This window comes from Achromobacter ruhlandii (assembly GCF_002082135.1).
Classification (GTDB): domain Bacteria; phylum Pseudomonadota; class Gammaproteobacteria; order Burkholderiales; family Burkholderiaceae_B; genus Achromobacter; species Achromobacter ruhlandii.
This window is the reverse complement of sequence record NZ_CP017433.1, coordinates 1,841,368-1,955,773: the sequence shown is the minus strand read 5'-3', so window position 1 is coordinate 1,955,773 and position 114,406 is coordinate 1,841,368. Positions and strand designations below refer to the sequence as shown.

Genomic DNA, 114,406 nt, shown 5'->3' with positions numbered 1-114,406 from the left:
TCAGCGAGGTCTATTCCTCGCTGCAGACCAAGGTGGTGGACGCGCAGGAAAACCCGCTGCCCATCATCCAGGTGGCCAAGCTGTACGAGGTGCAGAAGTACTGCTCGCTGACCAACCACATCTGGGACGGCTACTGGTTCATCGCCAACGGCCGCATGTGGGAAGGCCTGCCGCAGGACCTGAAGACGGTGGTGGCGCGCGGCATCAACGAGGCCGGCCTGGCGCAGCGCGAGGACATCAAGAAGCTCAATGCCTCGGTGCAGGCCGACCTGGAAGCCAAGGGCCTGACGTTCAACCAGCCCGGCGCCGACAGCTTCCGCGACCAGCTGCGCAAGGCCGGCTTCTACAGCGAATGGCGGCAGCGTTTCGGCCAGGAGGCCTGGGGCCTGCTGGAGCAGGCCGTCGGCAAGCTCGCCTGAGGCCGCGCCCATGTCCTCGCTCTCTTCTTCCCACGCCGCCGCGCCCGCGCTGCCGGCCCATCCGCTGCGGCGCGCCGGCGAGGCGCTGGACGCGGCGCTGGGCGGCCTGGTCGAGCTGGCGGCCGCCGCCATCGTGCTGATCGAGATCCTGGTGCTGTTCGCCGGCGTGGTGGCGCGCTACGTGTTCCACAGCCCGCTGGTGTGGTCCGATGAGCTGGCGTCCATCCTGTTCCTGTGGCTGTCGATGCTGGGCGCCGTGGTGGCGCTGCGCCGCGGCGAGCACATGCGCATGACGGCGCTGGTCAACCACATCGGCCCGGCGCGGCGCGCGCAGCTGGAGGCTGGCGCGCTGGCCGCCTCGCTCGCGTTCCTGTTCCTGATCCTGGCGCCGGCCATCGAATACGCGCACGAAGAGCACTTCATCATCACGCCCGCGCTGGAGCTGAGCAACGCCTGGCGCGCCGCCGCCATTCCGGTCGGCATGGGCCTGATGGCGGTGGTGGCGCTGCTGCGCCTGCTGCGCACCCAGACCGTGCCGCACCTGCTGCTGGCGCTGGCCGGCGCGGCGGCGATGGTCGCGGCGTTCTGGCTGGCGCAGCCGCTGTTCACGGGGCTGGGCAAGCTCAACCTGGTGATCTTCTTCGTCGGCATCGTCGCCGCCACCGTGTTCGCGGGCGTGCCGATCGCGTTCTCGTTCGCGCTGGCGACGTTCTCCTACCTGGCGCTGACCACCAACACGCCGATGCTGGTGATGGTGGGCCGCCTGGACGAAGGCATGTCGCACCTGATGCTGCTGGCGGTGCCGCTGTTCATCTTCCTGGGTTCGCTGATCGAGATGACCGGCATGGCGCGCGCCATGATCCAGTTCCTGGCCAGCCTGCTGGGCCACGTGCGCGGCGGCCTGTCGTACGTGCTGATCGGCGCCATGTACCTGGTGTCGGGCATCTCCGGCTCGAAGATCGCCGACATGGCGGCAATCGCGCCGGTGCTGTTTCCCGAGATGCGCAAGCGCGGCGCCAAGCCGGGCGACCTGGTGGCGCTGCTGTCGGCCACCGGCGCGCAGACCGAGACCATTCCGCCGTCGATCGTGCTGATCACCATCGGCTCGGTCACCGGCGTGTCCATCGCCGCCCTCTTCACCGGCGGCCTGCTGCCGGCCGTGGTGCTGGGGCTGGCGCTGTGCTCGGTGGTCTGGTGGCGCTACCGCAAGGAAGACCTGAGCCTGGCGCAGCGCTTCGCGCCGCGCGAGATCGGCCGCTTCTTCGTCATCGCCCTGCCGGCCGTGGCGCTGCCCTTCGTGATCCGCGCCGCGGTGGTCGAGGGCGTGGCCACCGCCACCGAGGTCTCCACCATCGGCATTGTCTATTCGGCGGTGGTGGGCGCGCTGATCTACCGGCGCTTCGACCTGACGCGGCTCAAGCCCATGCTGATCGAGACCGCCTCGCTGTCCGGCGCCATCATGCTGATCGTGGGCTGCGCCACCGCCATGGCCTGGGCCCTGACGCAATCGGGCTTCTCGGGCGACCTGGCGCGGCTGATGGCCGGCATGCCGGGCGGCAGTTACGGTTTCCTGGCCGTGTCGATCGTGGCCTTCATCATCCTGGGCAGCGTGCTGGAAGGGATTCCCGCCATCGTGCTGTTCGGGCCGCTGCTGTTTCCGGTGGCGGCGCAGGCCGGCGTGCACGAGGTGCATTACGCCATGGTGGTCATCTTCGCCATGGGCATCGGCCTGTTCGCGCCGCCCTTCGGCGTCGGCTACTACGGCGCCTGCGCCATCAGCCGGGTCGATCCCGACGAGGGCATCCGCCCGATCTGGGGCTATATCGCCGCGCTGCTGGTCGGGCTGGTCATCGTTGCCGCCTTCCCCTGGATTTCCATCGGTTTTCTCAAATCCGCGTCCTGAACGCCGCGCGGCCCATCGCGGGCCGCGCCCCCGCCACTTCCCACACAAGAATCCATCATGAGTCGTTTCCTGGGCGAGATCCGCCAACTCGGTTATGTGGTGCCCGACATCGAGGCCGCCATGGACTACTGGAGCCGCACGCTGGGCGTGGGCCCCTGGTTCTACAACCCCAAGGTGCCCATCGTGAACTACCGCTATGACGGCGCGCCCTACGAGCCGCACAACTCGGTGGCGCTGGCCAATTCGGGCTTCGTGCAGGTCGAACTGATCCAGACCCGCAACGACGTGCCCTCGATGTACCGCGACTTCCTGCGGGCCGGCCGCACCGGACTGCAGCACGTGGCCTACTGGACCCAGGACTACGACGCCGACCTGGCGCGCCTGCTGGCGCAAGGCTTCGTGCCGAAGATGCAGGGCGAGGTCGGCGAGAACGGCCGCTTCATCTACTTCGACACCGAATACCACCCCGGCACCGTCATCGAGCTGTCCGAGGTGGCCGGCCCCAAGGGCCGCCTGTTCGACCTGATCCGCGACAGCGCGCGCGACTGGGACGGCCGCGATCCGGTGCGCCCCTTTCCCGATCTGGCACGGCTTTGAAACCGGCCCCGGAACCCATCCATGAACACCCAAGTCATCCGCGCCACCTACCTGATCGAAACCCCGCTGGACCCGGCGCGCGTCGCCGAGGTGATGGCGGGCGAGCAGTCCTGCGGCACCTTCACCCGCGTCGAGGGCGAGACCGACGAGCTGCGGGCGCGCGCCCGCGCCCAGGTCGAATCGGTGCAGGAACTCGAATCCACCGGCCACGCCAGCCTGCCCAATGCCTGGCTGGCGCGCCAGCCGGGCGGCCTGCCGGCCACGCTGCGCCGCGCCCGCGTGCGCATCGCCTTTCCGGTCGCCAACATCGGCCCCAACCTGCCGACCCTGGCCGCCACGGTCGGCGGCAACCTGTACGACCTGGGCGAAGTGACCGGCCTGCGGCTGGAACGGCTGGAACTGCCCGCCGACTACCGCGCCCAGTTCGACATGCCCCGCGTCGGCGTCGCCGGCACCCGCCAGCTGACCGGCGTGGACCGCGGCGCGCTGGTGGGCACCATCATCAAGCCCAACGTCGGGCTCTCGCCCGAGCAGACCGCGCACCTGGTGGCGCGGCTGTGCGCGGCGGGCGTGGACTTCATCAAGGACGACGAAGTCTGCGCCAACCCCGCCCATGCGCCGCTGGCGCAGCGCGTGGCCGCCGTCATGGCGGTGGTGCGGGCGCACCGCGAACGCACGGGGCGCCAGGTCATGGTGGCCTTCAACATCACCGACGAAACCGACGCCATGCGGCGCCACGCCGACCTGATCGAGCGCGAGCAAGGCAGCTGCGTGATGGCCAGCCTGAACTGGTGCGGCTATTCCGCCATCCAGACCCTGCGCCGCCACACCCCGCTGGCGCTGCACGGCCATCGCAACGGCTACGGCGCGCTGTCGCGCCACCCCTTGCTCGGCATCGGCTTCCAGGCCTACCAGACGCTGTGGCGGCTGGCCGGCGTCGACCACATGCACGTGCACGGCCTGCAAGGCAAGTTCTCGCAGCCCGACGCCGAGGTCGTGGAGAGCGCCCGCGACTGCCTGGCGCCGCTCACCCCCGGCATCGACGACGCGGTGATGCCGGCGTTCTCGTCCGGCCAGTGGGCCGGCACGGTGCCCGCCACCTGGGCCGCGGTGCGCACCGACGACCTGCTGTTCATGTCCGGCGGCGGCATCCTGGCGCATCCGGACGGCCCGGCGGCTGGCGTGCGGAGCATCCGCCAGGCGTGGCAGGCGGCGCGCGCCGGCCAGGACCTGGCCGCCTTTGCCGCCGAGGCCCCCGAGCTGCGGCGCGCGCTGGAACACTTCGGATCGCGCGCATGACGGAGGGCCCCGCCCGCGCGCCGCGCGTCGCCTGGTATGGCGACGACTTCACCGGCGCCACCGATACCCTGGCGCACGTGGCGCTGGCCGGCTGGCGCAGCCTGCTGTTCCTGGGCGTGCCGACACCGCGGCAGCTGGAGCGCGCCGGCCCGCTGGACGCCATCGGCATCGCCGGCGCGGTTCGCGGCATGGCGCCCGACGCGATGACGGCGGAGCTGCGCATGGCTGGCCGCTTCCTGGCCGCCACCGGCGCCCGCATCCTGCACTACAAGTGCTGCTCCACCTTCGACAGCGCGCCGCACGTGGGCAGTATCGGCGCGGCCGTGACCGAGCTGCGACGCCACGTGCTCAACCCGCTCGTGCCCATCGTCGGCGGCCAGCCCGGCATCGGACGCTATTGCAGCTTCGGCAACCTGTTCGCGCGCGCCGGCGCCGCGCCCGAGATTCACCGCATCGACCGGCACCCGGTGATGCGCGCGCACCCGGTCACCCCCATGGCCGAGGCCGACCTGCGGCGCCACCTGGCCTTGCAAGGGCTGGCCGACATTGCCTCGCTGCCGCACACCGGCTATCCGCCGCTGCGCGCGCCGGCCGACCTGCGCGCGGCCGACGAATGGATCGACGCGATTCTCGACACAGCCGACGGCCCCTTGCTGCTGGACCTGGTCGACGATGAGCAACTGCCACTGATCGGCCGGCTGCTGTGGCGCGCCGCGTCGGTGCTGCCGCTGCTGGCGGTCGGCCCCAGCAGCGTGCAGCAGGCGCTGACGCGCGCCGCCGGCCTCGGCCCGGCGCTGTCCCCGCCCGCGCTGGCGCCCGCCGAGGGCCCGGTGCTGGTGGTGGCCGGCAGCCTGTCGCCGGTCACGGCCCGCCAGATCGCCGCCTGCCAGCGCTATGCGCGGCAGCCCTTGAACGTGGCCCGCCTGCTGGGCGACGCCGCCTATGTCCACGCCTGCATCCAGGACGCGGCCGCGGCGCTGGCCCAGGGGCGCAATGTGCTGATACACACCGATGCCCCGGACCAGGCCCTGTCGCCGGACCGGACCGCCGCCACCGCCCGCGCCACCGGACAACTGGTGGCCGGCATCGTCCATGCGAGCGCGGCCCTCGGCCGCAGGCTCTCGCGCCTGGGGATCGCCGGCGGCGACACTTCCAGCCAGGCTGCCCTGGCGCTGGGATTGTGGGGCCTGGGCTTTCACGGCACGCTGGCGCCCGGCGTCACCGTCAGCGTGGCGCGCGGCGACGATCCGCTCACCGATGGCCTGCAACTGATGCTCAAGGGCGGGCAGATGGGCGGCGACGCGCTGTTCGACGATCTGGTGCGTGGCGTCTGAAGCGGGCTGACGGCGTCAGTACGGCGCATCGATGGCGCGCGTGACGCGGCATGGCCCCGCGTGTGGCGACTACGCCGCGCTGGGCTCGCGCGTCTTGGCGACCGCGACCGACAGCGTGGCCGGCAGCGCCACGCCGTTCTTGACGGCCAGGATCTCGGCCATGATGCTGACGGCGATCTCGGCCGGTGTGCGGCTGCCGATGAAAAGGCCGACCGGCGCCCGCAGGCGCCGCAGCGATTCCTCGGTTTCGTCGAAGTGCTCGATCAGCCGCTGGCGGCGCAGGTCGGTATTGCGCCGCGAACCGATCGCGCCGACATAGAACGCCGGGCTGTGCAGCGCTTCCAGCAGGGCCAGGTCGTCCAGCTTGGGATCGTGGCTCAGCGCCACGATGCAGGTGCGCGTGTCCGGCCGCAAGGCGCGCACGGCATCGTCGGGCATCTCGGTGGTCAGGTGCGCGCCGGGCACCGACCAGGCGCCCAGGTGCTCCACGCGCGGATCGCACAGCGTGACCGCGAAATCGTTGAACAGCGCCATGGTCGCCACATACTCGGCCAGCGCGCCGGCGCCGATGAGCAGCATGCGGTACTGCGGCCCCAGCGTGCTGGACAGCGTGGCGCCGTCGAAACGCAGAGCTTGCGGGGCGTCGGCCGGCGCCTGCCGCACCGCGCCCGTCGCACAGTCGACCGTGCGCTGCATCAACTGCCCCGCTTCCAGCTGCCGCACCAGGGCGTCCAGCGCGGCCAGGTCGGGATCGAACTCCAGCAGCAGTTCCAGGGTGCCGCCGCACGGCAGGCCGAAGCGGTGCGCATCGTCGGCATGGACGCCGTAGCGCACCAGCTCGGGCGCCGAACGCGGTATGCCGGCGCCGCCATGGGCGCGGGTATAGCGCAGCACCAGATCGTCCTCGATACAGCCGCCCGAGACCGAGCCGACGCAGCGGCCGTCCTCGCGCAAGGCCATCATCGAGCCCGCCGGCCGCGGCGACGAACCCCAGGTGCGCGCCACGGTGGCCAGCAGCACCCGCTCCCCCGCCGCCGCCCAATCGCGCGCCGCGCGCAGTACGCGTACGTCCACACTTTCCATTCAACCCCCTCCCGGCGACCGCATCATGCCCATCCCGCGGGCTTCAGGCAACGCCGCGCACCGGCAGGCTGCGCACCCGCTTGCCGGTGGCGGCGAAAATGGCGTTGCACAGCGCCGGCGCCACCGGCGGCACCGGCGGCTCGCCCACGCCTCCCGGCGGCAGGGCGTGGTCGTCATTGACCAGGTGCGTCCGGATCACGCGCGGCGACGCGTTGTGGCGCAGCACTTCGTAGTCATAGAAATTGTTCTGCCTGACGCGCCCCTTCTCGAAGGTGATCTCGCCCAGCAGCGCCAGGCTCAGGCCCATGATGGCGCCGCCTTCCATCTGCGCGCGGATGCGCTCGGGGTTGATCTGCGGGCCGCAGTCCATGGCCATGTCCACGGCCAGCACCCGCACCTCGCCCTTCTCGTCCACCGCCACCTCGACCACGGTGGCCGTGTAGCTCATGAAGCTGTAGCAGAACGCCAGCCCCAGCCCGTGGCCCTTGGGCATTTCGCGGCCCCACCTGGCGCCGCTGGCGGCCGCCTCGATCACGCCGCGCAGGCGGCCGGTGTCGTAGGGATAGCGCTCGGGCGATTCGCTGTAGTTCCAGGTGTCCGCCAGCGTGCCCGGATCGATGCGGCGGGCCGGGCCGATCAGGTCCAGCGCATATTGCTTGTGGTCCTGGCCGGCGCGATGCGCCAGCTCGGCGATGAAGCACTGCGCCGCGAAGGCATGCGGAATGTTGGCCACCGAACGGAACCAGCCGATGCGGGCGTGGGCGGCGACCTCGGCCGTTTCGACCCGCACATTCGGGATCACGTAGGGCATGTTGATGGCGGACATGGCCGATTCGAACAACTGCTCGCCCTTGGCGCCCTCGGTAAACAGCGAGGCGATGGTCGGCGCGGCGCTGCGGTGCAGCCACGACTGCACCTTGCCGTCCTGGCCCACCACGGCCTCCAGGTGTTCGGCCGACACGGTATGCAGATAGTCGTGGTGGATGTCGTCCTCGCGCGTCCACACCAGCTTGACCGGCGTGCCGGCGGGCATGGCCTGGGCCACGATGGCGGCCTCGTCGACATAGTCCGGCTTGGACTTGCGGCCGAAGCCGCCGCCCAGCAACAGCACGTGGACCTTGACGTTTTCGGGTTTCAGCTTGAGGCGGTTGGCCACCGCCTCCTGCGCCGCGGCGGGATTCTGCACCGAGGTCCAGACCTCGGCCCCGCCGTCCTGGATGCGGACGGTCGCCACCGGCGTCTCCATCGACGCGTGGGCCAGGTGCGGGACGTGGTATTCGGCCGAGAAACGTCCGGCCTCGCCGGCCTTGGCCCAGGCCTGCGGCGCATCGCCTTGGTCGCGCACCACCTTGCCCGGCTTGCGGCTGGCCGCCGTCAGCGTCTCGCGGTAGGCGGCGGAGTCATAGTCCGCGTTGGGGCCGTCGTCCCACTCGATCTGCAGGGCGGCGCGGCCCTGCATCGCGGCCCAGGTATTGCTGGCCACCACCGCCACGCCCCCCAGCGGCTGGAACGCGGGCGCGCCGGCCATGGCGGGAATGTCCACCACCTTCAGCACGCCCGGCACGGCCAGCGCCTTGGCGCTGTCCACCCGGCGCGGCTTGCCGCCCACCACCGGCGGACGCGCCACCACGGCATAGACCATGCCCGGCAGCCGCATGTCCATGCCGTAGATGGCCTGGCCCTTGCCGATGGCCTCCAGGTCGACCAGGCGCACCTGCTCCTTGCCGATGTAGCGGAACTCGGCGCGCGTCTTGAGCTTGAGCGCGTCGCCCTTGGGCACCGGCAGCTTGGCGGCGTCGGCCGCCAGTTCGCCGTAGCCCAGCTTGCGGTCGGTGGGCACGTGGACCACCTGGTGCTGCGTGGCGCGCACCTCGGCCACGGGCACCGCCCAGCGCGCGGCCGCCGCCGCTTCCAGCATCTGGCGGGCCGCGGCGCCCACGCGCCGCATCGGCATCAGGAAGTGGCGCATGCTGCGCGAGCCGTCCACGTTCTGGTTGCCATAGCGCGCCTCGTCGGCATCGGCCTGCACCACCCGCACCCGGTCCCAGGCGGCCTCCATCTCGTCGGCCACCACCATCGGCAGGCTGGTGCGCACCCCGGTGCCCATCTCGGCGCGGTGCGCGATGATGGTCACCGCGCCGTCCGCCGCGATCGAGACGAACGCCAGCGGATCGTCCACCGTGCCGCCCGGCATGGAATCGGCGCCATACTTCCTGGGCGCGTCGGCCGCCCACACCGCGCTGACCAGGCCATTGCCCGTCACCGCCAGCGTCAGCGCGCCCAGGCCGCCCTTGAGGAACCCGCGCCGCGAGGCCTGCATCGTGGTCGTCATCATTTGCCTCCCTGGGCCAGCTGGGCCGCCGCCTGCTTGATGGCGGCGCGGATTCGGGGATAGGTGCCGCAGCGGCAGATGTTGCCGCTCATGGCTTCGTCGATCTGCTGTTCGGTGGGCGCTGGCGTGGTCTTGAGCAAACCCACCGCCGTCATGATCTGGCCGGCCTGGCAATAGCCGCACTGCGCCACGTTGTTTTCCACCCAGGCGCGCTGCACGCTGCGGCCGACCGGGTCGGCCTCCATGCCCTCGATAGTGCCGATCGCCCGGCCCGCCGCGGCGGACACGGGCGTCACACAGGCGCGCGTCGGCTGCCCGTCCAGGTGGGTGGTACAGGCGCCGCACAGCGCCATGCCGCAGCCGAACTTGGTGCCGGTCATGCCGAGCTCATCGCGCAGCACCCACAGCAAGGGCATGTCGTCGGGAACGGAGACTTCCTTGGTCTGGCCGTTGACTTGCAATCGTGTCATGGCGAACTCCTCGTGGGTGGGGCGCGGGGCGGGGGGACGGCGGTCAGCCGTTCAAGGTGGCGTTGTCGATGACGAAACGGTACTTGACGTCGCCCTTGAGCATGCGCTCGTAGGCGGCGTTGATCTCGTCGGCGCGGACCATCTCGATGTCGGCGACGATGCCGTGTTCCGCGCAGAAGTCGAGCATTTCCTGGGTCTCCGGAATGCCGCCGATCATGGAACCGGCGAGCGAGCGGCGCTTCATGATGAAGTTGAAGACGTTGGGCGACGGATGCGGCGTGGCCGGCGCGCCCACCAGCGTCATGGTGCCGTCGCGCTTGAGCAGCGCCAGGAAGGCATCCAGGTCGTGCGGCGCGGCCACGGTGTTCAGAATGAAGTCGAAGCTTTGCAGGTGCGCCGCCATGTCGTCAGCGTTGCGCGACACCACCACCTCGTCGGCGCCCAGCTCGCGGGCGGCCGCGCGCTTGCCATCGGAAGTCGTGAACGCCACCACGTGAGCGCCCATGGCATGGGCCAGCTTGATGCCCATGTGTCCCAGCCCGCCCACGCCGACCACGCCCACCTTCTTGCCCGGCCCCGCGTTCCAGTGGCGCAGCGGCGAATAGGTGGTGATACCGGCGCACAGCAGCGGCGCCACCGCGGCCAGTTGCTCGGCGGGGTGGCGGATGCGCAGCACATAGCGCTCGTGAACGACGATCTTCTGCGAATAGCCGCCCAGGGTCCAGCCCGGCTCGTCGGCCGTGGGGCCGTTGTAGGTGCCGACCATGGCGTCGCAGTAATTCTCCAGGCCGTCGGCGCATTCAGCGCAATGCCCGCAGCTGTCGACGATGCAGCCCACGCCCACCAGGTCGCCCGGCTTGAAACCCTGCACGTGCGCGCCAACGGCGGCGACCCGCCCGACGATCTCGTGGCCGGGGACACAGGGGTATTGGGTGCCTTCCCATTCCGAACGCACCTGGTGCAGGTCGGAATGGCAGATGCCGCAGAAAGCGATGTCGATCTGGACATCGTGCGCGCCCGTGGCGCGGCGGGTGATTTGCAGCGATTCGAGGGGCTGATCGCTGGCATGGGCGCCGTAGGCTTTCACAAGCATTGCAGACTCCGTGTGCTTGGCCAAAAAAGGCATTTTCCGCAATCGCGGCATGACTCCGGTAGCGCATTTCGCTGGATTTCTTGCCTGATCCTCTGGAACAACAACCGCTCTGGTATGCAAGGCCGCGGCCTGCGGGTACAGTGCCCCCGGAGGCTACCGATCCATGACACGCAACCCCGATGCGGCGGCGCACCACGCCCTTTCGTACCAGACCCTGGCACGCGCCATCGACGCCCGCACCCATGGCACGGGCGACTTCGACACCGCCATTCCCGGCCTGGGCTTCTTCCGGCGCGAGGCCGTCTCGCGCGCCTGCAGCTGCCTGGTCGAACCCAGCCTGGTGCTGGTGGTGCAAGGCGCCAAGCAGATGTGGGTGGGCGGCGAGGCGTTTGCTTACGATACCTCACGCTTCCTCATTACGTCACTGGATTTGCCGGCCGACTCGGAAGTCACGCTGGCCAGCCCGGAACAGCCCTGCCTGGGCCTGGCCCTGAAGCTGGACCTGCGCGTGCTGGCCGAACTGATCGCGCAGGGCGGCATGCTGGCTCCGCGCGAGCGGGCGCTGGGCGTCGGCGTGGGCATCGGCACGGTCACCCCCGCCCTGCTGGCGCCGTTCGAGCGCCTGCTGGCCCTGCTGGACGAACCCGACGCCATCGAGGTGCTGGCGCCGCTGGTGCTGCGCGAACTGCATTTCCGCCTGCTGCAGAGCGACCAGGCGGCCAAGCTGCGCCAGATCACCGCGGTCGACGGCCAGGGCCAGCGCATCGCGCGGGCCATCGAATGGCTCAAGCAGCACTACGCCCGGCCCTTGCGGGTGGAAGAACTGGCCGCGCGCGTGCAGATGAGTCCGCAGACGTTCCACCATCATTTCCGCCAGCTCACCGCCATGAGCCCCTTGCAGTACCAGAAATGGCTGCGGCTGAACGAGGCGCGGCGGCTGATGCTGAGCGACTACCTGGACGTGGCCAGCGCCGCGTTCAAAGTGGGCTATGAAAGCCCGTCGCAATTCAGCCGCGAATACAGCCGCCTGTACGGCGCGCCGCCCAAGCGCGACATCGCGGCATTGCGCGGGCAGGCCGATCTGGCGCGACAGGAATGAGCGTTCGAGGACCGATCGCGCTAGCATGAAGGTTCCGCAAGCCTTGCACTGACCGGAGCCATCATGGAAAAAGCCAAATGGGATTTCCAGATCGAACGCCCCTGGGAAGACCACGGCGTCTGGCGCATCGCCTACCTGCTCATCTCGCCTGTCGCCGGCACGCCGGACGAACGCATCACGCTCGACGAGCACTTCGCTTCCGCCCAGGTCGCCATCGACGAAGCCACGCGGCTGGCGCAGATCCACGCCGCCGACCTGAGCGGCGGCACCGCCACCTTCGAAGCGCCGACCGACGCCGAGGTGCCGTTCGGCAAGCACCCGCGCTTCTAGCGCCGCCGGCCGGGAGCGGCGCTTGCTGGTGACGGGTCCTGGCCAATCGCGGCCCCCGCCACCAGGAGCCATCATGTCCCCCTCGCGCATTCCCGATCCCGTCTCTTCGCCGCCCGCCGGTCCCAGCGACTCCTCGGACTCCCCCAGCGACCTGCCCGCCTCCGCGCCATCGACCGACAGCGACGCGCAAGGCACCGGCGCGCGGCCCGCGGCCGATCCCCTGGCCTCCGAGGACGCCGGCCGCGACATCGCCCCCGACGAGGTCGTGGACGAGAGCGAAGCCGGCCTGGCGCATACGCGGCCCGATGCCGTCCGCAACGGCGGCCGGCCCGACGCGACGCCCGCCTCCCACACACCATCGGACGACGCATAAGCGGCCCCCGCGGAGGCGGCGCGCCGCCTCCACACGTCCGATTTCTCCGCCGACGGGCCGCGCGGCAGGCAACAAAACCTGGCACTTGCAACAGAGCGTGGCGCCGGCGCCAACGCTCGCCCCGTCGCGCGTATGCTCATGGCGGCACCACCAAAAAGCGATAAACCGGCAGGGGACATGCCTCTTTTCCATTCCGATGGCGGACGTGCCATGGCCCTTGCGCATCCGGAGAGGAGAAGACAGTTGGCAAACACCCCCAATACCGAACTGAAGGGCGGACTCAAGTCCCGCCATCTCACGATGATGTCCATCGCCGGCGTGATCGGCGCGGCGCTGTTCGTGGGGTCCGGCAAGCAGATCGCCCTGGCCGGCCCCGCCGTCATCCTGGCCTACATCGGCGGCGGCATCCTGGTCATCCTGGCCATGCGCATGCTGGGCGAGATGGCCGTGGCGCAGCCGGACACCGGTTCGTTCTCGACCTACGCCGACCGCGCCATCGGGCGCTGGGCGGGCTTTACCATCGGCTGGCTCTACTGGTACTTCTGGGCCCTGCTGATGGGCTGGGAAGCCTACGTGGCCGGGCAGATCCTGCACGGCTGGTTCCCGATGGTGCCGGCCTGGGGCTATGCGCTGCTGGTGACGGTGTCGCTGCTGATCGTCAACTTCCTGAACGTGCGCAACTACGGCGAATTCGAATTCTGGTTCGCGCTCATCAAGGTGGTGGCCATCGTGCTGTTCCTGGTGATGGGCAGCCTGGCGCTGGCGCACCTGTGGCCGTGGGGCGCCGCCAACGGCTGGGATCACCTGACCAGCCAGGGCTTCATGCCCAACGGCCCGAAGGCCGTGGTGGTGGCGCTGCTGGGCGTGATGTTCGCCTTCATCGGCGCCGAGATCGTCACCGTGGCCGCCGCCGAATCGGCCGACCCGGGCCGCGAAATCATCAAGACCACACGCTCGGTGGTGTGGCGCATCTGCCTGTTCTACGTGGGCTCGATCTTCATCGTGGTCTGCCTGGTGCCGTACAACGCGCCCGGGCTGACGCAGCCGACCCAGGGCACCTACAACGTCGCGCTCGACGCGCTCGGCATTCCGCATGCGCAGCTGATCGTCAACTTCATCGTGCTCACTTCGGTGTGCAGCTGCTTCAATTCGGCGCTGTACACCGCCTCGCGCATGCTCTATTCGCTGGCCAGGCGCGGCGACGCCCACCGCGTCATGCAGATCACCGGGCGCAAGACCGGCACGCCCTATGTCGGCGTCATCATCTCCAGCCTGTTCGCCTTCGCCGCCGTCTGGATGATGGCGACCTCGAAAATGGACGTCTATGACGTGCTGATGCAGGCCACCGGCACCATCGCGCTGTTCGTCTACCTGGCGATCGCCTTCTCGCAACTGCGCATGCGGCAGCGCCTGCAGGCGCGCGGGGTGCGGCTGGAATTCAGGATGTGGCTGTTCCCGTGGCTGACGTATGCGGTGATCGTCTGCATCATCGCCGCCCTGGTCACCATGGTGATCGAAGGCACCTATCGCAACGAGGTGGTCTACACCTCGATCCTGGCCGGCGTCATCGTCGCCATGGGCATCGTGGCGCAGGTGTTCGGCATCGGCGCGCGCGCCCGGGGCGAGGCGGAACTGGCGCCGGCGGGAGCCGAGTAAGCGGCAAGTCCGTACCCGAGGCCCGCCCCCGGTCAACGCGACCGGGCGCCGAGGCCGCCTACCCGCCCGAATCCGGCTTGAAATCCAACGCCTTCATGGCCGCGCCAAGCGCCTGCGGGGCGTAGTCGTCCCACGGCGAGTCGCCGACATCCAGGCGCTCATGGATGTTGGCGATGGTCCACTGGTCGCTGGCCCGGACCTCGTCCAGTTCCTCCCACGCCAGCGGCACCGACACCCCCATCCCCGGCCGCGCGCGCGCCGACCAGGCCGCCACCGTGGTGGCGCCGAAGCCATTGCGCAGGTAATCGGCGAAGATCCGGCCGACGCGGTTCTTCGGACCGCTCTTGGCCACGAACACCTGCGGCAGCGTGCGCGCCAGATGCTGGACGATAGCCTGCGAGAACGCCTTGACCGTGTCCCAGTCGTATTGCCGGCGCAGCGGCACCACCACATGCAGGCCCTTGCCGCCGCTGGTCTTGAGCCAGGCCCGCAGGCCGATCTCGGTCAGCAGCACGCGCAGTAATTGCGCGCCCCGCCGCACCGCGTCCCAGGTAACGCCCTCGCCCGGGTCCAGGTCGAACACCATGCGGTCGGGCTTGCCGATGGCGCGCTTGACCGCGTTCCAGGTATGGAACTCCACCACGTTCATCTGCGCGGCCGACATGATCGCCTGCGGCGTCGGCAGTTCCATCAAGGGCGGGTGGTCCGGATCCAGGGCCTGCGGCAATGCCTTCACGCCCGGCATCGGCGCCTCCAGGTGCTTCTGGAAGAAGAACTCGCCCTTGATGCCCGCCGGCGCGCGCAGGAACGACACCGGCCGGTCCTTCAGGTGGCGCAGCAGCAGCGGCGCCACCAGGCCGTAGTAGCGGGCCAGGTCCAGCTTGGTCAGGCCGGTGGACGGGTCGATGACGCGTTCGGGATGGGTCAGCTTGCCGGCGGCGGTGGCCGTCCTTGCGCGCTGGGCCGACGTGGCCATGGTCTTGCGGGCCGTCTTGCCAGCCGCCGTTCCGGCCCCTTTGCCGGCTGTTGCGCCAGCCGCATTCTTCGCGACTGTCGCGCTGCGCTTGCGGGTCGCCTTGCCCGCGGTGTTGCCGCGGCCATGCCGCGCCCCGGCGTCCCGCGTCGTCTCCGGGTCCATCGCCACCTCCCTGGTAATCGCCCGCGCCGGCTTGTCGGTGCGCAGCCCACGGAACACGGGATGGCGCACGTGGCCCGATTCCGTCCATTCCCCGAACGACACTTCCGCCACCAGCTCGGGCCGCACCCAGTGCGTGCCGCGACCGATGCCACGGGCGTCGACACTGGCCCGGCGTGTTTCCAGCGCCGCCAACCGGTCCCGCAGCGCCGCCAGTCCGGCGTCGTCGAACCCGGTGCCCACCTTGCCGGCGTACACCAGTTCGCCGGCCTCGTCGTGATAGGCCAGCAGCAGCGCGCCCAGCCCCACCCGCGCCCCCTTGGGATCGGTGTAGCCGACCACGACAAACTCCTGCCGCCGCGCGCACTTGAGCTTGATCCAGCTGTCGCTGCGCCGCGATACGTACGGCGACGACAGGCGCTTGGCGATGATGCCTTCCAGCCCCATCTTGCAGGCCGATGCCACCAGGTCGGCCGGGGCCGCGTCGAACGCGTCGCTGAAACGCAGGGGGTCGCCCCCCGCGGCTTCCATCACCCGCGCCAGCACCGCGCGGCGCACCCGCAGCGGTTCGCCGCGCAGGTCGCGGCCGGTCACGTAAGGCAGGTCGAACACATAGAACAGGATGCCGCTGGTGCGCTCGCCGTCGAAGGCGTTCTGCAAGGCCTGGAAGCTGGGCGCGCCGTTGTCGGCCAGCATCACGATCTCGCCGTCGAGCCATGCGGTTTCCAACGGCATGCGCCGCAGCGCCGCCGCCAGGTGCGGCAGCTTCGGCGCCCAGTCGTGGCCGTTGCGCGTGTACAGGCGCACCTCGCCGTGGTCCAGCCGCGCCAGCAACCGGTAGCCGTCGAACTTCATCTCGTACAGCCAGTCATCCCGCGCCTGGGACGGCACGCCTTCCGCCAGCGTGGCCAGCTGTGGCTTGAGTTGCCGCGGCAGGTCGGCCGGCTCGCCCGGCAGCTGGCCGGATGGCGGCGGATCGTCGGGCGGCGCCATCGCGGATGGGGCGGCGGCGGGCACCGGGCGCCCGCCAGCGGCTGGCGACACCACGCTGTCGGGCTGCTCGTCCACCACGCTGAATTCGCTTTCGGCGCGGGCGTAGTCGTCGCGGTCCTTCACCAGCAGCCAGGGCGGCTGCTTCTCGGATCCCCGCCCCTTCATGCGGATCAGCGCCCAGCGCCCGCGCAGCTTGACGCCATGCAGGTCGAACTTGAGGTGGCCGCGCTCGTAGCCCTCGGCCGGATCGCCCACCGGCGACCAGGTGCCGCGATCCCAGATGATGACCTTGCCGGCGCCGTACTGGCCCTTCGGAATCTCGCCCTCGAAGCGGTTGTAGGCGATGGGATGGTCTTCGACCTGCACCGCCATGCGCTTGACCGACGGGTCGTAGCTGGGTCCCTTGGGCACGGCCCAGCTCTTCATGGCCCCGTCCAGTTCCAGCCGGAAGTCGTAGTGCAGGTGGCTGGCCCAGTGCTTCTGGATCACGAAGGCACGCGCGGCCTCGTTGGCCTCGCCGCCGCCCGCCGGCTCCGAGGTCACTTTGAAGTCGCGCTTGGCGCGGTACTTCGCCAGGGTATCGGCCATGGTCACGCCGCCTTGCGGGTCTTGGCCGGGGCGCCGGCCTTGCCTGCCGCTTTCCCGGCCGCCTTGCCGCTGGCCGCCTTCGTGCTTGTCTTCGGGGTCGACTTGGAAGTCGCCTTGTTGGCGGATTTGGCGGCGGATTTGGTGGCGGACTTGGCGGCCCCCTTCCTGGCAGTCTTCTTCGCCGCCGTCCGGGCCCCCGCCCCGTCCGACGCCTTGCCCGACGCGCGCCCCTTCAGGCTGCGCTGCAGCAATTCGGTCAGGTCGATGACGTTATCGGCATAGGCCGGCGATTCCTCTCGCGGCTCGATCACAGTCTCGGTCTTGCCCGCCTTGACCTTGCGCGCCACCAGGTCCATGACGGCGGCCTTGAACTCATCCTTGTACTGCTCCGGATCCCAATGGCCGGACATGTCGTCGACCAGCATCCGCGCCATCTTCAGTTCGCTGGCGCTGGGCGCCGTGGCCTTGGCGCCGGACTTGGGCAGGTCCAGGTCATCGGCGGCCTTGACCTCGTCGCCCCAGCGCATCAGGTTGAGCACCAGCGCATCGCCCGCCGGGATCAGCGCCGCCAGGTGCTGTTTGGTCTGGATCACCACCCGGGCAATGCCGATCTTGCCGGTCTTGGCCAGCGTATCGCGCAGCAAGGCGTAGACCTTCTGGCCCTTGTCGATCGGCGCCAGGTAGTAGGGCCGCTCCAGATAGACGAACGGCACCTCGCCGGCCTCGACGAACTGCTGGATCTCGATGGTCTGGGTGGTGCGCGGGTAGGCGTCGGCGATCTCTTCGGGCGAGATGATGACGTACTGGCCGTCCTCGTATTCCACGCCCTTGACGATGTTGTCCTTGTCGATCTCCTTGCCGGTGCGCTTGTTGATGCGCTTGTAGCCGACCGGGTCCATCGAACGCTTGTCGAGCCAGTCGAAATCCACGCCGGATTCGGTGGTGGCCGTGTGCAGGCCCACGGGAATATGCACCAGCCCGAACGAGATCGCGCCTTTCCAGATGGTTCGCGTCGCCATGATGCCGCTCTCCTTCGGGGCGCCGCTGCCGCCCCGTCCAGTGGTTGGATTGACCGCCTGGCGCTATTGTCGCAGCGCTTGGCGCGCGCGCCAACGCCGGCATGATCCGGCCCGCCAGCAATTGCCATGCCTGGCGTCACGGTGGTCGATCGGCGGCCTGGCACGGCGATTGCTGCCAGCCCCGCTACTGCCCGGCGGAGTCGCAGGATGAACAGCATCGAACGCGTGGCCCGATTCATGCAGGAGCATCAATTGACCCTTGTGACGGCCGAGTCCTGCACCGCCGGCCTCGTCGCTGCTACCCTGGCCGACGTTCCTGGCGCCGGCGAGTTGCTCGACTGCGCCTTCGTGGTGTATTCGGTGGCGGCCAAGCGGCGCTGCCTGGGCGTGCCGCAATCGATCCTGGCGCGCCACAATCTCACCAGCGAGGCCGTGGCGCGCGCCATGGCGCTGGGGGCAGCCGCCAAAAGTCCGGCCAACGTCGCCGTCGCCAACACCGGCGTCACCGATGCCACCGACGATCGCATCGCGCCCGGCACCCAATGCTACGCCTGGGTCTTCAAGCAAGGCGGCGCCGATGCCCATCCTGTCATCTACACCGCCACGCGGCAATTCAGCGGCAGCCGCAATCGCATCCGCCAGGCCAGCGCCGAATTCGCCCTGCAAGGCATCGTCGATTGCTTCCTGCGGCACCGGCCAGCCGCCGCCGGCTGACCCGCGCCCCGCTCGACCCGGCATCGCGCGCGGGCCGCGCGGACCGCGCGGACATGGCCGCCTAGGAAGGCGAGCGATCGTCGTCGCGGGTCGCGCGCAGCTTCTTCCACAAGGTGGTGCGCGAAATGCCAAGCCGCTTGGCGGCGCTGCCCAGGTGCCCGCCGGATTCGGCGATGGCCTGCTGGATCGCGCGCTGTTCGGCATGGGTGCGCCGGGTCGCCAGGTCCGGCGCGCCGCCGAGCTTGCGCTCGGGGAACAGATCGCCGGCGGACAACTCGGGGCCATCGGCCAGCACCACCGCCCGCGCGATGCGGTTGCGCATCTCGCGGATATTGCCAGGCCAATCATGCTCGTCCAACGCCCGCAGCGCGTCGGCCGCCAGCCGCGCCCCGTTCGGAGGGGCCAGCTCGGCGAGCAGGCGGACGGCCAGCGCGGCAATGGCCGTTGGCCGCTCGCGCAGCGGCGGCAGCGCCAGGCGGGCCACCGCCAGCCGGTAGTACAGATCCGGCCGCAAACGGCCCTCGGCGACCTCGGTGTCCAGCGTGCTGCAAGTGCTGGCCATGACGCGGCACCGGGTCCGCAGGCTGTCGGTCTGGCCCAACGGCCGGTATTCGCCGTTCTCCAGCACCCGCAGCAGCGCGGACTGCGTCTTGGGCGCCAGCTCGGCCACCTCGTCCAGATACAAGGTGCCCGCCTGCGCCTGCGAAAACAGCCCCTCGCGCGCCGTGTTGGCGCCGCTGAACGCGCCCTTGGCATGGCCGAACAGCAGACTCTCGGCAAGATCGGGCGGCAGCGACGCGCAATTGACGGCCACGAACGGCCCCGCCGCGAACGGCGAGCGCGCGTGCGCATAGCGCGCGGCCCGGTCCTTGCCGGTGCCGGTCTCGCCTTCCAGCAGCAGCGGCAAATCGCTCGCGGCCAGCCGTTCCAGATCGTGCGCCAACGGGCTGGCCGGTTCGTCCAGCGCGAACGGGTTTTCATGAACCTCGCGCGCCGCGCCCGCCGGTTGCGCGGCGATCACCGCGCGCATCCGCGCCACCAGCGCATCGGTATCGTAGGGCTTGGTCAGATAGTCATTGGCGCCCGCCGCCACCAGCCGCACCGCCTGGGCGATCTCGCCATAGGCGGTGGCGAACACCACGGTCGCCTGCGCCAGATAGGGAATCAGCCGGCGGTAGAGATCCTCGCCCGAGCCGTCGGGCAAGCGGATATCGGCCAGCACGAAGGCGGGCCGCTGGCGCGAGCGGCGAAACCATTCCACCGCCTGCGCGCAGCTCTGCACCCATTGCGCCGACAGCCCTTCCAGCCGCAAACGCTGCAACAGCGCGCCGCCCAGAACCGGATCGTCCTCGATCAACAATACCTGTGTCTCGTTCACTACGGTTTCCCCTCGGGCGGCAAGGGAATGCGGACGGATATCCGCGTTCCCGGGTCCAGGCCGCGGACGCGCAAGCGACCTTGCAAGGCCCGCACCAATTCGGCGACGATGCCCAGCCCCATGCCGTCGCCGCCGCGCGGACCGCCGGCCAGGGCCGCGCGCGCATCCGGCGGCAAGCCGGCGCCGTCGTCCATCACATGCAGCGCCAGCGCGCGCCGGCGCACACGGGCCGCGATGCGCACATGCCCACCGGGCGGCGACGCCTGCACCGCGTTCAGCACCAGGTTCAGCAGCACCTGGCGCACCGGCCCGGCCGGCCAAGGCAGCGCATCGTCATGCATCCCGGCGCACGTCAACGACACCCGAACGCCGCCCTTGGCCGCCTGCGACCGGACCATCAGGCGGATGTCCTCGATGTCCTCGCGGCGCAGCCGGGCCGTGCCCGGCCGGAAGGTGCGCAGGCTGGCATCGACCACCGCCTGCAGTGCCTCGACGCCACGGTCGATGAAGCCGAGCGATTCCTGCCGCACCTCGGCGCGGTCGCCGAACTGCCGCAGGGTCTGCACCGCGGTGCGCAGGCCGCCCAGCGGATTGCGCACCTCGTGCGCCAGCGCCGCCGACATACGGCCCAGCATGGCCTCGCGTTCGATGTGCGCATGGCGTTGCTCGAAGGCCTCGCGTTCACGCACGCTGGCCACCATCCAATTGTAGGCCGCAAGCAGTTCCTGCAATTCGGGATCGCCGGTGCGCACCGTCATCTCTCGCGGCCGGTCTTCGCGCCCGGCGCGCAGCGCTTCGGTCAGCGAGATGATGGGACGCTGCAGGCGGCGCGCCATGCCGTAGCACAGCATGGCCCCCAGCAGGCTGATGGCCAGCCCCACCAACCCCAGTTCGAGCGCCAGTTCGCGCCGCTGCAGCAGGAACTCGCTGACGTCCAGGTTGGCGATCAGGGTACCCAGTTGTGGCTGTTCGCTGTCGAGCAGCCGCCAGGTCCAGACGCCCTCGGAGCGCAGGCTGACCAGGCTGCCGGAGGGCTCGCGCAGGATCGCCAGCGGCACCGGCTCGACCTCGGGATAGCGCGCCACATGCGCCAGCAGTCGATGGTCGGCGGTGACCACCGCCAGCGTGCGGTCCACCACCCCCAGGTGCGTGTCGAGCGCGCGATTGAGCACCTCGGTCATCTGCGCGCCGTCGTTCGCGCGCACCGCGGGCAGGATGGCGGCCGACAGCCCGTCCAGGTAGACCTGGCCGAGATTGGAAACCTGGCTGTCGAACTGGCGCGACAGGCCGTGCAGCGCCAGCGAGATCAGCGCGGCCGAGATGACCAGGAACAACAGGGATACCGCGAGCGGGATCCGCGCGGTGAGCGGCAAGCGAAGCATGATCGACGGCGCAGACAGCAAAACGTGATTATGCCGTGGTCAGTCGGGTCCACCAATTTGCAAGATTTCGAAAGCGCCGCGAGCGCGGGCAAGAATCATGCCGGGCGGCGATCCAGGCGTTTTTCGACGCGGATTGTTCACTTTCGTGAACATGAAGAACAAACGTTGTTAAGCCTTGCTTACGCCCCTTGGCGACGCGGCGGCCGGCCTTCTGGTTATCCCGTAACCCGGGCGCAGCCGCGCGAAAGCAAAATGCAAGGCGCCGTTCTTAAAGTCCCCGCTCCCCGGGTCATGCGCACGCACGGCCCGCGGGCTTGTCATCAACAAAAAACGGGGAGCACGCCATGGGCAGCACCATATTTTCTAGAAAGCGCGATCTGTGGGGAGGCGCGTTCATCGCCCTCTGCGGCGCGCTGACCCTCTTCGAGGCCACCACCTACAACATTGGCGAACTGGCGCGCATGGGGCCGGGCTATTTTCCGATGCTGGTGGGCTGCTTCCTGGTTGCCCTGGGCATCCTGATCCCGCTCAGCCCCGACCCCGACGAAATCCAGGAAGAACAGCTTGAAGAGCAATTGCCGCAACCCACGCGGCGCGAGCGCCTGCGCGGCATGGCCTGCATCGCCGCCGGGATCGCGCTGTTCATCGTGATCGGCCAGTATCTGGGCTTCCTGCCGGCCACCTTCGCGCTGGTGTTTGTGTCGGCGCTGGGCGACACCTCGAACACATACAAATCCGCCGCGATTCTCGCCGCCGCGATGACGCTGTTCGGCGCGGTCGTTTTCTCGTGGGCGCTGCAGCTGCAGTTCCCGATGCTGCGCTGGGGGTGATCCATGGAACTCTTCGATAACGTTTTGCACGGGTTCTCCGTCGCCTTCCAGTGGGACAACCTGCTCTGGTCGATCTTCGGCGTCTTCATGGGCAACATGATCGGCGTGCTGCCCGGCATGGGCGTGCTGGCCGCGATCTCCATCCTGCTGCCGCTCACCTACGCCATGACGCCGGTCGCCGCCCTGATGATGCTGGCCGGCATCTACTACGGCGCCCAATACGGCGGCGGCATCACCTGCATCCTGCTCAACCTGCCCGGCACGCCGTCCCATGCCGTCACCTGCCTGGACGGCAATCCCCTGGCCCGGCGCGGCAAGTCCGGCTCGGCGCTGTTCATGCTGGTGCTGGCCTCGTTCATCGGCGCGAGCGTCGGCATCATCATCATGATCCTGTTCTCGCCGGTGCTGGTGGAGGTGGCCTTCCAGTTCGGCCCGGCCGAGTATTTCTCGATGATGATGCTGGGGCTGTTCGCCGGCGCCACCCTGGCCAAGGGCTCGGCCATCAAGGGCGTGGCCATGGTGTTCCTGGGGCTGCTGATCGGCGTGGTCGGCACCGACGTCAACACCGGCACCATCCGCTACGCCTTCGGCGTGATCGAACTGAGCGACGGCGTGCAACTGGTGGCGCTGGCGATGGGCCTGTTCGGCCTGGCGGACTTCTTCGCCAACGTCAACCGCATCGGCAAGGCGACCACCGTAGGCAGCGCCACCAAGATGTCCGTGCGGCCCGAGCCCGGCGACATCAAGCAGTCGGCGATGCCGATCGCGCGGGGCAGCGCCATCGGCGCGATCCTGGGCATCCTGCCGGGCACCGGCGCGACCATCGCGTCGTTCATGTCGTATGCCGTCGAAAAGCGCGTGTCCAAGACGCCCAACCGCTTCGGCCATGGCGCCATCGAAGGCATCGCCGGCCCCGAAGCGGCCAATAACTCGGCGGCGCAGACCAGCTTCATCCCGACCATGAGCCTGGGCATTCCCGGCGACTCGGTCATGGCGCTGATGCTGGGCGCGCTGATCATCCATGGCATCCAGCCCGGCCCGCAGATGGTGACCGAGCATGCCGACCTGTTCTGGGGCCTGATCGCCAGCTTCTGGATCGGCAACGTCATGCTGGTCATCATGAACCTGCCCCTGATCGGGATGTGGGCCAAGCTGCTCAAGGTGCCCTACAAGTATCTCTTCCCGTCGGCGCTGTTCTTCGTCTGCGTGGGGGTGTACAGCACCAACAATAGCCTGTTCGACGTCGGCATGGTGCTGGTGCTGGGCATGGTCGGCTATCTGTTCCTGAAGCTGCATTTCTCGCCCGCGCCGCTGCTGCTCGGCTTCGTGCTGGGGCCGATGGTCGAAGAGAACTTCCGCCGCGCCCTGCTGCTGTCGCGCGGCCAGATGAGCATCTTCATCGACCGCCCGATCAGCGCCGCCTTCGTCTACGCGATCCTGGCGCTGGCCTTGTGGCTGGTCTACTCGACCGTGCGCAACCGCTACAAGGTCCGTGAGATGGAACAGGCCCGAACCTGACAAACCGCATGACATGGGGCCGCCATCCGGCGGCCCCGACGCATCACCAGGAGTACGCCATGAGACTGCACGACGGTCCCCAAGGCGCCGCGCCCACGTCGCCGATTGCGCGCGGCCTGTCTTTCGTGGAATTGATGGAATTGCTCGAGTTCAGCCGGCTGCGCTTCGAGGCGCCCGCGGCGGGCGCCAGCGCCACCCTCATCGGCACGCAGGAGTGGCACCTGGGCATCGACGCCGACGGCCTCCCCCCCTCCGACATCTATATCTGCTCGACGCTGGAAGCCTTGCGCGATGCCGTGTTGCCGCCGGCGGACGCGGAGCTGCGGATCGACACGCCGTCGCTCGACTTCATCCGCCTCATGGCCACGGCGCGCGCGCGGGCAACCCCGCTGCCCCAGCCGTGCCTGCGCGTGGACTTGCAGGCGCTGATCCGCCGGGTCCTGGTCGCCGCCGAAGCGCCGGCCCATTTGTACGACCTGGTCCGCCAGGTCGTCATGGCGCGCCTGTGGATCGACGTGGCGCGGGTATGAACCCTCTTTCAAGGAATCCCGGGCGTGACAGACAACCCGATTGAGATCATTGCCGCGATCGTATTCGCGATCGCCCTGCTGCATACCTTCTCCGCGCCGCTGTTCCTGCGATTGGCGCACCGCAGCAAGCGCCATCATGGCTTGCTGCACCTGCTGGGCGAGGTCGAAGTGGTGTTCGGCTTCTGGGCCGCCGTCCTGCTGGTCCTGATGGCCCTGGGCGCCTCCGGCGCCAGCGCCCTCGAATACGCCGAATCGCGCAACTACACCGAACCGGCCTTCGTCTTCGTGGTCATGGTCATCGCCGCCTCGCTGCCCGTCCTCACGGCGGTCATGCGGCTGGTGGACCGCCTCGCCAGGTGGATGCCGATCGCCGACCGGACCGCCAAGGCATGGCTGTGCCTGGCCCTGGTGCCGCTGGCTGGCTCGCTGATCACGGAACCGGCCGCCATGACCATCGCGGCGATGATGCTGGCGCCGCAGGTCTTTCACCGCGCCATGCCGGAGCGGCTGAAATATCTGGCGCTGGGCGTGCTGTTCGTGAATATCTCGATCGGCGGCACCCTGACCTCGTACGCGGCGCCGCCCGTGCTGATGGTCGCCGCGACCTGGGGCTGGGACAGCGCCTTCATGCTCAAGATGTTCGGCTGGAAGGCCGCGCTGGCGGTGCTGATCAATGCCACCGCGGTCACCTGGCTGCTGCGGCCGCACTTGCACTCCGGCGATGTCATGGCCGTCGGCAACAGCGCCACGCCGATGTCGTCCACCGTCATCGCGGCGCACCTGCTGTTCCTGGCGTCGGTCGTCCTGTTCGCCCACCATCCGATCATCTTTCTCGGGCTGTTCCTGTTCTTCCTGGGTTATACCCAGGCCTACCCCGCGCACCAGAGCCGGCTGATCATCAAGGAGGCTTTGCTGGTCGGCTTCTTCCTGGCCGGGCTGGTGGTGCTGGGCGGCATGCAGCAATGGTGGCTGCAACCCATCGTCAGCGGGCTTGAACCGCGCGTGCTGTTCTTCGGCGCCCTGGCCCTGACCGCCGTCACCGACAATGCCGCCCTGACCTACCTGGGGTCGTTGATCGACGGCATTTCGGCGCAGGCGCAGTACATGCTGGTGGCGGGCGCGGTCGCCGGCGGCGGCCTGACGGTGATCGCCAACGCGCCCAACCCCGCCGGGGTCGCCCTGCTGCGCGGCGGGTTCGACAACGGCGCGGTCAGCATGCCCGGGCTGCTGGCCGGCGCACTGGCGCCGACCCTGGTGGCCGCGTCGCTCCTGTTCCTGCTATGACCCGCCCCCTGGCGGACTGACCGGCGCCAGGGCATCAAGAGGCCGCAGCCGCAAAGTGGCTATATCAAATAACCCGGATTGGCTATTTTTCACCAATCCAATTTTCCCTAGCATGGCCGGGTTCCCTGTCAACCTCGAGCACACCCATGCCAGAACTGACCCCGGCGCTGCGTCAGCGCATCCTCCAAGCCGTGGACGCGGGCTTCGCGGCCCAGACCGAACTGACCGCGCAACTGGTGCGCCTGCCGTCGCAGCGCGGCGAAGAAGCCACCGCGCAGGATTTCATGGCGGCGCGCTACGCCGAACGCGGCTACGCCGTGGACCGCTGGCGCATCGACGTCGAGGCCATCCGCCACCTGCCGGGCTTTTCGCCGGTGGCGGTGTCCTATGACAACGCCTACAACGTGGTCGGCGCGCATCGCGCCCGCAGCCTGAAAGGCCGCTCGCTGATCCTGAACGGTCACATCGACGTGGTGCCGGTCGGCCCGCTGGCGCAATGGAGCCGCGACCCCTATGACCCCGCCATCGTCGACGGCTGGATGCACGGCCGCGGCGCGGGCGACATGAAGTCCGGCCTGGTCGCCTGCCTGTCGGCCATGGACGCGCTCGCCGCCATCGGCCTGGCGCCGGCCGGCGACGTGTTCCTGCAGTCGGTGGTGGAAGAGGAATGCACCGGCAACGGCGCCCTGGCCTGCCTGGCGCGCGGCTATCGCGCCGACGCCGCCTTCATCCCGGAACCGCTGCTGCCGATGCTGATGCGCGCCCAGGTCGGGCCGATGTGGTTCCAGGTGCAGGTCGAAGGCGACCCCCAGCACGCCTCGGCCGCTTTCACCGGCGCGGGCGCCAACGCCATCCAGAAGGCGATCTTCCTGATCCAGGCGCTGGACGAACTGGAAACGCGCTGGAACGCCAACAAGTGCGACCACCGCCACTTCTGCGACCACCCTCACCCCATCCGTTTCAACCTCGGCAAGATCGCCGGCGGCGACTGGCCGTCCAGCGTGCCGGCCTGGTGCACCTTCGACATGCGCGTGGCGGTCTATCCCGGCCAGAGCCTGGAGGCCGCGCGCGCCGAGATCGAGGCCTTCGTGGCCCAGGCCGCGGCGCGCGATCCGTTCCTGGCCAAGCATCCGCCCAAGGTGATCTACCACGGCTTCATGGCCGAGGGCTACGAACTGCGGAACGCCGACGAGGCCGAGGCCGCGCTGCGCGCCGCGCACGAGCAGGTGTTCGGCGAAGCGCTACGCGAATACGCCACGTCGGCCGCCACCGACGCCCGCTTCTACGGCCTGTACGCCGACACCCCGGCCATCGTCTACGGCCCGGAATGCCGCATGCCGCACGGTTACGACGAAGCGGTCAACCTGGAATCGGTGCGCAAGGTCACCCAGACCATCGCCCTGTTCATCGCCGAGTGGTGCGGCCTGGAAGAGCGTCAGGCATGAGCGGCGGCAACCTCCCCAGCGCCGGCCAGGCGCTGTTCGCGGCCGAGCCGCCCAAGCTGTCCCTGCCCGAGGCCGAGGCCCTGGCGCTGCGCCATTACGGCCTGGCGGCACAGGCCACGCTGCTGTCGAGCGAACGCGACCAGAACTTCCTGCTGCGCGACGCCGCCGGCGGCGCCTACGTGCTCAAGGCCACCCACCCCGCCGAGGACCCGGCGGTCACCGACTTCCACACCCAGGCGCAACTGCGCCTCATGCGGGCCGGCGGCGAGCCGCCGGTGCCGCGCCTGATCCCGGGCCTGCAAGGCGACTACGTGCACTGGCACGACGCCGGCGACGGCGCGCGCCGGGCATTGCGGCTGATGACCTTCGTGCAGGGCGTGCCGCTGCACCAGGTGGCGCGCAGTCCGGCGCAGTACCGCGCGCTGGGCCGGGCCCTGGCGCAGTTCGACCTGGCCCTGGCCGGCTTCGACCACGCCATGGCCGACCACGAACTGCTGTGGGACCTGCAGCACGCCGACCGCATCGCCGACCTGCTGCCGAAGATTCCCGAGGCGGACCGCCGCCGGCTGGCCGAGCGCCAGCTCGAACGCTTCGTCAATGACCTGCGGCCGCGCCTGGGCGGGTTGCGGCGCCAGGTCATCCACAACGATCTCAACCCCTACAACGTGATGGTGGCGCGCGACGACCCCGAACAGATCGCGGCGCTGCTCGACTTCGGCGACATGGTGCGCGCGCCGCTGGCGCAGGACCTGGCCGTGGCCGCCGCCTATCTGCTCGACGACGCGCCCGACCCGCTGTCGGCGGGCCTGCGCCAGTGCCTGGCCAGCTACCACCAGACGCTGCCGCTGACCGACACCGAAATCGCGCTGCTGCCCGACCTGATCGCCACGCGCCTGTTGATCACGGTGGCCATCACCGGCTGGCGCGCGCAGCAGCACCCCGAGAACCGCCAGTACATCCTGCGCAACAATGGCCTGGCCTGGACCGGCCTGGCGCGCCTGGACGCCCTGCCCCGGCAACAGGCCAGCGACATCCTGCTGGCCGCCAGCCAGACCCCGATGGAGACTCTTGTATGAGCCGAGACCAAGCCATGCTCAACGCCTTCGACCCCGCCGCGGCCGACGCGCTGCCGCCGGCCGAACGCGAGCTGATCGCCCGCCGCCAGCGCGTGCTGGGGCCGGCCTACCGCCTGTTCTACGACCAGCCGCTGCACATCGTGCGCGGCGAAGGCGTGTGGCTCTACGGCGCCGACGGCGAGCGCTACCTGGACGCCTACAACAACGTCGCCTCGGTGGGCCACAGCCATCCGCGCGTGGTGCGCGCCATCGCCGAGCAGGCGGCGGTGCTGAACACCCACACCCGCTACCTGCACGACGGCGTGCTGGACTACGCCGAGCGCCTGCTGGCGACGTTCCCGCAGCCGCTGTCGCAGGTCATCTTCACCTGCACCGGCAGCGAGGCCAACGACCTGGCGCTGCGCGTGGCGCGCAGCCACACCGGCGGCACCGGCGTCATCGTCACGCAACTGGCGTACCACGGCGTCACCGCCGCGGTGGCCGCCGTGTCGCCCTCGCTCGGCCAGGCCGTGCCGCTGGGCGTGGACACCCGCGCCGTGGCCGCGCCCGACAGCTACCGCCACGACCCGGCCACCCTCGGGCAATGGTTCGGCCAGCAGGTGCAGGCCGCCATCGACGACCTGCGGCGCCACGGCATCAAGCCGGCCGCGCTGCTGGTCGACACGATCCTGTCCAGCGACGGCGTCTACAGCGACCCGGCCGGCTTCCTGGCGCCGGCGGCGCAGGCCATCCGCGACGCCGGCGGCCTGTTCATCGCCGATGAAGTGCAGGCCGGCTTCGCCCGCACCGGCTCGTGCATGTGGGGCTTCCAGCGCCACGCTCTTGTGCCGGACATCGTCACCATGGGCAAGCCGATGGGCAACGGCCACCCCATCGCCGCCATGGTCTCGCGCCCCGACATCCTGGAACGCTTCGGCCGCGAGGCGCGCTACTTCAATACCTTCGGCGGCAATCCGGTGGCCTGCGCCGCGGCCCAGGCCACGCTCTCGGTGATCGAGGACGAAGGCCTGCAGGCCAACGCCGCCCGCACCGGCCAGTACCTGCGCGACGGTTTCCGCGCGCTGGCCGAGCGCCACGCGCTGATCGGCGACGTGCGCGGCGACGGCCTCTTCATCGGCGTCGAACTGGTGCGAGACCGCGCCGCGAAGACGCCCGCCAAGGAAGAGACGCACCGCTTCGTCAACCTGATGCGCCAGCGCCGCGTGCTGCTCAGCGCCACCGGCCTGCACGGCAACGTGCTCAAGCTGCGGCCGCAGCTGCCGTTCGCGCGGGAACACGCCGACCTGCTGCTGGCGGCGGCGGATGAGACCCTGGCGCAACTGTAGGCGGCAAAGCGGCGCGGCGCGCGTCCTCTACGCTGGCTCCAGTCACCACAACGGGGGCCGCCGGAGGCGGCGGGCCACCCCGTGATTCATCGCCGCGTCGCACTGCCGCGCGTCACCGCGGCGACCGGCCGCCTGGACGCAACGACGGGGCTCAACGACGCGCCCGGCGCGCGGGCCGGTTCTCCCCGGCCCGCCCCAGCGCCCGCGCAAAGCGCGCCACCCCGTCGTCGATGCGCTCGCATGGCACGCCGCCATATCCCAGCACCACCGCGGGCGACGCCGCGCTGGCGGCATCCGGCAGGTAATGCGGCTGCCCCAGCACGATGCCCTCGTCGCGGGCGGCCTCGGCCAGGCGCGGCGCCGACACCTTGCGGTCGAGCCGCGCATACACATGCAGGCCAGCCCGCGCCTGCGACAACCGCACCTGATCGCCGACGCGCGCCGCCAGCGCGTCGCGCAGCACGATCTGGCGCTGCGCGTACTCGGTGCGCATGCGCTTGATGTTGTGCGAGAAATGGCCGTCCGCCATGAAATCCGCCAGCGCCGCCTGCAGATGCAACTGCCCCGGCCGATAGATGCTGGCGCAGGCCCGCGAGAACGACTCGGCCACCTGCGGCGGCACCACCATGTAGCTCATGCGCAGGCCGGCGAACATGGTCTTGCTGAAGGTGCCCAGGTAGATCACGCGGCCGTCGGCGTCCAGGCCCTGCAGCGACGGAATCGGCGCGCCGTCGTAGCGGAACTCGCTGTCGTAGTCGTCCTCCAGCACCCACAGGCCGCGCGCCCGCGCCGCCTGCAGCAGCTCCAGGCGCCGCGCCAGCGGCATCACCACGCCGGTCGGGTACTGATGCGACGGACTCGTGATCAACAGCCGCGCCCGGCGCGGCAGCTTGCTGGCCGCCAGGTCCAGGCCCTGGTCATCGAGCACGGCGGCATGCGCGCGCACGCCGGCCGCCGCCAGCACCGGCGGAAAGGCCCAGTGGCAGGGGCTTTCCACCAGCGCGGCGTCGCCCCACTCGGTCAGCATGCGGGCGCACAGATCAATCGACTGGTGCGTGCCCGCCGTGACGATGACCTGCTCCGGCTCGCACACCACGGCCCGCGCCAGCCGCAGATAGCTGGCGATGGCCTCGCGCAGCGGCAGGAAACCCGCGCCGTCCTTGGCGTAGCCCGACAGCGCCAGGTTCGACTTGCCCAGGTGGCGCGACACCAGCCGGCGCCACAGGTGGAACGGAAACAGGCTGGCGTCGGCCACGCCTGGCACGAACGCGCCGGTGTGCTGGCCCAGCCCCGCCGCGCCGCCGGCGATGCCTTCGCCGCGCGTGGACAGGCCCGGCACGTGGCGCTGCACGTGTTCGGGCGAGGCCGGCGGCAGCAGCGGCCGGTCCACGGTCTTCTCGACGAAGGTGCCGCTGCCGCCGCGCGCGCTCAGGTAGTTCTCGGCGATCAGCCGCTCGTAGGCCAGCGTCACCGTGATGCGCGAGATGCCCAACTCCTGCGCCAGCACGCGCGACGACGGCAGGCGCTGCCCCGCCACCAGCGTGTGGTCCAGCACCCCGCGCCGCACGATGTCGTAGATCTGCTTTTGCAGCGGGTCGGCCGACTCGCGCGAGAGCGCGCCGGAAAGCAGGTCGGCGAGCAGGACTTCCTTCATGAAGTGGACCTATCTCTGATTGGATTGTGGCTATACAAGATATAGCCAGTAGTTGCTATCGTCAACGCCGTATCCAATGCGGCGCCACCGTGGAAAGCCGCGACAAACAAGGGGAATTCCATGCAAGACCAGAATGGCCGCAGACAGCCGGTCAGGGCGGCGGCCGCCGCTTTCTTCGGCACCATGATCGAGTGGTACGACTTCTACTGTTATGCCACGGCGGCCGCCCTGGTGTTCGGCGACGTGTTCTTCGCTACCAACGATCCCTTCATGGGCACGCTGGCCTCGCTCGGCACCTTCGCCATCGGTTTTTTCGCGCGGCCGGTGGGCGCGGTGCTGTTCGGCCATCTCGGCGACCGCGTCGGCCGCAAGCAGAGCCTGGTCATCACGCTGCTGCTGATGGGCGTGGCCACCACGCTGATCGGCCTGCTGCCGTCATACCATTCGATCGGCCTGGCCGCCGTGGTGCTGCTGGTCGCGCTGCGGCTGGTGCAGGGCATCGCGGTGGGCGGCGAATGGGGCGGCGCGGTGCTGATCGCGGCCGAACACGCGCCGCCCAAGTGGCGCACCTTCCTGGCCTCGGCGCCGCAATACGGCAGCCCCATCGGCCTGATCCTGGCCACCGGCGTGTTCCGCCTGGTGTCGGACCTGCCCAAAGAGGACTTCCTGTCGTGGGGCTGGCGCCTGCCCTTCATCATCAGCGGCGTGCTGGTGCTGGTGGCCTTCGTCATCCGCCGCGGCGTCAACGAAAGCCCCGAACTGGAAGCGCGCCTGAAGGAAAAGAAAAAGGAAAGCACCGCTCCCATCAGCATGGTGCTGCGCGAACGCAAGCGCACGCTGCTGCTGGGCATCGGCCTGTGCCTGCTGGGCATCTCGGGGTTCTACTTCGTCACCACCCTGATGATCACCTACACCACCACCTACCTGAAGATCACGCGCAGCCAGATCCTGGACGTGGTGACCTGGGCCGGCGTGGTCGAGCTGATCAGCTTCCCGATCGCCTCGTACATCGCCACCCGCGTCGGCGAGCGCCGCTTCCTGATCTGGGTCACCGCGCTGTCGACGCTGTGGGCCGTGCCGATGATGATGCTGATCCTGACCGGTGACATCCAGAACATCGCCATCGGCATCCTCACCGCCATCTTCCTGATCGGCGCCTACTACGCGGTGCTGGCGCCCTACCTGCCGCTGGCCTTCCCGGTGGAGATGCGCTACACCGGCATCTCGCTCAGCTTCCAGCTGTGCGGCGCGATCTTCGGCGGCACCACGCCGCTGGTGGGCCTGTGGGTGGCGCACACCTTCGGCCTGACCTGGCAGCCGATGGCGCTGATGTTCGCCATCATTGCCGGCGCCAACCTGCTGTGCGCCATCTACCTGCCCACGCCGGAGCGCGAGGCCGCCCGCCAGCGCGGCGGCGCGCTGGGCGCCGGTCAGCATAGCCGCGCGCTGTAGCGGCGGCGCCGGCCGGGGCGGCAGCCCGCGCGCCCCGGCCGGCTTTACAAGAATTATTCTTATTTGCAATAATCGGCGGCTTCGTCCCTTCCACGTTGCCCCCGCATGCGCCGGACCCGCCCCGCCGAACATGGTTGGCTCGCCTACTATCGCGAGCTGCTGGGCACATGGAAGCGCAAGGGCCACGCCAGCGGCGACGTCGAGGATACCGCCCACGACGCCATCGCCAACATGCTGGAAGGCGACGTCTCGGCCATCCGCAATCCGCGCGCCTACCTGCACCGCAGCATCTACCACGGCCTGGCCAACCAGTATCACCAACAGGTGCGCAGCGCCGCCGTGCCGCTGCACGACCTGGACGAAGACGAACACCCCGCGCAGGACAGCCCCGAGGCCGGCGCGCGCACCGCGCAACTGTCGCGCGCGCTGCGGCAGGCGCTGGACGAACTGCCCGAGCCCTGCGCCGCGGTCTTCGCCTGGCACCGCCTGGAAGGCTGGACCGTGCCGGAAATCGCCAGCCACATGGGTCTGTCGGTCAGCAGCGTGGAAAAATACCTGACCCGTACCATGCGCCACCTGCACACCCGGCTGCACGCCTATTCGCCATGACATCCGTTCCCAACCTGCCGAGGGATCCCCTGGACGCCGCCGCGTACTGGTTCGCGCGCGACCGCGGCGGCCTGATGACGGCCGGCGAACGGCGCCAGTTCGAGGCCTGGCGCCAGGCCGACGCCGCGCACGAACGCGCCTACCAGGAGATGCTGCAGGTGTGGGGCTTGACCCAGGCCGTGCCTGACCGCGACCTGCGCGCCCTGCTCTCGCGCCGGCCGGCGCCGCCCCCGCCATCGCCGCAACGCCGCCGGCTGACCTGGGGCCTGGCCGCCACCGCCTGCGCCGCCGCCGGCGCCGGTCTGGCCTGGCCGCTCTGGGGGCCGGCGCCGACGCTGTTCGAACAGGCCTACGCCACCGCCCGCGGCGAGCGCCGCCGGGTGGCCTTGCAGGACGACTCGGTCCTGACGCTGAACACCGCCACCCAGGCCGACGTACGCTACACCCGCGACGAACGGCTGGTGGCGCTGCACGCCGGCGAGATCCTGTTCGAGGTGTCGCCGGACAAGGCGCGGCCCTTCGTCGTCGACACCGACCTGGGCCGCGTGCGCGTCACCGGCACCCGCTTCAACGTGCGCTATGACCGCCAGCGGCTGGCGGTGGCGGTCGAATCCGGCTCAGTCGAGGTTGCCACCGGCGCCTGGTGGCGGCGCGAACGGGTGCTGCTGGCCGCCGGCCAGGGCGTCAGCCTGACCCATGCGGGCGACGCCTTGCGGGCCGAAGCCGTGGACGTGGCCACGCTCACCGCCTGGCGGCAGGGCAAGGCGGTCTTCGACAACGTGCCGTTGGCGCAGGTGGTGGACGAGATCAACCGCTACCGCGAACAGCCCATCCGGGTCGCCGCCGCGCTGCGCGGCATCCGCATCGCCGGCGTGTTCGACGTCGACGACACCCGCGGCTTCCTGGCCGCCCTGCCCGCCCTGATCCCCGTGCGCGTGACGCCGCGCGCCGACGGCGGCAGCGACATCATCGCCCGCTGACCCGGCGCCGCGTCTTCAGTCCAGGCCGCCCTCCGCGCCCCACCCCCGCATTCCCGCTTTCCGCCCTCGCCAGCGCCGCGCGGCGACCGCCACCGCGCCGGTTGCAACGCCGCGCCCTCGCGCCCGCCCAGCCGGCCCCCGCCCCGGCCACGCCGGTCGGAGATACATTTTGTTTCCATTTTGAGTTGAGAATCATTACGGGGTTCGGCGTCCGATCCGCTCTTAGCAGATAAGCGGAGGCTGTCGCCCCGCATGAACCCGCCGGCCGGTTCCCTCGCGGAAACCGCCGCCCCGATCGAGCGCCATCGTGACCCAGATTTCCGCCAGGCCCACCCGCCTCCCGCGCCCCCGCGCCACGCCGCTGCATGCCGCCCTCGGCACCCTGACCCTTGCCCTCGCCGTCGCCCTGGGCGCCGCGCCGTCCGCCGCCCACGCGCAAGCCGCCGCCGTCAAGATCAACCTGCCCGCCCAGTCGTTGGCGCAGGCGCTGCTGCAACTGGGCCGCCAGACCAATCTGCAGGTCTACTACCTGCCCGAAGCGGTGCAGGACCGGCGCGCGCCCGCCATCAGCGGCACCCTGACACCGCAACAGGCGCTGGACCGCCTGCTGGCCGGCACGGGCCTGGTCGCGCGCATCACCGGCAACACCGCGGTGGTGCAGCCGCCCGCCGCCGACACCGCCACGCTGCCCACCGTCTCGGTCTATGGCGACACCCGGGGCGACGCGATCGAAGGCCTGGTGGCGCGCCGCAGCCGCACCGGCACCAAGACCGACACCGCGCTCAACGAGATCCCGCAGACCATCAACGTGGTCACCGCGCAGCAGCTGGAGATGACCGGCGCCACCGACATCAACCAGGCGCTGCACTACGTGCCCGGCTTCTCCAGCTATGGCTCGGACAACCGTTCCGACTGGTATTCGGCCCTGCGCGGCTTCACCCCCACGGCCTACGTCGACGGCCTGCAGGTGCCCAACACGCTCAACCTGGCCAGCTGGCGCGTCGATCCCTACCTGATCGACAGCATCACCGTGCTGCGCGGCCCGACCTCGGTGCTGTACGGCCAGGGCGACCCCGGCGCCATCGTCGACGTGCAGAGCAAGCTGGCCAATGGCGAGCGCATCCGCGAGATCGAGACCCAGGTCGGCAACTACGCCCGCAAGCAACTCAGTTTCGACCTCGGCGACAGCCTCAACGAGGTCGGCACGCTGTCGTACCGCATCCTGGGCGTGGGCCGCGACGGCAACGCCCAGACCGGCCCCAACAAGGACCAGCGCGTGGTGTTCGCGCCGTCGCTGCGCTGGCAGCCCAGCGCCGCCACCAGCCTGACGCTGTCGGCCACCTACCTCGAAGACTGGGGCGACATCAACACCAATTTCCTGCCCGCCCAGGGCACGGTGCTGTCCAATCCCAATGGCCGCATTTCGCGCGACGTCTATACCGGCGAACCGGACTTCAACGACTATCACAAGAAGCAATGGTCGGTCGGCTACGCGCTGGAACACAAACTGGATTCGGTCTGGACCCTGCGCCAGAACACGCGCCTGATGCACCTGCAGTTGAATAACCGTTCGGTCTGGGGCGGCGGCCTGGATGACAGCGACCCGACCCAGGCCACGATCACGCGCTATGCCGGCCGCTTCCAGTTCAACTACAGCCGTTTCGACATCGACAACCAGGCGGAGGCCAGATTCCGCACCGGCGCGCTCGAACACACGCTGCTGACCGGCCTGGAATACAGCCGCCAGTCCACCATCGACAGCGAATGGATGGCGCTGGCGCCGTCGCTCAACGTCTACCACCCGGTCTACACGCCGATCAACCGCTCGATCTTCTACGGCCCCAACGCCTTCCCGCGCACCGACACCTATACCGTCATGAACACGGTGGGCCTGTACGCGCAGGACCAGATCAAGTGGGACCGCTGGGTGCTGACGCTGGGCGGCCGCAAGGACTGGGCCCGCACCCGCCAGAACGACCGCGAGGCCGACACCCGCGCCGCGCAGCTGGACCAGGCCTTCACGGGCCGCGTCGGCCTGACCTATCTTGGCGATTACGGCCTGTCGCCCTACGTCAGCTATTCGACCTCGTTCAACCCGGTCTCCAACACCCGCCTGGCCGACGGCAACTGGGCCAAGCCGACCCAGGGCAAACAGATCGAGGCCGGCCTGCGCTGGCAGCCCGACGGCAAGAACGTGACGCTGAACGCCGCCATTTACCAGATCAAGCAGACCGACGTCGTCACCAACAACCCGAACGACCCGACCAACAGCAGCTACGTGCAGACCGGCGCGGTGCGCTCGCAGGGCGTCGAGCTGAGCGCCGTGGGCAAGATCACGCCCGAACTGTCCATCGTCGGCGCCTACGTGTTCCAGAACGTCAAGATCACCAAGGCCAACGACGAGACCCAGGGCAAGTGGCCGGTGGACATCCCGCGTCCGCGCCAGATGGCCTCGCTGTGGGCCGACTGGACCTGGCGCACCGGGCCGCTGGAAGGCTTCGGCGCCGGCGCGGGCGTGCGCTACCAGAGCTCGGCCGCGGGCGCGGCCGACAATTCGCTGAAGATCCCCAGCTACACCGTCTACGACGCCGGCCTGCACTATGAAATGCCGAACTGGCGTTTCGCCCTGAACGCCGCCAACCTGTTCGACAAGCGTTATGTCAGCGGCTGCCAGTCGTACGGCGTGTGCATGTACGGCAACGGCCGCACGGTGGTGGCGTCGGTGAAGTACTACTGGTAAAAAACGGGCGTCCCGAGGCCGGGACGCCCGCCTGCCTGCCAGCGCGGCGCCTAGACCAGCAACAACGCGCCGCCGCTTCCCGCGACAATGCCCAGCCCCGCCAGGGCATAACTGTCGCGGCGCTCACACCCGGCGCGATGTGTGCCGATCGCCGCGTGCAGGCATACGGCGCCAAGAATGGCCAGGGCGATTCCAATTCCGAACATGAGGTCTTCCTTGATATATCAAGCGGAGTGGCCGGCGGCCGATCCGTTGGCTATGGACCGGCGCGGCGGGGTTCGGTTCCCGCGACCGAAAAACCTCAAAACCGCGTCCGCAGCGTCAGGTTGAAACTGCGGCCCGGCTGCAGCAATGGATTCTGGTCCGTCATGGCGTAATTCACGTTCGAGGCCGTGGCCGCGCTACGGTAGGCGCGGTTGAACAGATTGCTGACGCCCAGCACGGCCTGGGTATTGCCGGCCCGCGGCAATCCGAGCTTATCCAGCTGGAGTTGCGCGTACAGGTTGACCACGCCGAAACCGGCGGCCGGATACTCCTTGCGCTTGTCGTAGCGGTTCTGCCCCTTGGCCCACTGCAACTCCCCGCTCAGGGCGTAGGCCTCGTTCGGCCCCACATACTGCACGCCCATCAAGCCGCTGAGCGCGGCGATGGACGGCAACGGCCGGTTCGTCACCCGGTCGGTGGCGTGCAGATAGCTGGCGCTGCCATACAGGTTGAGCGCGCGGGTCACTTGCCAACGCCAGTCGCTTTCGAATCCCTGCACGCGCGCCTTGCCCACGTTCGCGCGCTGCGTCGCCGGCAGCCCCAGATACATCGTGTCGACGCTCTCGATGAAATCGCGAAAGTCGCTGCGGAACGCCGTCAGGCCGACCGTGGCATCGGCGAAATGCAGACGGGTGCCGACATCCACATTGGTGCCGCGCTCGGGCTTGAGCTGGGGATTCGGAAAGGTGTAGCCGGTTCCGGTGAAGCCGGCGTCGAACATGTCGAAGATCCACGGCATGCGGAACGAATTGCCCACGCTGCCCAGCAGTTCCACCACCTCGGTGGCGCGGTACGACACCCCCAGGCTGCCGGTGATGGCGGTCTGCTGGTTGTTCCGCGCGGCGCGGAAGGCCGGCAGCAGATCGGGCGACGGCAGCGGACTCAGGCCGACGTCGGAACGGTACCAGTCGTAGCGGCCGCCCGCGCTCACGGTCCATTTGGGCGCGGGATTCCATTCGTTGCTCAGGAACAGGCCGATGTTGGTCTGGTAACGGGTCGGTCCGCTGCGGATCCAGTCGCCACGGTTCAGGGTGCTGGTGCCGTCGGGCTGGCGCACCGTCGTCCAGGTGCGCAGCTTCTGGCCCGGCCAGGTTTCATGCATGAAGTCCATGCCGACCGTGGTGGCGACGCTTGCCCAGGGTATGGTCGCCGCGAGGTTGCCGCCATAGACCAGCGGCCCGATCACGTGCCGGCGCACGTCGACCACGCGGGCCGCGTTGACCTCGTTGTGGGCGGCCAGGGTGGTATCGAATTCGTTGACGTACAGGCTGGCCCGCAACTCGCTGACCAGGCCGTCGAATTCGCCGGCATAGCCGAGCTTGCCCTGCTTGACGGCCAGCGGATCGCGGTGGCTGCTGGCCAGCGGATACGGCGGCACCGCGCCGGCGACGTCGTCATTCACATGCGCCATGCGGCCACTGATCTCGATGCGCTGGCGCGCGTCGGGCATGTAGCCCAGCACGATGCCGCCGCCCGCGCCGCGAAAGCCGCTGTTGGGCACCTCTTCGGTGGCGCTGCGGAAATTGCTGGCGCGCCGGCCGGTGGCATACACGCGCAGATCGAAGCCGTCGCCGGCGGCTTCGAGCGCGGCGTTGGCCTGCAGCGCGTTGGCGTTGCTGCGCCACGACGCCGACACCTCGCCGCCATTGAGCTGGAATGCATGATCCAGATTGCCGTGGGCGCGCCGGGTGACGAAGTTGATCAGGCCGCCCAGCCCATCGCTGCCGAAGCGCGCCGAATCCGGCCCGCGCACCACCTCGACCTGCTCCAGCTCGGTCGGGCTGATCAGCATGAATTGCAAGGTATTGCGGCCACGGAAGCGATTGCCGTCGATGAACACAGGCACCCGCATGTCATTGGTATTCATGCCGCGCAGGAATACCGTGCCGGCAATGCCGCCAGCGTGGTTGATGGTGGCGTTGGGAATCCGGCTCAATAGCTCCAGGGTGCTGATGGGGCTGAGCCGGTCGATGTCCTGGCGGTCGACCACCGACACCGATTGCGTCACCGCATGGTCCAGCGTCGCCGGCGGCGGCGTGGCGCCGATGGCGTGCAGGCGGCCGTCGTCCGCGCCGTCGCCGGCCGTGACGCGGATGGCCGGCAGCTGCGCGGGTTCGGCGGCCACGGCGGGCACGCCAAGGGTGGTGGCCGCGAGCAGGAACGCGCGGACGAAGGGCGAAGGCGGAAAGAGATGAGTCATACAGGAAGGCAAAGGCAAAGCCCGAAGGCCGGAGAAACACCGCCGTGCGCGGCGGCGATGAAAGCCGGCGCGCGGCGCAACAGGGCCCCGCGCGCCAGGCTCAGAACCGCGTCCGCAACGTCACGTTGACGCTGCGCCCCGGCTGCAGCAACGGGTTCAGGCCCGTCATGGGGTAATTGACATTCGACGCCGTGGCGGCGGTGCGATACGCGCGGTCGAACAGGTTGTTGATGCTGAACACCGCCTGGGTATTGCCCACCCTCGGCAAGCCCAGCCGGTCCAGCTGCAATTGCGCGGACAGGTTGACCACGCCAAAGCCGGCCGCCGGATATTCCTTGCCGTCGTCATAACGGCCCTGCCCCTTGGCCCACTGCAATTCGCCGCTGAAGGCATAGGCATCGTTCGGCCCGACGTACTGCACCCCCATCAGGCCGCTGAGCGTGGCGATGGAGGGCAGCGGCCGGTGGGTGATGCGGTTGGTGGCATGCAGGTAGCCGGCGCTGCCATACAGGTTGAGCGCGCGCGTCACCTGCCAGCGCCAGTCGCTTTCCAGGCCCTGCACCCGGACCTTGCCCACATTCGCCTTTTGCGTGGCGGGCAGGCCGTTGTACTGGGTGTTGACGTTCTCGATGAAGTCGCGGAAATCGCTGCGGAACGCGGTCAGACCAACGCTGGCATCCTCGAAATGCAGGCGGGTACCGATGTCCACATTGGTGCCGCGCTCGGGCTTGAGCTGGGGGTTGGGGAAGGAATAGCTGGCGCCCGTGAAGCCGGCGTCGAACATGTCGAAGATCCACGGCATGCGGAACGAATTGCCGACGCTGCCCAGCAGTTCGATCACCTGGGTGGCGCGGTACGACAGTCCCAGGCTGCCCGTGGTGGCGGTCTGCTGGTTGTTCTGCGCGGCGCGGAAGGCCGGCAGCAGATCGGGCGTCGGCAAGGGGTCAAGGTCGACGTCGGAACGATACCAATCCAGGCGGCCGCCAGCGGTCAGCGTCCACTTGGGCGAAATCGTCCACTCATTGCTCACGAAGGCGCCGATATTGGTCTGGTAGCGGGACGGTCCGCTGGGCTCCCAGGCGCCGCGATTGACGCGCGCGCCGCCATCCGGTTGGCGCAGCGTCACCTGCGTGCGCCGTTCCTGGCCGGGCCAGTTTTCATGCATGAAATCCATGCCGACCGTGGTGGCGACGCTGGCCCATGGAAGGGTTGCCGCCAGGCTGCCCCCATACGCCAGCGGCCCCGGCACGTGGCGCTGCACGTCCAGCACGCGATCCGGGTTGGCCTGGTTGTGCACCACCAGCGTGGTGTCGAATTCGTTGACATAGAGACTGGCGCGCAATTCGCTGATCGCGCCGTCGAACTCGCCCCGATAGGCCAGCCTTCCCTGCTTGACGTTCAGGGGATTGCTGCGGGTGGTGGCCAGCGGATAGGGCGGCACGGTGCCGGCCCAGCCTTCGTTGACGTGCGCCATGCGGCCGCTGATCTCGACGCGCTGGCGCGCGTCGGGCATGTAGCCCAGCACGATGCCGCCGCCCGCGCTGCGGAAATCACTGTTCGGCACTTCGCCCTCGGCGCTGCGGAAGTTGCCGGCGCGCCGCCCGGTGGCATAGACGCGCAGGTCGAAGCCATCGCCGGCCGCCTCCAGCGCCGCGTTGGCCTGCCTGCCGTTGCCATTGCTCTGCCAGGTGGTCGACACCTCGCCGCCATCCACGGCGAACCCGTGCTCCAGGTTGCCATGGGCGCGCTTGGTGACGAAGTTGATCAGGCCCCCCAGCCCATCGCTGCCAAAGCGTGCCGAATCAGGCCCCCGCACCACCTCGACCGCTTCCAGCTCGGTGGGGCTGATGAGCATGAACTGCAATTTATTGCGGCCGCGAAAGCGATCGCCGTCGATGAACACGGGCACCCGCATGTCGAACGTGTCCATGCCGCGCAGGAACAGGGTGCCGCCAATGCCGCCGCTCAGATTGATGGTGGCGTTCGGGATGCGGCCCAACAGCTCCAGCGTACTGATGGCGCTGAGCCGGTCGAGGTCCTGGCGATCCACCACCGACACCGATTGCGTGACCGTATGGTCGAGCGTCGCCGGCGGCGGCGTGGCGCCAATGGCATGCAGGCGGCCATCGTCGACGGCGGCGTCTTCGGCCGTGACGCGGATGGCGGGAAGCTGCGCGGCGGTCTCGGCGGCCATGGCGGGCGCGCCGAGGCTGGCGGCGGCCAGCAGGATGGCGCGGACGAAGGGCGAGGACGGGAAGGAATGAGTCATACGAAAACGCAATGGCGAAGCCCGGAGGCCGGAAGGAAGCCGCCTCAGGCGGCGGGCGTGGAATCTTTCAGCCACGGCAGGAAACCGCGCAGGAAGCGGCTGGTGGCCGGCATGAAATAACTGCCGTGGTGGTACATCGGATCGAGCGAGGTGACGATCAGCCGGCCCGCCGTGCTGCACCGATCCTCGTACAGCACCGATCCGGCGCCGACCTTGTCGACCAGCGAGACCGCGCCGGGCGGCGGCGCATAGGTGCCATGCTGGTGCCAGGTGACATCGGCCAGCGTCAGGTAGCGAAACAGCGAATGGTCGGGCGCCGCCAGCCGCAGGCCCGGATCGGCCCCCGGCGTCTTCCACCACCAGAAATTCACTTCGCAATCGGTCCAGCGCACGCCATCCAGCCAGCGGTGCGAGCCGGTCTCGCCCATCGCCACCAGCGTCTTGCCGGCGGCCAGGAAGCGGGCCAAGCGCGCCCGCTGCGCCACCAGCAGCTCGGGATTGATGCGGCACGACACGATCAAGGCGTCGCAGCCCTCCAGGGCGGCGTCATCCAGTTCCGGCAGGTAGATCACCCGGTCGATGTACGCCGCCAGTTCCGGCGTGTGGAAGGTGCGATGGTGGTAGTAGGTGCCGGCGTCCAGCGCGGCGATCACCGGCGCTCGCCGGTTCGAAACGGAATGGGCGTCGTGGATCATGCCGCCTCCCCGCGCAGCCAGTCGACCAGTTGCGGCACGATGCGGCGGGTGCTGTCCTCGCTGCCCGCATACATCCACATGTCGTTGCCGGAATGCGTGAACAGGCGGCCGCCGCCGGGCAAGGACAGCACCCAGTCCACCGGCACCGCGTCCGGCCCCAGCGTATGCAGCACGCTGGCGCCGGCCGGCGGCGGGTTGCCGCCGCGCGCGTAGAAGCCGGCCACGCCGCGGCGGAAGGTCAGGTGTTCCGGATCGACGCCATCGAAAACGGGATGCGCCTGGGCGCGGTGCAGCCGCAGTCCCTCGATGCCGCGCGCCGGGCCGGGCACGAACGGCGCCAGCCAGCGCAGGAAGGGATAGGCCACGTGGCCGTTGAACACCATCGTGCCACCGGCCAGCAGCCAGGCCTCCAGCCGGGCCTGCTGCGACAGCAGATAGCGCTGGTCGGTATTGGCCGGCACCAGCAGGGCCCGTACCGCCGCCAGTTCCAGACGATGCAGGGCGTACAGGGGTTCGGCGATGGCCGGCGGCGCATCGCCGCCGGTCAACACGGCGGGACCGTCGCCGGTCCAGTGATTCAAATAGACGATGGTGTTCATCGGAGTCAATGGAAAAGAGGAATCACGCCCGGCACCTCGCGGCGGTCGGCGGTGATGGTGGTTACCCGCAGCGGCAAGCCATACAGCCGGCTCAGGCGTTCGTCGGTGCACATCTGCCCGGTAGGCCCGGCCTCGCAGGCGTCGGGATGCATCAACAGGGTCTGGTCGGCGATGTGCTGCGCGTGCTGCGGCTGGTGGGTCGAGAACACCACTGTCATGCCCTCGCCCGCCAGCCGCCGCAGCAGCGTCAGGATCACGTCCTGGTTGCGCAGGTCGAGCGCCGCGCTGGGCTCGTCCAGCACGATGATGGGGCTGGCGCTGGCCATGGCCCGCGCGATGCAGGCCAACTGCTGTTCGCCGCCGCTGAGCGCGTGGAAGGGCCGCGCCGCCAGATGCTCCAGCCGCACGGCGCGCAGGCACTCGCGGGCGATCTCGCGGTCGCCCGGGCCGGGCGAGGCCCACCAGCGCAGGTGCCGCACGCGGCCCATGGTCACCATGGCCAGCACGTCGTAGGCGAACAGCGAATCGGTGCGCTGCGGCACATAGGCGGCGTGGCCGCGCAGGCGCACCGCGCCAGCGGCCGGCGGCTGCACCCCCAGCAGTGTCTTGAGCAAGGTGGTCTTGCCCCGGCCGTTCGGCCCCAGCACGGCCAGCACGCCGCCGGCCGGCACGCGCAGCGTCAGGTCGGACAGCAGCAGGCGGCCGCCGGCCTGCACGGCAAGGCGGTCCAGTTCAAGCATGGCCCGCCTCCCTGCCCTGCGTGCGGCGCAACAGCCATGCGAACAGCGGCGCGCCGACCAGCGCGGTGATCACGCCCAGCGGAATCTCGGCGCTGGTGGCGCTGCGGGCCACGGTATCGACCCACACCATGTAGGTGCCGCCAAGCAAGGCGCTGGCGGGCAGCAGCACGCGGTGATCGGGGCCGACCAGCATGCGCGCGATGTGCGGCACCACCAGCCCGACCCAGCCCACCGTGCCCGACACCGCCACGCTGGCCGACACCACCAGCGTGGCGCAGCCCAGCAGCATCCAGCGCAGCGGCTCGACCGCCAGCCCCATGGCGCTGGCCTGCTCGTCCCCCAGCGACAGCACGTTGATGCGGAACCGCAGCGCGAACAACAACCCCATGCCCGCCGCGATGGGCGCCACCGCCGCCCCCAGCTTGACGTAGGACGCCGTGGCGAAGCTGCCCATCAGCCAGAACACGATCGCCGGCAGGCTGTCGTAGGGATCGGCGAAATAGGTGGCCAGCGAGATCAGCGCGGAAAAGAACGCGCTGGTGACCACGCCCGCCAGCACCAGCATCAGGATGGTGGTGCGCCTCCGCGAGCGGCCCAGCAGGTAGACGATGGCCACCGCCAGCAGGCCGCCGGCGAAGGCCAGCCCGAGCGTCGCCCACAGCGACGAGAACAGCAGGATCGCCGCGCACCCGCCAAACGCGGCGCCGGACGAAATGCCCAGGATCTGCGGACCGACCAGGGGGTTGCGGAAGGCGCCCTGCAAGGCCGCGCCGCACAGCGCCAGGCTGGAGCCGGCCAACAGCGCCAGCAGCACCCGCGGCAGGCGCACCAGCAATACCACCCGGCGCTCGGCGTCGGCGACGGCCGGCAGCCAGGATGCCAGGCCGTCGGGCAGCGCCCATCCAGCCAGCGCGGCGCCCACGTGAGAGGCCGGCAAGGCATAACGCCCCACGCACAACGCGGCCAGGGCCGACAGCGGCGCCGCGGCGATCATCAGCCACCAGGGCCAGGCGCGCCGCCGATCGTCGCCCCGCGCGGGATTCCGTTCAGCGCAAGCGGTCATAGCCGGCGGCTCCCTGGTTCAAGCGCATGCGCAGCACCTTGTCGATATCGGCGGCGTCGATGTCATAGCCGTACAGCCAGGCGTAGGCCTGCGCGATGCGCTCGCGCAGCGGCCAGTCGAATCGCTTCGGATGCAGCAACTGGCTCAGCCACTGCCAGTACAACGGCGATTCCTGGCTGGGGGGATCCCAGATATAGCCGCCGGCCGGAATCATGTAGACGCGATGGCTGCGCACGGCCGGAATATCCGCGAACAGCGGATCGGCATAGATCATGGCGGGCGTCAGGCCCGACTCGAAGTTGTTCAGCAGGATCACATCGGGCGCCCAGGCCATGATCTGCTCGATGCCGACCGATTGGCCAGTGCCAACCACCGCCGCGGCCACGTTGCGCCCGCCAGTCAGCTGGATGTCGTCATCGAAACTGCTGCCCGCGCCCGACGTGCGCAATTGCGGCCGGTAGCGCGACAGGTACAGCACGCCCGGCCGCTCGTCGGCGCGCAGGCCGCCGGTGACGCGAAGGATCTGCGCGCGCACCTCGTCGCGCCACGCCAGCAGCCGGGCGGCTTGCGCATCCCGCCCGAGCGAATGCCCCATCAGCCGGATCCATTCGCGGGTGCGCACGTCGGTGCCGTACAGCAGCGCGGCCACCGGCAGGCCGGCGTTGCGCAGCGGCGCGATCAGGTCGTCGCCCATGTGACCCCACTGCCACACCATATCGGGACGGATCTGCAGCAGGGTTTCCACGTTCGGCACGAAGCCCGACCGGGTAATGTCCGAGCGCACGCTTTCCATGTGCGGGAACAGGCGCGACGGCACCGGGTCGGCCATGCGCGCATAGGAGTCGGGATGCATGCCCGCCAGGTGGCGCGACGAGCCGCCGTCCAATGACATCAACAGCGTGCCGCCCGGCATCGGCAGCGAGACCGCGCGCGTCGAAGGCGCGGCCTGCGTGACCGGGTTGCCGAGCATGTCGGTGAAGCGAACGGGGCCCTGCGCCGCCGCGCCAGGCGACCATGACAACGCCGCCGACAAGGCGCTCAAGGCAATGGGAGAACTTATAAGACGGCGCGGTTGCGGCGCGGTCCAGGCCTTGTATTTTTTCACGGGGAGGGCATCTTGAACAGGAATCATTTTCGATTCGAATTCTAGGTAGCCACCTCCGCCGATCAAATGACTATTGTCAATTCGTCTCAGTCGCTTCTGCTCGCCGCGTTGCGGCGCCATCCCTGGTTCGAGGGCATCGCCGACGCCGCGCTCGGCGCGCTGGCGGCGCGCGCCCATTGGCTGCGCTTCGAGGCGGGTGACACGCTGTTTTCCGAAGGCCAGCCGGCAACCGCGTGCCTGCTGGTGTGCGAGGGGCTGGTCCAGGGCCTGCGCTACACCGCCGATGGCGATGACAAGGTATTTGGCGAAGTCGGCCCGGGCGGCTGGCTGTCGGTGCTGGCCATGTTCGAGCCGACGCCGCGCCACCTGCATCATGTCCGCGCCCGCCGCGACGGCAATGGTTGCCTGCTGCATCAAGGCGCCTTCCTGCAGCTGTGTCGCGACGACGGCCGCTTCGCCTGCCGCGTCGCCGCCCACGGCGCCGCGCTGGTGCGGCATCACACCGACCGGATCGACTGGCTCACTTCCAGTTCGGCGCAGGAACGCCTGGCCGAATACGTGCTGCGCGCCGGCAAGCCTCAGGCCGGCCAGCCGCTGACCCTGCCGCTCAGCCACTCGCAGAACGCCGTCAAGCTCGGCATGCGGGCCGAGACCCTCAGCCGCATCTTCTCCAAGTGGCGCCGCGAAGGCATCATCGCCAGCCGCGCCGGCACGCTCTACGTGCTGCGGCTCGCGCCGCTCGAACGACTGGCGTCCGGATGCTGAAACGCCGCGTGTCCCGACGGACGCGCGGCGTTCATGCGTGACCGCCCGATATCACGTCGCCGGGCGGTCACAGCCCTCACTTCACGCTGGCCACCGCGTCCAGGATCACCCGCGCCACGGCGTCCGGCTGCGATTGCTGCGGCACGTGGCTGGTCTGCAGGTCGGTGACCTTGGCGCCGATGCGCTTGGCCATCTGGTGTTGCAGCGCCGGCAGGATCATGCGGTCGTGGTTGCTGACGACGAACCACGACGGCTTGGTCTTCCACGCGGCGGTCGACACCGCTTCGCCAAAGGCGCTGGCCTTGATCGGGCCCTGCGTGGCCGCCATCACCCGGGCCTGCGCGGCCGGCACATCCTGCGCGAAATCGCGCGCCAGGCCGGCGGGCGACAGGCTCAGCCAGCCGTGGCTGTCGGCCCCGATGCTGTCCGAACCCGGCGCCTTGGGCGTGCCCTCGGTCAGCGTCGCCACCGACTGGCCGGCATCGGGCGCGAAGGCGGCCACGTAGACCAGGCTGGCGACCTTGGGATGGTTGCCGGCCTCGGTGATCACCGTGCCGCCCCACGAATGGCCGACCAGCACCACCTTGCCGGGCTGGTTGTCGATGGCGCGGTTGGCCGCGGCCACGTCGCCGGCCAGCGATTCCAGCGGGTTCTGCACCGCCTGCACCTGCACGCCCTTGGCCTGCAACAGGGCGACCACCTTGGCCCAGTCCGAGCCGTCGGCGAAGGCGCCATGCACGATGACGACGGACGGCCGCGCGGCGGCCGGTTCGGCGGCGAACGACGGCGAAACGGGCGCGGCGAACAGGCCGGCGACCAGGAGGGAGGCTGCGATAATATGGCGCTTCATGACGATTCCTTTTTCGGGGTCCAGCGCCGACGTGGCGCTTGGTTGACGCCAGTGTCGTTTTCCCGCCCGTCGCGCGGTATCGGATGATTGACCGATGCGCCGGTTCTCGCCTTCCCGCCCTCTCCTGCCGCCCCCATTCATCGCCCCGCCTGCCCCCATGATCGCCGATAGCGCCATAGAACTGACCGACGCCGTGCTGGCCATGGCCTTCATCGGCGACCTCAGCATGGGCCGCGCCACCGACCATTCGCGCCGCACCGCCTGCCTGGCGGGTCTGCTGGCCGCCGCGCACGGCCTGGATACGGCCGGCCAGGACCACGCCCGCGCGGTGGCGCTGCTGCGCTGGTCCGGCTGCACCGCCAACGCCGGCGGCTTCGCCGAACTGCTGGGCGACGACATCGCCTCGCGCGAGGCCATGATGGCGCAGACCCTGCCGCCGCTGGATGCGCGCACGCAGTCGCTGATCGTGCCGCTGGCGCTGATCCATTGCGAGATCTCCGGCGACGTCGCCGTCAGCCTGGGCATGCCCGACGCGGTCGTGACCGGTCTGCGCCACGCCTTCGAGCGCCACGATGGCAAGGGCATGCCGCAGGCGCTGGACGGCGGCGCCGTCTCGCCGCTGGCGTTCATCGTCAACGCCGCCAGCGACCTGGAGATCCTCAGCCGCGCCCATGGCCGCAACAGCGCGCTGGACTTCCTGCGCCAGCAGGCCGGCGCCAAGTATCCCGCCGACATCGCCGCGCTGGCCGCGCGCCACGGCCCGGCCTGGCTCGACCGGATCGACGCCGATCCGCCCGACGGCGCCGACTGGAACCTGGCCGGCGGCCGCCCCGGCGCGCCCGCCGCGCTGACGCTGCTGGCCGACGTGGCCGAACTCAAGCTGCCCTGGCTGGCCGGCTATTCGCGCCGGGTGGCGGCGCTGGCGGTGGCCACCGCCGCGCGGCTCGACCTGGACGCGGCGACGCAGGCGCAATTGCAGGCCGCCGCGCTGGTCCACGGCATCGGCCGCGCCGCGCTGCCGAACCGCCTGTGGAACACCGCCGGCAAGCTGTCGCCGGACCAATGGGAGCAGGTGCGCCTGATGCCCTACTGGACCGCGCGCGCGGCGCGCCAGATCAAGGGCCTGAGCGAGGCCGCCGAACTGGCCTCGTATGCCTACGAACGGCTGGATGGCAGCGGCTATTTCCGCGGCGCGGCGGGCGCGGCATTGGGCCTGCCGCAACGCGTGCTGGCCGCCTGTGTGACCTTGCAGGCGCTGCGCGAGGACCGTCCCTGGCGTCCCGCACTTGCGCTGGCGGACGCGGCGCGGCAACTGCGCCAGGAGGCCGCCGCCGGCCGCTACGATGCCGACGTGGCCGAGGCCGCCATCGCCGCGGCGGGCGGCGAAACCGCCGCCCCGCGCCGCGCCGTCTCGCCGCTGTCGCAGCGCGAACTGGAAGTGCTGCGGCAGATCAGCCTGGGGGCCAGCAACAAGGAAGCGGCGCGCGCGCTGAACATCAGCCCCAGCACGGTGCGCACCCACGTCGAAAGCGTGTTCCGCAAGCTGGAATGCTCGACCCGCGCGGCCGCCACGCTCAAGGCGCTGACCTCGGGCCTGCTGTAGCGGGCGCCGCGCGACAGGCGCCGCCGCCCGACACGCCCGGGCACGGATTCGCCCGACAGGGGCCGTGATCCGGCCACCCCCCTGCGCCCCACACCACCGCCTCAACGATCGGCGATCGCCCGCAGCGCCCGATAGGTCTCGCGCTCGTCCTGGTTCTCGCCATAGTCGCTGAGCTTGACGATCACCACGCGGCGGCCGGGATGCACGTACAGGTACTGGCCATGGATGCCGACGGCCGCGAAGTCCGGCCCGCCCGTGGGCTCCAGTTGCCACCATTGCGCGGCGTAGCCCCAGCCGTCGACCGGATGCGGGGCGGGACGCGCGATGCGCGCCACCCAGGCGGCCGGGACCAGGCCTGCGCCCTGCCCGGACTCAAGCACGCGCTGCCCGACCCGCGCGAAGTCGCGCGCCGTGGCATTCAGGCAGCAGAACGCCTTCTCGATGCCGCCGGGCCGGTCCAGGTTCCAGGTGGCGGCGGACTCCGCGCCCATCGGCCCCCACAGCCGCTCGGCGAGCAGGTCGGCCAGGGGCTTGCCGGTCACGCGCGTCAGCGCCATGCCCAGCAGCTGGGTGTCGACGCTGCGGTAGTCGCCCGCGCTGCCCGGCGTGAAATGCATGCGCCGGTGGTCGTGCACAAACCCGGCCAGATCGCGCGTCAGATACATGCGCGCGGCGCCGGTGAAGGGCCAGTAGGCCCGGTAGTTCTCCGACACGTCGATGCCCGAGGCCATGTCCAGCAGATGCCCGAGCGTGACGCGGTCGTAGTCGCCAGCGCCCGCCAGCTCGGGCAGCAGCGCGGTCAGGCAGTCGTCCTCGCGCAGCTCGCCGCGCGCGATCGCCTGGCCCACCAGCAGCGACACCACCGACTTGGCCATCGACCACGACGACTGCGGGTCGCTGGCGCGCACGCCCGGCCGGTACCACTCGTACTCCAGACTGCCGTCGCGCAGCACCACCAGCGCATTGGTGGCGGTGCTTTGCAGGAACCGCTCGAACGGAATTTCGGCGCCTTTCCACGGCACCGTGGCGGGTGGCGGCCAGGCGCTGGCCGCCAGCACGGACGGCGTGGCCGAGGCCGGCACGACCCGCGCCGGCAACAGGTCGCCGCGGCGCGACGGCGCCGACGCCTCCAGCCGCCACAGCGTGTGCGGCGGCGGGATCTCCATCACGGCCGTGGCCGCATAGGCGGCGGCCGTCAGCGCGGCCAATCCCAGGGCCAGCCGCACGGCGGCGCGGCCCGCGCGGCGGGCGCGCGGGCGCGTGATGCGGGAGGTCGGGTCCGTTGCCATGGCGCGGATCATGCCAAGTCCGCGCCGAATGCACAACAGGCATCGCGCGCTCGTCATCCGCGCGCGACGCCGGCGGCGCGGACAAGGAGATTCAAGTCGCAATGTATCCGCCCGCCCGCGCCGTACATTGCGACACCCCCCGCCCCGCCGGGCTGGCTACAACGGCGTCACACCCCGTCACTTCCCTTTCCCGGAGACCCGCCATGCCCGACCCCATCGACACCCGACGCCGCCGCCTGCTCGGCACCACCTCGGCCCTGGCCGGCGCCAGCCTCCTGAACCTGGGCCTGGGCGCCATCGCGCGCGCCCAGGACGCCGCGCCAGTCGCCCCTCGCGCCACCGGCACGGCCAGCTTCAGCGCCATCCGCCAGATCCGCGCCGGCGATTTGGACATCGGCTACGTCGACGCCGGCCCGGCCAACGGCCCGGTCGCCATCCTGCTGCACGGCTGGCCCTACGACATCCACAGCTTCATCGACGTGGCGCCGCGCCTGACCGCCGCCGGCTACCGCGTCATCGTGCCGTATCTGCGCGGCTACGGCTCGACCCGCTTCCTGTCGGCCGATACCGCGCGCAACGGCGAACAGGCGGTGGTGGCGGTCGACATCATCGCCCTGATGGACGCCCTGAAGATCGGCAAGGCCGTCATCGCCGGCTTCGACTGGGGCGCGCGCACCGCCAACATCATGGCCGCGCTCTGGCCCGAACGCTGCCAGGCGCTGGTGTCGGTCAGCGGCTACCTGATCGGCAGCCAGGAAGGCAACCGCAGGCCGCTGCCGCCGCAGGCCGAGTTCCAGTGGTGGTACCAGTTCTACTTCGCCACCGAACGCGGCGCGGCCGGCTACGCCGCCAACGTCGACGCCTTCAACAAACTGATCTGGCAACTGGCCTCGCCGCAATGGCGCTTCGACGACGCCACCTACGCGCGCAGCGCCCGCGCCTTCGCCAACCCCGACCACGTCGCCATCGTCATCCACAACTACCGCTGGCGCCTCGGGCTGGCGCAGGGCGAGGCGCGCTACGACGACCTGGAGCGGCGCCTGGCCGTGGCGCCGAAGATCGCGGTGCCCACCATCACGCTGGAAAGCGACGCCAACGGCGCGCCGCACCCCGCGCCCGCCGCCTATGCCGGCCAGTTCAGCGGCAAGTACCGTCACGTCGACGTGACCGGCGGCATCGGCCACAACCTGCCGCAGGAAGCGCCCGAGGCCTTCGCCGACGCGGTGCTGCGGGTGACGCGGCTGTGAATTTCAAAATCACTATCGTGATTTGAATGTGATAGCGACGTGATACCGCGATCCCGCCCGGCGCGCCCCAGCGCCGGGCGCAGCGCCGCGTGTCCGCAGGACAACAACCGGCGGACGCGGCGTTGACAGCCTCATCATCGTTGCCTTAGGATGCGCCCTTGCTTTTCAACAACCCCTTCTCTTCCGGGTGCCAACGTGTCTGCCATTCGTCAATTCGCCTAAACGCCGACGACTACCTTCCGGTAATCGCGGTCAGCCTGTCCATTCACGCGGCTCGACCTTCCCGGTCTTGAGCGCGACCCGCGGCAGGCGCGGTTCCGGAACGCGCAACACATCCCCCCTCGCTTCCCTTCCCCGCAAGACCGCGTCGTCGGCTTCCCCACTTTTCCTGGAGAAGACCCATGACGCCGGATTTCCGCGCCTGCGCGCAATCCCTTGAACTGTTCCGCTATCCCCGCACCCCGCACCTGGAAGGCTCGCGGCTGCAGGAGGGCGACCACGGCCACGACCACGTGCCTTACCGCGACCTGCGCGGCCTGCGCCTGGTGGTGGAAGAGAAACTCGATGGCGCCAACACCGGCATCAGTTTCAGCCCCGCGGGCGACCTGCTGCTGCAATCGCGCGGCCACTACCTGGTGGGCGGCGGACGCGAACGCCAATTCAACTTCATCAAGGCCTGGGCCCAGGCCCACGCCGGCTGGCTGCTGCAACGGCTGGAAGACCGCTACGTGATGTACGGCGAAACGCTGTCGAAAAAGCACTCCGTGTTCTACGACGCGCTGCCGCACCACTTCTTCGAGTTCGACGTGTTCGACCGCCGCACCGGCGCCTTCCTGTCCACCGAGGCGCGGCGCGAACTGCTGGCCGGCGGTCCGGTGCTGTCCGTGCCGGTGCTGTACGACGGCCTGGCGCCCGCGCGCCTGGCCGACCTGAAGGCCCTGCTGCGGCCCTCGCTGGCCAAGACGGCGCGGTGGCGCGACGCGTTCGAGGCCACCGTGCGGCGCGAGGGCCTGGACCTGGCGCTGGCCTGGCGGCAATGCGACAAGTCGGACCTGTCGGAAGGCCTGTACATCAAGGTGGAGGCCGACGGCAGGACGCTGGGCCGCTACAAATGGGTGCGCGCCGACTTCGTCCAGGCCATCCTGGCCGCCGACAAGCACCATTCCGAGCAGCCCTACGTCCCCAACCAGCTCGCGCCCGGCGTCGACCTGTACGCCCCGCGTCCGCGGGTCGATTGGGACACGCTGCGCGGCGACAAGGAGGCATCATGAACTACGAACAATTGCGGGCCCTGGCGCCCGCCGCCGGCCAGGCGCCGGACTTCGCCGCCTGTCTGGCGGCCTTTCCGGCGCTGGAGCTGGCCAAGACCACGCCGCAGGACCCGCGCTACCACGGCGAGGGCGACGTCTGGACCCACACCCGCATGGTGGTCGAGGCCCTGCTGGCGCTGCCCGATTACCAGGCCGCCAGCCGCGCCGACCAGGAAATCGTGTTCCTGGCGGCGCTGCTGCACGACATCGCCAAGCACGCCACCACGGTGATCGACCCGGCCAGCGGCGCGATTTCGCAGCCCGGCCATTCCGCCCGGGGCGCGATCGACGCGCGCATCGCGCTGTGGGACGCCGGCGCGCCCTTCGCCGTGCGCGAGGCCATCTGCCGCCTGATCGCCGTGCACCAGGTGCCGTTCTTCGCGCTGTCCGGTTCCCGTCGCGGCAAATCGGTGGAATTCATCGTGCGCGAGCTGTCGTGGCAACTGAGCATTCCGCTGCTGGCGATGCTGGCCGAGGCCGACATGCGCGGCCGCATCTGCCGCGACCAGCAGCAGGTGCTGGACAACATCGCGCTGTTCCGCGAGGCCGCGCGCGAGGAAGACTGCTACGGCCAGCCGCGGCGCTTCGCCGACGCGCACACCGCCGTCAGCTACTTTCGCGGCGCCGACGTGCATCCGGACTACGCCCTGTTCCAGGAGCCCGGCTCGCGTGTCATCGTCATGTCGGGCCTGCCGGCCAGCGGCAAGAACAGTTGGGTGGCGACGCATCACCCCGACCTCCCGGTCGTGTCGTTCGACGACGCGCGCGAGGCGCTCGGCCTGGCGCATGGCAAGAACGAAGGCAAGGTGGCGCACCTGGCGATCGACCGCGCCAAGGCCTTGCTGCGCGCGCGCCGGCCGTTCGTCTGGAACGCCACCAACCTCAGCCAGTTGATGCGCAAGAAAACGCTGGACCTGCTGTACGCCTACCACGCCGAGGTCGAGCTGGTGTACCTGGAGCAGCCGCGCGCCGAACTGCTGCGGCGCAACGCCCGGCGCGACACGTCGCTGCCGAACAAGACCCTGCTGGGCATGCTGCACCGCTGGGACCTGCCGCTGCCGACGGAAGCGCATCGGGTGGTGTACGCGGTGTAGGCGCGGCGGCGCGGGGACCAACCGGCTCAGTGCTCGCGGATCAGCGTCGTCGAAAACTCGTAGCGTCCGGCAGGATGGTACGAGCACGACGCTTCCACGATCTGCGCGGCCTGGTCCTTGTAGTGGCGCAGGATCAGCAGGCCGGGAGACTCCGGCGCCACCTGCAATTCGCCGGCCACCGCCGCCGGCATGGCGCAGGCCGAGATGGTCTGCTCGACCGAGGCGATGCGGCGGCCGTAGTGTTCCTCGATCAGTTCCGACACCAGCCGGTCGGGATGCTGGCGCGCCAGCTTGCGCACGCCCTTGTAGTGGGCGTCCACATACAGCTCGGTCCACACCACCGGCGGCTGCGCCGGCGTGCCGCGGGTCGAGACAAAGCGCAGCCAGCGCGTGCCCGGCCCGACGCCCAGGCGCGCGGCCAGCTCCAGGTCGGCCACGATCTCCTGCACCTGCAGGATGGTGCGGGGCGTGCGCGCGGCCAATTGCACCAAATCTTCCAGCGACCGCAGCGACTGGCTGAAACCAGCCTTGGGCCGGGCCGCCGTGACCACGGTGCCGCTGCCGCGCCGACGCGCGATCAACCCCAGGTCCTGCAACTGGCGCAACGCCGCCCGCAGGGTGTGACGACTGGCGTCGAACTCTTCGGCCAGGGCATTCTCGGACGGCAGCACGGCCCCCACGGCATACACGCCGCCGGCGATCCGTCGTGCCAGTTCTTCGGAGATGCGGGTGTACAGCGAGATGGACATGGAACCGGGGGTGTTTGCGACAGGCTCCATTCTATCTGCTGCCCGGGCGCGGGTATTCCCCGACATTGACGCCCGCCGAAGGCCCTGCTTAAATGTACGTACAACTTTTTAAGAGCGTACATTTATGCCAGTCTCGGTTCTCGAATCCACCCTCTTCAAAGACATGTTCGGCACCGCCGCGATGCGGGCCGTGTTCGACGATGCCGCCACCGTGCGGCGCTATGTGGAAACCGAAGTCGCGCTGGCGCGGGTGCAGGGCCGGCTGGGCGTGATCCCGGCCGAGGCCGCCCGCGCCATCGAGGCGCGCGCCGACGCCGCCGCCCTCGACATGACGCTGCTGCGCGAGGAAACCGAGATCGTCGGCTATCCGATCCTGCCGCTGGTGCACCAGCTGTCGCGCCAATGCGGCCCGGAGGGCGAATATCTGCACTGGGGCGCGACCACGCAGGACATCATGGACACCGCCACCGTGCTGCAGGTGCGCGAGGCGCTGGAACTGGTGGATGCTGATCTGGCGGCGCTGGACGCCATCCTCGACAACCTGGCGCGCGAATACCGCGACACCCCCATGGCGGGCCGCACCCATTTGCAGCACGCCCTGCCGATCACGTTCGGCTACAAGGCCGCCGTCTGGCTGCTGATGCTGCGGCGCCATCGCGAACGCCTGGCGCAGTTGCGGCCGCGGGTGCTGATCGGGCAATTCGGCGGCGCGGCCGGCACGCTGGCCTCGCTCGGCGAGCAGGGCCTGGCGGTGCATGGCGCCCTGATGGACGAACTGGGATTGGGCGCCGCGCCGGTGACCTGGCACGTGGCACGCGACGGCCTGGCGGAAACGGTGCAGTTCCTAGCGCTGGTATGCGGCTCGCTGGGCAAGATCGCGGTCGACATCATGCTGATGATGACTAACGAGCTGGGCGAGGCGTTCGAGCCGTTCGTGAAGGGCCGCGGCGCCTCCAGCACCATGCCGCAGAAGCGCAATCCGATTTCGTGCGAATTGATGTGGGCGGCGTCCAAGACCGTGCGCCAGCACGCCGGGCTGGCGCTGGACGCCATGCTGCAGGACTTCGAGCGCGCCACCGGCCCCTGGCACATCGAATGGTCGGCCGTGCCCGAGGCCTTCGTGCTGACGGCCGGCTCGCTGCGCCAGGCCCGCTTCATGCTCGGCGGACTGGAAGTGGACACCGCCCGCATGGCGCGCAACCTGGATCTGTCCGGCGGCCTGATCGTGGCCGAGGCCGTGATGATGGGCCTGGCGCCGCACATCGGCCGCCAGACCGCGCATGACGTGGTCTACGACGCCTGCCGCGAGGCGGCCACGTCGCGCCGCCGGCTGGCTGACGTGCTGCGCGAGGACGCGCGAGTCGCGCAGCGGCTCGGCGCGGACCAGATCGAACGGCTGTGCGATCCGGCCCACTACCTCGGGGCCGCGCCCCGGATGGTGGACCGCATGCGCGCGCATCTCAACCCCGGCGCCGCCTGAACCGCGGCGCCGGCTTTCCCCCGATAAAAAAACACCCACGGAGACAAACCATGAAGAACTGGCTGGCGGCGATCACCGCCACGGCGGCGTTCGCCCTGACCCCGGGCGCGCACGCGCAGGACACCTACCCCAACCGCGCCATCACCTGGATCGTGCCGTTCGCGGCCGGCGGCCCCACCGACGCGATGGCGCGCAACATCGCCAACCGCGTCGCGCAGGAACTCAAGCAGACCATCCTGATCGAGAACGTGGGCGGCGCGGGCGGCACCATCGGCGCGGCCAAGGCGGCCAAGTCGACGCCCGACGGCTACACCTTCCTGGTGGGCCACATCGGCTACATGGCGGCCGCGCCGTCGCTGTACCAACGGCTGCCATACGACCCGACCAGGGACTTCCAGGCGGTGTTCCGCTTCCCCGACACGCCGCTGGTGCTGCTGGTGGGCGAAAGCTCGCCCTACAAGTCGGTGACCGAACTGATCGCCTTCGGCAAGCAGCATCCGGGCAAGCTCAACTTCAGCAATGCCGGGGTCGGCTCGACCTCGCACCTGGTGGCCGCCATGTTCGCCAGCCAGGCCGGCATGGACATCACGCCCATCGCCTACAAGGGCGCCGGCCCGGCGCTGAACGACCTGATGGGCAACCAGGTCGACGCCATGTTCGACCAGACCAACACCGCCCTGCCGCAGACCCGCGGCGGCAAGGTGCGCGCGCTGGGGCTGACCTCCGCCACCGCCATGGCGCAGTTCCCCAACGTGGCGCCGATAGGCGCGCAAGCCCTGCCGGGCTTCCAGGTGTCCACGTGGTACGGCCTATATGCCCCAAAGGGCGCGCCGGACGCGGTGGTGCAGACGATGTACGGCGCCTGGCAGAAGGCGCTGGCCGACAGTGACTTCACCGGCAAGATGGTGGAACAGGGCATCCAGTTGCTGCCGGAGGGCCAGTACGCGCCCGCCGCCTTCCAGCAATTCACCGCCGACGAAGGCAAGCGCTGGGCCGGCGTCATCAAGCAGGCCGGCATCACGCTGCAATAGGCCCGCCACATCATGCGCGTCCTGCTCGCTTCCGATATCGAGACCAGCATCGCCCAGGCCCTGCAGGCGGTCAGCCACACGCATCCGCCCGATTTCGTGCGGGCGCTGAAGGCCGCCCACGACCGCGAAACCGCGCCGGCCGCGCGCCACGCGCTGCTGCAATTGCTGGTCAACAGCAAGATGAGCGCGCGGGCGCGGCGCCCGGTCTGCCAGGACACCGGCGTGGCGCACGTCTATGCCCGGCTCGGCATGGACGCGCGCATCCGCGCCGATGGCCCCGGCCCCACGCCCAGCCTGCAAAGCCTGGCCGACCGGGCCGTGGCGCGCGCCTATGGCTGTGCCGCCAATCCGCTGCGGGCATCGATGGTGCGCGACCCGCTGGGCCTGCGCCGCAACACCCGCGACAACACGCCCGCCGTGCTGCACGTGGAACTGGTGGAAGGCGACGGACTGGAGTTGACCGTAGTCGCCAAGGGCGGCGGCGGCGACGTCAAGGCGCGCTATGCCATGCTCAATCCCAGCGACTCGGTCGCCGACTGGGTGGTGGCGCAACTTCCCGGCATGGGCGCCGGCTGGTGCCCGCCGGGCGTGCTGGGGCTGGGCGTGGGCGGTTCGCCGGAACAGGCCATGGCCCTGGCCAAGCGCGCCCTCTTCACGCCGATCGACATGCCCGAGCTGCTAGCGCGCGGCGCGCAAGACCCGGTCGAGCGCTTGCGGATCGAGGTCCACCAGCGCGTCAACGCGCTGCGCATCGGCGCCCAGGGCCTGGGCGGCGACACCACCGTGCTCGACGTCAAGGTCGCCACCGCCGCCTCGCACGCGGCGCTGCTGCCGGTGGCGCTGCTGCCCAACTGCGCGGCCACCCGCTTCGTGACGTTCACGATGCCCGACAGCGGGCCGGCGGTACTGCCGCCGCCCGATCCCGCGGCCTGGGACGGCATTCCGGACGCCCTGCCGGACAGCGCCGGCCGCCGGGTCGACCTGGACTCACTGACGCGCGCAGAGGTCGCCTCGTGGCAAGCGGGCGAAACGCTGCTGCTGTCCGGCAGGTTGCTGACTGGCCGCGACGCCGCGCACAAGCGCATGGATGAATTGCTGGCGCGGGGCGAACCGCTGCCGGTGCCGCTGCAAGGGCGCGCGCTGTACTACGTCGGCCCGGTCGATCCGGTGGCCGGCGAAGCGGTGGGCCCGGCCGGCCCCACCACGGCGGCCCGCATGGACAAGTTCATGCCGCGCCTGCTGGCCCACAGCGGCCTGCTGGTGACCATCGGCAAGGCCGAGCGCGGCCCGCTGGCGCGGCAGGCGATCCAGGCCCACGGCGGCGCCTACCTCAGCGCGGTGGGCGGCGCGGCCTACCTGGTGTCGCAAGCGGTACGCGCGGCGCGCGTGGTCGCCTTCGCGGACCTGGGCATGGAGGCGATCTATGAGTTCGAGGTGCGCGACATGCCGGTGACGGTGGCGATCGATACGCGCGGCCGCTCGGTGCATGCGGTGATCCCGATCCAGGCGGCGTGAGCGCGCTCTCCCTCAGGCCTGTTCCGGCAGGTAGCCGCTGTAGCCCATCAAGGTCGACAGCCGCTGGGCGACGTTGGCGACGATCTCCTGCACCTGGGCGATGCTGGGCGATTCCTTGCGGTCGATGCGCTCGATGTGCGGCACGTTGATGGCGGCGATGACCTGGTTGCCCACGCCCATCACCGGATACGCGACGTTGGTGATGCCGCGGATCTGGCGGCTGGCCATGCAGGCGCAGCCGTTCTTGCGCACGTCCGCCAGGATCGGGAACAGTTCGCCCGGGTCGGACTCCAGCTCGCCTTCCACCTTGATGTGGGCGGCCAGCATGCGGGTGCGCTCGACCTCGTCGCGGAATGCCAGCAACACGTGGCCCGAGGACGTGTCGGTCAGGCCCATCATCACGCCCACCTTCAGGCCGAACGACCAGCGCTCGGGACTGTCGACCTGCGCGATCACCACCACCCGGCCGGCCTGGTAGACCGCCAGGTGGCACGACTGGCGCGCGCGGTTGGCCAGTTCGCGCAGCAACGGCAGCGCCACGCTCACCAGCGATTTCAGCGGCTGCTGGCGGTGCGCCAGCTCGAACATCTTCAGCGTCAGCGTGTAGCGGTCGTTGTCGTCGACCTGCACGAAGCCGCGCCGCTGCAGCGTCACCGCCATGCGGAAGATCTCGCTGACGCTGCGGCCAATCTTCTGCGCCAGCTCGGCCAGCGTGTAGCCGGCCGGGCTGGCGGCCAGCGCCTCCAGGATGTCCAGCCCCTTTTCCAGGGCGGGCGCGGCATAGCGTTGCGCGCCCGGCGCGTCGGTGGCGTCGGCCTCGGTCGGCGTGGAATCGACGGGGGAAATCTTGGAAGCGGTCATGGCGTCGGCGTGGGAGTGAAACCCGATTTTATTCGGCCCGGCTCCAGGCCCGCAGGGCCTGCCGCTGTTCGCCCAGGCCGGCGATGCCCAGGCGCATCTCGTCGCCCGCCTTCAGGTAGACCGGCGGCTTCTGGCCCAGGCCCACGCCCGGCGGCGTGCCGGTGCTGATGATATCGCCCGGCATCAGCGACATGAAGCGGCTGATGTAGCTGACCAGCGTCTTCACGCCGAACACCATGGTGCGGGTGCTGCCGTTCTGGAAGCGATGGCCGTTCACTTCCAGCCACATGTCCAGGTTCTGCGGATCGGCGACCTCGTCGCGCGTCACCAGCCACGGGCCGACCGGCGCGAAGGTGTCGCAGCCCTTGCCCTTGTCCCACTGGCCGCCGCGCTCGATCTGGTATTCGCGCTCGGACACGTCGTTGACCACGGTGTAGCCGGCCACGTAGTCCATGGCCTCGCTTTCTTCCACGTACGAGGCCTTCTTGCCAATGACCACGCCCAGCTCCACTTCCCAGTCGGTCTTGACCGAGCCGCGCGGGATGATCACCGGGTCGTTCGGGCCGCTCAGCGACGAGCTGGGCTTGAGGAACAGGACCGGTTCGGCCGGCACCGGCAGGCCGGACTCGGCGGCGTGGTCGGCGTAGTTCAGGCCGACGCAGACGATCTTGCCAACGCCGTTGACCGGGCAGCCGTAGCGCACCGCGCCGTCCACGCGCGGCAGGCTGGCGGGGTCGAGCTTGGCCAGCCGGGCCAGTTCGGCCGGGGCGATGGCGGCGGTGTCGATGTCGGCCACCACGCCCGACAGGTCGCGCAGCGCGCCCTGGGCGTCGATCAGGCCGGGTTTTTCCTGGCCGGGCTGGCCGTAGCGTACGAGTTTCATGCGGAATCCTTGAAAGGGAACAAAGCGGGGCGGCGGCTCAGTTGGACCAGCCGCCGTCGATAACCTGGATGGTACCGGTAGTGAAAGCCGATTCGTCGCTGGCCAGGTAGACCGCCAGCGCGGCCACCTCCTCCACCCGGCCGACGCGGCCGATGGGCTGGCGCGCCACGAAGGCGGCGCGCACCGCGGCTTCGTCGCTGCCCTGTTGGCGCGCCTGCGCGGCGATGCGCTCGCGCAGCGAAGGCGACTCGACCGTGCCGGGGCAGATCGCGTTGCAGCGGATGCCGCGCGCCACGAAGTCCGCCGCCACCGCCTTGCTCAGCCCGATCACGGCGGCCTTGGAGGCGCCATAGACGAAGCGGTTGGGCACGCCCTTCACGCTGGAGGCGGCCGAGGCCATGTTGATGATCGAGCCGCCGCGTTCCAGCATCAGCGGCAGGTAGGCGCGGATGGTGCGGTACATGGCCTTGACGTTCAGGTCCATGCTGAAGTCCCAGTCGGCCTCGTCGCAGTCCAGCACGGTGCCGGCGTGGACGAAGCCGGCGCAATTGAACAGCACGTCGACCGCGCCGGTCTCGCGCGCGCAGTCGGCCACGGCGGCGCCGTCGCGCACGTTCAGCACGCGAGTGCGCAATCCGTCCAGGCCGGCCTCGCGCGCCTCCTTCGCCAGATCGGCCAGCGCCGCCTCGTTGATGTCGGTGGCCCAGACCTGGGCGCCCTCGCGCGCCATGGCCAGGGCGCTGGCGCGGCCGATGCCGTTGCCGGCTGCGGTCACCAATGCGCGCTTGTCTTGCAAACGTAGGGTCATGTCTCGTCTCGTCGGTGGGGAACGTGGCGCGGCGCCGGAGCGGCGTGCATTATCTTGAAATTCAATTTTATTAATGAAATAACATTAGAAGAATTTCAACGCCCCAACAAGACAGGGATTTTAAGTATTTACCCTATATTTCTTCTCACTCCAGAGCTTTCAAACAAATTACGCGGGGCCAAAATATGGAAAATTATTTTTATCAATGAAATCTCCGCGCTTGCGCATGCCGCCCGATTCACCGGCCGCCACACTGCATCACGCCGCCGCAACATCCTCCAGGATCATCTCGGCGCCGCGCTCGGCCACCATCATCACCGCCGCCTGGGTATTGCCCGACACCATCTTCGGCATCACCGAGGCATCCACCACCCGCAGGCCGTCAATGCCGTTGACCCGCAAGCGCGGATCGGTCACCGCCCCGCCATCCGCGCCCATGCGGCAGGTGCCGATCGGGTGATAGATGGTCTGGCCGTTGCGGCGCGCGAAATCCAGCCACTGCGCGTCGCTGTCCACGTCTGGCCCCGGACTCATCTCGCGCTCGATATAGCGCTGCAGAGCCGGCTGCTGCACGATGCGCCGCGCCACCCGCATGCCGCCCACCAGGCTGTCGCGATCGATCTGCGCCGACAGGAAGTTGGGACGGATCGACGGCGCGGCGAAGGGATCGGGCGACTTGATATGAATGGAACCCGTCGACTCCGGCCGCAGTTGCGCCACGCCGATGGTCATGCCCGGCTCGCGGTCGAGGATGCGCTCGGCCGCGTTGGCGTAGCTGGCATGCACGAAGAAATACTGCACGTCGGCCGCCGGCAGGTCCGGCGCGCTCTTGACGAAGCCGTGCACCAGCCCCGTGCCCAGCGTCAGGATGCCCTTGCGGCGGGTGTAGTAGCGCGCCACCTGTTGCGCCAGGCGCCAGCCGCGCGACATCTCGTTGAGCGTCACGGTGTTCCGGACCCGCCAATTCATGCGCGTGGCGAAGTGGTCGATGTAGTTCTCGCCCACCCGCGGCTGCGCGTGCACCAGCGGGATGCCGAAGGACTGCAGCAGCGCGGGATTGCCCACGCCCGACAGCTCCAGCAGTTGCGGCGACTGCACCGCGCCCAGGCACAGCAGCGTCTCGCGCCGCGCCCGCACGGTGAACTCCTGGCCGTTCTTGCGATAGGCCACGCCGACACAACGCTTGCCCTCGAACAGCAGCCGCGTCACGTGCGCGCCGCACTCCACCGTCAGGTTCTTGCGGCCGGCGGCCGGCTTCAGATAGCCGTCCACCACGCTCCAGCGGCGGCCGTGGTGTTGTACCACCTGGTAGTAGCCGACCCCGTCCTGGCGACCGGCGTTGTAGTCGGGGTTGAGCGGCAGCCCGTCCTCCTGCGCCGCGCGCAGGAAGGCGTCGGACAGCGGAAAGCGCTCGGCCACTTCCTCCACGTGCATCGGGCCGTCCTTGCCGCGGGTCTCGCCGCCGGGCGGATAGCACTCGATCTTGCGGAACACGCGTTGCGCCGTGGCCGCGCCCCAGCCGCTGGCGCCGGCGGCCTCCCAGCCGTCGTAGTCCTGCGGCCGGCCGCGCACGTAGATCATGCCGTTGATCAGCGTCGAACCGCCCAGGCCCTTGCCGCGCGGCACGGCGATGGTGCGGCCATGGACGTTGTCCTCCGGCTCGGTGGCAAAGCGCCAGTTGTAGTCCGGGTTCACCAGCAGCTTGGAAAAGCCCGCCGGGATCGGGATCCACATGCTGCGCGCCTCGTGCCCGGCTTCCAGCATCAGCACCCGGTGGCGGCCGTCGGCCGTCAGGCGGTTGGCCAGGATGCAGCCGGCGGTGCCGCCGCCCGCGATAATAAAGTCGTAGTCGCCCATCGTCTCGTCCGTCGCGCCTCACCGTTGCGCGGCCGGCGCCACGCCCATCATTTCCGCCATCAGCTCGATCTGCCCGGCCAGCATCGGCGCGCCGTAATGCACCTTGCAGCCGCGCGCCCGCGCCGCCACCAGCAGCGGCGTGTCGGCCGGCTGCATGATGACCTCGCACACCAGCTGGTCCGGCGTCAGCCGCGCCGCGTCCAGCGGCAGCGCGTCGTCCGGCTTCATGCCGAGCGAGGTGCCGTTGACCACCAGGTCATGGCCGGACGGATCGGCCGTGCCGACCGTGATGTCGGCCCCGGGATGCAGCGACAGGATGCGCGCCTTCAGGTCCTCGGCCTTGGCCGGCGTGCGGTTGGCAATCGTCAGCCGCGACACGCCCGCCTGCACCAGCGCGAAGCCGATGGCGTTGGCCGCGCCGCCGGCGCCGGCCAGATAGGCGCGCTTGCCCTCGGGCGCCACGCCGTGCGTGCGCAGGCCGCGCACGAAGCCCTCGCCGTCCAGCATGTGCGCCACCAGGCGGCCGTCGGCCTCGCGCCGCACCACGTTGGCCGCGCCGATCTTGCGCGCCACCGGCGTGGCCTCGTCGGCCAGGGCCAGGATCGCCGCCTTGTGCGGCATGGTGACGATCAGGCCGCCCAGGTTCTCCAGCCGGCGCAGCCCGGCCACCACTTCGGCCAGGTTGTCGGGCCGCGCATGGAACGGCACGCAGACGCCGTCAAAGCCGATGCGGGCGAAATGCTCGTTCATGCGCTGCGGGGTTTTGACGTGATAAATCGGGTCGGCCAGGATGCCGAACAGGCGGGTGTTGCCGCTGATTTCCTTCATTGCTCTGTCTCCTTGTCGGGGCGCCGGTGGCCGGCGCCCGTGAATGCTGGCACGCCCTATCGCGCGATGAGTTCGCGCGCCACCGCCTCGATGCCGGCGCCGTCGAGCTGGTAGTGCGCGTACAGCGTGGTGGGCGGCGCGATCAGGCTGTACTCGTCGTAGATGCCATGGCGCCGCAGCCGCGTGCCGCTGCCGGCATCGGCCAGCACCTCGGCCACCGCCGAGCCCAAACCGCCCATCACATTGTGCTCCTCCACCGTCAGCAGCGCGCGCGCCTGGCCGGCCGCCGCCAGCACCGCCTCGCGGTCCAGCGGCTTGATGGTGGGCATGTCGATCACGCCCACCGACAGGCCGTCCTCGCGCATCCGGGCGGCCGCTTCCAGCGCCGCGTGCAGCGTGATGCCGCAGGCGATGATGTTCAGGTCGCTGCCGGTCGAATGGACGATGGCGCGGCCGAACGCGAACGGCGCGCCGTCTTCATACACCTGCGGATCGCGGCCGCGGCCGATGCGGAAATAGATCGGCTCGGGCCAATCCACCGAGGCCTTGATGGCGGCGGCCAGTTGCGGCCCGTCGGCCGGCGACACCACCGTCAGGCCGGCGATGGCGCGCATGGTGGAGATGTCCTCGGTGGCGTGGTGCGAGGTGCCATAGAAACCCAGACTGATGCCGGTGTGATGGCCGATCAGCCGCACCGGCAATTTGGTGTAGGCCACGTCCATGCGGATCTGCTCGCAACACAGCAGGCCCAGGAACGAGGCAAAGGTCGCCACGAACGGCATCGCGCCGGTGGTGGCCAGCCCGGCCGCGGCCGACACCATGTTCTGCTCGGAGATGCCGAACTGCACGTAGCGCTCGGGATAGGCCGAGGCGAAGCGGTTCAGGCCGTTGGAGTACTGCAGGTCGGCCGAGCCGGCCACCACCGGATGCCCGGCCCGCGCCAGGTCGATCAGCGCGTCGGAAAGATACGACAGCCCGGGGTTCACCGCGTTCAGCGCGCGGTACTGCCAGGAATCGGGGGAAAGCGTCTGTGCCTGTGCCATTCAGATCTCGCGGGTCATGATTTCGTCGATGGCTGCCTGCGCGTCCTGCGGCGCCAGGTAGCCCAGATGCCAGCCGGGTTCGGTTTCCATATAGGAAACGCCCTTGCCCTTGATGGTTTTGGCGATGACGCAGGCCGGCCGCGCGCGCGCCTCGTCCGCGCGCAGCCACCGCAGCAGCGCGGTCAGCGCCGCCAGGTCATGGCCGTCGACCTCGTGCACCTCCCAGCCAAAGGCCTGCCACTTGTCGCGCAGCGATTCCACGCCGATCACGTCGTCGACCTTGCCGTCGAGCTGGTAGCCATTGCGGTCGATGATGGCCACCAGGCGCGACAGCTGGTGGTGCGCGGCGAACAACGCCGCCTCCCACACCTGCCCTTCCTGCATCTCGCCATCGCCCAGCATCACGAACACGTTGAAATCGCGCTGGCTCATGCGGCCGCCCAGCGCCATGCCGGCGCCGTTCGAGAGCGCGTGGCCGATGGAGCCGGAACTGAAATCGACGCCCGGCACCTTGGTCATGTCGGGGTGGTCGCCCAGCGGGCTGCCCAGGCGGGTGTAGCCGTCCAGCAGTTCATGCGGGATGAAGCCGTGGTCGGCCAGCACCGGGAACAGGCCCACGGCCGCATGGCCCTTGCCCATCAGGAAGCGGTCACGATCGGGCCAGGCCGGCTCGCCCGGCCGCAGCCGCATCACGTCGTAATACAGGGCGGCAAAGATCTCGGCGCACGAAAAGACCGAGCTGTAGTGCCCGACCTTGGCGATCTCGATCAGCCGGATGGTCTCCAACCGGATGTGGCGGGCCTTTTCCCGCAGCATCCGGACCTCGTCTTCGCTTGGGTCTCCCCGGTCCTGGCGCATGGCGTCTCCTTCGCTTATCAGAATATATGATATATAATATACCCATCGCGCTTGAATTGGCCAGGGCGGGATAGAATTCAGCCGGGCGCCGTTTCACGGCTTCCGCCATTCCATCGAACCCAAGCCTCGACCGTCATGCCCAGCCTTAAACCGGTAAAAAAAGAGAACCTCTCCGTCAAGGTCTACAACGAGATCCGTAACGCCCTGATCAACGGGCAGTACGAACCCGGAGAGCGCCTCATCATTGGCGAGCTGGCCCAGGAAATGGGCGTCTCGATCACGCCCGTGCGCGAGGCCATCTTCCGTCTCATCAGCGAGCAGGGCCTGGAAATGCAGGCCGCCACCGCGGTCTACGTGCCCTATGTCAACTCGGAAAAGCTGCGCGAGATCCAGCAGATCCGCTTCCACCTGGAAGGCATGGGCGCGGCCGAGGCCGCCAGGAACATCACGCGCAAGCAACTGGACAACCTGATCGCGCTGCAGAAGGACTTCATCTCCTGCACCTCGACCGACCCCAAGCGCGCCAGCTACCTGAACCGCAAGTTCCACTTCGGCATCCTGGAAGCCAGCAACAAGCCCATCCTGCGCAACACCGTGGAATCGTTCTGGGTCATCACCGGCCCGATCCTCAAGGTGTTCCACATCAAGACGGCGGGGCTGGACTACTCCCAGGATGAACACCGCCACGAGGCCGTGCTGGCCGCGCTGGAGGCGCGCGACCCCGAAGCCGCCACCAAGGCGATCCAGGCCGACCTGGTGTGGGGCGGCAAGATCATGATCGACTGGCTGGTCGAACGCGAAAAAGAACTCGACTACCGCCCGCCCGGGCCTCGCAAATAGGAAGACTCGATGCTGAAGATTTTCGGCGCTCCCGGCCGCTACATCCAGGGAGCCGGCGCGCTCGACGCGCTGGGCGGATACGCCGCCCTGTTTGGCCGCCGCGCCGCCCTGGTCATCGACCGCTACGTGCAGGGCGTGCTGGGCCCGAGAATCGAGGCATTGTGCGGCGCCCACGGCGTGGCGCTGACGGCCCTGCCGGTCGAAGGCGACATCACGCCCGAATCGATCGCGGCGCTGCGCGCGCAGGCCGCGGCCGCCGGCGTCGACATGGTGATCGCGGTGGGCGGCGGCAAGGCGCTGGACGCCGGCAAGGCGGTGGCCAAGGCCGAGCACTGCCACCTGGTCACGGTGCCCACGGTGGCCTCCAACGACGCCCCCACCAGCAAGAACTACGTGCTGTACGACGCCCATCACAACCTCCTGGCGGTCGAACACATGCTGTTCAACCCCACCATCGTGCTGGTCGACACCGCCGTCATCGCCACCGCGCCGGCGGCGTTCTTCCGCGCCGGCCTGGGTGACGCCATCTCCAAGAAATTCGAAGCCGAACAATGCGCCCGCAACGGCGGACGCAACATGTACGACGGCGTCCCGCCGCTGACCGCCCAGTTGATCGCCGACGGTTGCCTGCGCACGCTGCTGGCCGACGGCGCCGACGCGCTGGCGGCGGCCGGCAGCGGCCAGCCCACGCCCGCCTTCGAGCGGGTGGTGGAAGCCATGATCCTGATGAGCGGCCTGGGCTTCGAGAGCGGCGGCCTGTCGATCGCCCACGCCCTGACGCGCGGGCTGCCGAAGATCGCCGGCCTGGCCAGCGCGCCGCACGGCCTGCAGGTGGCCGTCGGCCTGCTGGTGCAGCTCGACCTGGAGGCGCGCCAGGACGGCATGCTGGCCACGCTGACGCAGTGGTACGAACAGGTGGGACTGCCCACCACGCTGGCGGCGCTGGGCGCGGCCGCGCCGTCCGACGCCGAACTGGCGCGCGCGGCCGAGCTGACGCTGGCCGCGCGCCATGCCGCCAATTTCGATCGTCCGCTGGACATCAAGACCCTCGTCGCCGCCTTGCGCCGCCACGCCTGACGCCCCGCCGCTCGCGCTGGCGGCGTCCCGCGGGCGACGCCCGCGAGCGCCGCGACCCGCATCCGGCGGGCCGCGCGCCGCCCCATCGGCGGGGGCATCAATCCGGCGGCGGCGCGCACGCCCTTGCCCGGCCTGGCGTCAGAACGCCACGTTGTCGCCGCCCTTCAGGCCCAGCTTGGCGCGGGTATCGGCGGGCGTGGCCACTTCCAGGTTGAGCGCCTCCAGGATGGTGCGGATGCGCTCGACCTGCGAGCGGTTCGACTCGGCCAGTTGGCCCGGCCCGATCCACAGCGAATCCTCCAGTCCCACCCGCACGTTCGAGCCCATGGCCGCGCCGATGGTGGCCAGCGGCATCTGGTTGCGGCCGGCGCCCAGGATCGACCATTCGTATTCGTTGCCGAACAGGCGGTCGGCGGTGCGCTTCATGTGCATCAGGTCTTCGGGGTGCGGGCCAATGCCGCCCAGGATGCCGAACACCGACTGGATGAACGGCGGCGACTTCACCAGGCCGCGGTCGACGAAATGCGCCAGGTTGTACAGGTGGCTGATGTCATAGCACTCGAACTCGAAGCGGGTGCCGTTGGCGTTGCCCAGCTCCAGGATCGACTCGATGTCCTGGTAGGTGTTGCGGAAGATCAGCGAACGGCTGTTCTCCAGGTGCTCGCGCTCCCACTCATGCTTGAAGTCCTGGAAGCGGCCCAGCATCGGGAACAGGCCGAAGTTCATCGAGCCCATGTTCAGCGACGCCAGCTCCGGCTTGAAGGTGGTGGCCGGCCGCATGCGTTCCTGCACCGTCATGTGCGGACTGCCGCCGGTGGTGATGTTGATGATGGCGTCGGTCTCGGCCTTGATGCGCTTGAGGAACGGCTCGAACAGCGCCGGGTCCTGCGACGGCTTGCCGGTTTCCGGGTCGCGCGCGTGCAGGTGCAGCACGGCGGCGCCGGCGCGGGCCGCGCCGATGGCGGCCTCGACGATCTCGTCGGCCGTCACCGGCAGGTGCGGCGACATGCTGGGGGTATGGATGGCGCCCGTCACGGCGCAGGTGATCACGACCTTCTGTTTCGGCTTAGCCATTTTCGTCTCCGTTGTCTTGCTGTTGCTTGTGGCGCATCAGGCGCATCAGTTGTTCGTCGCGCCAGTAGCGGCGCGTCGTCAGGTCTTCGGCGGGCAGCAGGCCGCGCCGCTCGGCCGCCAGGGCCTCGACCAGCGCGCCGTCCCAGGGCACGGGTTCGCGCTGGCTGGCGCCGATGGATTGGTACAGCCCGCCGTAGCGCGCGCAGTAGTCGGCAAGGCCGCCGGGCGCGTTCAGGTCGATGGTCTCGAACGGCCCCATGAACGACCAGCGCAGGCCCAGGCCGTCCTTGACCGTGGTGTCGATGTCCTCGGCGCTGGCGATGCCGGCGGCGGCCAGGCGGAAGGCCTCGTGCAGCAGCGCGCCCTGCAGGCGGTTGAGGATGAAGCCCTCGATCTCGCGCCGCATCGTCACCGGCTTCTGGCCGATATCCAGCATGATGTCGCGCGCCGCCTGCATGGCGGCCTCGCTGGTCCAGGGCGCCGGGCACAGCTCCACCACCGGGATCAGATAGGGCGGATTGACCGGATGCGCCACCAGGCAGCGCGCCCGGCCGGGCAGGTCTTCGGTGAATTCGCTGGCGGGAATGCTGGACGTGGAACTGCCGATGATGGCGTCGGGATCGGCCGCCGCGTCCAGTCGCGCGAACAGCTCGCGCTTCAGATCCCGCCGCTCGGGCGAGTTCTCCTGGATGTAGCGGGCGCCGGCCAGCGCCTCGGGCAGGCTGGCCGCCACTTCGATGCGGGCGGCGGCCGCCGCCGCGTCGCGCAGCAGGCCGTGCGCCTGCAATGCATCGAGCTGGCGCCGGATCAGCGCGCCGGCCTCGGCCAGCATGGCGGCGTTGACGTCGTACAGCCGCACCTGCCAGCCCTGGCGCGCGAACACGATGGCCCAGGCCTGGCCGATCAGGCCGGTGCCGATGATGGCGGCGTGGCGCCGCCGCGGATCGGCCGCCATCAGTAGAGCTTCTGCGTGAAGCCGTCCACCACGATGGCCTGCCCCGTGACGCTGCGGGCGGCCTCGCTGGCATTGAACAGCACCATGTTGGCGATGTCGCGCGCCGTGACCATGCGGCCCAGCGCCGCCTGGTTCTCGTAGAGCGCGGCGATTTCCTCGACCGGCTTGTCCAGCGTCCTGGCCTTGGCCTCGATCACGGCGCGGATGCGCGGGCCTTCGACCGCGCCCGGCAGGATGGCGTTGACGCGGATGCCGTGGCCGCCCAGCTCGATCGCCAGCGACTTGGTGAAGCCGATCACCGCCCACTTCGAGGCCGAATAGACCGAGCGCCCGGCAAAGCCCAGGTGGCCCGCGGCCGACGACAGGTTGATCATGACGCCGGCGCGCGACTGCTTGAGCAGCGGGATGGCCTGGCGCGCGCACAGGAACTGGCCGGTGATGTTGACCGCCAGGGTGCGGTCCCAGTCGGCCTTGGACAAGGTCTCGACGAAACCCGTGGGGCCGGCCACGCCGGCGTTGTTGACCAGGATGTCCAGGCCGCCCAACTGCTGGCGCACCGCGTCGAACAGGGCCGCCACGCTGTCTTCATCCGACACGTCGGCATGCACCGCGCGCACGCCGGGCAATTCGGCCGGCAGCGCGGCCAGCCGCTCGCGGTTGACGTCGCACACCAGCACCGACGCCCCCGCGCGGTGGAACACCTGCGCCATTTCCAGGCCCAGTCCATCGGCGCCGGCGGTGATGAGTACCTTTTTTCCGGCGAAATCCACTTCCTCGAACATGCTCTTTGTCTCCTGGATTCTTATGCTCAAACGCCTTTTGATCATATAGGATATATGATTCAAAGGGGAACTTTCTTGCCAGCAAAGCAGCCATGAAAAGGTCCGCGAAACAGCGTCCGGACAGCGGAATTTGACCTACCACGCAGGCGAAAACTGCCCGCAAACGCTTTATTCATGCGGCTTGAGGGAAATCCCCGATTCAGCCGGCCAAGTCCGGCACTAGAATCCAGGACGAGGTTCTCACACCCCGCCGGCGCATATATCATATATTTAAAAACAGACGGACGACTCAGACAACAGTCCGCATCCAAACCCACAAAGGAGCGTAGACAGTGTTCAAGATCAAACAATTCGCCATCGCGCTGGGCCTGTGCGGCGTCATGGCCAGCGGCACCGCGGCGGCCGACATCAAGGTGGGCGCCCTCTTCCCGTTCAGCGGCGCGCTGGCGTTGCTGGGGCAGGAGAGCTATCGCGGCCTGGAACTGGCCGTCAACGAAATCAATGCCGCCGGCGGGATCAACGGCGAGAAGATCCAGATCATCAAGGCCGACGCGGTCGACCCGACCCAGGCGGTGTCCGAGACCAAGCGATTGATCTCATCGAACGTGGTCGGCGTGTTCGGCAGCTACGCCTCGGGCATCTCGTACGCGGCCTCGCCCGTGACCGAGCTGGCCGGCGTGCCCTACTTCGAGCTGGGCGCCACCGCCCACAAGATCACCACGCGCGGCTACAAGTACCTGTTCCGCAGCAACCCCAACACCGCGCTGTACGGCGTGTCGGTGGTCAACGCGCTGCACGACATCATCGGGCCGGGCATGGGCCTGAACCCGAAGGAAGTGCGCATCGGCATCATCCACGAGGACGGCCCCTACGGCACCGACGTGGCCGCCACCGAGAAAAAGCGCGCCCAGGAACTGGGCTACACCGTGGCCGAGGTGCTGCCCTACTCGGCCAAGACGGTCGACCTGTCCTCGTTGATCCTGCGCCTGAAGGGCGCCAAGGTCGACGTGGTGCTGCAGACCGCCTACCAGAACGACGCCATCCTGTACTTCAGCCAGGCGCGCGCCGCGGGCTTCAAGCCCAAGGTGGTGATCGGCGCCGGCGGCGGCTATTCGCTGGCCGACACCGCCAAGGCCGTGGGCGCCGACATGAACGGCGTGTTCGACCTGGACTTCCCGCAGGCGTCCATCAATCCGGCCGGCGCGCCCGGCCTGGACAAGTTCCTGGAAGCCTACAAGACCACCTACAAGAGCGACCCGCAGTCCGGCCACAGCCTGACCAACTATGTCGGCGCCAAGGCCTTCTTCGAAGCCATCGCCAACGCCAAGTCGACCGACAAGGACAAGATCCGCGCGGCCGTGCTGGCGTACAAGAAGCCGGCCGGCCAGACCGCCAACGGCTGGGCCTTCGACTTCGGCGAGGACGGCCAGAACAACGCCTCGACCTTCTACGTGATGCAGTGGCAGGATGGCAAGCTGGTCACCATCGCGCCTGACAACCTCGCGCTGGGCAAGCCCGTCTTCAAGAAATAGAACGCCGGGGCCGCCACCCGGCAGGCCCGGCACGGCAAGCCAGCAAACCGGACGCTCGGGGGCGTCCGGCGTTTCACTGGGGCCCGCGGCCCCGGCCCCGCCGGCGACGGCGCGCGGCCGGGACGCGCCCCGTTCCAAGAGGTTGCACCATGGATATCTTCATTCAACTGGTCATCAACGGCCTGTTGCTGGGCGGCGCCTACACCATCATCAGCCTGGGGCTGACGCTGATCTTCGGCGTGGTCCGCGTCGTCAACTTCGCACATGGCGAATTCCTGATGATCGGCATGTACGCGGTCTACCTGATCGCGGCGCAGTTCGGCGTGCACCCGTACATCGGCCTGGTGCCGGTGGCGGTCATCCTGTTCGCGCTGGGCGCGCTGACGCAGAAGGGCATCATCCAGCCGCTGCTCAACGCCGACCAGCACATCCAGATCTTCGCCACGGTGGGCGTGTCCACCATCCTGCTGAACCTGGCGCTGGTGATCTTCGGCGCCAACGTGTTCCGCGCCCCGGTGCAACTGGGCACCAGCACCCTGGACGTCGGCAACTACTCCATGGTCACCGGCCAGCTGGTGACCTTCGTGGTCGGCCTGAGCCTGGCCGTGCTGCTGCACCTGTTCATGCACCGCACCTACCTGGGCCGCGCGCTGCGGGCGGTGGCGCAGCACCGCTACGCCGCCACGCTGATGGGGGTGAACGTCAACAACGTCTACGCCATCGCCTTCGGCCTGGGCACCGCCTTCGTCGGCATCGCCGCGGGCCTCCTGGCGCCGCAGTATCCGGTGTTCCCGACGGTGGGCACGTACTTCGTGCTGACCGCCTTCGTGATCGTGGTGCTGGGCGGCCTGGGCAGCCTGTACGGCGCGGTGGCCGGGTCCATGATCATCGGCATCGTCGATACGCTGGCCGGCTATTACATCGCCCCCGACCTCAAAGAGGTCGTCTATTTCGGGATCTTCCTCTTGATCCTTGTCCTGCGTCCGACCGGCCTGTTCGGCGTCGGCACAGAGTGATCAGAGCCACAAGGAGCGAGACGTGTTTCCCGACTTTCGAAGCCCCAAAGCCTACGTCAGCCTGATTCTGCTGATCGTCATGTTCATCGTGCCCGTCGTCACGGGCACGCCGTTCTGGACCAACCTGTTCGTCCTGCTGTTCGTCTTTTCCGCGCTGTCTGTGGCCTGGAACATCGTCGGCGGCTACGCCGGCCAGTTGTCGCTGGGCCACGCGGTGTTCTACGGCATCGGCGGCTACACCGCCACCCTGCTGACGCAGAACTTCGGCATCTCGCCGTGGTTCGGCATGCTGGCGGGCGCGGCCATCTCGGCGGCCGTGGCCATCATCATCAGCTATCCCACGCTGCGGCTGCGCGGGCCGTTCTTCGCGCTGGCCACCATCGCCATCCTGGAAGTGGTGCGGCTGCTGGTGATCCACGAGGAAAGCTGGACCGGCGGCTCCAGCGGCATCAGCCTGCCGCTGAACATCGGCTGGGCCTGGATCGTGTTCCGCGAGAAGATCAACTACGTGATCATCGCCTTCGGCCTGTTCCTGCTGGTGACCTGGGTCTCGTGGTACATCCGCAAGTCGCGCATCGGCCATTACCTGATCGCCATCCGCGAGCGCGAGGACGCGGCGCTGGCGGTGGGCATCCACACGGTGCGCGTCAAGATCATCGCCGCGGTGGTGTCGGCCATGCTGACCAGCGTGATCGGCACCTTCCACATCACCTACCTGACCTTCGTCGATCCCAGTTCGGCGTTCTCGCTGGAACTGTCGATCCAGGTGGCGATGTTCGCGCTGATCGGCGGCCTGGGCACGGTGGCCGGCCCCATCGCCGGCACTTTCCTGGTGCTGCCGATCGCCGAGCTGGCGCGCGGCTGGCTGTCCAGCGTGGGCAACGGCATGCACGGGCTGATCTACGGCCTGATCCTGGTGGCGGTGGTGCTGACCATCCCGCGCGGCCTGGCCGGCGCTTTCGGTCCGGCCATCGAGCGCGCCCTGGCGCGGCTACCCTACCTGGGCACGCCGCGCGCCCGGCGCCAGCTGGTCGAACCGGCCCGTCCGACCGACGCGGCGCGGCGCGAGCAGCCGGTGCTCAAGGCCGAGAACCTGTTCAAGAGCTTCGGCGGCCTGCGCGCCACCAACGACGTCTCGCTGACGCTGAACCAGCACGAGATCCTGGGCATGATCGGCCCCAACGGCGCCGGCAAGACCACGGTGTTCAACCTGCTGTCCGGCTTCCTGTCGCCCGACAAGGGCGCGGTGTCGATGGTCGACGCCAAGGGCAACTGGGTCTCGTGCAGCACGCCGGACGAGTTCGCGCACCAGGGGCTGGGCCGCACCTTCCAGATCGCCAAGCCGTTCACCGGCCTGACGGTATTGGAGAACATCATGCTGGGCGCCTTCATCCGCACCGCCGACCGCGAGGAGGCCGAGCAGATCGCGCTCAAGGTGGCCGAGGAAACCGACCTGCTCAAGTACCTGAACACCGAGGCCCGCAGCCTGACGGTGGGCGGCATGAAGCGGCTGGAGATCGCCCGCGCGCTGGCGATCCGGCCGCGCATCCTGCTGCTGGACGAGGTGATGGCGGGGCTGAACCCCACCGACATCGAGAAGTCGATCAAGATGATCCGCCGCATCCGCGATTCGGGCGTGTCGGTGCTGCTGATCGAGCACATGATGCAGGCCACCATGGCGCTGTCTGACCGCATCATCGTGCTGAACGAAGGCGCGGTGCTGGTGAGCGGCGCGCCGAAGGACGTGGTCGAGAACCCCGCCGTCATCGAGGCCTATTTGGGCAAGGAGTACCAGGATGCTTAAGGTTTCGGATCTGTCGTCGGGCTATGGCAAGAGCCAGGTGCTCAACGGCCTGAACTTCGAGGTCAATGCCGGCGAGATCGTGACGCTGATCGGCGCCAACGGCGCCGGCAAGACCACCACCCTGAAGACGCTGTGCGGCGTGGTTCCCGCCACCGCCGGCCGGGTCGAGTTCGAGGGCCGCGACCTGACCAACCGCACGCCCTACGACATCGTCGACGCCGGGATCACCATGATTCCCGAAGGCCGCCAGCTGTTCCCCCACTTCACGGTGCGCGACAACCTGCTGATGGGCTCGTACAAGCGCGCCGCCCGCCCCATCGTGCAGCGCAAGCTGGAGGAAGTGCTGCGGATCTTCCCGCGGGTGCGCGAGCGCCTGGGACAGTACGCCGGCTCGCTGTCCGGCGGCGAGCAGCAGATGGTGGCGATCGCGCGCGGCATGATGGCCGACCCCAAGCTGCTGGTGTTCGACGAGCCCTCGCTGGGCCTGTCGCCGCTGCTGGTGCAGCAGATGTTCGACATCATCCGCGACGTCACGTCCCACGGCGTCACGGTGCTGCTGGTGGAGCAGAACGTGTTCCGCACGCTGCGCCTGGCCGACCGCGGCTACGTGCTGGAGAACGGCGCCATCGTGCGCACCGGCACCGGCGCCGAGCTGCTGGCCGATCCCCATGTCAAGAAGGCCTATCTGGGCCACTGAAATCCGAAGGACCGCATTCATGTCTCTACGCTGCACATTCATCGACCACGGCACCGGCGGCGCGCCCGATTGCCTGCGCCTGGCCGAACGCGAGATGGCCGCGCCCGCCGGCCGCCAGGTGCTGATCGAGGTGGCCTACGCCGGCGTCAACCGCCCCGACGTGCTGCAACGCTCGGGCTCGTATCCGCCGCCGCCCGGCGCCTCGCCCTACCTGGGACTGGAGGTCGCCGGCACCATCGTCGCCGTCGGTCCCGACGCCACGCGCTGGCAGGTCGGCGACCGGGTCTGCGCGCTGACGCCCGGCGGCGGCTACGCGCAGTACTGCCTGGCCGACGAGCGTCACTGCCTGCCGGTGCCGCGCGGCCTGGACCTGCTGTCCGCCGCCGCCATCCCGGAGAACTACTTCACCGTCTGGACCAACGTGTTCGAACGCGCCCGCCTCGCGGCTGGCGAGAAGTTCCTGGTGCACGGCGGCTCCAGCGGCATCGGCCTGACCGCGATCCAACTGGCTCGCGCCTTCGGCGCCGAGGTCTGGACCACGGTGGGCAACCAGGAGAAGGCCGAGGCCTGCCTGAAGGCCGGCGCGCAGCACGCGCTGATCTACCGCGACACCGACTTCGAGGCCGACATCCGCCAGGCCACCGGCGGCCAGGGCGTGGACGTGATCCTGGACATGGTTGGCGGCGCCTACATCAACAAGAACATCCGCCTGCTGGCGGTGAATGGCCGGCTGGTGCAGATCGCCTTCCTGGAAGGCAGCAAGGCCGAGATCGACGCCCTGCCCATCATGACCCGCCGGCTGTCGTTCACCGGCTCCACCCTGCGGCCGCGTTCCGACGACGACAAGGGCGCCATCGCCCAGGCGCTGGCCGACAAGGTGCTGCCGCTGATGGAACAGGGGCGCTGCCTGCCGCTGATCCACCAGGTGTTCCCGCTGGAGGAGGCGGCCCAGGCCCACGCGCTGATGGAAAGCAGCCGGCACATCGGCAAGATCATGTTGAAGGTGCGGGCATGAGCGCGCGCTTCCAGGATCAGGTCATCATCGTCACCGGCGCGGTCGGCGGCATCGGTTCGGCCATCGTCGAGGGCTTCCTGGCCGAAGGCGGCAAGGTCGGGCTGATCGACTTCAATTCGCAGGGCGGCCAGGCCTACGAGAAGGAACTGAAAAAGCGCGGCCATGCCGTGACCTTCGTGCACGCCGACGTCTCGCACTTCGACCAGTGCCAGGCTGCGTATGACCGCATCACCCGCGACCTCGGCCCCGCCACCATCCTGGTCAACAACGTCGGCATCTCGCCCAAGACCGACGGCCGCGCGCTGAAGGTGTGGGAGATGACGCCGGGCGAATGGGACAAGGTGGTGGCGGTCAACCTGAACAGCGTGTTCTACATGACCCACCTGGCCACGCCGCACATGGTGCGCCAGCGCCAGGGGCGCGTGATCAACATGTCGTCGGTGGCGGGCAAAGCCTATTGCGACATCGTCGCCGCGCACTACGCCGCCACCAAGGCGGCGCTGCTGGGGCTGACGCGCCACTGGGCCGCGGAACTGGGCGAGCACGATGTCACCGTCAATGGCCTGGCGCCGGGGCGCATCAGCACGCCGCTGCTGAAAAGCGTGCCCAAGGAGATCAACGACGCCGTGGCCGAGGTCACCGCGCTGCGCCGGCTCGGCACGCCCGAGGAAGTGGCCGACGCCTGCCTGTTCTTCGCCTCGGACCAGGCGCGGTTCGTGACCGGGCAGGTGCTGGACGTGGCGGGCGGCTGGTTGATGACCTGACCGTGGCACGGCCAGCCCGCATCCTGGCGGGCGAGCCGCGGCGCGGCGGACTTCGTGCGAACCCGCGCGAACGCCGCGCGGGTAGGCGGACAGGCGCGCATCGCATACCCGGCGCCGCAAACGACGACGCCCCGCCGGAAAGCCCGGCGGGGCGTCGTCGTTTGCGGCGATCGCGATGCCCGCCCGGCAGCGGGCGGGCATCGTGATCAGAAGTCCATGCTGGCGCTCAGCGAGAAGGTGCGCGGGCCGCCCAGCACCAGGTAACCGTTGCCCGGGTAGCCGCCCACCGAGGCCCAGTAGTTGCGGTTGGCGATGTTCTCGACGCGGGCGCGCAGCGTCACCACGTGGCCGTCCACGTCCATCATGTAGCGCAGGCCGGCGTCGAAGCGGGTTCAGCCGGGCACCTTGAGGGTGTTGGCGTCATCCGCGTAGGAGGCGCCGGTGTAGACCACGCGGCCGTCCACGGCCAGGCCCTGCACGCCGGGGATGTCCCATTCCGCGCCCAGGTTGGCCTGGAAGCGCGGCACGCCGATGACGCGGTTGCCGTCGATGGCGGTATTGCCGGTGGAACGCTGCTTGGCGTCCAGGAAGGTCAGGCCGCCCAGCACGCGCACGCGGTCGATCGGCTCGCCGAACACGGTCAGCTCGATGCCCTGGTGGCGGTCCTTGCCGGAGGCGGTGAACCGATTGGACGCGTCGTAGGCCGCGCGCGGCTTGTCGGTGGAGAACAGCGCCAGGCCCGCGCCCAGGCCGCCACCGTCGTACTTGACGCCGATTTCCTTTTGCTTGGAAACGTAAGGCTGCAGGCTCTCGCCGCCGTTGGGCACGGGCTTGCCGTTGGCCGTCTGCGGCGCCGTATCGCCAGCCACCAGGGCTTCGATGTAGTTGGCGTACAGCGACACGCTTGGCGTCACCTTGAAGACGATGCCGGCGGCGGGCGAATTGCGGCTGGCGTCATAGGCGCCGTTTTCCGTGCCGGTGTTGTAGGCGTAGCTGCGCGACGACAGGCGCTGGTGGCGGATGCCCAGCGTCAGCAGCACCTTGTCGTCCAGGAACGACATCGTGTCGCCCAGCGCATAGCTGCTCATGCGGGTGCGCCCCTGCAGCGCCGGATCGTCCAGGTCGTTGCCGAACAGCGCCTTGGAACTGTAGGCCGGGCGGTCGTAGCTGACCGGATCGTAGATATTCGTGGAGAACGTGTTCAGGTAGTCCATGACATACGCGTTCTTCTTCTTGAGATCGAAGAAAGACGCGGACGCGACGAACTCGTGGCCGACCGGACCGGTGCGCACCTTGGCGCGCAGGCCCAGTTCGCCGGTGTTGACACTGTCCTTGCGGGTATTGTCGAAGCGGTAGAAGTTGCCGTCGCCGGTGCTGCCGTTGGTGACGGTGACGTTGGCGAGCGAGTTGGCTTCGTCGCTGCGGCGCATGCCGAAGGCGGCCCAGCCGGTCAGCTTATCGCTGAAGTCATGCTCGGCGCGCACGGTGCCGAACACGTCGCGCTCGTTCGAGTATGACCAGGGCTGGGCATAGTTGGAGCTGGCGTCCGGCGCGTCCGGCACGCTGGTCACGCCGCGCAGCGTCACGTTCGGACGCGCGCGCTTGAGCTTGTTCTCCTGCCAGCCGATATCCGCGGACAACCGCGTGTCGGCCGAGCGCCAGTCCAGGCCCAGCGACACCAGGCTGGTGCGCGAGTGCTCGTCGTCGATGGCGGTGTCGCCGCTGCGGTTGGCCACGTTCAGGCGGATGCCGGTGCTGTCGCCAGGGCCGAAGCGGCGCGCGATGTCGGTGGAGACCGAGAACTGGCCGCCGCTGGAGATGCCGGTGGTGAAACGCGTGAGCGGATCGTTCGGGGCGCGCTTGGGCACCAGGTTGACCGTGCCGCCAATGCCGTCGCCGCCGGGCGAGGCGCCCGTCAGGAAGGTCGACGCGCCGCGCAGCACTTCGACGCGCTCGAACAGTTCCGTGGCGATGTACTGGCGCGGCAGCAGGCTGTACAGGCCGTTGTAGGCCACGTCATCCGAACTGAGGATGAAGCCGCGGATGAAGTACGACTCCTGGAAATTGCCGAAGCCGCGCGCCACGCGCACGCCCGGATCGTTCTGTAGCACGTCGCCGACGCTGCGCGCCTGCTTGTCCTGGATCAGCTCGTTGGTATAGCTGGTGATGCTGAACGGCGTGCTCATGATGTCCTGCGTGCCCAGCACGCCGACGCGGCCGCCGCGGGCCACCTGGCCGCCCGCGTAGGGCTGGGCCAGGCCGCCGGCCGAGGCGTCGGCGCTGGCCTCGACCTTGATCGCTTCCATCGAAACGACGGAAGCGTCGGTGGCGGGAGCGGCGGATTGGGCGTGGACCAGCGCGGTGTACGGCAGGGCCGCAACCACATAGGCGAGCGTTCGGATTTTCATATCGGGAGGTCGGTAGGCGGATGCTTCGCGAGAAGCAGGGAATCGCAAAATCCCGAGGGGTCACGCGCGGGTGACGGCTTGCCGCTCGAATTGCGGCGAAGCCGGACTGGCCGGTGTGGTCGAGCCCGTTCGCCAAGGGGTATTGAGATCGTGCGGACTCGATTCTATATAAAGAGGAATCATTATCATTGCGTCCCTTATATAGAAACCCATTCTGTTGTCGTCAGACAACATCCCGCCCCGCTCCTGACGAGTGGCTGTCAGCCTGGCGGCACGGTTTCGCCGCGCAAGCGGCCGAACTGCCCCGCTTCGTAGGCCGCTACGGCCTGCGCCAGCGCGCGCGTATCGGTCATGATGAAGGGACCACGCTGGATCACCGGCTCATCAATGGCGGGCCCGGCCACCAGGATGAAATGCACTGGCGCGCCGGCCGCGAGCAACTGCAGCAGCCCTTCCCGATCCGCCATGGCCGTCAGCGCCGCGCCCGGCTGCAGGATGGCGAAGTCGGGATCGATGGCGCGCCTGGCGGCCGCTGGCGCGCGCGCTCCCGCGCGAAAACGCGCCACCGGCATCGGCGGCGGCGGCGTCAGCGGCGGGCGCGCCGGCTTGGTGTCGTGCCGGGCGCGCACGCCCAACTCCCCCCGCACGGCATACAGCCAGGCGTTCCACCCGGCCGGCAATGGCACCAAGCGCGACGCCCCCGGGCGCAGCCAGCCATCCAGGATCAACAGCGGTTCGGGCGTTTCCAAAGGCGCGGCCCAGCCCTCGTAGCGGCCGGCGACCACCCGCACACGGCCGGCATCGCTCTGCAGCACCGGCATTTCCCAGGCCTTCACCAGCGTCGCCGACGGCGGCAGCGACTTCAGCCGCTCGGGCAGATTGACGTACAACCGCAGGCCATTGAGCCGCGCCGCGTCCACCAGTTGATGGCCGTGCACTACCCCCCGACCCGCCACCGTCCAGTGCAGGTCGCCCGCCCGGGCCTCATGCTCGTTGTCCAGGCTGTCGCGGATGCGCAGGCCGCCCAGCGTGTCCTCCAGCAGCAGCGTGACCGTCGACATGCCGGCGTGGGGATGCGGCGCGACCGCCGGTCCGGTCATGACGAAGTGGTCCACCAGGACCAGCGGCGACATGCCTTGCGGGAAATCGGTATGCCGGAAGTGCCGGTACGAACAGATGTCGCCCTCCGGTTCGAAGCTTCGGGCCACGGGAGGGCTGAGGCGGATGGTCAAGGAGCTGCTGCCTGGATTTTTGGGTGGCGCAGAGCTTATGGGTTCCGCGTCCGACACAGTAGATGCCAATTTCAGGAATAATTGTCCTGCCACACAGGACAATTCCCCAACCTGGCCCATGCACTCCTATATCCATCATCTCGACGACCTGCTGCTTTTCACCGAAGTGGTGGAAAAAGGCGGTTTCTCCGCCGCCGCCCGCGTGCTCAATATGCAGCGTTCCAAACTCAGCCGGCGCGTGGCCGAACTGGAGACGCGGCTGGGCCTGCGGTTGCTGCAACGCAACACCCGCCGCGTCTCGCTCACGCCCATGGGCGAGCAGATCTACGTGCATGCGCTGGCGATGGCGCGCGAGGCCCGCAGCGCTTTCGACCTGGCGGCGGCGATGGGCGACACGCCCAGCGGCCTGCTGCGCATGACGGCGCCCTCCGCCCTGGCCGTGACCCTGCTTGGCGAATTGGTGTCGCGTTTCTGCCTGAAGCACCCGGGCGTGCGGGTATTGCTGGACACCCGCGACCAGATCATCGACCTGGTGGGCGAAGGCTACGACCTGGCCTTCCGCGCCCAGGGCGCCTCGCTCACGGATTCGAGGCTGGTGGCGCGCGAACTGGCGCCGGTGCCGCTGATCCTGGTGGCGGCCCCGGAGATGGCCCGCGCCGCGCCGCGCCATCCGCGCGAACTGAGCGCGCTGCCGCTGCTGGCCCATGCCACCCAGGACAGCCCGCAAAGCTGGCATTTCACCGGCCCCGCGGGTGACGCCGAGTCGATCGAATTCCGCCCCCGCTGCCTCAGCACCAACCTGGCGGCGCTGCGCGAGATGGCGCGCGCCGGCCTGGGCGTGGCGCTGCTGCCCCACTATCTGTGCGCCGGTTCCCTGGCCAGGGGCGACCTGGCGCAGCTGCTGCCCGCCTGGCGCGCCGCCCCGGCGCGCATCTACGCGGTCATTCCCGCCCGGCGCGGCGCGCCGCTGGCCCTGCGGCGTTTCCTGGATTTCGCGGCGGCGGAAATGCCGGCCTTGCTGGCCTGACGCGCCGCCCGGTCCAGGCGGATAGGATTCGCCGGGAGCACGCGACGCGGCGCTCAGTCCAGGCGGATAGCGTTGGCCTGGATCACGCCCTTCCAACGCTCACGGTCCTCGGCCACGTAGGCGTCGACCTCGGCCTGGCCGCGCGGCGCCTGGATCACCAGGCCTTGGGCCTGGAAGCGGTCGCGGAAATCCGCCTGGCGCATCACCGCGGCCACGGCCTCGCGCAGCCTGTCCGCCTCGGCCCCGGGCGTGTCGCGCGGCACGGCCACGCCGAACCACGTCGCGGCGCGAAAGCCCGCAAACCCGCTTTCGGCCACGGTGGGCACGTCGGGCAGCACCGGCAGGCGCTCGGCGCCGGTCACGGCCAGGGCCTTGATCTTGTGTTCGCGCACCAGCGGCAGCGAGGTGCTGATGACATCGACCATCAGTTGGGTATCGTTGGCCATCAGCGAACTCAAGGCCGGCGCGCTGCCGTTGTAGGGAATGTGCGCCACGTCGATGCCGGTGCGCGACTTCAGCAATTCGGTCGCCAGTTGCAACGGATTGCCGATGCCCACGGAGGCATAGTTCAACTTGCCCGGGCGGGCGCGGGCGTAGTCGACGAATTGCGCCAGCGTCGAGGCCGGCACGCTGTTGTTGGCGACCACCACCAGCGGCAATTCCGCAACCACCGACAGCACCCGGAAGTCACGCTGCGCGTCGTACGAGACCTTGCGATAGAGCATGGGGTTGAGCACCATGCTGGCATTGCTGGCCAGGAACAGCGTGTAGCCATCGGGCTGGGCCCGCGCCACCTGCGTGGCCGCGATCATCGTGTTGGCGCCCGGCTTGTTCTCCACCACCACTGGCTGCGCCAGTTCCTGCGACAGCCTTTCGGCCAGCACGCGCGACAACAGGTCGGCCGCCCCGCCCGGCGTATACGGCACGACCAGCTTGACCGGCCGTTCCGGAAACGCCGCCTGGGCGGGCCAGGCGCCCGCCATGCACAACAGCAGCGCGGCCGCGGCGCGGCCGAACCCGAGATTTCTCTTGAACATGCTTGTCTCCCCTGTAGTGATGGCGTACGGTCCGGGATGCCCGCCGCCTCGGTAGTCCTAGACCTTCCTGTCCCGCTCTGCCCAGAACGCGTCGCGCAGCCGGCGCTTGGCGATCTTGCCGTTGTCATCGCGCGGCAGGGTCCGCTGCAAGCGCAATTCACGCGGCACCTTGTAGCGCGCGACCCTTGTGGACAGCCAGCGCAGCACATCCTCCGGCGCCAGCGTGGCATCCGCCGCCGGCTGCACCAGCGCCAGCAGGCGCTCGCCGAACTCGTCGTCGGGCACGCCGAACACCGCGCAATCGGCCACACCCGGGTACTGCGTCAGGTGGTGTTCGATTTCCGCGGGATAGATGTTCACGCCGCCCGAGATCACCATGTCCGATTCGCGGTCGCACACGAACAGGTAGCCGTCGTCGTCCAGATAGCCCAGGTCGCCCAGGCCGATCAATCCATCGCGTTCGATGCGGCTGCGCGCTTCCGGGTCGTTGCGATAGGTGAAGTCGGCGTAGGCCGGCTGGCGCACATGGATGCGGCCGATCTGGCCGGGCGCGCAGAGCGCGCCGTCGTCGCCGTAGATCCGTATCTGCGCGCCGCCGATCGGCCGGCCGGCGCTGCCTGGCCGGGCCAGCGCTTCGCGCGAATCGATGACCGTCACCATGCCGGCCTCGCTGGACGCATAAGTCTCGTGGATCACCGGCCCCAGCCAATCGATCATGGCGCGCTTGAGCGCCGGCGCGCACGGGGCGCCGGTCGAGGCCACGAAGCGCAGCGACGACAGGTCGAAGGCGGCGCGCTGGGCCGGATCCAGCTTGAGCAGGCGCACGTACATGATGGGCACCAGATAGACCGTGTCGATGCGATGGCGCTCGATCAGGCGCAACACCTCCAGCGGATCGAACCGCGGCGCCAGCACCAGGGTCTCGCAGACGCGCAGCGCCACCTGGGCGAACACGCTGGGCGCGCTGTGGTAGACCGGCGCGGGCAGCAATGCGCGGCAGCCGGGTCGCAAGCCGTAGGCCTGCTCCACCACCGCCTCGACCGCCGCCAGCCGCTGCGCCAGCTGGTCCAGCGGAAACGGCGCGCGCACCACGCCCTTCGGCCGGCCGGTGGTGCCGGACGTATAGGCCATGTGGCCGCGCGGCGCCACCACCGGGCCCTCGTAGGGCGCCTGCGCCTCGCGCCAGCTGGCGTAGTCATCGGACACGGCGGCCGCGCCCACGCGACGCGACGCCAGGTCCGCCGGCAGCGCCGTCCTGGCGGCCTGCCACAGGTCTTCCTCGGCGATCAGCAGGCGCGCGCCGCTGTCGCGCACCAGGTAGGCAACCTCGTCGGGCGTGTAGTGCCAGTTGATCGGGCAGTAATAGCAGCCCAGGCGCTTGCAGGCCTGGATGATCTCCAGGTAGGGCATGCCGTTGCGCAGCAGCACCGCCACCACGTCGCCCTCCCCGATCCCCATGGCCACCAGGCCCGCCGCGACCTGCTCGCCGCGACGGATCAGGGCCGCGCGGTCCAACTGGCAGTCGCCGGCGATGATGCGTCCGGGCCCTTGCGTGACGGGTGCGCTCATGCCTGGCCCGCCGAGCGTTGCGCCTTGTCGGCGGCGGTGCGCGCCTCGATGGCGGCGCGCGCGGCGGCCCAATCGTCGTCCGACCAATCGAAATACTGCTTGAAGTACGCGCCATTGGCCAGGTAGTCGCCACCGTCCAGGGCGATGGTCTGGCCGTTGATCCAATCGTTGCCCGGCGCCAGCAGGAACGCGGCCAGTTCGCCGATATCCTGGCCCTGCCCGAGCCGCCGCATCGGATTCTGCTTGACCAGCGCGTCGGTGCCGCTGTCGTTGGGCCGCAGCCGCGCCGACGCGCCCTCGGTCGGGATGACCCCCGGCGCAATGGCATTCAGGCGGATGCCGTGCCGGCCCCATTCGACGGCCAGCGATTTGGTCATGGCGTCGATGCCAGCCTTGGACATGGCGGACGGCACCACGAACGGCGAGCCGGTCCAGACCCAGGTCACGACGATGGACACCACCGCCCCGGACGCGCCGCTGCCGATCCAGCGCTTGCCCACGGCCTGGGTCATGTAGAACGTGCCACGGAAGACCGTGTCGGCGATGGCATTGAAGCCCCGTTCGGACAGTTTTTCGGTGGGGCTGATGAAATTGCCGGCGGCATTGTTCACCAGCGCATCCAGCCCGCCATGCTGGTCCCAGATGCGCGCCACCATCGCGTCCACCGCGCCGGCGTCGCGGATGTCGACCGGATGGACGTGGACCTGGCCGCCGGCCTCGCCCCGCAGGGCCTGCGCGGCCTGCTCCAGCACCGCCAGGCGGCGTCCGCACAGATGCACGGTGGCGCCCAGCGCCGCCAGTTGGCGGGCCATGGCATAGCCCAGGCCGGTGCCGCCGCCGGTGATCAGGATGCGCTGGCCCTGGAACAGGTCGGCGCGGAACATGGTTTGCCGCATGGGGGTGTCTCCTTGGTTTTTTCAGAATATCCACGAACCTTTGCCGCGACAATCCTTCAGGATGGGTAAACTCTGTTTCCTCACAGGCAACAATGAAGGCTGCCCATGATCACGCCGCCCGCGCTCGACCTGAACCTGATCCAGCTGTTCGTGACGATCGTCGAAGCCGGCACCCTGAGCGAAGCAGCGCTGCGCCAGGGCGTGACGCGCTCGCATGTGAGCCGCAACCTGCAAAAGCTGGAGCGGGCCTTCGGCGCGCAGTTGATCCGCCGCACCACCCGGCGGCTGGAACTGACCCACGAGGGCAGCGTCCTGTACGACCATGGCGCCCGCATGGCGCGCGAAGTGGAATCGGCGCGCCATGCCCTGCAGAAGCTGGGCGCCGAACCCACCGGCCACGTGCGGCTGAGCCTGCCCACCGGCCTGGGCGAACTGGACATGCTGCGGCCGCTGCTGGTGCGCTTCGCCCTGGAGCATCCCAGCCTGAGCCTGCGGGTGCTGTTCTCGAACCGCGTCAGCGACCTGATTTCCTCGGAGATCGACGTGGCGCTGCGAGCCATCTCGGTGCCGCCGCAAGACTACGTGGCGCGCGAACTCGGCCGCATCAAGTGGCACCTGTGCGCCGCGCCCGAGTACCTGGCGCGCATGGGCATGCCGGCCCATCCCCGCGACCTGGGGCGCTTCGATTTCCTCGGGCCGCCCGGCCCCCGCCCCCAGGCCACGCTGCGCCTGCGCGGCAAGGGGCAGCCGCACGAAGTCAAGCTGCCCACTCGCCTGCAATCCGAGTATTTCCCGTTCCTGGCCCAGGCCGCCCGCGAAGGCGCCGGCGTGGCGCTGTTGCCGGCCTACATCGTGCGTCCCGACCTGGAGGCCGGACGCCTGCTGCCGGTGCTGCCTGGCTACCAGGCCGAAGGCCCCGGCGACAAGCTCTATATCCTGACCTCGCCAACCCCCTATCCCTCGAGCGCCCAGCGCGCCCTGGTCGACTTCCTGAAGCGGGAACTAGAACCCCTGCTGCGCACTTTCCTGGCCTGAGCAGGGGCCTGCCGCCCGGCGCCACCGCCGGGACGACGGCCCGGCCTCCCGCCGCCATGCGCTTGTAGGACTTCTTTGTTAAAAAAAGGGGACTTGCAGGGACGACGCGGCTGCCGCACAGTAGGGGTTTGCGCGACCGCCGCGCAACCCGCAGGCCGGCGCGGGCGGGAACTTTGACGCGCCCCTCAAGTCTTATATAAGATATAAGACACAGACCGAACCCGCGCCGCTGTCGCCCGGAATGACAAACGCGCCGAAACGCCTGAAAATGCCGGCTTTACGCGGGCAAAACCACGGAGTCCATCATGCCGCACAACACCCTCGACACACTCAAGAATTTCAAGATCGGCAACAAGTCCTGTCAGTACTATTCGCTGCCGGCGCTGGGCAAGGCGCTGGGCGTGGATGTGCAGCGGCTGCCGGTCTCCATCCGCATCGTGCTGGAATCCGTGCTGCGCAATTGCGATGGCAAGAAGGTGACCGAGGAACACGTGCGCCAGCTCGCCAACTGGCAGGCCAACGCCAAGCGCGAGGATGAAATCCCGTTCGTGGTGGCGCGCGTGGTGCTGCAGGACTTCACCGGCGTGCCTTTGCTGGCGGACATCGCCGCCATGCGCTCGGTGGCCGACAAGATGGGCAAGAGCCCCAAGAGCATCGAGCCGCTGGTGCCGGTGGACCTGGTGGTGGACCACTCGGTCATGATCGACTACTTCGGCACCAAGAATGCGCTGGACCTGAACATGAAGCTGGAATTCAAGCGCAACCAGGAGCGCTACCAGTTCATGAAGTGGGGCATGCAGGCCTTTGACACCTTCGGCGTGGTGCCCCCGGGCTTCGGCATCGTCCACCAGGTCAACCTGGAATACCTGGCGCGCGGCGTGCACCAGGACAAGAAGAACAATATCTACTACCCCGATTCGCTGGTGGGCACCGACAGCCACACCACCATGATCAACGGCATCGGCGTGGTCGGCTGGGGCGTGGGCGGCATCGAGGCCGAGGCCGGCATGCTGGGTCAGCCGGTGTACTTCCTGACGCCCGACGTGGTCGGCGTGGAACTCAAGGGCAAGCTGCGCGGCGGCGTCACCGCCACCGACCTGGTGCTGACCATCACCGAAATGCTGCGCCGTGAAAAAGTGGTCGGCAAGTTCGTCGAGTTCTGTGGCGAGGGCACGGCCAGCCTGTCCGTGGCCGAACGCGCCACCATCGGCAACATGGCGCCCGAGTATGGCGCCACCATGGGCTTCTTCCCGGTCGACGGCCGCACCATCGATTACTTCCGCGGCACCGGCCGCACCGAAGACGAAATCGCCGCGTTCGAAGCCTACTTCAAGGCCCAGAACATGTTCGGCGTGCCCGCCGCCCAGGACATCAACTACACCAAGCTGCTGACGCTGGACCTGTCCACCGTGGCGCCGTCGCTGGCCGGCCCCAAGCGCCCCCAGGACCGCATCGAGATCGGCAACGTCAAGAGCACCTTCATCGACCTGTTCTCCAAGCCGGTCGCCGAGAACGGCTTCAACCAGCCGGCCGAGAAGCTGCAGCAGACCTTCACCACCAGCACCGGCACCAAGGTCAAGAACGGCGACATCCTGATCGCCGCCATCACTTCCTGCACCAACACCTCCAACCCCAGCGTGCTGCTGGCGGCGGGCCTGCTGGCCAAGAAGGCCGTCGAAGCCGGCCTGAAGGTGCCCAAGCACATCAAGACCTCGCTGGCCCCCGGATCGCGCGTGGTCACCGAATACCTGACCAAGACCGGCCTGCTGCCCTACCTGGAGAAGCTGGGCTTCGACGTGGCCGCCTACGGCTGCACCACCTGCATCGGCAACGCCGGCGACCTGACGCCCGACCTGAACGAGGTCATCACCAGCAATGACCTGGTGTGCTCGGCGGTGCTGTCCGGCAACCGCAACTTCGAGGCGCGCATCCACCCGAACATCAAGGCCAACTTCCTGGCCTCGCCGCCGCTGGTGGTGGCCTACGCCCTGGCCGGCACCGTGACGCGCGACCTGATGACTGAACCGGTCGGCCGCGGCAAGAACGGCGACATCTGGCTGGGCGACATCTGGCCGACCACCGAGGAAGTCGAGGCGCTGCTCAAGTACGCGCTGGACCCGAAGGCCTTCGAGGCCAACTACGGCCAGGTCAAGAGCAACCCCGGCAAGCTGTGGGAGAACATCAAGGGCGTCACGGGCGAGACCTACAACTGGCCCGACTCCACCTACATCGCCGAGCCGCCGTTCTTCGAAGGCTTCGGCATGACGCCGGGCGCGATGCCGACCGTCAAGAACGCCCGCGCGCTGGGCGTGTTCGGCGACTCGGTCACCACCGACCACATCTCGCCGGCCGGCTCCATCAAGGAAACCTCGCCCGCGGGCAAGTGGCTCAAGGAACACGGCGTGATGAAGGCCGATTTCAACAGCTACGGCTCGCGCCGCGGCAACCATGAAATCATGATGCGCGGCACCTTCGCCAACGTGCGCATCAAGAACCTGATGATCCCGGCGCGCCCGGACGGCAGCCGCTTCGAAGGCGGCGAAACCCTGTTCCAGCCCACCGGCGAACAGATGTCGATCTACGACGCGGCCATGAAGTACGTGGCGGCCGGCACGCCCACCGTGGTGTTCGGCGGCGAAGAGTACGGCACCGGCTCGTCGCGCGACTGGGCCGCCAAGGGCACCCAACTGCTGGGCGTCAAGGCCGTCATCACGCGCAGCTTCGAGCGCATCCACCGCAGCAACCTGGTGGGCATGGGCGTGCTGCCGCTGCAGTTCAAGGGCAACGACAGCGTGCAGTCGCTGGGCATCACCGGCGAGGAAACCTACGACATCTCGGGTCTGGAAAACGGCATCAAGCCGATGCAGGACGTGACGCTGACGATCACCCGCAAGGATGGTTCGAAGCAGGACGTGACGCTGCTGCTGCGCATCGACACCCCGATCGAGGTCGACTACTACCAGCACGGCGGCATCCTGCCCTTCGTGCTGCGCCAGCTGCTGGCCGCGTAACGCGCGGGCCGCAAAGGCAAAGCCCCTGGAACCGCGAAGTTCCAGGGGCTTTTTTTCAGGGCCGCGCGCCGCCTGCCATCGCGGCGCGTGGCAGGCTCACCGCATCATTGCGCGACCAGTTCGACCCGGCGGTTCTTGGCGCGGCCGGCCTCGGCGTCGTTGGCCGCCACCGGCGCCAGCGACGCCACGCCCCGCGCCGACAGGCGCGCGGCCGGAATCTTGTAGTCCGACTCCAGCGCCTTGACCACGGCGTCGGCGCGCTTTTGCGACAGGTCCAGGTTGCCGGCCAGCGTGCCCTGGTTGTCGGTGTGGCCGACCACGTAGACCTTCAGCTTCGGGTTGGCGTTGAGCAGCTTGCCCATCTCGTCGAGCGCGGCCTTGGACTCGGGCTTGACCTCGGCCTTGTCGGTATCGAAGTAGACGCCGTAGACCGCGACCCGACCGGATTCGGCCAGCGATTTCTGCATGGCGGCCATGTCCAGCACCTTGACCTGCCCGGTCTGCATGGGCTTGGTCTCGATCACCTGCTGGAACACCGGCGTGATGTTGTTGGAGGTGTCGTCCATCACGTCCAGGAACACGTAGATGTCGCCGGTGGGCGCCTCTTTCTTGGCCAGCACCGCGTAGTACTTGCCGCCGAACGCCGCGTCGCCCTGCCCCGGCTGGCTGACCTTGCCGCTGTTCAGGACGAACGACTGGAAGTCGCCGCCGCACTGCTCGTCGCCCTTGCATTCGAACAGGGTCTTGAAGCCGCCGGCCTGCAGCGCGCCCTGGTAGTTGCGATAGACCTCCAGCGCCGACTTCTTGCCATCGATGCGATAGGCGATGCGCGTCAGCTTGCCTTCCAGCGTCATGCCCTTGGCCTCGCTTTCGCGGGTGATGGGCTGGTTGGGCATCACGGCTTCGTCGTAGTCCTTGAATTCGTAGGCACGGATCTCGGCGCCCTCGAAACGCGTCAGGGCGGGATGGTCGCGGGAACCCTTGACGTCTTCGGCCCAGGCGGACGAAGCCGCCGCCAGCGTGGCGGCGACGATGGCCAGACTCGCGGATTTCACGATATGCGCATTCACGATCTCTACACTCCCGACCGGCGGCGCCGGCATGCGTCCAGAACAAGGAAACGCCCGCGATGCGGGCGGCAGCCATTATGCATAGACGCAGCGGCGGTTGGAACCGCATGGGGTAACCAAACGTTGACGGCGGTAAGCGGCGTCAACAGGCCTCAGTTGAACGCATAGGCGTCCATCGCCAGCGCGCCGTACGAGATCTCGTCCGTCAGGCGAGTGGCCTGGCCGCCGCCCGCGCCCAGCGCCACGTAGAGCGGCATCAGGTGGTCGTCGTGCGGATGGGCCCGCGCCGCGCCCGGCGCGCGCGCCTGCCAATCGAGCAGCGCCGGCACGTCGTTGGCGGCCAGGTGTTCGGCATACCACGCCTGGAACGCCGGCACGTAAGGCGCCGGCGGCGCGTCCTGCGGCATGCGCACGTCGCGCAGGTTGTGCGTCAGCGACCCCGAGCCGATGATCAGCACGTCCTCGTCGCGCAGCGGCGCCAGGGCGCGGCCCAGTTCCAGCTGGCCGGCGGCGTCGCGGCCCATGTCCAGCGACAGTTGCACCACCGGCACGTCGACCTCGGGATAGAGATAGCGCAGCGGCACCCAGGCGCCGTGGTCCAGCGGGCGGCGCGGATCGCGGTCGGCGGCAATGCCGGCCTCGGCCAGCAGGGCCTGCGTGCGCGCGGCCAGCTCGGGCGAGCCGGGCGCGGCGTATTGCAGCGTGTAGAGCTCGGGCGGGAAGCCGCCGAAGTCGTGCCAGGCCACCTGCTGGTCACGGGTGGACAGGGCCAGGCCGTGGCCCATCCAGTGCGGCGACACCACCAAAATGGCGCGCGGTTTGCGGCCCAGGGATTGGCTCCAGGCGGCCAGCGCGGGGCCGGTGGAACCGGGTTCGACGGCCAGCATGGGGGAACCGTGGGAAACGAAAAGCGTAGGCCAGCGCATGGCGATGACTCCAGGAAAGCTTGATGATGGGTCCATTGTCGATCGAATCCAATCAGCAATAAATCCCCTAAACAGGCACGATCTGTTGCCAGAACAGCACCAATCCCCGGCCAATGCGGAGGCTCCGCCTGGCCGCGCTGCACGCCCTTGCTCCGCCCGATTCGCGGGCGCCAGGGCGCCACGGCGACCAGCGCCGTGGCGGGCGTTAAACTACGTCGTTACACACTTACTGGACGCCCTCCGAAGTCATGGCCCGATCCCGCAGCCAATCCGCTCCCCGCTTGACCCGCGACGCCACCCGCCTCATCACGCTTGCCCAATCGCTCAACCGCTCGGGCAGCCGTGTCGAAGACGTGTACTGGGAGAATCAGCTTGGCGAAGCGATTCCGAAACTGCTTAAGGCAGGCCAGGATGCCCCGCTGGAAGCCGCGCTGGACCATCTCGCCCAGGGCGACGTGGGCGCGTACGAAATCCTGATCGAACAGGCCGAGACGCTGTCCGAGTCGATGAAGATCGACAAGAACGGCGTGCGCCACGACGTCCTGCTGATCGTCGCGCCCGTGGTCGCCTGGACCCGCTACGCGATTCCCACCGGCCCGGTCCCGGCCGCCGCCCAGCAGGCGCTGCTGGCGCAGCTGCATGGCCATGTGCTGTCGAGCCAGGCCCGCAGCGCGCTGATGCCCTACCTGGTCAGCGTCGACCAGATGCCGCGCACGTTCTCGGAAACCTGGCAATGGCTGCAACGGCTGGGCACGCAGGCGCTGGGCGCCGAGACCACCAAGCCGGCGCTGAACACCGAGGCCGAAACCGCCAACATGCTGGCCGACACGCGCTATATCGTGGCGGCCGTGGCGGTGCCCGAGTTCGCGCCCGTGTTCCGCTGGCAGGAGCAGATCGGCGAAGCCGAGGCCAGCCGCGACGCCTGCCTGGCGCAATGGGCCGCGCAGGCCCAGCCGACGCTGGCCGGCCTGCTGCCGGGCTGCGGCTTCGAAGCCCTGCTGCCCGACGCCTACTACGTCAGCAACCGCGAGGCCGACCGCCGCGTGCGGCCGCTGTCGCTGCGCGCCGCCATCAGCTGGCTCGAAGGCGCGGTCAGCCTGGAAGCCTCGCAACTGCGCGCCGTGGTGGCCGGCTGCGGCGAAAGCCGCATCGACGAATACCGCGTCAGCTTCACCGCGCGCAACAGCAACGACGTCTACTACGGCTGCGTCTGGCCGCTGTACGGCCGCGAGGAAGACCTGCCGGCCGACGAGGGCCAGCCCGACGTGGTCGACGAGATCGCGGCGCTGCTCAAGGAATACGGCGTGAGCGACGTGCGCCGCATTCCCGGCGTGCTGCCCCCGGAATACTGCGAGGATTGCGGCGCGCCCTACTTCCCCAACCCGCTGGGCGAACTGGTGCACGCCGAACTGCCCGAGGACGCCGAGGCCGCGCCCGCCAAGTTCCACTGAGCCGCGTCGATGCAAGCGGACCTCTTCTGCCGCGTGGTCGACAACTACGGCGACATCGGCGTCTGCTGGCGCCTGGCGCGGCGGCTGGCGCACGGCCATGGCTGGGACGTGCGCCTGTGGGTCGACGACCTTTCCAGCTTCGCGCGCATCCAGCCCGGCATCGACGCCGGCGCCGCGCGTCAGGTCTGCCAGGAAGTGGATATCGTGCACTGGTCGGCCGCGCCCGATCCGGCGCTGGCCGCGCGCGACGTGGTGATCGAGGCCTTCGCCTGCGATCCGCCCGAGGCCTTCCTGGCCAGCATGCGCCAGCGCCACCCGGTCTGGATCAACCTGGAATACCTGAGCGCCGAGGCCTGGGTGGAAAGCTGCCACGGCCTGCCGTCGCAGCGGCCCGACGGGCTGGTCAAACATTTCTTTTTCCCCGGCTTCACGCCGGCCACCGGCGGCCTGCTGCGCGAAACCGGCCTGTCGGCCGAACGCGACGCCTTCCAGGCGGATCGCGACGCGCAGGACGCATTCCTGCGCGGCCTGGGCGTGGCGGACAGCCTGCTGTCGCTTCGCCGCAACGGCGCCCGCACGGTGTCCCTGTTTTGCTACCCGAGCGCCCCGGTCGACGCGCTGGCCCGCGCGCTGGCGGCGACCCCTGGCGCCACCCTGCTGCTGGTGCCGGAAGGCGTCGCCCCCCGGCTGGAAGCGGCCTGCGCCGTGCCCGGCGGCCCGGCCGTGGCGCGCCTGCCGTTCGTGGCCCAGCCCGACTTCGACCGCATCCTGTGGTGCGCCGACCTGAACTTCGTGCGCGGCGAGGACTCGTTCGTGCGCGCGGCATGGGCGGCGCGGCCGCTGGCCTGGCAGATCTACCCCCAGGACGAGAATATCCACCTGGAAAAACTCGACGCCTGGCTGGCGCGCTATCCGGCCCCGGAACCGGCCGTGGATCTCATCCGCGCCTGGAATCAGGAGGATGCGGGCGCCGCCGCCGAGGCCGCGCTGGTGGCGGCCCTGCAACCCGGCCCCTGGCAGGCCTGGAACCAGGCGGCCCGCGACTGGGACGCGGCGCAGGCCGCCCGGCCCGACCTGGCGGAGAATCTGGCGGGTTTTTGCGCAGAGTTGGCCAAGAAACGCTAGAATAGAGAGTTTTCTGAGTCGCCCTGGATTGTCGGCGCCTCAACTATGACGCCTCCCGGGGTGTGCATGAAGCCAGATGCGCGGGCTCGTTCTGACGGGTTCCGCGCGAATCTCCAGGCTGATGTCGATGGGCCTTGCGGCCCGTTGCCAGGCGCCTTCGGCGGCTTTCTGCAAGCACGGCGAGTGCACCCTTTCCCCCCGGAGTTTTATCGATGAAAACCGCTCAGGAATTGCGAGTCGGCAACGTGGTCATGGTCGGCAAGGATCCCCTCGTGGTCCAGAAGGCCGAATACAACAAGTCCGGCCGTAACGCCGCCGTCGTCAAGCTGAAGTTCAAGAACCTCTTGACCGCCTCGGCCAGCGAATCGGTCTACAAGGCCGACGAAAAGTTCGAAGTCGTGCAACTGGATCGCAAGGAGTGCACGTACTCCTACTTCGGCGACCCGATGTACGTCTTCATGGACGAAGAGTACAACCAGTACGAAATCGAAGCCGAAAGCATGGGCGACGCGCTGAACTACCTGGAAGAAGCGATGCCCGTGGAAGTGGTCTTCTACGACGGCCGCGCCATCTCGGTGGAACTGCCCACGACCATCGTGCGCGAAATCACCTACACTGAACCGGCCGTCCGCGGCGACACGTCGGGCAAGGTGACCAAGCCCGCCAAGATCAACACCGGCTACGAACTGAACGTGCCGCTGTTCTGCGCCATCGGCGACAAGATCGAAATCGACACGCGCACCAACGAATACCGCAGCCGCGTCAACAACTGATCCGGCGGCAGGTACGAAAAAGCGCCAGCCCTTCGGGGTCTGGCGCTTTTTTTTGCCTGGCGCGGCGGACAAGGCCGGCCGCGGCTATTGCAGGCGCTCGTCGTCCAGAAAGTCGGGCACGGCCATGACGTCGATGCCATCCTCGGCCAGGGCCTCGCGCTCTTCGCGCGTGGCGGTGCCGCGGATGGGGCGGTCGTCGGCGTCGCCCTCGTGGATGCGGCGCGCTTCCTCGGCGAAGCGCGCGCCGACGTTTTCGGTATTGCGCAGCAGCGCGCGCACCTGGCGCATCACCACCGCCTGCAGCGCCGACATCTTCTCGGCGTCGGTGGCGCCGGCCGGCGCCGCCGGCGGCACCGCGGGCGCGTGCAGGTGCGCCACGTTCAGGCGCGGCGCCGACAGGCGCTTGGTGATGCTGGCCGAGCCGCAGACCGGGCACGACACCAGTCCACGCGCCTGTTGCGCGTCATAGTCTTCGTGCGAGCCGAACCAGCCTTCGAAGATGTGGCCGTGCTCGCACTGGAGGTCGAAAACTTTGAGAGCCATGGTGGGAATATGGGGGCTGGCATCCAGAATACAAGAAAGCGCGCGCGCACTCCTGGATACCGGGCCGCGAACGGGGTTTTCGGCCGATTCCGGGCGGTTTGGCGGCATTCGCGCCACACACCGGCGGCGGCTTCCGCCCCGCGCCCAACGAAAAGCGGGCCCGTGGGCCCGCTAGCTGGCGTGCGAGGCGCTTACTTGCCGCGCCTGGGCGTGGCCGGCGCCTGGCCGATCTGCGCCTGCTGCGCCTGCAAGGCGTCGATCTGGCGTTGCAGGTCGCGCAGTTGCTGGCGCACGTCCTTCTGCTGGTCGGCCAGCGCGGTGGCTTCCTGGCGCGACTGCTCCTGGCGCGCGGCGACCTGCTCTTCCTGCTGCATGCGCAGGGTGCGGTCGGCCTGCAGCGTGCTCAGTTCAGCGCTGCGGCTGGCCAGCAGCTTCTCGGCGTGGGTGTATTCGGCCTGCAGCTTGATGCGCTTGATGTCCACTTCGGCCAGGTCGGCCGACTGGGCCGCAAAGGCGCGGTAGGTGGCCTCGGCCTGCTTGTCCGACTTGGTCTTGAGCACCCGCCAGAAATCCTTCTGCTGGAACAGGGCCACGTAGTAGGTCAGATCGTCCGGCTTGAACAGCAGGCTGGCGCCGTACGTGCCGTTGTAGCTCGTACGCAGCTCGGAAACCTGGCGGTTCTGGATCAATCCCTGCAGCTCGGCCACCGTCGACGACGGGCGCGCGGCGGGCGCCGGCGCGGGCGGAGTCACCGGCGTGGAGGCAGCCTGCTTGTCCTCGACCTGCTGCACCGTGGGGCGCGGGGGCTCGGATTGCGCGCTGGCGCAGGCCGCCAGGCCGGACAGGGCCGTACCCAACAGCGCCATGCGCGCGGCGGCACGGATAAAGTGGACGTTCATGCCTTCCCCAAAAAAAACGTTGCGGAACTATAGCAATTTATTTCGCTCGCGGCTGACGCGCTTACATAGCACAGCGCGATACTGTCGCGCGCTAAGGGCCATTCCCTATTGCGCCACGCCGGGCCCACGGCAGAAGGCCTCATGAGGCCTCCACGATGCCATCGGCGGTTTCGCCCTGGCCGCCGCCCAGGTGCAGCTTGCGCATCTTTTCCCACAGCACCTTGCGGCTGATGCCCAGGGTGTTGGCGGTGTCCTGGCGGCGCCAGCCATTGACGTCCAGCGCCGCCAGGATACGGGCCCTTTCGGCGCGCTCGGCGTCGGTGAAGACTGGCGGTTCACACTGGCTGCTGGCGCCGGCCGCGGCCAGCGCGCCTGGCGCCCGCAGCGGCTCGGCCAACTGGTCGAAAATGCGCTCGATGCGCGGCTGGTCCCAGGCCTGGAACTGGCGCCGCACGATGGCCACGCGTTCGGCCACGTTGGACAATTCGCGCACGTTGCCGGCATAGCGGGTGCGCGCCACCCGCTCGACCAGCCAGCCCGGCGGCTCGCCCTCGGCGCCCAGCCGTTCGAGCAGCGCGCGGAAGATCGCCGCCTTCTCCTCGGGGCCGCGCTGCTCCAGGTTGGGAATGCGCAGCTCGATCACCGCCAGCCGGTAGTACAGGTCGGCGCGGAACTCGTCCTGGCCCACCAGCACCCGCAGATCCTTGTTGGTGGCCGCGACCAGGCGGAAATCGACCGGCACCTCGACGGTCGAGCCCAACCGCGTGACCGCGCTCTGCTCCAGCACCCGCAGCAGCTTGACCTGCTGGTAGAGCGGCAGGTCGCCGATTTCATCCAGGAACAACGTGCCGCCGCTGGCCTGCTCGAAGTAGCCCTTGTGCGCCCCCACCGCTCCTGTGAAGGCGCCCTTGGCATGGCCGAAGAAGTGCGCTTCGAACAGGCCCTCGGGGATGGCGCCGCAATTGACCGCCACGAACGGCCCGTCCGACCAGGCGGCGCGGTCGTGCAGCAGGCGCGCGATGCGTTCCTTGCCCACGCCGGTCTCGCCGTGGATCAGCACGTTGCTGCGGCAGTCGGCGAACATCTCGGCCTCGGCCAGCAGCGCCCGCATCGGCTCGGACACCGCGATCAGCGGCTGTTCGCGGCGCGGCGCGCCGCGGCTGAACTGGTCCAGCGTGCCGAGCAATTCGAACAACAGCTTGCGCAGGTCCGACGTGGTGAAGGCCAGCGGCAGTGTGTAGGAGTATTCGGGCGGGTAATAGCGCGGATCGCGGCCGCGCGCCTCGGCCGCCACCCAGATCACCGGCATGGCCTGCCCCGACAGCCAGTCATAGCCGCTGAAGCGGTTGTCGCCCATGACCGAGACCGAAACCAGCGCCACGGCCGGGCGCGACGGATCGCGCGGCGGGGGGAACGCGGTGCCGGCATCGGCCCGCACCAGCGAGACGTCCATGCCGGCCAGGCAGCGCTCGGCGCGGCTGGCGATGTCGGAGGTGCCCTCCCAGACATAGACGTCGAATTCTTCGCGCGAGAATTTCTGGGTCATGGCGACCACCGCGCCGGCCAGGGTTGGACAGGAATCAAGGGCTTCATCATCAATACACCAGACGGGGCTTGCCGCAGTCCACCGACAGCAGCGATACATCGGTTTGGCCGACGCTCAGGCCAAGCAGGTCCAGCAACTGCTGCAGCAGGGTCGACAGCATGCCCAGCAGCGGCTGCAGCAGCGTCACCACGATCGACAGCACGCCGCCCACCTGATTGCCGCCGCTCAGCGCCAGCGTGGACACCGCGTTGACGCGGCATTGGCGGATGGCGTCCGGCGTAATCGCCAGCAGACAGGTCACGTCGCTCAGCGGCGCCAGCAACAGCGAATTGAGGAGGTTGCCGACCAGCTGCAGCGTGCCGCCCAGCACCCCGGTCAGGCCGCCGGTGGACATGCGCTGGCCCAGCTGGTTGAGCGCGGTCGAGGACCACTGCATGTCGTTGACCACCTGCGAAATGGACTTGCCGGGATTGCTGCCCCCGCCGCCGACCAGGGTGGTGGCCAGCGAGGCGCGCTGTTCCGGCGTCAGCGGCGTGCCGGTGCCGATCAGGTCGCCCAGGATGCCGCCGACCACGGCGTCGGCCAGGTTCGAGGCCAGCGCGCCCAGGTTGATCGAGGTGGCGTTGACGGTGGCGGTGGAATTGGGCGACGGCGGTTCGGTCAGCGTGACCGACACGGGCGCGGTCGAATTGAAAATCGGCAGCGTGACCTTGCTGGTGAGCGGCAGGATGCCGAGCACGTTCAGCACCTGGTAGCGCTGGATCGCCGCGAACGAACTCGGCTGGCAACTGTTGGTGATGGACAGGAAATTGGCCTGCACGTTGTCGACGGCCGACGACATGCCGGGAAAGCGTCCCAGGCAGATGTTGGCGACGGATGAAGTCACGTCGATGGTGGCCTGCGACTCGGTCAGCGGCGCCTGGCACAGCTTGGAAACGGTGCCGGTCGATTGCGCCACGTCGATGATGATGGGCAGGTCGATCTTGGTGCCCAGCGTGTTGGCCAGCAGCGGCCCGACCAGCGGGATGTTGCTGGTGTTGGCCCGCAGATAGACGCGGATGCCGGCGCTGGTGGCCTGCGTGCCGACGCCGCCCACGCCGATGGAGGGCGGCTCGACGATGCGCACCTGCGATTGCACGCCCAGCAGCGGCACGTTCAGGCCCAGGTTCACCAGGTTCTGGCCGTTGGCGATGACCAGCGCGGTTTCCAGCACATTGAGCGCGTTGATGTTGGCCTGCAGCGCCGAATTGATGTCGCCGCTGATCACGTTCAGGTCGAGCACGCCGCCGTCGCCGAACAGCTTGACCGGCAGGTTCACCGGCATCACGTTCAGCACCACGTTGATGGCGTTGGTCAGCAGCCCGAGGCTGGCGCCGGCGGTGTCGCCGGCCTTGTTCATGACCGTCAGGGTGGCCTGCAGCAGCTGGCCCAGCGTCAGGTTGTTGAGCGCGGCCAGCTGCGCCGGCGTGCCCACGCCGGTGGCCACCGACACCGGCAGGCCCAACGCTTCCAGCAGGCCGGACGGCGTGATGTTGACGCTCGCCAGGCCGGCGGCGTCGAGAATGTCCAGCTGCGCCGGCGTGGCGCCGACGGTGGCCAGCAATTGCGACAGCAGGCCGCCCTTCTGCAAACGCAGCAGGCGCGAGCCGACCGTGAACACGGCCACCGGCTGGGTGTTGGCCGCCACGGAGATGGTCTGCACCGGCGTGCCGCCCACGATGAACGCCGGCAGCAGGCTGCTCAGGGTCTTGTTGAGCGTGATGCGCAGCGCGTTCGGCACCTGCCCGCTGCTCGGATCGAACAGGTACATGCCGCTGGCGTCGGGGCGCGAGGTGTCCCAGAGCTTGCACTCGACCGTCACGTCGCCGGCGGCGAAGGTGTCCAGGATGTTGGGCACGTTGGCCAGCACCGCGGCCTGTCCGGCGGCCTGGGCCCGGGCGCAATCGGCGGGCGCGCCCATCCCCAGCACCTGCACCGCCGACAGCGCGGCCAGGTCCGTGGCCTTCTGCATCTCGCGCTTCATATAGTAGGCATAGCCCAGCTGGGCCACGCCCAGCAGCACCAGGCCGACGATGACCGCGAAAACGATGGCCACCGTCATGCTGCCTCGCTGCCGCGGGCAGATTGCAGAACGGGAATGCGTGGCTGGCATGATCGCGGCTCCGTGACTCGATGAGACAGGTCCTGCCCAATCAATTCGTGTTGTTGGTCTGCACCCGCTTGTCGAACCATTCGGGGATCGGCCGGGTGAAGCTGTCGATGTAGCGGTTCCAGGCGGCGGTGGATGCCGCGCCCAGCACCGGCAGCGCCGCGCCCGCGCGGCGGCCGTCGGCCTGGGCGGCCAGCAGGCCGCGCGTGATGTCGCCGAATTCCTCCCGGGCCTGCTCGGGCTGCGCGGCCGCCTGGGGCGCCGGCTGCGGCATGGGCGTCTGTACCTGCTGAACCACTGGCCGCGCCGGCATCTGCGCGGCCGGCGCGGCCGCTGGCGCGGTGGCGGGCACCGGCGCGGCCTGGGCCACGCCGCCCCCGCTCATGGCGCCGGTCAGGGGCGTATTCGATTGCGCCTGGCTGGCCCAGGGCGCGGCCCCGGCCAGGGTCAGCAGCAGGGAAAGCGAAGCGTAGGAAGCGGTTCGAGACATGGTCGGGGTTCCTGGTTAGCGCATGATCGGGCCGTTGCCCAGTCTGTCCATCAAGGGGCTCATGACCGGCATCACGATGCCCTCGCCCCGCGACACGCGGGTGCTCGACACGTCGGCCGCGGTGGCCCCGGCGCTCGCCGAGGTGACCGCCGGGGCGGAGGCCTGGCTGCGGATCTCGGTGGCCAGGCGCAGCACCTGGCCGCGCGCCTCGTCGCCGAGCTTGGCGCGGTCCATCACGTTCTGGGCCCGCACCGGTTCGCCTTCGACCAGCAGCAGCAGGGCCAGGTTGGCCAGCACCTTGGCGCTTTCCGGCGCCAGCTCGGCGGCCTGGCCCAGCGGCACGCGCGCGCCGGCCGGATCGCCGGCGCGCAGGCGCGCATAGCCCAGGTCGCCCAGGATGCGCGGGTCCATCGGCGACAGCTTGGCGGCGCGCGCGAAGTAGTCGGCGGCCTGGTCGAACTGGCCGCGCGAGCCGGCGATCAATCCCAGCCCGTGCCAGCCATCGGCCGCTTGCGCGGTGCCGATCAGGGCGCGGTAGGCCTGCTCGCTGGAGGCGGTCTGGCCCGTCTGGCGCAGCGCCTCGGCGCGCAGTACCGCGATACGCGGATCGTTGCCGAACTTCTGCTGGAATGCCTCGATATAGGCCAGCGAGGCGAAGTAGCGCTCCTGCCGCTGCGACTCGGCAATCATCGACAGCATCATGTCCGGCTCGGTCGGCTTGCGCCGGTTCTCGGCTTCGTCCTCGCGCTGGCGCATCAACGCCTGCTCCTGCTGCTGTTGCTGGATCAGCTGCCAGGCGGTCTCGGCGTTGTTGGTCTGGCACCCGGCCAACGTCCCGGCGCCCGCGGCCACCGCCGCCACCAGGGTCCAACGCCACGCGCACCGCGCATTTCCCATACCGCCCGCCATCACATGCCCCCCATGCGCGACAAACCGCGCAATACCGCCACGAAGCCCGCGCCGCCTGTCACGATCAACAGCGCCGGCAACAGGGTCACGATCATGACCGCCGTCATCTTGACGGTGGTCTTGCCCACTTTTTCCTTCAGTTCCAGGCGGCGCTTCTCGCGCAGGCGTTCGCCAAAGCGGTTCAGCGGCTCCTGCACCGCGCCGCCGTGCTGGTCGACCTGTGCGATCAGCCGGCAGATGGCCGACAGGTCGTCGTTGTCGAAGCCGGCCGCCAGCCGCGCCAGCGATTGCTCGCGGGTGCGGCCGCGCACATAGAGCTCGGACGCCAGCCGCAGCTCGTACGCCAGCACCGGCAGCACCTGGTCGAATTCCTTGGTCAGCACCTGCAGGCTCTGGTCGATCGACAGGCCGACCCCTTGCAGCAGGCGCAGCAGGTCGATCAGCAGCGGCAGTTCGTTGGCGGCCTGCTTGCGGCGCCGCGACAGGCGCCGGCGCACGAACCACTTGGGCAGCATGTAGCCGATGGCGAAACCGAAAAAAGCCGCCACGAACAGGCCCAGCGACGAACCGCCGACCTTGCGTCCCAGGTCCAGCGCCACCGCCGCCGCCGGCAGCAGCAGCGCCAGGGTGAAGCGCGCCACGATGAAGCGCAGCCGCGCCGTGGCCGGATTCTGGTAGCCCGCCATGTCGACCAGCTTGCGGTCCTCGCCCGCCAGCAGGGCCTCGGCGAAACGGCCTTCGCTCAGGCGCTTGCCGAACGAATCGGCGGCGCGCGTGGCCGCGGCCAGGCGTCCCTGCATGCCCTCGGCCGGCGGCGCGGCCGCGGCCTGCGCCTTGGCGCGCCCCTCGCGCGTGGCCAGGGCCTGGTCCACCACCTGGCGGCTGCGGTCCTGCCCACGCAGGCGCCGGGTCATGCTCAGGCCCACCACCAGCATGGCGGCGGCGACCAGCATCAGCGCCACCGCCAGCACCGTCGAGACATTCCAGGATTCGATCGCTTGCATGCGCGGCGCCCTCAAATGGCCTTGGCCATGCGGTACAGGATGTACGAGCCGCCCAGCTGCAGGCAGACCGCCGTCATCAGCATCTTGAAGCCCAGCGGATCGACCCACAGTCCCATGAACAGGTCATTGTTGGCCACCATGATGAAGCCGGCGATGCCCAGCGGCAGCAGCGCCAGGATCCAGGCCGACAGCCGGATCTCGGCCGAACTGGCCGACAGCTCGGCGCGCGCCTGGCCGATGTCGCGCATGAATGCGGCCATGCGCTCGAGCACCTGGTCGCTGCGGCCGCCAAAGCGCAGCGCCACGGAAACCACCGCCGCCACCATGTAAAGCTCTTTCATGTCGTACTGGCGCGAAACCTGCACCAGCGCCGCGTCCAGTTCCTTGGCCGAACGGCTCAGCGCGGCCGCGGTCTCGACCACTTCGCGCAGCGGCTCGTCGGTGGCGGCGGCCGCGGTCTGGAAGGCGGAAGCCATGCTGTTGCCGATGGTGACCAGGCGCACGATGTTGTCCAGGAACGCCGGCAGTTGCGACACGCGCCGCCGCTGGCGCCGGTCGGCCCGCAGCCACAGCAGGAAATAGGCGAACACGGACAGCAGCACCAGCGCCACCAGGGCCGACAGCCAGCCCAGAAAGGCCCAGGCCAGCAGCGCGCCCGCCACGATGGGCAGGATCAGCCGGGCGTAGAAACCGGGACTCTGGCGCACGCCGCCCTGCAACAGCAGCATGTCCCAGCGCGAAAAGCCGCTGCGCAAGGCGCGCGCGCCCTGCGCGAACGGCAGCTTGCCGCTGACCGGCGCGCCGCGGCTGCGGCGCAACTGGTCTTCGAGGAAAGCGGAACTGGCGGCCCGCCGCTGGCCGCTATTGGCGTGCCGCCACAGCAGCACCGCCGCCAAGGCCAGCACCAGCGCCAGGCCACCGATCACCCCGGCTTGCAGCATCAGCGCCTCCTGCTCCAGAAGCCGCCGCCCTCCGACTCGGGCGGCGTGTTGTCGGCGGGACGTTGTTCGTTGCGCATCTTGGCCAGCTTGGGCGTGTGCGGATGGATGCCGAGCCAGTTCCAGCGGTCCTTTTCCTCGCCCTCGGGGGTGGCGAAGGTCTCATGGCGGTACAGTTCCTGGGTCGAGATCACGCTGTCGCCCATGCCGGTGACCTCGGTCACCGACAGCACCCGGCGCTTGCCGTTGGACAGGCGGCCGATCTGCACGATGAAGTCGAGCGCGCTGGCGATCTGGCGCCGCAGGCTGTCCTCGCTGCCCTGGAAGCCGGCAAAGCCCGCCAGCATCTCGATCCGGTACAGGCATTCGCGCGGCGAGTTGGCGTGGATCGTGGCCATGGAGCCTTCGTGGCCGGTGTTCATGGCCTGCAGCATGTCCATCACCTCGGCGCCGCGCACTTCGCCCACCACCACGCGGTCCGGGCGCATCCGCAGGCTGTTGCGGATCAGTTCGCGGATGCTGACCGCGCCGCTGCCGTCAAATCCGCCCTGGCGCGATTCCAGCCGCACCACGTGCGGATGGTTCAGCGACAACTCGGCCGTGTCCTCCACCGTCACCACGCGCTCGGTCTCCGGAATGAAGAAGGCCAGCGCGTTCAACAGCGAGGTCTTGCCGGAACTGGTGCCGCCGGACACCAGGATGTTGCAGCGGTTCTTCACCGCTTCGTGCAGCAGGCGGTAGATCTCCTCGTCGAAGGTGCCCAGCGTCAGCAGGTCGGCCGGCTTGAGCGGATCCTGGCGGAACTTGCGGATCGACACCATCGGGCCGTCCACCGCCAGCGGCTCGATCACCACGTTCAGGCGGCCGCCATCGGGCAGGCGCGCGTCGACCATGGGGCTGGACTCGTCCAGCCGGCGGCCGATCGGCGCCAGGATGCGGCGCACGATGCGCAGCACGTGCTGGTTGTCGGTGAAGCGCAGCGTCTCGCGCGCCAGCACGCCGCGGCGCGACACGAACACGTTGTCGTAGCCGTTGATCAGGATGTCCTCGACCGCGGGGTCGGCCAGCAGGTCCTCCAGCGGCCCCAGGCCGGCCAGTTCCTTGGTCAGCGCCTCGGCGATCTGGCGCATCTCGCCTTCGTTGATCGGCACGCGCCGCAGGCGCACGAAGCTGGCCACCTCGATGTCGACGAATTCCTGGATCGCCGAGCGCGCCCAGCGGCCGAATTCCGCCCCCAGCTCCTCGATGCGCGAGAGCAGGTGCTCGTAGGCCGCCGTCTTCACTTCCTGGAAGCGGTTGGACGACGCGAAACCCTTGTCGCCATCGCTGCCGAATTCTATGGTCGCTGTCATGATCATGTGGGATCCCGCCGCCTTGCGTTACTCGACCACCATGCGGCGGTGCACGCCGGGCAGCCACGTGGCCAGCCAGCTTGCCCGCCCGCCGGGCGTGTTTTCTTCCGCGCTCAATTTCTCGGCCAGCGCCTGTACCGCGCGCACATAGACGTCGCGCTCGGCCTCCTCGTGCAGCAGGTGGCCCTGGTTGGTGCAGACCATCAGCGCCAGCGTGCGGTCCGGCAGCGTGCCCACCAGGTCGAGCTGGAAGCGCTCGGCGATCTGCTGGGCCGTCATGCCGTAGCGTTCGTCGTAACGGTTGACGATCAGGCCCAGACTGCGGCGGTCCACATGCAACTGCTCCAGTTCCTGCAACAGCCCGGCCAGCGACACCAGCGCGCCCACGCTCTGGTCGGTGACGATCCAGTTCTGCTGCGAGGCGCGCGCCAGGCCGGCCACGAATTCGGGATTGGTGAACCCGCCCGAGTCGGCCACCACCACGCCGAAGTGCTGGCGCATGCGTTCGAACACCAGCAGCGAATCGGATTGCGACACGTCGCGCATCTGGCCCAGGTCGCGCGGCAGCGCCAGCACGCTCAGGCCATTCGCGGTATGCGACATGGCCGAACTCAACAAGGTCGAATCGAGGCGGCGCAGATTGCGCGCGGCCTCGGCGAAATCGAAATCGCCGCCGATGTTCAGGTACAACTGGCAATCGCCCACCGGCCAGCCCAGATCCATCAGCGCCACCCGGCTGCCCAGGGGCAGGTGGCTGCCGCTGTCCGCGGCCGGCTTGGCGCTCTTGGCGCCCGAGGCCGCGGCGCGCGCGCCATGCTGCTGCTTCAACCGATCCTGCACCATGCCGGCCAGGTGCACCGCCAGCGTGCTGGTGCCCACGCCCGGCCGCGCGCCCAGCAGCAGCACGCTGCGGCGCGAGCCGTCCATGCGGCCGCCGCCGGCCGGCACGTCCAGCAGGCGCTGCACCACGTCCTTGACTTCCTGCGGCGCCACGGTCGGATCGACGAAGTCGCTGACCCCCGCGCGCAGCGCGGCGATGGCGCCTTCCGGCTGGCTCAGCAGGCCCACCGCGACGCGCGGGATCGTCGGCGCGATGCGCGCCAGCAGACGCGCCAATTCGGCCGACTTGAACAGCTTGCCAGGTTCGTCCTCGCTCAAGGTGAAGTCCAGGAACACCACCTGCGGCTCGATTTCGGACAGGCGCCTGCCCAGCTCCTCGACGCCCGGGACTTCCTGGGTCAACAAGCCCATGTCGCCCAGCGCCTGCCCGAGCTGCGCGGCGACGCCGTCGCCCTTGGAACAAAACAGAAACCGATTGCCGTTCTGCAAGCCAACCCACTCCCTGGCATGTGTCTTCATATCGCTCACCGTGAGAAACCCGGCATTTGCTGCCCGCCTACTGGGCCCATCAGGTAATAACCCCAAGCATTGAACGCGGTGTCGGTCGCTTCCTGTTTGGCCCCGGGCAGCGGCAGGGTCACGCCGCGCGCAATGGGCCGCACCAGGCGCGGCGTCACCACGATCACCAGCTCGGTGTCCTCCTGGGTGTAATCGACACTACGGAAAAACGAACCGATGATGGGCAGGTCGCCCAGCATGGGTACCTTGTTGACCAGCGCCTTGGTCTGGCGCGACACCAGGCCGCTGACGACGAAGCTCTCGCCGTCGCCCAGTTCCACCGTGGTGTCGGCGCGGCGCGTGCGCAGCGCCGGGATCAGCGTGGTCGAATTGGTGCCATTCGAGATCGCGATGGCGTTGCTGTAGTCGAGCTCGCTGGCCTCCGGCGCCACCTTCAACGCGATGCGCTCGCGCGACAGCACCGTGGGGGTGACCGTCAGGCCGATGCCGAACGGCTTGAACGTCACCGTGGTCGTGCCCAGGCCGCCCGCCTCGGGAATCGGCAGTTCGCCGCCGGCCAGGAAACTGGCGCTCTGTCCGGTCAGGGCCACCAGCGTGGGCTCGGCCAGCACGCGCGCCATGCCATTGTTCTGCAGCAGCCGCAGGCGCGCGCTGAAGTCATTGGAGTCGTAGAACAGCGAGAAGCCCGAGGCCAGGGCCGCGGTCTTGCTGAACCCCAGCGGCGCCGGGAAGCCGTCGGGCGTGATGGAGTTGGTGCCGCCCCACGGCCCGCTGCGGCCGGCGAAGCTGATGCCGGCCTGCTTCATGACCGAGCGCGACACCTCGACCACCTTGACCTCGACCTGCACCACGCCGCCGGTGCCGGCGGTCGACACGTCGACCACGTTCTTGTCGCCCACCACCGCGCCGGCCGCGGCCACCGAGGCCTGGTGCGACAACGGTGAATCGGCCTGGCCCGAGACCACCGCGCGGTCGCCCGCCACGTCGACGTTGGCGCCGCCGCTCATGCCGCGCCCGGCCATCACCTGCTGGACGTTGCCCGCCACCCGCACGTTCCACAGCTGCGGCGCGGCATTGGCGCCGGTCCAGACCTGCAATTGCGTGGTGCCGGGCTTCTTGCCGTACAGCAGCAGCGAGGCCTGCCGCTTGCCGGAAGCCGGCAGCACCTTGACGTCGGCCACGTCCGGATCGCCAATGGCGATGCGCGCCGGCGCGCCATCCAGCATGAGCGTCTGCTGGCCTTTGACCGCCACGGCGATGTCGCGGGCGGGCGCGGGCGCGCCCGGCGCGGTCTGCAAGGCGGTCTGCGCCAGTCCGGCCGCGCCGTGGGTCATTGCCGCTGCGGCCGACAGGACGCAGATCAGGGTGGTGCGCTGAAATCTCTTCATTTGCTGGATCTGGTTGACAGGTAAGGTCCAGCCGCGGGCGGCACCAGGCCACGCGCAGCCACGTTTCAATAGCGCACGCGCTCGGATTTGTCTCCTCGCAGTATTTCCACCGTGCGGCCGCCCGCGCCGCCGGCGGCGCGGGCCGGCGCGGGCCTGGCCGCGGGTGTCGGGGCATCCAGTTGCGCCAGGCTGTCGCCGGCGTAGGCGCGGTTCGGACCGCTTTGCAGTTGTTCGCGCTGTTCCGGCGTCAGGTCGGCGCGCGCCGGCAGCACGGCGCTGCGCTGCGCGAACAGCTGGGTATCCGGCTTGCCCTCATCGCCCACCGGCCGCAGCGCCAGTTGCAGGCGCCCAGAACGGCTGGCCAGCACCAGTTCATTGACCTGCTCGACCGGCACCGCCAGCACCGCGGTGCGGGCCGGCTGCCCGGGCGGGCCGGGCAGCGTGGATTTTCCCTCGGGACCGTCGACCGAGGCCGCGCCATACGCCAGCACGCGCACCTGCGATTGCAGCAGCCGGGCCTGTCCGCCCTGGATCTCGACGCCCTTCTCCAGCAGGAAGAACACATCCACCAGGTCTCCCGGCGCGATGCGGTTGCCGCCGCCCACCACCTCGTCAACGGCGATCGCCAGCGCGCGCTCGCCCGGCTTGAGCTGGCGCGCCAGGCCCTGCGCCAGCATGCTGGGCAACAGCGGGTCGCCCGCGGCCACGTCGACCCGCGTGTAGGCGCCCTGCAGCGGCGTGGTCGCGCTGTAGCTGCCCGACAGCGCCACCTGCCACTGATCCACCCTGAGCATCTTGTCGCTGTCGATACGCGTGCCGGCAGGGATCGCCGCGGCCGCCACCACCACCGGATAGCGCTTGACCGGCGTCTCGGCCGGCGGGGTCGCCGTGGCCGCCACCGGACCGGCCGGCGCCGCCGGCGGCGCCGACGGTTCCGACGCCAGGCGCCAGGCCACGAACGCCAGCACAATGCCCGCCGCCAACAACACGCCCGCGATGATCTTGCTCAGACTGCTCATGGTGTCCCTTGGGAGATTTGCACGATGGCTTTGGACGACAGCCGGGTCGGAATCCAGTTCTTGTCGGTCCCCGGCAACATGGCGATGAACGCCTGGAAGGTCGAGAGCACCGGCCAGGCCTGCACGTTGAAAGTCATGGCGACCGTGCTGCACTGGGCTGTCTGTCCGCCCGAGCCGCTCCACGCGCACGGCGCGCTGGTGGCGGCGCAGGCCACCGCCGAGCCGCTGCCGAACACGCTCATGGCCGCCGAGCAGGCCGCGCCGGGCACATCCGCCTTACCGGAAAAGCGCGCGTAGACCGCGGCCCGCGCCCCTTCCGAGGCGGCCGAGGCCAGTTGCTGCTGCATCCAGAACAGCACGCCGTAACCCACCACCGCGCAGACGAACATCAGCAGCATCGTCACCATCAACGAGAACTCGAGCGTGGCGATGCCGCGCTGGCCGTCTGCGCGGCGGCGGCCGGTGGCGGCATCGAAGGCGGCGCGCTCGTTCATGTCAGGGGCTCCCGTCCAGCGCGTTGCCCAGATGGACCGTGGCGCGCGCGCTCAACACGCTGGAGGGCGGCATCAGCGCCTGCGCCAGGAACGGAAAATTCGGGATCAGCGGATTGGCGCCGTAGGGATAGCTGACCGTCACCTCGATCTGGTCGGCGCTCAGCGGCAAGCCGCTGCAGGCCCCGCCCGCGGTGCTGCTGAGCGTGCCGGTGGCGCCGCACACCGCCACCGCCACGGCGGCCGATGACATGGTGGTGATCCAGCCGGAGCGGTCCAGCGCGATATCGCGGCCGGCATTGGCGCGCACGGTCAGCGAGGCGGCGCCCGGCTGCCATTGCAGGACCTTGCGGGCGCCGTCCTGCGCGGCCAGCGTGACGGAGTGCTGCGCGGTGAACACCAGGGCATACGTCAGGATCGCGTAGAACACCAGGAAAAACACCACGAATACCAGTCCGAATTCAAGGGAATAAACACCACGCTGAGCGCGGCCGCGCCCAGGTAGGCGCCGTAGGGGATCTGGCGAGCCCGAAGCGGCAGCGCCCGGCTTCGGGAAATGAACAGGTAGAGCAGCGCGTGCAGGCCGGCCAGCAGGCTGGCGGCCACCAGCGTCATGACCAGGGGCGCAAAACCCAACAGCAGCCCGAGGATGGCGATCGCCTTGACGTCGCCCGCGCCCATCAGACGCCGCGTCCAGAGGGGAAAGAATGGCAATGCCAGCGCGAAGCCGGCCAGGGCCATGGACCAGCCGGCCCAACGCGGCGGATAGCCCCATGCGGGCGCCAGCCAGGCCGCCAGCAGCCACAGCGCCTGTCCCGCGAATCCCGCGACGATGAGCGTGTTGGGTACGCGGCGATAGCGCAGATCGGTGTATATCAACACCAGATTCCAGCATGCGAACAACAGCCACCACAGCGCTTCCCCTGGATACAAGGCAGGACCTTCTGACGGTTTCGGATTCAACCTGGCAAGACATCCCCGCGCGCAATCCGGCGCGCCACGCCGTCAATCCGCAACCGCCCGAAGTCGCTGCGCGGGAAATGTGGTCAATAAGGGCTCCGCGCCCGGCGGAGCGGCAGGCCCGACCGTTCGACCCGCCTTGGCCGAAGCCAGGCGCGCCGAAGCGGCCGGGGCCATCGGCTTCACTTGGACGCGTTGGCGAGCTTGGCCTGTAGCGACGTGAACAGGCCGCTGAGCGCGCCCGTGAATGTCGCCAACGCCGCTACCAGCGCCACCGCAATGGTGCCCGCGATCAGCCCGTATTCCAGGGCGGTGATACCTTCTTCTTCGTTCCAGAACTGCGCAAGTTTCGCTTTCATATCGAGCTCCTGAGGTCTCGCTTGATAATCGAGCCATGCCATCGAGATGGCGCTGGCCCCCTAAGCCCGGTGCTGCCGGCGCGTTGGCGTGTTCCACACCCCGCGCCCTCCGGGTACCGCAACAGACGCTAACCCGGCCCCAGGGTGGATCCGGGCGCCCTGCCCGGCTCCACCATGGGAGCCGATTCAATGATCGAGTCGATGCGCTGCGCCAGGCGCGCGCGGAACCGGCGCGACGCGCGCTGCAAATGCCAGCGCATCACCAGCAGCATGACGGCCGACAGCGCGAACGCGATGTACGGCAGCATCACCCCGCCGATCTGCATGCTGGAAAAATCCCTCGGCGTGGTGCAGACCACCGTTCCGGCCGCCGCGCCCGTGTAATGCATGCCGCACACGGCGATCGCCATCAAAATGGCCGCCGCGACGCGCTGTAGCTCATTGCGCGTATTGAAAGCGAGCCACAATGCGGCTGACGCGGCAATTACCGCTATCAATACCGATAAAACAACCATCGGCAGATTCCAGATAAATACGGCCGGCATGCGCATGGCGCTGATGCCGACATAATGCATCGCCGCTACGCCCAGACCCGCGGCCAGGCCACCCACCAGGCAGCGCATAAATGTGAAGCGCTCGCGGCCCACATACCAGAAGGCCCACCCGGAAAAACCCGCCGCCACCAGGAAGCTGAGCGCCGTCAATCCAATCTGGTAACCCACGCTGAACGGCAATTCCTGTGCCTGCATGCCGATGAAATGCATGCTCCAGATGCCGACGCCGCCCATCGCCAGGGCGCCGATAAGGATGTAACCGATGCGGATCTCGCCGTCCTGCATTTCGGTACGGATGCCGACCGCCGCCAGCAGCGCGACATAGGAGCCCAAGGCCGCCATCAGGAACGACAGCGCGACCAGGCCGCCGTGGAACGAGAGCGGGACGATATCGCCGGGGTTCATTCGCGGCCCCTGTGGGTGGGCCGCCGGCGAGCTTGCGCGGCCGGCGTGCGGGCAACGATTCCGTTGCGGTCATCCTGGTCCATCTGCGGACTCCCGAGAGCCTGTAAACCCGATGTGTTTTGAAACGTTTATATAGTCTTATCTATTAACAATTAATACACATCAGGGTTTATACCAGTATTCGCAACACTGCGACAGCTTACTTGTAACGAATACCCGGAAATTCGCCACCTTCATTTTCCGGAATACCGGTAAACCCTGTACCGCGCATTGTCAGGATTGCGTTTCATTGCCGTCTGTTGTTATATCCACGTTTCCAGGCAGTCACATGAAATAATTTGTCATTACCCAGATGCGCTGGCAACATACCGCCTGAGCGGCGCGCGACCCGTTTTATCCATATAGCGACCCCGTATATTTAAAGCCTTTATTCAGGCCATTTACCGGACACCTGTTTAAAACGGCCTTGGCGGCAAACGAGAGACAACACGGCATGAGACGTACGCTTCCTGCAAGTCCGCTTTCCCTCGCCCTGATCTGCACGCTGGCCGCCCTGGGCACTGCCCATGCCGATGGCCCGTTGCGTGGCAATCCCGTCGACGCCATGCCCCAGATAGAACGGCCGCCCACCGCCACCCAGCCGCCCCCGGTGGTCCAGGCGCAGACCCCGGAACAACTTGCCCTGCAGGCGCGCCTGGCGCAGCGCATCGTGCCGCGCAACTTCGACGTCACCGGCGTGCACGAAATGCCGTTCGAGGAGGTGGCCAACCTGCTTTCGCCGCTGTCCGGCAAGGAGATCAGCCTGGGCGAACTGGTGCAGCAGGTCGACAAGATCACGCAGCTGTACCGCGACCGCGGCTACCCGCTGTCGTTCGCGCTGGTGCAGAACCAGAGCTTCGCCAACGGCCTGGTGGTGGTCACCGTGGTGGAAGGCTATATCGGCACGGTGCGCATCGAAGGCGACATTGGCAACGCCCAGGACAGGCTGGAATCGCTGGCCGAGCCGCTCAAAGAAGAAAAGCCGCTCAAGCAGGCCACGCTGGAACGCGTGCTGAACCTGATGCGCACGGTGCCCGGGGTGAAATTCACGCCGTCGCTGGACCTGCCGCGGCGCGCCGACGGCGCCACCGAACTGGTGCTGGCGGCGTCGCGCCAGCCGGTCAGCCTGACCGGCGGCGTCGCGGACCTGGGCACCGGCATGCAGCCGCTGGTGAACCTGGCCACCAACAGCCTCACGCCGCTGGGAGAACAGGTCAAGCTGACGGCCTCGGTGCCGTTCAACACCGACGACGTCAAATACGTATCGGGCGAAATCCGCGTACCGCTGGGCAACGACGGCCTGGCCGTCAAGATCGACGGCTACCACTACGACGCGCGGCCCAAGGACGACGCCATCGACTACCTGGGCTTCAACCGCCGGGTCAAGAACGACCGCATCGGCATCGGTGTCAGCTATCCGTTCCTGCTCAACAACACCCGCTCGCTGACCGGCACGCTGGGCGTGTACGCCGCCAATTCCAAGGACCGCTACGAGGCCAAGGAATCCGACCGCTGGCTGCAGCAGGACGCGCAGGTACGCGCCGCCAATCTCGAAATGCGCTACATCCAGGTGTCGGAATCGGCGACCTCGGACGTGACGCTGGCGGTCGCCAAGGGCTTCAACACCGCCGGCGCCAAGAAGGAGATCAACACCAACTATGGCTACTCGGCGGTGCCGATCCTGGACCTGGACTTCACCCGCTACAACCTGAATGCCAAGCAGACCTTCGCCCTGCCGGCGCAGTTCGGCCTGACCCTGTCCGGCGCCGCGCAGTATTCGAGCAATATCCTGCCGTCCTCGGAACAAGTGTCGTATGGCAGCTGGCGGTATGCGATGGGTTATCCGCAAGGCGAGCAGAGCGGCGACAAGGGCGTCGGGGTTTCCGCTGAGGTCAATCGCCGTTTCGGCATCGGCTGGCAGTATCTGACCAACGTGCAGCCGTATGCGCTGATCGACTATGCCCGCACCTGGTACAACAATTCCGGCCTGCAGCAATTGAATCAGCGCCACCTGTCATCGGTGGCGCTGGGACTGCGATTTACCGACGACAAGTACTACCTGTTTGATTTCAACGTGGCCAAGCCGATTGGTTCGGCCACCGTCAACGACAACCGCAACGTGCGCTTCAACGCCAATTACTCGTTGTATTACGACGCGTTCTGATCCGCGGCGATATCCCGCGCCATGCCCTCGCGCCTGTTTCGACAGGCGCTTTTTCTTGCCCGTTCCATACACCGCGTTACGTAACGTGGCCCGTAACGTAACGGCTGATACGGGCTCGAACGTAACATTCGCAGGCGGCGCGTCATCGTAAAAATGGGGGATTCCCAATATTGGTACAAACCCTCTGTTTTTCTTTCAAACCGTTGATTTATATGGATTTTATTTTATTGGAAGAGAGACTGAACAGGGCCTGACATCGCGTTCGAAAAATATTGGCACGGTTTATGCATGTAGGGATGTATCGGGCAGTTTCCACGCCTGACACTTCCCCCCACAGGAGCTCGCCATGAATGCCAAGATTGAAACGCAGCGCGTACAACGTATTCTGACCTCCACCGTCATGGCGGCCGCGCTGATGAGCGCGCTGGCCGCATGCGGCGGGGGTGGCGGCGGCCACAAGAGTTCGGCCGCCCTGCCCGGCACGGATATTCCGACCAACCCCGGCGGTCCGAACAATCCGAACAACCCCGGTAATCCCAATAATCCGAACAACCCCAACAATCCGAACAATCCCAACAATCCGGTCACGACGGGCTTGCTGCAAACCACGTTGGGTAATACCGGCAACGCCGTCGACAACACGCTGCCCCTGAACCTGGGCACCACGCTGGGCGGCGTCGGCAAGGCGCTGGATCCCACCGTCAAGCCGGTGGTCGATACGGTGGTCGGCCTGACCCAGCAAGTGGGCGCCACCACCGGCCTGGGCCAACCCGTGGACGGCACGGTCAAGCAAGTGGGCGGCCTGGTCGAAGGCCTGGGCACCACGGTCAAGGCCACCGGCCTGCCCGGCGGCCTGAGCAGCGGCGTCGGCGGCCTGGTGGAAGGCCTGGGCAAGACGGTGGCCAGCACCGGCGGCCTGTTGAACGCCGATCCCAAGAACCCGCAGCCGCTGACCACGATCCTGGGCAACGCCACCAACGCGGTGGGCGCCTTGACCGGCGGCCTGTCCGGCCAGGGCGGTCTGCTGAACCCCGTCACCCAGCTGGTCGGCGGCGTGACTGGCGGCGTGCTGGGCG

General features: G+C 69.0%; 98 protein-coding genes and 1 pseudogene (1 of these 99 cut by a window edge). 45 read left to right on the top strand and 54 right to left on the bottom strand.

What is annotated here, in order from left to right:
• The 5 genes in view from AruCF_RS08895 to AruCF_RS08875 are tightly spaced (at most 57 nt apart) and all read left to right on the top strand, a layout consistent with a single transcriptional unit that may run on beyond the window.
• Positions 1–419 carry the end of a TRAP transporter substrate-binding protein gene (locus tag AruCF_RS08895; RefSeq protein WP_063582641.1) on the top strand. The gene continues 604 nt to the left of window position 1, outside the view, so the window shows 419 of its 1,023 coding nt (coding positions 605–1,023); its start codon lies off the left edge, out of view; it ends in the stop codon at positions 417–419.
• A gap of 10 nt (positions 420–429) precedes the next feature.
• Positions 430–2,322, top strand: coding sequence for a TRAP transporter large permease (locus AruCF_RS08890; RefSeq protein ID WP_063585460.1), 1,893 nt, complete (start codon positions 430–432; stop codon positions 2,320–2,322).
• 57 nt (positions 2,323–2,379) lie between these two features.
• Positions 2,380–2,919, top strand: coding sequence for a VOC family protein (locus tag AruCF_RS08885; RefSeq protein WP_054417369.1), 540 nt, complete (start codon positions 2,380–2,382; stop codon positions 2,917–2,919).
• A gap of 21 nt (positions 2,920–2,940) precedes the next feature.
• Positions 2,941–4,218 (top strand): ribulose-bisphosphate carboxylase large subunit family protein, encoded by a 1,278-nt coding sequence (locus AruCF_RS08880; protein ID WP_059271735.1) that lies wholly within the window; start codon positions 2,941–2,943, stop codon positions 4,216–4,218.
• On the top strand, positions 4,215–5,552 hold the full coding sequence (locus AruCF_RS08875) for a four-carbon acid sugar kinase family protein (RefSeq protein ID WP_083036614.1): 1,338 nt from the start codon (positions 4,215–4,217) through the stop codon (positions 5,550–5,552). Before AruCF_RS08880 ends, AruCF_RS08875 begins: the two co-directional genes overlap by 4 nt.
• Before the next feature lie 69 nt (positions 5,553–5,621).
• Here AruCF_RS08875 and AruCF_RS08870 read toward each other — a convergent pair whose 3' ends face one another.
• From AruCF_RS08870 to AruCF_RS08855, 4 genes are read right to left on the bottom strand one after another with little or no spacing between them, the layout of a single operon-like run.
• On the bottom strand, positions 5,622–6,635 hold the full coding sequence (locus AruCF_RS08870; RefSeq protein ID WP_063570235.1) for an XdhC family protein: 1,014 nt from the start codon (positions 6,633–6,635) through the stop codon (positions 5,622–5,624).
• Between the two features lie 43 nt (positions 6,636–6,678).
• A complete protein-coding gene (locus tag AruCF_RS08865) occupies positions 6,679–8,967 on the bottom strand; it encodes a xanthine dehydrogenase family protein molybdopterin-binding subunit (protein WP_068979936.1) in 2,289 nt (762 codons plus the stop codon).
• Positions 8,967–9,437, bottom strand: a complete 471-nt coding sequence (locus tag AruCF_RS08860) for a (2Fe-2S)-binding protein (RefSeq protein WP_054417364.1) — start codon at positions 9,435–9,437, stop codon at positions 8,967–8,969. Before AruCF_RS08860 ends, AruCF_RS08865 begins: the two co-directional genes overlap by 1 nt.
• Positions 9,438–9,480: 43 nt before the next feature.
• Positions 9,481–10,530 carry an NAD(P)-dependent alcohol dehydrogenase gene (locus AruCF_RS08855; protein WP_054417363.1) on the bottom strand — a complete coding sequence of 350 codons (1,050 nt, stop codon included), beginning with the start codon at positions 10,528–10,530 and terminating at the stop codon, positions 9,481–9,483.
• A 163-nt stretch (positions 10,531–10,693) separates the two neighbouring features.
• On the opposite strand from AruCF_RS08855, the gene AruCF_RS08850 reads away from it, so the two are divergent.
• From AruCF_RS08850 to AruCF_RS08835, 4 genes are all read left to right on the top strand, one after another.
• A complete protein-coding gene (locus AruCF_RS08850; RefSeq protein ID WP_063570233.1) occupies positions 10,694–11,629 on the top strand; it encodes an AraC family transcriptional regulator in 936 nt (311 codons plus the stop codon).
• Positions 11,630–11,692: 63 nt separating this feature from the next.
• Complete coding sequence (locus tag AruCF_RS08845) at positions 11,693–11,959, top strand: hypothetical protein (protein WP_054417361.1); 267 nt, start codon at positions 11,693–11,695, stop codon at positions 11,957–11,959.
• A 73-nt stretch (positions 11,960–12,032) separates the two neighbouring features.
• Positions 12,033–12,332, top strand: a complete 300-nt coding sequence (locus AruCF_RS08840) for a hypothetical protein (RefSeq protein ID WP_063570232.1) — start codon at positions 12,033–12,035, stop codon at positions 12,330–12,332.
• 210 nt (positions 12,333–12,542) lie between these two features.
• The gene (locus AruCF_RS08835; protein WP_063570231.1) at positions 12,543–13,988 is read left to right on the top strand and encodes an amino acid permease; all 1,446 of its coding nucleotides are present in this window, start codon (positions 12,543–12,545) and stop codon (positions 13,986–13,988) included.
• Between the two features lie 58 nt (positions 13,989–14,046).
• Here AruCF_RS08835 and ligD read toward each other — a convergent pair whose 3' ends face one another.
• Together ligD and ku are read right to left on the bottom strand one after the other, a co-directional pair.
• Complete coding sequence (gene ligD / locus AruCF_RS08830) at positions 14,047–16,704, bottom strand: DNA ligase D (protein WP_083036612.1); 2,658 nt, start codon at positions 16,702–16,704, stop codon at positions 14,047–14,049.
• Positions 16,705–16,706: 2 nt separating this feature from the next.
• Positions 16,707–17,723 carry a non-homologous end joining protein Ku gene (gene ku, locus AruCF_RS08825; protein WP_063570229.1) on the bottom strand — a complete coding sequence of 339 codons (1,017 nt, stop codon included), beginning with the start codon at positions 17,721–17,723 and terminating at the stop codon, positions 16,707–16,709.
• Between the two features lie 207 nt (positions 17,724–17,930).
• Here ku and AruCF_RS08820 point away from each other — a divergent pair, with 207 nt between their 5' ends.
• A complete protein-coding gene (locus tag AruCF_RS08820; protein WP_054417356.1) occupies positions 17,931–18,437 on the top strand; it encodes a CinA family protein in 507 nt (168 codons plus the stop codon).
• Positions 18,438–18,498: 61 nt separating this feature from the next.
• On the opposite strand, the gene AruCF_RS08815 is transcribed toward AruCF_RS08820, so the two are convergent.
• Positions 18,499–19,815 (bottom strand): sigma-54-dependent transcriptional regulator, encoded by a 1,317-nt coding sequence (locus AruCF_RS08815; protein WP_059271752.1) that lies wholly within the window; start codon positions 19,813–19,815, stop codon positions 18,499–18,501.
• Complete coding sequence (locus AruCF_RS08810) at positions 19,815–21,197, bottom strand: sensor histidine kinase (protein WP_063582716.1); 1,383 nt, start codon at positions 21,195–21,197, stop codon at positions 19,815–19,817. The genes AruCF_RS08815 and AruCF_RS08810 overlap by 1 nt, the downstream gene beginning before the upstream one ends.
• 344 nt (positions 21,198–21,541) lie before the next feature.
• Between AruCF_RS08810 and AruCF_RS08805 the strand changes: the two genes are divergently transcribed.
• The 7 genes from AruCF_RS08805 to AruCF_RS08775 all read left to right on the top strand — a co-directional run bounded on the left by AruCF_RS08805 (position 21,542) and on the right by AruCF_RS08775 (position 29,205).
• Positions 21,542–22,027, top strand: a complete 486-nt coding sequence (locus AruCF_RS08805; RefSeq protein WP_063570228.1) for a tripartite tricarboxylate transporter TctB family protein — start codon at positions 21,542–21,544, stop codon at positions 22,025–22,027.
• 3 nt (positions 22,028–22,030) lie between these two features.
• Positions 22,031–23,545 (top strand): tripartite tricarboxylate transporter permease, encoded by a 1,515-nt coding sequence (locus AruCF_RS08800; RefSeq protein WP_059271754.1) that lies wholly within the window; start codon positions 22,031–22,033, stop codon positions 23,543–23,545.
• A gap of 59 nt (positions 23,546–23,604) precedes the next feature.
• Positions 23,605–24,075, top strand: coding sequence for a hypothetical protein (locus AruCF_RS08795; RefSeq protein WP_059271756.1), 471 nt, complete (start codon positions 23,605–23,607; stop codon positions 24,073–24,075).
• A gap of 24 nt (positions 24,076–24,099) precedes the next feature.
• Complete coding sequence (locus tag AruCF_RS08790; protein WP_059271758.1) at positions 24,100–25,359, top strand: putative Na+/H+ antiporter; 1,260 nt, start codon at positions 24,100–24,102, stop codon at positions 25,357–25,359.
• 146 nt (positions 25,360–25,505) lie between these two features.
• The gene (locus AruCF_RS08785; RefSeq protein ID WP_063570225.1) at positions 25,506–26,804 is read left to right on the top strand and encodes an ArgE/DapE family deacylase; all 1,299 of its coding nucleotides are present in this window, start codon (positions 25,506–25,508) and stop codon (positions 26,802–26,804) included.
• The gene (locus tag AruCF_RS08780) at positions 26,801–27,880 is read left to right on the top strand and encodes a phosphotransferase (protein ID WP_083036611.1); all 1,080 of its coding nucleotides are present in this window, start codon (positions 26,801–26,803) and stop codon (positions 27,878–27,880) included. The genes AruCF_RS08785 and AruCF_RS08780 overlap by 4 nt, the downstream gene beginning before the upstream one ends.
• Entirely contained in the window at positions 27,877–29,205 is a 1,329-nt protein-coding gene (locus AruCF_RS08775) for an aspartate aminotransferase family protein (RefSeq protein ID WP_083036609.1), read from the top strand. The genes AruCF_RS08780 and AruCF_RS08775 overlap by 4 nt, the downstream gene beginning before the upstream one ends.
• Positions 29,206–29,356: 151 nt before the next feature.
• Here the strand turns inward: AruCF_RS08775 and pdxR are convergent, their stop codons facing one another.
• A complete protein-coding gene (gene pdxR / locus AruCF_RS08770; RefSeq protein ID WP_059271764.1) occupies positions 29,357–30,859 on the bottom strand; it encodes a MocR-like pyridoxine biosynthesis transcription factor PdxR in 1,503 nt (500 codons plus the stop codon).
• 120 nt (positions 30,860–30,979) lie between these two features.
• Between pdxR and AruCF_RS08765 the strand changes: the two genes are divergently transcribed.
• From AruCF_RS08765 to AruCF_RS08750, 4 genes are all read left to right on the top strand, one after another.
• Positions 30,980–32,311 (top strand): MFS transporter, encoded by a 1,332-nt coding sequence (locus AruCF_RS08765; protein ID WP_083036607.1) that lies wholly within the window; start codon positions 30,980–30,982, stop codon positions 32,309–32,311.
• A gap of 105 nt (positions 32,312–32,416) precedes the next feature.
• Complete coding sequence (locus tag AruCF_RS08760; RefSeq protein ID WP_006384744.1) at positions 32,417–32,920, top strand: sigma-70 family RNA polymerase sigma factor; 504 nt, start codon at positions 32,417–32,419, stop codon at positions 32,918–32,920.
• Positions 32,917–33,900 carry a FecR family protein gene (locus AruCF_RS08755; protein ID WP_083036606.1) on the top strand — a complete coding sequence of 328 codons (984 nt, stop codon included), beginning with the start codon at positions 32,917–32,919 and terminating at the stop codon, positions 33,898–33,900. The genes AruCF_RS08760 and AruCF_RS08755 overlap by 4 nt, the downstream gene beginning before the upstream one ends.
• A gap of 541 nt (positions 33,901–34,441) precedes the next feature.
• Positions 34,442–36,640, top strand: coding sequence for a TonB-dependent siderophore receptor (locus AruCF_RS08750; RefSeq protein WP_083037057.1), 2,199 nt, complete (start codon positions 34,442–34,444; stop codon positions 36,638–36,640).
• A gap of 50 nt (positions 36,641–36,690) precedes the next feature.
• On the opposite strand, the gene AruCF_RS29100 is transcribed toward AruCF_RS08750, so the two are convergent.
• The 8 genes from AruCF_RS29100 to AruCF_RS08715 all read right to left on the bottom strand — a co-directional run bounded on the left by AruCF_RS29100 (position 36,691) and on the right by AruCF_RS08715 (position 45,512).
• Entirely contained in the window at positions 36,691–36,846 is a 156-nt protein-coding gene (locus tag AruCF_RS29100) for a hypothetical protein (RefSeq protein WP_156350986.1), read from the bottom strand.
• Between the two features lie 95 nt (positions 36,847–36,941).
• Positions 36,942–39,104 (bottom strand): TonB-dependent receptor, encoded by a 2,163-nt coding sequence (locus tag AruCF_RS08745; protein ID WP_083036605.1) that lies wholly within the window; start codon positions 39,102–39,104, stop codon positions 36,942–36,944.
• A 100-nt stretch (positions 39,105–39,204) separates the two neighbouring features.
• Positions 39,205–41,373 carry a TonB-dependent receptor gene (locus tag AruCF_RS08740; protein WP_063570220.1) on the bottom strand — a complete coding sequence of 723 codons (2,169 nt, stop codon included), beginning with the start codon at positions 41,371–41,373 and terminating at the stop codon, positions 39,205–39,207.
• 44 nt (positions 41,374–41,417) lie between these two features.
• Positions 41,418–42,068 (bottom strand): hypothetical protein, encoded by a 651-nt coding sequence (locus tag AruCF_RS08735; protein WP_054516173.1) that lies wholly within the window; start codon positions 42,066–42,068, stop codon positions 41,418–41,420.
• The gene (locus tag AruCF_RS08730; RefSeq protein WP_063570219.1) at positions 42,065–42,667 is read right to left on the bottom strand and encodes a hypothetical protein; all 603 of its coding nucleotides are present in this window, start codon (positions 42,665–42,667) and stop codon (positions 42,065–42,067) included. The genes AruCF_RS08735 and AruCF_RS08730 overlap by 4 nt, the downstream gene beginning before the upstream one ends.
• Before the next feature lie 5 nt (positions 42,668–42,672).
• Complete coding sequence (locus AruCF_RS08725) at positions 42,673–43,407, bottom strand: ABC transporter ATP-binding protein (RefSeq protein WP_083036603.1); 735 nt, start codon at positions 43,405–43,407, stop codon at positions 42,673–42,675.
• Positions 43,400–44,470 carry a FecCD family ABC transporter permease gene (locus tag AruCF_RS08720; RefSeq protein WP_254431180.1) on the bottom strand — a complete coding sequence of 357 codons (1,071 nt, stop codon included), beginning with the start codon at positions 44,468–44,470 and terminating at the stop codon, positions 43,400–43,402. Before AruCF_RS08720 ends, AruCF_RS08725 begins: the two co-directional genes overlap by 8 nt.
• Positions 44,454–45,512, bottom strand: a complete 1,059-nt coding sequence (locus AruCF_RS08715; RefSeq protein WP_253825989.1) for an ABC transporter substrate-binding protein — start codon at positions 45,510–45,512, stop codon at positions 44,454–44,456. The genes AruCF_RS08720 and AruCF_RS08715 overlap by 17 nt, the downstream gene beginning before the upstream one ends.
• A 129-nt stretch (positions 45,513–45,641) precedes the next feature.
• Here AruCF_RS08715 and AruCF_RS08710 point away from each other — a divergent pair, with 129 nt between their 5' ends.
• On the top strand, positions 45,642–46,340 hold the full coding sequence (locus tag AruCF_RS08710) for a Crp/Fnr family transcriptional regulator (RefSeq protein ID WP_083036601.1): 699 nt from the start codon (positions 45,642–45,644) through the stop codon (positions 46,338–46,340).
• A gap of 76 nt (positions 46,341–46,416) precedes the next feature.
• Here the strand turns inward: AruCF_RS08710 and AruCF_RS08705 are convergent, their stop codons facing one another.
• The gene (locus AruCF_RS08705; RefSeq protein WP_063585198.1) at positions 46,417–47,190 is read right to left on the bottom strand and encodes an alpha/beta fold hydrolase; all 774 of its coding nucleotides are present in this window, start codon (positions 47,188–47,190) and stop codon (positions 46,417–46,419) included.
• Positions 47,191–47,347: 157 nt separating this feature from the next.
• Here AruCF_RS08705 and AruCF_RS08700 point away from each other — a divergent pair, with 157 nt between their 5' ends.
• Positions 47,348–48,793, top strand: coding sequence for an HD domain-containing phosphohydrolase (locus AruCF_RS08700; protein WP_063570215.1), 1,446 nt, complete (start codon positions 47,348–47,350; stop codon positions 48,791–48,793).
• A gap of 101 nt (positions 48,794–48,894) precedes the next feature.
• Here the strand turns inward: AruCF_RS08700 and AruCF_RS08695 are convergent, their stop codons facing one another.
• The gene (locus AruCF_RS08695; protein WP_253827226.1) at positions 48,895–50,082 is read right to left on the bottom strand and encodes a serine hydrolase domain-containing protein; all 1,188 of its coding nucleotides are present in this window, start codon (positions 50,080–50,082) and stop codon (positions 48,895–48,897) included.
• A 203-nt stretch (positions 50,083–50,285) separates the two neighbouring features.
• Between AruCF_RS08695 and AruCF_RS08690 the strand changes: the two genes are divergently transcribed.
• From AruCF_RS08690 to AruCF_RS08680, 3 genes are all read left to right on the top strand, one after another.
• The gene (locus AruCF_RS08690) at positions 50,286–51,329 is read left to right on the top strand and encodes an alpha/beta hydrolase (protein ID WP_063570213.1); all 1,044 of its coding nucleotides are present in this window, start codon (positions 50,286–50,288) and stop codon (positions 51,327–51,329) included.
• A gap of 401 nt (positions 51,330–51,730) precedes the next feature.
• Entirely contained in the window at positions 51,731–52,600 is an 870-nt protein-coding gene (locus tag AruCF_RS08685; RefSeq protein ID WP_054417329.1) for an RNA ligase family protein, read from the top strand.
• The gene (locus tag AruCF_RS08680) at positions 52,597–53,733 is read left to right on the top strand and encodes an AAA family ATPase (RefSeq protein ID WP_063570212.1); all 1,137 of its coding nucleotides are present in this window, start codon (positions 52,597–52,599) and stop codon (positions 53,731–53,733) included. The genes AruCF_RS08685 and AruCF_RS08680 overlap by 4 nt, the downstream gene beginning before the upstream one ends.
• Before the next feature lie 26 nt (positions 53,734–53,759).
• Here the strand turns inward: AruCF_RS08680 and AruCF_RS08675 are convergent, their stop codons facing one another.
• The gene (locus AruCF_RS08675) at positions 53,760–54,512 is read right to left on the bottom strand and encodes a GntR family transcriptional regulator (RefSeq protein WP_253827224.1); all 753 of its coding nucleotides are present in this window, start codon (positions 54,510–54,512) and stop codon (positions 53,760–53,762) included.
• Positions 54,513–54,606: 94 nt separating this feature from the next.
• On the opposite strand from AruCF_RS08675, the gene AruCF_RS08670 reads away from it, so the two are divergent.
• The 3 genes from AruCF_RS08670 to AruCF_RS08660 are packed head-to-tail and all read left to right on the top strand — an operon-like array spanning position 54,607 to position 58,508.
• Complete coding sequence (locus tag AruCF_RS08670) at positions 54,607–55,962, top strand: class-II fumarase/aspartase family protein (RefSeq protein WP_049073037.1); 1,356 nt, start codon at positions 54,607–54,609, stop codon at positions 55,960–55,962.
• A gap of 50 nt (positions 55,963–56,012) precedes the next feature.
• Complete coding sequence (locus AruCF_RS08665; protein WP_049073036.1) at positions 56,013–56,993, top strand: Bug family tripartite tricarboxylate transporter substrate binding protein; 981 nt, start codon at positions 56,013–56,015, stop codon at positions 56,991–56,993.
• 12 nt (positions 56,994–57,005) lie between these two features.
• Positions 57,006–58,508, top strand: a complete 1,503-nt coding sequence (locus AruCF_RS08660) for a fumarate hydratase (RefSeq protein ID WP_049073035.1) — start codon at positions 57,006–57,008, stop codon at positions 58,506–58,508.
• A 12-nt stretch (positions 58,509–58,520) separates the two neighbouring features.
• Here the strand turns inward: AruCF_RS08660 and AruCF_RS08655 are convergent, their stop codons facing one another.
• The 7 genes from AruCF_RS08655 to AruCF_RS08625 all read right to left on the bottom strand — a co-directional run bounded on the left by AruCF_RS08655 (position 58,521) and on the right by AruCF_RS08625 (position 65,604).
• On the bottom strand, positions 58,521–59,369 hold the full coding sequence (locus tag AruCF_RS08655; protein ID WP_049073034.1) for an IclR family transcriptional regulator: 849 nt from the start codon (positions 59,367–59,369) through the stop codon (positions 58,521–58,523).
• 28 nt (positions 59,370–59,397) lie between these two features.
• Positions 59,398–60,252 carry a fumarylacetoacetate hydrolase family protein gene (locus AruCF_RS08650; RefSeq protein ID WP_049073033.1) on the bottom strand — a complete coding sequence of 285 codons (855 nt, stop codon included), beginning with the start codon at positions 60,250–60,252 and terminating at the stop codon, positions 59,398–59,400.
• Positions 60,253–60,289: 37 nt separating this feature from the next.
• Entirely contained in the window at positions 60,290–61,060 is a 771-nt protein-coding gene (locus tag AruCF_RS08645; RefSeq protein WP_020928760.1) for an SDR family oxidoreductase, read from the bottom strand.
• A 258-nt stretch (positions 61,061–61,318) separates the two neighbouring features.
• Positions 61,319–62,917: a GMC family oxidoreductase gene (locus AruCF_RS08640; protein WP_063570208.1), complete on the bottom strand. Its 1,599-nt coding sequence runs from the start codon at positions 62,915–62,917 to the stop codon at positions 61,319–61,321.
• Positions 62,918–62,935: 18 nt separating this feature from the next.
• Positions 62,936–63,745, bottom strand: a complete 810-nt coding sequence (locus tag AruCF_RS08635) for a shikimate dehydrogenase family protein (RefSeq protein WP_049073031.1) — start codon at positions 63,743–63,745, stop codon at positions 62,936–62,938.
• A 56-nt stretch (positions 63,746–63,801) separates the two neighbouring features.
• Entirely contained in the window at positions 63,802–64,788 is a 987-nt protein-coding gene (locus tag AruCF_RS08630; protein ID WP_049073030.1) for a transketolase family protein, read from the bottom strand.
• Positions 64,789–65,604 carry a transketolase gene (locus tag AruCF_RS08625; RefSeq protein WP_144419211.1) on the bottom strand — a complete coding sequence of 272 codons (816 nt, stop codon included), beginning with the start codon at positions 65,602–65,604 and terminating at the stop codon, positions 64,789–64,791.
• A 177-nt stretch (positions 65,605–65,781) separates the two neighbouring features.
• Here AruCF_RS08625 and AruCF_RS08620 point away from each other — a divergent pair, with 177 nt between their 5' ends.
• Both AruCF_RS08620 and AruCF_RS08615 read left to right on the top strand, forming a co-directional pair.
• Positions 65,782–66,486 (top strand): GntR family transcriptional regulator, encoded by a 705-nt coding sequence (locus AruCF_RS08620; RefSeq protein ID WP_006387160.1) that lies wholly within the window; start codon positions 65,782–65,784, stop codon positions 66,484–66,486.
• Positions 66,487–66,495: 9 nt separating this feature from the next.
• The gene (locus AruCF_RS08615) at positions 66,496–67,563 is read left to right on the top strand and encodes a glycerol dehydrogenase (RefSeq protein WP_049073028.1); all 1,068 of its coding nucleotides are present in this window, start codon (positions 66,496–66,498) and stop codon (positions 67,561–67,563) included.
• A gap of 138 nt (positions 67,564–67,701) precedes the next feature.
• Here AruCF_RS08615 and kce read toward each other — a convergent pair whose 3' ends face one another.
• The 3 genes from kce to AruCF_RS08600 are packed head-to-tail and all read right to left on the bottom strand — an operon-like array spanning position 67,702 to position 70,374.
• Positions 67,702–68,637: a 3,5-dioxohexanoate:acetyl-CoA acetone transferase gene (gene kce, locus AruCF_RS08610; protein ID WP_049073027.1), complete on the bottom strand. Its 936-nt coding sequence runs from the start codon at positions 68,635–68,637 to the stop codon at positions 67,702–67,704.
• Positions 68,630–69,592 (bottom strand): 3-hydroxyacyl-CoA dehydrogenase, encoded by a 963-nt coding sequence (locus AruCF_RS08605; protein WP_049073026.1) that lies wholly within the window; start codon positions 69,590–69,592, stop codon positions 68,630–68,632. Before AruCF_RS08605 ends, kce begins: the two co-directional genes overlap by 8 nt.
• Positions 69,592–70,374, bottom strand: a complete 783-nt coding sequence (locus AruCF_RS08600) for an SDR family oxidoreductase (RefSeq protein WP_026383327.1) — start codon at positions 70,372–70,374, stop codon at positions 69,592–69,594. The genes AruCF_RS08605 and AruCF_RS08600 overlap by 1 nt, the downstream gene beginning before the upstream one ends.
• Before the next feature lie 380 nt (positions 70,375–70,754).
• Here AruCF_RS08600 and AruCF_RS08595 point away from each other — a divergent pair, with 380 nt between their 5' ends.
• The 6 genes from AruCF_RS08595 to AruCF_RS08570 all read left to right on the top strand — a co-directional run bounded on the left by AruCF_RS08595 (position 70,755) and on the right by AruCF_RS08570 (position 77,202).
• A complete protein-coding gene (locus AruCF_RS08595) occupies positions 70,755–71,906 on the top strand; it encodes an ABC transporter substrate-binding protein (protein ID WP_211485570.1) in 1,152 nt (383 codons plus the stop codon).
• Between the two features lie 149 nt (positions 71,907–72,055).
• Entirely contained in the window at positions 72,056–72,922 is an 867-nt protein-coding gene (locus AruCF_RS08590; protein WP_006387153.1) for a branched-chain amino acid ABC transporter permease, read from the top strand.
• A 22-nt stretch (positions 72,923–72,944) separates the two neighbouring features.
• A complete protein-coding gene (locus AruCF_RS08585; protein WP_049073024.1) occupies positions 72,945–74,726 on the top strand; it encodes a branched-chain amino acid ABC transporter ATP-binding protein/permease in 1,782 nt (593 codons plus the stop codon).
• Positions 74,719–75,423, top strand: a complete 705-nt coding sequence (locus tag AruCF_RS08580) for an ABC transporter ATP-binding protein (RefSeq protein ID WP_049073023.1) — start codon at positions 74,719–74,721, stop codon at positions 75,421–75,423. The genes AruCF_RS08585 and AruCF_RS08580 overlap by 8 nt, the downstream gene beginning before the upstream one ends.
• 19 nt (positions 75,424–75,442) lie before the next feature.
• A complete protein-coding gene (locus tag AruCF_RS08575) occupies positions 75,443–76,438 on the top strand; it encodes an NAD(P)H-quinone oxidoreductase (RefSeq protein WP_049073022.1) in 996 nt (331 codons plus the stop codon).
• On the top strand, positions 76,435–77,202 hold the full coding sequence (locus AruCF_RS08570; RefSeq protein ID WP_049073021.1) for an SDR family oxidoreductase: 768 nt from the start codon (positions 76,435–76,437) through the stop codon (positions 77,200–77,202). The genes AruCF_RS08575 and AruCF_RS08570 overlap by 4 nt, the downstream gene beginning before the upstream one ends.
• A gap of 206 nt (positions 77,203–77,408) precedes the next feature.
• Here AruCF_RS08570 and AruCF_RS08565 read toward each other — a convergent pair.
• Together AruCF_RS08565 and AruCF_RS08560 are read right to left on the bottom strand one after the other, a co-directional pair.
• Positions 77,409–79,610: pseudogene (locus AruCF_RS08565) on the bottom strand (TonB-dependent receptor).
• 260 nt (positions 79,611–79,870) lie between these two features.
• Positions 79,871–80,842, bottom strand: coding sequence for a pirin family protein (locus AruCF_RS08560; RefSeq protein WP_049073020.1), 972 nt, complete (start codon positions 80,840–80,842; stop codon positions 79,871–79,873).
• Positions 80,843–80,960: 118 nt separating this feature from the next.
• Here AruCF_RS08560 and AruCF_RS08555 point away from each other — a divergent pair, with 118 nt between their 5' ends.
• On the top strand, positions 80,961–81,869 hold the full coding sequence (locus AruCF_RS08555; RefSeq protein WP_049073019.1) for a LysR substrate-binding domain-containing protein: 909 nt from the start codon (positions 80,961–80,963) through the stop codon (positions 81,867–81,869).
• A 53-nt stretch (positions 81,870–81,922) separates the two neighbouring features.
• Here AruCF_RS08555 and AruCF_RS08550 read toward each other — a convergent pair whose 3' ends face one another.
• Genes AruCF_RS08550 through AruCF_RS08540 form a run of 3 tightly spaced genes read right to left on the bottom strand, consistent with a single transcriptional unit; the run spans position 81,923 to position 85,359 of the window.
• Positions 81,923–82,906 carry a Bug family tripartite tricarboxylate transporter substrate binding protein gene (locus tag AruCF_RS08550; protein WP_053085998.1) on the bottom strand — a complete coding sequence of 328 codons (984 nt, stop codon included), beginning with the start codon at positions 82,904–82,906 and terminating at the stop codon, positions 81,923–81,925.
• 57 nt (positions 82,907–82,963) lie between these two features.
• A complete protein-coding gene (locus AruCF_RS08545; RefSeq protein ID WP_235432760.1) occupies positions 82,964–84,475 on the bottom strand; it encodes an AMP-binding protein in 1,512 nt (503 codons plus the stop codon).
• Positions 84,472–85,359, bottom strand: coding sequence for an SDR family oxidoreductase (locus tag AruCF_RS08540; RefSeq protein WP_049077660.1), 888 nt, complete (start codon positions 85,357–85,359; stop codon positions 84,472–84,474). Before AruCF_RS08540 ends, AruCF_RS08545 begins: the two co-directional genes overlap by 4 nt.
• Positions 85,360–85,476: 117 nt before the next feature.
• On the opposite strand from AruCF_RS08540, the gene AruCF_RS08535 reads away from it, so the two are divergent.
• Positions 85,477–86,406 carry a LysR family transcriptional regulator gene (locus AruCF_RS08535; protein WP_049073018.1) on the top strand — a complete coding sequence of 310 codons (930 nt, stop codon included), beginning with the start codon at positions 85,477–85,479 and terminating at the stop codon, positions 86,404–86,406.
• Positions 86,407–86,711: 305 nt separating this feature from the next.
• On the top strand, positions 86,712–89,417 hold the full coding sequence (acnA, locus tag AruCF_RS08530) for an aconitate hydratase AcnA (protein ID WP_049073017.1): 2,706 nt from the start codon (positions 86,712–86,714) through the stop codon (positions 89,415–89,417).
• A gap of 104 nt (positions 89,418–89,521) precedes the next feature.
• Here acnA and AruCF_RS08525 read toward each other — a convergent pair whose 3' ends face one another.
• Together AruCF_RS08525 and AruCF_RS08520 are read right to left on the bottom strand one after the other, a co-directional pair.
• Positions 89,522–90,520 carry an OmpA family protein gene (locus AruCF_RS08525; protein ID WP_049073016.1) on the bottom strand — a complete coding sequence of 333 codons (999 nt, stop codon included), beginning with the start codon at positions 90,518–90,520 and terminating at the stop codon, positions 89,522–89,524.
• 119 nt (positions 90,521–90,639) lie between these two features.
• A complete protein-coding gene (locus AruCF_RS08520; RefSeq protein ID WP_080977380.1) occupies positions 90,640–91,413 on the bottom strand; it encodes a DODA-type extradiol aromatic ring-opening family dioxygenase in 774 nt (257 codons plus the stop codon).
• A 248-nt stretch (positions 91,414–91,661) separates the two neighbouring features.
• Here AruCF_RS08520 and AruCF_RS08515 point away from each other — a divergent pair, with 248 nt between their 5' ends.
• The 3 genes from AruCF_RS08515 (at position 91,662) to efp (ending at position 94,762) form a co-directional block, all read left to right on the top strand.
• The gene (locus AruCF_RS08515) at positions 91,662–92,864 is read left to right on the top strand and encodes a DUF2863 family protein (protein ID WP_049073014.1); all 1,203 of its coding nucleotides are present in this window, start codon (positions 91,662–91,664) and stop codon (positions 92,862–92,864) included.
• Positions 92,865–92,873: 9 nt separating this feature from the next.
• On the top strand, positions 92,874–93,989 hold the full coding sequence (gene earP / locus AruCF_RS08510) for an elongation factor P maturation arginine rhamnosyltransferase EarP (RefSeq protein WP_049073013.1): 1,116 nt from the start codon (positions 92,874–92,876) through the stop codon (positions 93,987–93,989).
• Between the two features lie 212 nt (positions 93,990–94,201).
• Positions 94,202–94,762, top strand: a complete 561-nt coding sequence (gene efp / locus AruCF_RS08505; RefSeq protein ID WP_006220534.1) for an elongation factor P — start codon at positions 94,202–94,204, stop codon at positions 94,760–94,762.
• A gap of 84 nt (positions 94,763–94,846) precedes the next feature.
• On the opposite strand, the gene AruCF_RS08500 is transcribed toward efp, so the two are convergent.
• The 17 genes from AruCF_RS08500 to AruCF_RS08420 all read right to left on the bottom strand — a co-directional run bounded on the left by AruCF_RS08500 (position 94,847) and on the right by AruCF_RS08420 (position 111,127).
• Positions 94,847–95,305, bottom strand: coding sequence for a DUF1178 family protein (locus AruCF_RS08500; protein WP_049073012.1), 459 nt, complete (start codon positions 95,303–95,305; stop codon positions 94,847–94,849).
• A 191-nt stretch (positions 95,306–95,496) separates the two neighbouring features.
• Positions 95,497–96,204: a DUF2968 domain-containing protein gene (locus tag AruCF_RS08495; RefSeq protein ID WP_049073011.1), complete on the bottom strand. Its 708-nt coding sequence runs from the start codon at positions 96,202–96,204 to the stop codon at positions 95,497–95,499.
• Positions 96,205–96,343: 139 nt separating this feature from the next.
• A complete protein-coding gene (locus AruCF_RS08490; RefSeq protein ID WP_049073010.1) occupies positions 96,344–97,750 on the bottom strand; it encodes a sigma 54-interacting transcriptional regulator in 1,407 nt (468 codons plus the stop codon).
• Positions 97,751–97,799: 49 nt separating this feature from the next.
• The gene (locus AruCF_RS08485; protein ID WP_080977379.1) at positions 97,800–99,851 is read right to left on the bottom strand and encodes a pilus assembly protein TadG-related protein; all 2,052 of its coding nucleotides are present in this window, start codon (positions 99,849–99,851) and stop codon (positions 97,800–97,802) included.
• A 91-nt stretch (positions 99,852–99,942) separates the two neighbouring features.
• Positions 99,943–100,389, bottom strand: coding sequence for a DUF3613 domain-containing protein (locus AruCF_RS08480; RefSeq protein WP_049073008.1), 447 nt, complete (start codon positions 100,387–100,389; stop codon positions 99,943–99,945).
• Positions 100,390–100,404: 15 nt separating this feature from the next.
• Positions 100,405–101,286 carry a tetratricopeptide repeat protein gene (locus tag AruCF_RS08475; protein WP_144419113.1) on the bottom strand — a complete coding sequence of 294 codons (882 nt, stop codon included), beginning with the start codon at positions 101,284–101,286 and terminating at the stop codon, positions 100,405–100,407.
• Positions 101,287–101,297: 11 nt separating this feature from the next.
• Positions 101,298–102,302, bottom strand: a complete 1,005-nt coding sequence (locus AruCF_RS08470) for a type II secretion system F family protein (protein ID WP_049073006.1) — start codon at positions 102,300–102,302, stop codon at positions 101,298–101,300.
• An 11-nt stretch (positions 102,303–102,313) separates the two neighbouring features.
• Positions 102,314–103,243 carry a type II secretion system F family protein gene (locus tag AruCF_RS08465; RefSeq protein ID WP_049073005.1) on the bottom strand — a complete coding sequence of 310 codons (930 nt, stop codon included), beginning with the start codon at positions 103,241–103,243 and terminating at the stop codon, positions 102,314–102,316.
• Positions 103,243–104,598, bottom strand: coding sequence for a TadA family conjugal transfer-associated ATPase (locus AruCF_RS08460; RefSeq protein WP_049073004.1), 1,356 nt, complete (start codon positions 104,596–104,598; stop codon positions 103,243–103,245). Before AruCF_RS08460 ends, AruCF_RS08465 begins: the two co-directional genes overlap by 1 nt.
• Before the next feature lie 21 nt (positions 104,599–104,619).
• Entirely contained in the window at positions 104,620–105,960 is a 1,341-nt protein-coding gene (locus AruCF_RS08455; RefSeq protein WP_049073003.1) for a MinD/ParA family protein, read from the bottom strand.
• Positions 105,957–107,339 carry a type II and III secretion system protein family protein gene (locus AruCF_RS08450; protein ID WP_100508219.1) on the bottom strand — a complete coding sequence of 461 codons (1,383 nt, stop codon included), beginning with the start codon at positions 107,337–107,339 and terminating at the stop codon, positions 105,957–105,959. Before AruCF_RS08450 ends, AruCF_RS08455 begins: the two co-directional genes overlap by 4 nt.
• A 65-nt stretch (positions 107,340–107,404) precedes the next feature.
• Positions 107,405–108,358 (bottom strand): Flp pilus assembly protein CpaB, encoded by a 954-nt coding sequence (cpaB, locus tag AruCF_RS08445; protein WP_049073001.1) that lies wholly within the window; start codon positions 108,356–108,358, stop codon positions 107,405–107,407.
• Entirely contained in the window at positions 108,355–108,852 is a 498-nt protein-coding gene (locus AruCF_RS08440) for a TadE family protein (RefSeq protein WP_049073000.1), read from the bottom strand. The genes cpaB and AruCF_RS08440 overlap by 4 nt, the downstream gene beginning before the upstream one ends.
• A 1-nt stretch (position 108,853) precedes the next feature.
• Positions 108,854–109,294 (bottom strand): TadE/TadG family type IV pilus assembly protein, encoded by a 441-nt coding sequence (locus tag AruCF_RS08435; RefSeq protein ID WP_049072999.1) that lies wholly within the window; start codon positions 109,292–109,294, stop codon positions 108,854–108,856.
• On the bottom strand, positions 109,261–109,728 hold the full coding sequence (locus AruCF_RS08430) for an A24 family peptidase (RefSeq protein WP_049077659.1): 468 nt from the start codon (positions 109,726–109,728) through the stop codon (positions 109,261–109,263). Before AruCF_RS08430 ends, AruCF_RS08435 begins: the two co-directional genes overlap by 34 nt.
• Positions 109,729–109,991: 263 nt before the next feature.
• Complete coding sequence (locus AruCF_RS08425) at positions 109,992–110,168, bottom strand: Flp family type IVb pilin (protein ID WP_049072998.1); 177 nt, start codon at positions 110,166–110,168, stop codon at positions 109,992–109,994.
• Between the two features lie 128 nt (positions 110,169–110,296).
• The gene (locus AruCF_RS08420; protein ID WP_049072997.1) at positions 110,297–111,127 is read right to left on the bottom strand and encodes an MHYT domain-containing protein; all 831 of its coding nucleotides are present in this window, start codon (positions 111,125–111,127) and stop codon (positions 110,297–110,299) included.
• Positions 111,128–111,620: 493 nt separating this feature from the next.
• Here AruCF_RS08420 and AruCF_RS08415 point away from each other — a divergent pair, with 493 nt between their 5' ends.
• Positions 111,621–113,330 carry a ShlB/FhaC/HecB family hemolysin secretion/activation protein gene (locus AruCF_RS08415; RefSeq protein WP_049072996.1) on the top strand — a complete coding sequence of 570 codons (1,710 nt, stop codon included), beginning with the start codon at positions 111,621–111,623 and terminating at the stop codon, positions 113,328–113,330.
• Positions 113,331–113,676: 346 nt separating this feature from the next.
• The coding region (locus tag AruCF_RS29810) for a collagen-like triple helix repeat-containing protein (protein WP_254431179.1) at positions 113,677–114,406 on the top strand (730 nt) is incomplete at its 3' end.

Coding starts and splice junctions, on each gene's coding strand:
- AruCF_RS08890 (WP_063585460.1), top strand. CDS start 430: ATGTCCTCGCTCTCTTCTTCCCACGCCGCCGCGCCCGCGCTGCCGGCC.
- AruCF_RS08885 (WP_054417369.1), top strand. CDS start 2,380: ATGAGTCGTTTCCTGGGCGAGATCCGCCAACTCGGTTATGTGGTGCCC.
- AruCF_RS08880 (WP_059271735.1), top strand. CDS start 2,941: ATGAACACCCAAGTCATCCGCGCCACCTACCTGATCGAAACCCCGCTG.
- AruCF_RS08875 (WP_083036614.1), top strand. CDS start 4,215: ATGACGGAGGGCCCCGCCCGCGCGCCGCGCGTCGCCTGGTATGGCGAC.
- AruCF_RS08870 (WP_063570235.1), bottom strand. CDS start 6,635: ATGGAAAGTGTGGACGTACGCGTACTGCGCGCGGCGCGCGATTGGGCG.
- AruCF_RS08865 (WP_068979936.1), bottom strand. CDS start 8,967: ATGACGACCACGATGCAGGCCTCGCGGCGCGGGTTCCTCAAGGGCGGC.
- AruCF_RS08860 (WP_054417364.1), bottom strand. CDS start 9,437: ATGACACGATTGCAAGTCAACGGCCAGACCAAGGAAGTCTCCGTTCCC.
- AruCF_RS08855 (WP_054417363.1), bottom strand. CDS start 10,530: ATGCTTGTGAAAGCCTACGGCGCCCATGCCAGCGATCAGCCCCTCGAA.
- AruCF_RS08850 (WP_063570233.1), top strand. CDS start 10,694: ATGACACGCAACCCCGATGCGGCGGCGCACCACGCCCTTTCGTACCAG.
- AruCF_RS08845 (WP_054417361.1), top strand. CDS start 11,693: ATGGAAAAAGCCAAATGGGATTTCCAGATCGAACGCCCCTGGGAAGAC.
- AruCF_RS08840 (WP_063570232.1), top strand. CDS start 12,033: ATGTCCCCCTCGCGCATTCCCGATCCCGTCTCTTCGCCGCCCGCCGGT.
- AruCF_RS08835 (WP_063570231.1), top strand. CDS start 12,543: ATGGCCCTTGCGCATCCGGAGAGGAGAAGACAGTTGGCAAACACCCCC.
- ligD (WP_083036612.1), bottom strand. CDS start 16,704: ATGGCCGATACCCTGGCGAAGTACCGCGCCAAGCGCGACTTCAAAGTG.
- ku (WP_063570229.1), bottom strand. CDS start 17,723: ATGGCGACGCGAACCATCTGGAAAGGCGCGATCTCGTTCGGGCTGGTG.
- AruCF_RS08820 (WP_054417356.1), top strand. CDS start 17,931: ATGAACAGCATCGAACGCGTGGCCCGATTCATGCAGGAGCATCAATTG.
- AruCF_RS08810 (WP_063582716.1), bottom strand. CDS start 21,197: ATGCTTCGCTTGCCGCTCACCGCGCGGATCCCGCTCGCGGTATCCCTG.
- AruCF_RS08805 (WP_063570228.1), top strand. CDS start 21,542: ATGGGCAGCACCATATTTTCTAGAAAGCGCGATCTGTGGGGAGGCGCG.
- AruCF_RS08800 (WP_059271754.1), top strand. CDS start 22,031: ATGGAACTCTTCGATAACGTTTTGCACGGGTTCTCCGTCGCCTTCCAG.
- AruCF_RS08795 (WP_059271756.1), top strand. CDS start 23,605: ATGAGACTGCACGACGGTCCCCAAGGCGCCGCGCCCACGTCGCCGATT.
- AruCF_RS08785 (WP_063570225.1), top strand. CDS start 25,506: ATGCCAGAACTGACCCCGGCGCTGCGTCAGCGCATCCTCCAAGCCGTG.
- AruCF_RS08780 (WP_083036611.1), top strand. CDS start 26,801: ATGAGCGGCGGCAACCTCCCCAGCGCCGGCCAGGCGCTGTTCGCGGCC.
- AruCF_RS08775 (WP_083036609.1), top strand. CDS start 27,877: ATGAGCCGAGACCAAGCCATGCTCAACGCCTTCGACCCCGCCGCGGCC.
- pdxR (WP_059271764.1), bottom strand. CDS start 30,859: ATGAAGGAAGTCCTGCTCGCCGACCTGCTTTCCGGCGCGCTCTCGCGC.
- AruCF_RS08765 (WP_083036607.1), top strand. CDS start 30,980: ATGCAAGACCAGAATGGCCGCAGACAGCCGGTCAGGGCGGCGGCCGCC.
- AruCF_RS08760 (WP_006384744.1), top strand. CDS start 32,417: ATGCGCCGGACCCGCCCCGCCGAACATGGTTGGCTCGCCTACTATCGC.
- AruCF_RS08755 (WP_083036606.1), top strand. CDS start 32,917: ATGACATCCGTTCCCAACCTGCCGAGGGATCCCCTGGACGCCGCCGCG.
- AruCF_RS29100 (WP_156350986.1), bottom strand. CDS start 36,846: ATGTTCGGAATTGGAATCGCCCTGGCCATTCTTGGCGCCGTATGCCTG.
- AruCF_RS08745 (WP_083036605.1), bottom strand. CDS start 39,104: ATGACTCATCTCTTTCCGCCTTCGCCCTTCGTCCGCGCGTTCCTGCTC.
- AruCF_RS08740 (WP_063570220.1), bottom strand. CDS start 41,373: ATGACTCATTCCTTCCCGTCCTCGCCCTTCGTCCGCGCCATCCTGCTG.
- AruCF_RS08735 (WP_054516173.1), bottom strand. CDS start 42,068: ATGATCCACGACGCCCATTCCGTTTCGAACCGGCGAGCGCCGGTGATC.
- AruCF_RS08730 (WP_063570219.1), bottom strand. CDS start 42,667: ATGAACACCATCGTCTATTTGAATCACTGGACCGGCGACGGTCCCGCC.
- AruCF_RS08725 (WP_083036603.1), bottom strand. CDS start 43,407: ATGCTTGAACTGGACCGCCTTGCCGTGCAGGCCGGCGGCCGCCTGCTG.
- AruCF_RS08720 (WP_254431180.1), bottom strand. CDS start 44,470: ATGACCGCTTGCGCTGAACGGAATCCCGCGCGGGGCGACGATCGGCGG.
- AruCF_RS08710 (WP_083036601.1), top strand. CDS start 45,642: ATGACTATTGTCAATTCGTCTCAGTCGCTTCTGCTCGCCGCGTTGCGG.
- AruCF_RS08705 (WP_063585198.1), bottom strand. CDS start 47,190: ATGAAGCGCCATATTATCGCAGCCTCCCTCCTGGTCGCCGGCCTGTTC.
- AruCF_RS08700 (WP_063570215.1), top strand. CDS start 47,348: ATGATCGCCGATAGCGCCATAGAACTGACCGACGCCGTGCTGGCCATG.
- AruCF_RS08695 (WP_253827226.1), bottom strand. CDS start 50,082: ATGGCAACGGACCCGACCTCCCGCATCACGCGCCCGCGCGCCCGCCGC.
- AruCF_RS08690 (WP_063570213.1), top strand. CDS start 50,286: ATGCCCGACCCCATCGACACCCGACGCCGCCGCCTGCTCGGCACCACC.
- AruCF_RS08685 (WP_054417329.1), top strand. CDS start 51,731: ATGACGCCGGATTTCCGCGCCTGCGCGCAATCCCTTGAACTGTTCCGC.
- AruCF_RS08680 (WP_063570212.1), top strand. CDS start 52,597: ATGAACTACGAACAATTGCGGGCCCTGGCGCCCGCCGCCGGCCAGGCG.
- AruCF_RS08675 (WP_253827224.1), bottom strand. CDS start 54,512: ATGGAGCCTGTCGCAAACACCCCCGGTTCCATGTCCATCTCGCTGTAC.
- AruCF_RS08670 (WP_049073037.1), top strand. CDS start 54,607: ATGCCAGTCTCGGTTCTCGAATCCACCCTCTTCAAAGACATGTTCGGC.
- AruCF_RS08665 (WP_049073036.1), top strand. CDS start 56,013: ATGAAGAACTGGCTGGCGGCGATCACCGCCACGGCGGCGTTCGCCCTG.
- AruCF_RS08660 (WP_049073035.1), top strand. CDS start 57,006: ATGCGCGTCCTGCTCGCTTCCGATATCGAGACCAGCATCGCCCAGGCC.
- AruCF_RS08655 (WP_049073034.1), bottom strand. CDS start 59,369: ATGACCGCTTCCAAGATTTCCCCCGTCGATTCCACGCCGACCGAGGCC.
- AruCF_RS08650 (WP_049073033.1), bottom strand. CDS start 60,252: ATGAAACTCGTACGCTACGGCCAGCCCGGCCAGGAAAAACCCGGCCTG.
- AruCF_RS08645 (WP_020928760.1), bottom strand. CDS start 61,060: ATGACCCTACGTTTGCAAGACAAGCGCGCATTGGTGACCGCAGCCGGC.
- AruCF_RS08640 (WP_063570208.1), bottom strand. CDS start 62,917: ATGGGCGACTACGACTTTATTATCGCGGGCGGCGGCACCGCCGGCTGC.
- AruCF_RS08635 (WP_049073031.1), bottom strand. CDS start 63,745: ATGAAGGAAATCAGCGGCAACACCCGCCTGTTCGGCATCCTGGCCGAC.
- AruCF_RS08630 (WP_049073030.1), bottom strand. CDS start 64,788: ATGGCACAGGCACAGACGCTTTCCCCCGATTCCTGGCAGTACCGCGCG.
- AruCF_RS08625 (WP_144419211.1), bottom strand. CDS start 65,604: ATGCTGCGGGAAAAGGCCCGCCACATCCGGTTGGAGACCATCCGGCTG.
- AruCF_RS08620 (WP_006387160.1), top strand. CDS start 65,782: ATGCCCAGCCTTAAACCGGTAAAAAAAGAGAACCTCTCCGTCAAGGTC.
- AruCF_RS08615 (WP_049073028.1), top strand. CDS start 66,496: ATGCTGAAGATTTTCGGCGCTCCCGGCCGCTACATCCAGGGAGCCGGC.
- kce (WP_049073027.1), bottom strand. CDS start 68,637: ATGGCTAAGCCGAAACAGAAGGTCGTGATCACCTGCGCCGTGACGGGC.
- AruCF_RS08605 (WP_049073026.1), bottom strand. CDS start 69,592: ATGGCGGCCGATCCGCGGCGGCGCCACGCCGCCATCATCGGCACCGGC.
- AruCF_RS08600 (WP_026383327.1), bottom strand. CDS start 70,374: ATGTTCGAGGAAGTGGATTTCGCCGGAAAAAAGGTACTCATCACCGCC.
- AruCF_RS08595 (WP_211485570.1), top strand. CDS start 70,755: ATGGCCAGCGGCACCGCGGCGGCCGACATCAAGGTGGGCGCCCTCTTC.
- AruCF_RS08590 (WP_006387153.1), top strand. CDS start 72,056: ATGGATATCTTCATTCAACTGGTCATCAACGGCCTGTTGCTGGGCGGC.
- AruCF_RS08580 (WP_049073023.1), top strand. CDS start 74,719: ATGCTTAAGGTTTCGGATCTGTCGTCGGGCTATGGCAAGAGCCAGGTG.
- AruCF_RS08575 (WP_049073022.1), top strand. CDS start 75,443: ATGTCTCTACGCTGCACATTCATCGACCACGGCACCGGCGGCGCGCCC.
- AruCF_RS08570 (WP_049073021.1), top strand. CDS start 76,435: ATGAGCGCGCGCTTCCAGGATCAGGTCATCATCGTCACCGGCGCGGTC.
- AruCF_RS08555 (WP_049073019.1), top strand. CDS start 80,961: ATGCACTCCTATATCCATCATCTCGACGACCTGCTGCTTTTCACCGAA.
- AruCF_RS08550 (WP_053085998.1), bottom strand. CDS start 82,906: ATGTTCAAGAGAAATCTCGGGTTCGGCCGCGCCGCGGCCGCGCTGCTG.
- AruCF_RS08545 (WP_235432760.1), bottom strand. CDS start 84,475: ATGAGCGCACCCGTCACGCAAGGGCCCGGACGCATCATCGCCGGCGAC.
- AruCF_RS08540 (WP_049077660.1), bottom strand. CDS start 85,359: ATGTTCCGCGCCGACCTGTTCCAGGGCCAGCGCATCCTGATCACCGGC.
- AruCF_RS08535 (WP_049073018.1), top strand. CDS start 85,477: ATGATCACGCCGCCCGCGCTCGACCTGAACCTGATCCAGCTGTTCGTG.
- acnA (WP_049073017.1), top strand. CDS start 86,712: ATGCCGCACAACACCCTCGACACACTCAAGAATTTCAAGATCGGCAAC.
- AruCF_RS08525 (WP_049073016.1), bottom strand. CDS start 90,520: ATGCCGGCGCCGCCGGTCGGGAGTGTAGAGATCGTGAATGCGCATATC.
- AruCF_RS08520 (WP_080977380.1), bottom strand. CDS start 91,413: ATGCGCTGGCCTACGCTTTTCGTTTCCCACGGTTCCCCCATGCTGGCC.
- AruCF_RS08515 (WP_049073014.1), top strand. CDS start 91,662: ATGGCCCGATCCCGCAGCCAATCCGCTCCCCGCTTGACCCGCGACGCC.
- earP (WP_049073013.1), top strand. CDS start 92,874: ATGCAAGCGGACCTCTTCTGCCGCGTGGTCGACAACTACGGCGACATC.
- efp (WP_006220534.1), top strand. CDS start 94,202: ATGAAAACCGCTCAGGAATTGCGAGTCGGCAACGTGGTCATGGTCGGC.
- AruCF_RS08500 (WP_049073012.1), bottom strand. CDS start 95,305: ATGGCTCTCAAAGTTTTCGACCTCCAGTGCGAGCACGGCCACATCTTC.
- AruCF_RS08495 (WP_049073011.1), bottom strand. CDS start 96,204: ATGAACGTCCACTTTATCCGTGCCGCCGCGCGCATGGCGCTGTTGGGT.
- AruCF_RS08490 (WP_049073010.1), bottom strand. CDS start 97,750: ATGACCCAGAAATTCTCGCGCGAAGAATTCGACGTCTATGTCTGGGAG.
- AruCF_RS08485 (WP_080977379.1), bottom strand. CDS start 99,851: ATGACGGTGGCCATCGTTTTCGCGGTCATCGTCGGCCTGGTGCTGCTG.
- AruCF_RS08480 (WP_049073008.1), bottom strand. CDS start 100,389: ATGTCTCGAACCGCTTCCTACGCTTCGCTTTCCCTGCTGCTGACCCTG.
- AruCF_RS08475 (WP_144419113.1), bottom strand. CDS start 101,286: ATGGGAAATGCGCGGTGCGCGTGGCGTTGGACCCTGGTGGCGGCGGTG.
- AruCF_RS08470 (WP_049073006.1), bottom strand. CDS start 102,302: ATGCAAGCGATCGAATCCTGGAATGTCTCGACGGTGCTGGCGGTGGCG.
- AruCF_RS08465 (WP_049073005.1), bottom strand. CDS start 103,243: ATGCTGCAAGCCGGGGTGATCGGTGGCCTGGCGCTGGTGCTGGCCTTG.
- AruCF_RS08460 (WP_049073004.1), bottom strand. CDS start 104,598: ATGATCATGACAGCGACCATAGAATTCGGCAGCGATGGCGACAAGGGT.
- AruCF_RS08450 (WP_100508219.1), bottom strand. CDS start 107,339: ATGAAGAGATTTCAGCGCACCACCCTGATCTGCGTCCTGTCGGCCGCA.
- cpaB (WP_049073001.1), bottom strand. CDS start 108,358: ATGAGCAGTCTGAGCAAGATCATCGCGGGCGTGTTGTTGGCGGCGGGC.
- AruCF_RS08440 (WP_049073000.1), bottom strand. CDS start 108,852: ATGAACGAGCGCGCCGCCTTCGATGCCGCCACCGGCCGCCGCCGCGCA.
- AruCF_RS08425 (WP_049072998.1), bottom strand. CDS start 110,168: ATGAAAGCGAAACTTGCGCAGTTCTGGAACGAAGAAGAAGGTATCACC.
- AruCF_RS08420 (WP_049072997.1), bottom strand. CDS start 111,127: ATGAACCCCGGCGATATCGTCCCGCTCTCGTTCCACGGCGGCCTGGTC.
- AruCF_RS08415 (WP_049072996.1), top strand. CDS start 111,621: ATGAGACGTACGCTTCCTGCAAGTCCGCTTTCCCTCGCCCTGATCTGC.